This is a genomic window from Longispora sp. NPDC051575 (assembly GCF_040681875.1).
Classification (GTDB): Bacteria; Actinomycetota; Actinomycetes; order Mycobacteriales; family Micromonosporaceae; genus Longispora.
On the sequence record NZ_JBFAZP010000004.1, the window covers coordinates 56,105 to 169,202 of the forward strand.

Sequence of the window (113,098 nt, forward strand, 5' to 3'; positions counted from 1 at the left end):
TCTCCTGGAACCCACACTAGGAGCCATTCCGGCCACTTTCTGACCGCAATCTCGGCCACACTGGGACCATGGCGAACACGAGCTCCCGGACCCTGCGGTTGCTGTCCCTGTTGCAGACCCACCGCTACTGGCCCGGCGCGGAACTGGCCGACCGGCTCGACGTCTCCCCGCGCACCCTGCGCCGCGACGTCGACCGGCTCCGCGAACTCGGCTACCCGGTTGACGCCCAACGCGGCGTGGAGGGCGGCTACCAGCTGGCCGCCGGCGCGTCCCTGCCCCCGCTGCTCGTCGACGACGACGAGGCCGTGGCCCTCGCGATCGGCCTGCAGACGGCCGCCCTGGGCGCGGTGGCCGGCATCGAGGAGTCCTCGATCAGCGCGCTCACCAAGGTCGTGCAGGTCATGCCGCCTCGGCTCCGGAAACGGATGGCCGTGCTGCGCGCCGTCACGGTGCCCGCCCGGCTCGGCGAGGGCCCGACCGTGGACGCCGGCGTGCTCACCACCGTCGCCCAGTCCTGCCGGGACGAGGAGCGGCTCCGGTTCGCCTACACCGCGCGGGACGGCCAGCCGTCCGACCGGCACGTCGAACCACACCGGCTGGTCTGCCTCGGCCGGCGCTGGTACCTGGTCGCCTACGACCTGACCCGCAACGACTGGCGCAGCTTCCGCCTCGACCGGCTGACCGCGCCCGACGGCACGGGCGCCCGGTTCCGGCCCCGGGAACTCCCCGCCGCCGACGCCGCCGCGTTCGTCCGGGCCGGGCTCGACGGGCGACCGGCGGGGCGGTACCAGGTCGAGGCGCTGGTGGCGGCCGACGCGGCGGACGTCCGGCCCCGGATCGGCCAGTGGGCGACGGTGACCGAGGTGGCCCCGGGGCGGTGCCGGGTCGCGATGGGCACCGACTCGCTGGACTGGGCCCTGTTCGCCCTCGGGATCACCGAGGCGGAGTTCGAGGTGCTGGGACCGCCGGAGTTCACCGCGCACCTGCGGGCCTGGTCCGACCGTCTCGGCCGGGCCGCGACGGCGCGTGCGACAGTGGCCGAGTGACGATCTTTCTGCGGTACCAGAGTCCCGTCGCCGACGCGAAGGGCCGGTTCGTCGGGGTGTTCGGGCTGGTCAACACGCTCGCGAAGCAGGGCAGGCTGACAGCGGAGCAGGAACGGTTCCGGCGGGCCAACAACGACTGGTACGACGCCGCCTACACCGACCCGAGCACCGTCGACCCGACCGTCTACGACGAGGACCTGCACCCGGGCGCGGCGGCCTGGTTCAAGGTGGACGCCGCGCACCTGCTCGACCGGGTCGACGGGTACCTGGACATCCTCGCCGCGCACGCCGTCCCGTGCGTCCGGGTGGAGTCCGCCGACCCCGGCCGGGTCGTCTACGAGGACGAACACCAGATCATCGTGGTACCGCACCAGCCGGTCAGCGGGTGACGTTGCGGGGGCCGGACGTGGCCATCGCCCTCTCCACCGCCGCCTGGAGAGCCGGCCCGTCGCGGGTGTCCTCCCGCATGTCGACGAACACGGCGTCGGCGTCGATCACGTACCGGTAGTCGCTGCCGACCTGGCCCTTCTTCACCGCCCGCTTGAACGTCTCGCTGTAGTCCCCGTCGCAGACCTTCGCGCCCGGCCCGGACTGCGGGCAGTAGATGCCCGAGGCGCCCACCGGGGTCTTCGCCAACGCGTCGTGCACGGTCTTGGCCGTGGCCCGGTCCTTCAGCGCCCGGATCTTGACGCTGACCAGGATCGTGTCGTCGGCGTCGATGTAACTGCCGGTCATCGCGCTGACGCACCGGTTCCGGGTCAGCAGGTCCTGGACCTCCTGGGTCTGGCTCGTCGTGACGCAGGACCAGGAACCCGCCGCCTTGAGGGTGAACCGCCGGCCGTTGCTGTCCGTGAACCTGTCCGGCAGCAGGGCGTCGGACGTCTGCGGGGTACGGTCCGTGTCCGCGTCATTCATCGTGTTCGGGTCGAAGGACGGCGTGGCGCTCGGCGGGTCGTAGGTGGGCCTGGTCGAGGCCTCCGGGGTGCCGCGGGTCGACTCCGGAGTCCGGTCGGGGTTCGAGCTGGACGCGTTGTGGGCGACCATTCTGCTGACCATGCCGTACGCCCGCAGGGAGCCGAAGGCGCACAGGGCCAGCACGATCACGCCGGCCGCCACGACCGCGAGGATCTTCGCCGTGTTGGCGGGCTTGCCGGGGCCCGGGCCGACCGGGGGCCCGTAGGCGGGGGCGTTCCAGCCGGGGGCGGGCTGGGGATAGGGTCCCGCCTGCGGGCCGGTACCGGGGTAGGGCGCGGCACCCGGATCGGGTCCGAGGTAGGACGCGGCACCTGAGTCCGGCGCGCTACCGGGATAGGGGGTGCCGCCCGCTGGTGTGCTCCCTGGGTAAGGCGCGCCACCTGCGGGTCCAGTCCCGGGGTAGGCGGCACCCAGTGGCCCGTTCCCCGGGTAGGGGGCGCCGCTCGCGGGTCCGTTCCCAAGGTAGGGAGCGCCACTCGCGGGTCCACTGCCCGGGTAAGGAGCGCCGCTCGCGGGTCCGTTCCCCAGGTAGGGAGCCCCACTCGCGGGTCCACTGCCCGGGTAAGGAGCACCGCTCGCTGGTCCGTTACCCGGGTAGGGAGCGCCACTTGCGGGTCCGTTGCCCGGGTAAGGGGCGCCGCTTGAGGGGTAGGGCGTGGTGCCCGGGTCCGGTGCGCTCCCCGGGTAGGGGGTGGCGCCCAGGTGGGGTCCGTTGCCGTAGGGCCATGGGCCGGCGGGGGTCGCGGCCCCGGGGGCCTGGCCGGCGGCGCCCGGGCCCACGTCGAACGCCTGGCCCACCACGGATCCGGTGCCGGGTTCGCGCCCTCCGATGACGGTGGCGTCGTCCGTGTGCCCGGGTCCGCCGCCCGTTCCGGCCGCCGGCAGCGGAGTCGTCGCCGCCAGCGGCGGCACCCCGGTCCCCGGCGCCGAACCGGCCCCCAGCTCCGCCGTGGGCCCTGATCCCGCCTCTGGTCCCTGCCCAGCCGCCTCGTGTCCTTGACCGGCCGCCTCGTGTCCCTGACCGGCCGGCCCGGGCCCCTGCCCAGCCGCTACGGGGGCTAGCGCCGAGCCGGCCCCCTGCCCGGCCACTGCGGCCCCCGGCCCCGAGCCCGACCCCTGCCCCGCCCCGGGGGCGCCGTCCGACGGTACGGGTGCCGTCACCTCGACCCAGGTCGGGGCCAGCTGCGGGGACACCGCCGTGGCGTACTCCCCCAGGGAGGTCACCACCGCCGGGGGCAGCCAGGAGCCCGCGAAGAGCATGGTCTGGCCCTGGGTCTGGGCCCGCGCGTACGCCATCACTTCGGTCAGGTCCGGCCGGTCGCCGGGCTCCTTGGCCAGGCAGCGCTCCACGATGGCGCGCAGCTCGGCCGGGCAGGCGGACAGGTCGGCGGGTTCGTTGACGATCCGGAACAGCAGGGCGTCGGGGTGGCCCTCGCCGAACGCGGGCGCGCCGGTCGCGGCGAACACGGCCAGGTTGCCCAGGGCGAACACGTCGGCGGCCGGGGTGACGGACAGGCCCCGGACCTGCTCGGGGGCCATGAACGCGGGCGTGCCGACCCGGGTGTCGATCCGGGTGACCGTGGTGGCGTTGGCCGCGTGCGCGATGCCGAAGTCGATGACCCGCGGGCCGTCGTCGGCGAGCAGGACGTTGGCCGGTTTGAGGTCGCGGTGCGTGATCCGGCACGCGTGGATCGCGGCGAGGCCCTCGGCGACCCCGGCGAGCAGCCGGAACACGGTCGGCAGCGGGAACGGGCCGTGCTCGGCGACGGCCTGGCGCAGGGACGGCCCGGCCACGTACGCGGTGGCGAGCCAGGGCAGCGGCGCGTGGGCGTCGGCGTCCACGACCTGCGCGGTGTAGAGGCCCTGGACGCGTTGGGCGGCGGCCACCTCCTGCGCGAACCGGCGGCGGAACTCGGGGTCCTGCGCGAACTCCGGCCGGACCACCTTGATGGCCAGGGCCCGGCCGCCGGGGCTGAACGACAGATACACCCGGCCCATGCCGCCAGCCCCGATCAGGGCGCGGAGCGGGTAGCCGGCGACCGTGGGCGGGTCGTCCGGGGACATGGGCGCGAACCTGACAGCCATCCGTACCCCCGAGTGATCTTGAGTTGCCCTGAGCCTATAACAGGATTATAGGGAGTCGCCGCCACCCCGCGCCGGGCACTGTCCACAGGCGACCAACGTCCGCCGGGCCGGGATGCTCCGGGCCTGGTCAGCACGCCGGGGCCGACCCTCGGTGAGGATCGACCCCGGTGGTGACCGGTCCGGGAGCGTCCCGGTCCGCTAGCCGGCCAGGCGTTCGGCGGCCCGTTCGATCGCCGACTCCACGCCGCCCATCCGGTCGGCGAGCAGCCCCACGGCCCCCACCGCCCGGCTCATCGGGTCGTCGGAGTCGCCGCCGAGCGCCCTGGCCCGCAGGTACCCGGCCTTCACCTCGGCCCAGCGGGCGGCCTCGGCGGCGGTCAGGGTGCCGCGCAGCTCGGCGAGCTTGAGCAGGTTGGCCTCCGCGCCGGAGGTCAGGGTCTGCGCCTCGCCGAGGTAGTGGTCGTCGATCAGCGCCTCCAGTTCGGCGTCGTTCATCACCGGCACGATCCGTTCGGCCAGCTTGTTCATGTTCCGGTAGGAACCCTGGAGCTGGAACGGCGGCTCGGTGCGCGAGGACTCGGACTGCGCGGCCGAGGCGATGTAGGCCCGGTTGTTGGCCATCACCACCTGCTGGGCGCGGAGCAGGTTGCGCAGGACGGCCCGGATCTGTTCCAGCTCGGGCCCGGAGTAGGGGTGGCTGAGCTGGTCGGGGCGGGCCGTGTCGTCGCCCCGGGCGAGCCGGAGCAGCAGTTCGATGTCGCCGCGCTCGCGGGTGGACAGGGGCGCGAGCACCGGGTTGGAGGTGAGCGCGTTCTCCACGTAGCTGAGCGCGAACAGGTCCTCGCGGCCCGACAGCACGTCGCCCAGGTTCCACACGTCGGCCCGGTTGGCGAGCATGTCCGGGATCCGGAACCGCTGCCCCGACTCGGTGTACGGGTTGCCGGCCATGCACACCGCGAACCGCTTGCCCCGCAGGTCGTACGTCCGGGTCCGCCCGTCCCACACGCCCTCGATCCGGCGCTGGGCGTCACAGAGCGAGATGAACTTCTGGAGCAGCTCCGGCGAGGTGTGCTGGATGTCGTCGAGGTAGAGGAGGACGTTGCTGCCCATCTCCAGCGCGAACGAGATCTTCTCCACCTCCTGGCGCGCGGTCGCGTTGGGCGCCTCGGCCGGGTCGAGCGAGGTGACCCCGTGGCCGAGCGCCGGCCCGTTGACCTTCACGAACGCGAGACCGAGCCGGTTGGCCACGTACTCCATCAGGGTGGTCTTGCCGTAGCCCGGCGGCGAGATGAGCAGCAGCAGGCCCATCTGGTCGGTGCGCTTGGCGTCGCCGGCCGCGCCGAGCTGCCGGGCCAGGTTGTCGCCGATCAGCGGCAGGTAGACCTCGTCGAGCAGCCGGTTGCGGACGAACGCGCTCATCACCTTCGGCTGGTACTCCTCCAGCCGCAGCCGGGACCGCTCCGCCGCGACCAGCTCGTTGCGGCGGCGCTGGTAGGCCCGGAACGCCGGCACCCGTTCGGCGCGGAATCTCCGGGTCCGGGCGACGGTCTCGTCCAGCCGGAGGTCCAGGCGGCGGGAGGCGATCCGGGGGTGGGCGCCGAGCAGGCCGTCCACGGTGGCGGTGAGGGCGGCGGCGGACTCGTGCCGGGGCAGGTGCTTGCCGCACAGTTCGATGGCGACGGCCTCGGCGAGGTCCTGCGCCGCGCCGGCGTCCCCGGCCCCGTCGGTGGCCACGAACGCCGTCAACCAGGCCGTGACCAGCTGGTACCGCGCCGCCAGGTCGTCGCCCAGCGCCCGCAGGTCCTCCTCGTAGTCCAGCCCCGACTTCGACGCCGGCCCGCCGAGCGCCCGCCGGAACCGGTCGAGCAGCGTCCGCGCGCCCGCGCTGGTCACGAAGCCGAGCGGGGTGCCGGCCAGCTCCTCGAACAGGTACTCGCCCGCGAGCGCCGCGTCCCCGCCCAGGTCGTCGAGGCCGGCCGCGCCGAGGAACTCCCCGACGGCCGCGCCCAGCTCGCCGCACAGCTCGCCGATCGCGCCGGTCCGGCCGAACGCGGCGCGGGCCCGCGACAGCGAGCCCGCCCGGCGGGACCACAGCGCCTTGGTGGCCTCGTCGGAACCGAACGCCCAGAACAGCGCCGCCGCCGACCGGGCCGCCGCCGGGTAGCGCAGCAGGCCCGCGCCGGTGTGCAGCCGGAGCAGCGCGTCGAGGAGCGCGGCGGCGTCGTGGTCGTGCACGCCCCGCTCGTACCCCTCGTCGTAGCGGGTCTCGGCGACCTTGCGGACCAGGTCACGCAGGCCGCCGTCGACCACGGCCGCCTCGTGCAGCGCGGTCAGGGTGCCGGCGTCCTCCGCGTCGGCGAGCACGGAGGCGGCCAGGTGCTCGGCCCGGTACACCTCCGGGGACTCCGACACCAGGAGCTGGTCCCAGAACTCCCGGGTCGTTTCGAACCCCTCGTCGAGGACCGCCGAGCGGTAGTCCGTGGCCGTGATCGCGAACGCCATCCGCCCGTCGGAGGGCACGAGCGTCAGGTCGATGGACTGGGTGTTCACGGCGAACCGGTGCCGGCCGAGCCGGATGGTCTCGCCGCCGTCCGCGTACAGGTCGAGGCGGTCGCGCAGGGCCCGGCCGGCCTCCTGGCGCGCGGCCTTGACCCGGCCCTCCAGCTCCTCGGCCCGCACCGCGTCGCCGAGCGCGCGCAGCTCGTCGGCCACCGTGCGCAGCTTGGCCACCATCGGGTCGGAGCCGAAGTACGTGTTGACCTCGTCCAGGGAGGACAGTCCGGCGACCCGGCGGTGCACGCTGCCCAGGATCCGTTCGGCCGACTCGACCAGGCGGTCGGACCGGCGGGCGCGCTCGTCGAGCAGGCCCTGGCGGCGGGTGGCGAAGGCCTCGTACACGTCGGTGCGTTTGGAACCCAGCTCGGTGAGGAAGTCGTCGAAGTCGGAGAACCGGGACTCCAGGCCCTCCAGCCGCAGCAACAGCCGGCCGAGCTGCTCCTCGCACCGCTCGGGGCTGTCCGCCGAGGCCAGCGCCCCGGTGATGGCCTGCCCCAGCAGCGCGAACTCGGCCGCGAACGCCGCGCGGCCCTCGACGTCGAGCAGTTCGCGGCGCCGGCCGTCGAGGGTGGCCCGGGCGCGGTTGACCCCGCCGAGCACCTCGCTGATCCGTTCCAGGATGGCGACCCGGACCGTGGCGTCGGCGATCTCCAGCCCGCCGACCACCTCGGTGATCACCTCCAGACCCTCGGCCTGGGCGGCGAGCCGCTCCCCGACCGGCCCGGACTCGGCCACCGTGCCGATCGCGCCCGCGTCGACGACGAGCCGTTCGACCTCGGCGTGGTACCCGGTGAACGCGTCCGGCTTCTGGAGGAACCCGACCGCGCGCCCTGCTGCGGCGGCGAGTTCCGTGTCCAGCTCGGCGGTCAGGGTGTCGATCCGGGCGGTGTCCACGTAGCGCAGTTCGCGCAGGGTGACGAGCTGGCCGCGCGCCTGGCGCAGGTTCGCCAGCTGGCCGACCCAGCCCTCGGTCGTCGCCGGCGCCTCGCCGCGCGCGAGCCGGACCAGGGACGCGATCCGGTTCGCCGACTCGGTCAGCGCCGCCGTGGCCTGCTCGGTGAGCGCGCGCACCGTCTCGAACTCGTCGAGCACCTGCTCGGCCGTCCCGCGCAGGGCCGCGAGCGGGCCGCTCAGGGCCCCCAGCTCCGCCTCGCCGAGCCAGTGGTAGTTGTCGAACGCGCGGGCGCACGCGGCGATGATGCCCTCGAACACCGGGCCGGACGGGGCCATCTCCCCGACCATCCGGGCCACCGACAGGCACTCGGAGATGCCCCGGACCAGCTCGGCGTTGCCGATCCGTTCCAGCGGGCCGGTGCCGACGGGCTGCGACGCGGCGAAGGTGTCCGACTGGTACGGGGTCTGCCAGACCTGCATCGCGTGCACCCGGGTCGGCTCCTCGGAGGTGGCCCGGAACACGACGAGCGTGCCGTCGTCGAACAGCGAGTACCCGTGGCAGGCGAGCGGGGCCGCGACCTCCTTGCGGATCAGGTTGTACGGCAGCAGCAGCGTGCGGCCCTCCGCCCGGGCGTGGAAGACGTAGAGCACGTCCTCGCCGTTCGTCGCCCGGATCGCCCGCTCGTACTCCAGGCTCGTCACGTCCGTGTCGAAGGTGCGGCTCACGCCCGTGACCAGGTAGTACCCGCCGGGGAAGATGATGCCGTGGTCCTCGGGGAGCCGCTGGCACGCCTGGCCGATCGCGTCGAGGCGCACCACGTCGCGGGTCTTGGTGTTGAAGACCAGGTACCGCCAGACCGTCTCCTTGTACGGCCGGATCTTCAACAGGATCAGCGAACCGACCCGGGCGTGGTACACCTCCGCGTCGGCGAGGCTCTGCAACGGCTCGTCCACCGGCTCGCTGTAGACGCCCGCGCCCGACTCGGTGTTGTTCTCGACCTTGACGGTCAGGTCGCCGCCGACGGTCTCGACGAACACCTCGTCGCCGATGGAGATGTGCGGGTGCCGGCCCAGGACGTGGTCGTCGCGGGTCGCCTCCACCCATTCCAGGTCGTGCGGGGCGGGGAACACGTGGTCGCGTTCGCCGCGCGCGTCCAGGTAGGACACCGTGCCGTCGACCGCGACGTTCCAGCGCAGGACGCGCAGGTCGTCGGGGCGCGGGCCGGTCTGGAACACGGCGAGGAGGCGGTCGTCGAGCCGGCGGAGCTGGAGCAGGCGGGCCTCGCGGTAGTACCGGTACAGCTCCGCGAAGTCCCGGCCGAACTGCGGGTCGCGCAGCAGGCCGGGCAGCTCGTCGGGGCCCGGGGCCTCGAAGCCGAGGGTGTCGCCGTCCCGGGTGAACCGGTGCAGGGAGAACACGTCGTCCACGGCCGTCTCGCGCTTGAGGCCGATGAACACGTTGTACCCGAACAGCATCAGCCCGCCGACCGAGACGATGTCGCGGGGCACGCAGTTGTGCTCGGTGCGGATCCGCTCCGTGCCGACCAGGCGGAGTTCCGCGCCGCCGAACACGCCCAGGCGGCGGGCGTTGAGGGCCTCGGCGCGGGTGGCCAGGTCGGTGGCCTGGGTGGCCAGGCGGGCGCGGAGGACCTCGTAGGTGCCGGCGTCGAGGGCGGCGCCGGGGGCGGCAGCGGTCCAGGGCTGTCCGGCAGCCGCCGTCGAGGTGGCTCCGGTGGGCGCCGCTCCCGGGATCGCCCCGGCGGCGCTCTGCGCGGTCGTCGCCCCGGAGGCAGCCGGGGACGTAGCTCCGGTGGCGGCCGAGGACGTAGCTCCGGCGCCGGCCGGGGAGGTCGCCCCGGTGGTGCCCGGGGAGTTGGTCCCCGGGCCCGCCGTGGAGCCCGCCCCCGCGTTGTGCGGTGTCGTCTCCGTCATCCGCGCCGCGCTACTTCGCCGCGCCGAGGGCGGCGACCGGCACGTCCGCGAGGCCGAGGCCGCGCAGCGTGACCAGCAGTTCCTTCAGCTTGTCGGCCTCGGAACCGCCCTGGGTGATCTGCTGGAGCAGCAGCGCGGACAGCGTCATGCCCTGGATACCGCCGCCGCCGAGCGCCTGGCCGACGTCCTCGATGAGGTTCGCCTGGCCCTCGATGTACGGCTTGGCGACGGCCTGCGCGACGTCCGAGTGGTCCATGAAGCCGTCGATGCTCTTGCCGAGCGTGATGGAGCCGACCAGCTTGTCGAAGAACAGGGTGTCGCCGCCGACGATGTCGATCTTCGCCTTCTCCAGCGCGGCGGACAGCACCAGCGCCTGGGACTCGGCGACGGAGCGCTGCACCTCGATGCCCGCGAGCCGGACCTCCTTGTCGGCCTCCAGCCGCAGCCGGTACTCCTCGTGCTGGCGGGTCGCGTCGTCCAGCGCGCCGAGCGCGGCGGCCTTGTCGGTGAGACCCTCGGCCTCGCCCTTGAGCTTCTCGCGGATCGTCTCGGCGTCGGCCAGGCCCTGCTCGCGGGTCACCGCGGCCTCGACCATGCCCTGCTCGCGGGTGACGGCGGCCTCGACGAGGCCCTTCTCCTTCTCCACGGTCGCCTCGGCCCGGCCGACCTTCTCGATCGCGGCGGCGTCGCGCTCGCGGACCTGGGCCTGGGCCAGCCCGGGCGCGGCGGCCTCGGCCTGGATCCCCTCGGCGAGCCGGATCCGGGCCCGGGTGTCGAGCTCGGCGGACTGCTGGCGGGCCTCGGCGAGCAGGATCTCCTCGCGGGCCTTGAACTTCGCGGACGCCTCCCCGGCCTCGGCGGCCTTGATGTCCTTGACCAGGGACTCCTGCGCCTCGGCCTCGGCCTGGATCACGATCGCCTGCCGGGTGCGCTCGGCCTCCTCGACCACGCGGAGCCGCTTGATGTGCTCCTCCTGCTCGGCGACCGTGCGGTCGACGGCGATCCGCTCGCGGACCACCTCGGCGACGGCGCGCTTCTCGCCCTCGACCTCCTTGGTCTTGGAGATCGTGGACAGCTCGGTCTCGCGCTCGCGGGCGATGACCTCCAGCATCCGGTCCTTCTCGATCCGCTCGGTCTCGATGGCGATGACGCGTTCCTTGTTCTTCTCCGCCACCGCGATCTCGCGGGCCTGGTTCTGGGCCTGGATCCCGAGCTGCTCGTCGGTGCGCAGGTCGGCGGCGCGGGACTTCAGCCGCTCCTCGGCGCGGACCTTGTCGGTCTCGGCCTGCTCGCGGGCGCGCATCGTCTCGATCTCGCGGGTCTGCTTGATCTCGGCCTCGCACTGCCGCCGTTCGAGTTCCAGGATGGCCTCCCGGGCGTCGACGTCCTGCCGGGTGATCTCCTTCTCCTCGTGCCGGCGGAACTCGTTGGTCTTCACGTGCTCGATCGCCGTCAGCTCGGTGATCTTCCGGATGCCCTGCGAGTCGAGGATGTTGGCCGGGTCGAGCTTCGCCATCGGGGTCTGCTCGAGGTAGTCGATCGCGGCGTCCTCCAGGCTGTACCCGTTGAGGTCGGTGCCGATCACCTGGATGATCCGGTCGCGGAACTCGTCACGCTTGGTGTACAGGTCCACGAAGTCGAGCTGCTTGCCGACGGTCTTGAGCGCCTCGGAGAACTTCGCGCTGAACAGCTCCTGCAGCGTGGTCTCGTCGCTGGCCCGCATGGTGCCGATCGCCTGGGCGACCTTGATGACGTCCTCGACGGTCTTGTTGACCCGGACGAAGAAGGTGATCCGGATGTCCGCCCGGATGTTGTCCTGGCAGATCAGACCCTCGCCCGCGGTCCGGGTGATCTCGATGGTCTTGACCGAGATGTCCATGATCTCGGCCTTGTGCAGCACGGGCAGCACGATCGCGCCGGTGAACGTGACGTCCACCCGGCGCACCTTGGAGACGATGAGCGCCTTGCCCTGCTCGACCTTGCGGAACAGCCGGCTGACCATGAACAACAGGGCGAGGATGAGGAGGAGGGCGACGGCGAGGGACACGCCGATCCCGGTGCTGATGGCATTCATCGTGTTGTGCTACCTCTGTCCGTGGGGCGGGAGACCGGCGTCGAGCACCGGGTCGAGAGGGGTGACCCAGAAGAACTCGCCGTCGGCGTCGTAGTCGAAGATCAGGGCCTTGCTGCCGGCACTGAACGCTTCCGTGCCGGGCTGGCGGACCTGGACGATGGCCGAGGAGCCGTCGTCGGACGTGACCTCGGCCTGGCCGAAGTCGGGCGTCACCCGGCCGGTGCGGATCACGCACGGCCGGCCGACGAAGTCGGTGCGGGAGGGGCCGTTGTCGGCCGGGAGCAGCCGGCGCAGCGGCGGGGCGAGGAGCCGGGTGACGGCCCAGGCGCAGGCCAGGGCCGCGAGGAGCGCGGCGAGGCCGGCGAGGAACCCGAGGAGGCCGGTGATGCTCGCGGTCAGCACGGTGCCCACCAGACTGACGAACCAGGCGACCAGGACCACGACGGACAGCGCGATCATCGGCGGGATCCCGCCGAAGCCCAGCGTCGCCAGCGCGCCCGCGAACCCGCCGGCCGTGCCCGGATCGCCCTCCAGGGCGTCGGCGTCGGCGCCGCCGGCCAGGACGAGCAGCCAGTAGCCGATGACGACGAGCAGGAGGAAACCGAAGATCACCGCTGGGAAACCGAGTGCCGCGTCGACAAACTCGATCATGAACCTACTTCCGTCGTGCAGCCCCGTTACAAAAACTATGACACGCAATGTCAATGACTATTGACCTGCGAAAACACACCCTCCATACAGGACTGCACTGCCGGAGGTATAGGCGAAACGAGGCATTCGCCGAAGGTTCGGGCGGATGGCGATGATTCCTGCGGCCCACCGTGCGCGTCCCGTTCGGCCCGGCGTGGGGCGGCTCGCACCCGCGCCGGACCGGCGTCCTCGTCAGCGCAGTCGGAACACCGGGCCGCGCGGGGTGAAGGGCAGTCGCGCGCCCGCCGGTACCAGGAAGGCGTGTTCCCGGCGGATCCGCAGTACGTCGCAGCCGGCGTCGGTGATGACCAGGATCGGCCCGTCCGCCGGGAAGTCGTCCGCCCGTTCCAGGAGCCGGATCCCGGGCTGGAGCACGGTGCCGCCCCGGCCCCGGACCCGCACCCGGCCGGCGATCTCGGACACGGGCAGGTAGCCGGCGTCGTAGGCCGCGGCGTCGCAGAACACCACCCGGGCTGCCGGTACGTCGCGGGCCGTGGCGTAGGAGGCGATGGCGCCGAGGGCCTTGCCGAGCAGGGTGGGGTCCATGGAGCCGGAGGTGTCGAGTACCACTCCGAAGGTGTTCCTGCGTTCGAGGTCCTCGGGGCGCAGCCAGCCGGGGCGCGGGATGTCGGGGCTCGCGGACTGCCGGCGCGACATCCGGGCGTAGGACCGCCGCCGGTCCGGGGCGCGGACGTGCTCGTCGAACCAGCGGGCGAGCTGCGCGTCCCACGGCGGGGGCGGCTGGTCGAGCACCCGGATCTCGTCCACCAGGCCGCGCGGCAGCAGGCCCCGGCCCTGGGACTCGTGGAAGACGAGGCCGGTGAGCAGGGCGCGGCGGTAGTACTCGTCGAGGTCGACGCCGCGCGGCGGGGTGCCCACCCCGGACAGCACGTCGCCGAGCCCCCGGCCGCGCAGGGTGGCCAGCTTGCGGTACCGGCGCAGGTTCTTCGTGATCTGGTCGTAGACGGCCTCGGCGGACAGTCCGGCCAGCGCCGGGTCGTGGAGCAGCCCGTCGGGCATCTCGCCGACGGCCATCTCGACCAGCCAGCCGTTGATGACGAAATCGGAAGCGACATTCCACAGGTACGGGTCCCGGTGCGCGATCCGGTCCCCCGTGCGCAGCGCGGCGTGCAGCATCTCGTGGGCGAGCACGAACCGCCACTCCGGCTCGGACATCCGGTGCAGCGGGTTGACGTAGATCTCGCCGGCCGCCGGGTCGATCGCGGCGACCGAGATCTCCCAGCCCCGGGCGAGCTCGGCGTCCGCGACGATCCGGAACTGCCCGGCCAGCGCCCCCAGCAGCGGGTACGAGGACACGAACCAGCCCCGGGCCCGCTCCCACGGCGTGGACCGGTCCGGCAGCCCCGCGCGGGAGTCGGTGCCCGCCGCGCGGACGGCCTCCGAGGCGGCGGCGACCAGCCCGAGCGCGAAGGCCTCCTGCCACTTGTACGTCCGGGGCGGCCCCCAGCTGGGCGGCGGCTCGACCGCGTCGGACAGGTCACAGAACCCGCCCCGGTACTCCGCCGGCACGCCTTCCAGCCGCCACCGCCCGGCCAGGCGCTCCTCGTCGGCCACGGGCAGCACGGCGGGCAGCGGGAACGGCGACCGGCCGAGCTTGAGTTCCGCCTGGAACCGGAGCACGGCGACGCAGCACGCGGCCCGGTACGCGTCGTCGAAGGGGCGGGGGCGGTCGGCGTCGAGGTGGCCGAGGCCCAGGTGCAGGGCGCAGTGCGCGAGGACCCACGCCCACTCGTCGGCGTCGGCGCGGCGGTGGTCGCTGGTCGTGACGCCGCCGACCGCGACCGAGGCCCAGCCGTCGGTGCCGCGCAGCCAGGGCGCGTCGGACCGGGTGCGGGGCACCGGCAGGTGGGTGAACAGCGGGTTGGCGTCGACCCGCTTCGCCGCCAGGTCGTAGGCCAGCTCCCAGGGGTCGGGCTTCGCCGGCTTGCGGGCCACGTCAGGCCTCCTGACCGGCGGTCACGGCCGGGGCCGCGGTCATAGCCGGGAACAGGCCGCGGGGCTCGGCCGCGGGCGCGACACGGGCCCGGGACGGCACGCCGGCCATATCAGGACCGGGCCGCGACGAGGCGGGGCAGGTCGCGGCCGACCTCGACCAGGAACCACGTGGGGAGTACCGGCAGGCCGTCGGCGCCCGGGGCGATGACGAGCTGCGCGCACTCCAGGGACAGCTCCGCCAGCTCGACCAGCAGCCCCTTCGCCCGGTGCGAGAGCTGCCGCAGCCGGGCCGAGCCGTGCTCCCGGTCGGCGGGCAGCTCCTTGGCCAGCCGGGCCCGGAACGTCTCGGCGAGGAAGTACAGCAGGTCGCGGTCCTGGGGCGCGGCCGGCCAGCCGACGTCGCCGCGCAGGATCGCGTCCAGCCCGAACCGGTGCCGGACGACCTTCACGTACGCGGTGAACGCCGAGGCGTGCGGCGGGCTGAGCGCGCCGTTGGCCAGTACCCGGAGAATGTCCTCCCCGACGTCGTCGCCGTAGGAGTGCAGCAGGTCGGAGAGCATGTGCCAGCTGCGCGGGGTGGAGAACGGCTCCTCGGTCTTCGGCGGGTCCCGCCACAGCTGGTCGGGCCGCTCGGTCAGGTAGTCCACCACCCACGGGTGCACGCCGGCCGGCACGGCCCACGCCATCCAGTCGGCGGCCGACGCGCGCAGGTGCACGTGGATCAGCCGGTTGACCAGCGCGGACGCCATCGGCCGGGCCAGGGCGTTGTCGGTGGCCCGGTTGCCGGCGCCGATGACGATGGAGCCGGGCGGGAGTTCGTACGCGCCGATCCGGCGGTCCAGGATCAGCGAGTAGAAGGCCTTCTGGACCTCCGGGGCGGAGGAGTTGAGCTCGTCGAGGAAGAGGCAGTAGGGCTCGTCGCGCGCGATCGACTCCGGCGGCGCGAACCGGCTGCGCCCGTCGACCAGCTGCGGCACCCCGATCAGGTCCTCCGGGGCGAGCTGGGTGCCGACGAGGGTCACGCAGTCCAGGCCGAGGGAGGCGGCGAAGTCCCGGACCAGGGAACTCTTGCCGATGCCGGGGGCGCCCCACACGAAGACGGGCCGGACCACGGCGGCGTGCAGCAGCACGTCGGGGAGCTGGCCCGGGGTGACGGTGATCGCGGAATGCACGTGCCCTCGATTCTCGGCGGAGTCCCGAGTGTGGCAAGTGGCCGGGCGGCCGGCGAGCCGTTTTCGCCCGGTCGGCCGGGGCGCCGGGCGGTCGGGCCCGTGGCGCGGGCCGGGCGGTCGGTCGGTCGGGCCCGGGGGTCGGGCCGGGCGGGCCGCCAGGCGGAGGTCAGGCCGGGGGCAGGCGGGTGGCCAGGCCGTCGAGGATGCGTTCGAGGCCGTAGCCGAACCGGTCGTCCATCGTCGGGCCGGTCAGGTCGCCGGCCAGTTCCACCAGGTTCGGGAAGGACTCCGCCGGCAGCGCGCGCAGCTGGTCGGCGACGGCCGAGGCTACCTCGCGCCGCCCCGCGCCCGTCGTCTCGGCGGCGGTCAGCGGCGACTGTTCCTGCAGGACGAAACCCTGCACATAGGTACCGAGGAGATAGGTCGCCATCGTCGCGTCCGCGTCGGAGAACCCGGCCTCGCGCAGCCGGGACAGCTGGTCCTCGGCGAACCGCAGCATGTTCGGGCCGAGGCCGAACCGGCCCGCGATCACCTTGGCGGCGTCGCGCCGGTCGAGGAGGTGCCGGCGGTAGGCGGTGAAGTACTCCCGGAACTGCGCGCGCCAGTCCCCGCGCCGGGGCGGGGGCTCGGCGTCGGCCATCAGCGCGTCGGTGAGCAGGTCGAGGAGTTCCTCCTTGTTGCGGACGTGCCAGTACAGCGAGGCGGCCTTCACGTCGAGCTCGGCGGCCACCTTGCGCATGGACAGGCCGGCGACACCCTCGCGGTCGAGGACCCGGACGGCGGCCCGGACCAGGGCGTCGCGGGTCAGTCCGGACGTCGCTTCGGTATTCACGGTTGCAATCTAACACCGTTAGAGGCATCCTCTGCGGAGACCAACCATCTAACACCGTTAGGGACTCTCCGATGGAGGCTCGACGCAAGAGACTGGTGCTCGCCACGCTGTGCGGCACCATGTTCATGGCCATGCTCGACAACGTCATCGTCAACAACGCGCTCCCCCGGATCGGGCAACAGCTGCACGCCGGGGTCGGCGGACTCCAGTGGGTGGTCGAGGGCTACAGCCTGGTGTTCGCCGCCCTGCTGCTCACCGGCGGAACCCTCGGCGACCGGTACGGGCGGCGGCGGATCTTCCTGACCGGCCTCGTCCTGTTCACCGCCGGGTCGGCCGGCGCCGCGCTGTCCGGCTCGATCGGCGCGCTGGTGGCCGCCCGGATGCTCCAGGGGCTCGGGGCGGCCCTGCTCACCCCGGGCAGCATGGCGATGCTGCGGCACGTGTTCACCGGGCCCCGGGAGCAGGCCCGCGCGATCGGGCTGTGGTCGGGGGTCTCGGCCCTGGGGCTCGCGGTCGGACCGGTGGTCGGCGGGCCGATGGTCGAGGCGTTCGGCTGGGCCAGCGTGTTCTGGATCAACGTCCCGGTCGGGGTCGCGGCCCTGGCACTCGGCCTGCGGGTACTCCCGGAGATGGCCACCCGGGCGCGCCGCACGGACCTGCCCGGCGCCCGGGCCCACACGTCGGACGCGCCCGGGGCTCCGGCCCGCACCCTGGACCCGCCCCGCGCCTCGGCCCGCACGCTGGACCCGCCCGGCGCCCGGGTCCGCGCCCTGGATCTGCCCGGACAGGTGCTCGCCGCCCTCGGCCTCGGCGCGCTCGTGTACGCGCTCGTCGAGGGCCCGGTGCGCGGCTGGACCGACCCGGTGGTCCTCGGCTGGGGCGCGTTCGCCCTGGTCACGCTGGCCGCGTTCGTCCTCGTCGAGCACCGGGCCGCCGACCCCATGCTGGACCTGCGGTTCTTCCGCGACCGGGTGCTCACCGGGGCCGTGCTGTCCGGGTTCGTGGTCACCTTCGGCGTCTTCGGGACCTCGTTCTTCCTGCCGCTGCTGCTCCAGGGCGTGATGGGCTGGACCCCGTCGGACGCCGGCCTGGCCGGGCTGCCCATGACGGCCATGATCGTGGTCGCCTCGCCGCTGTCCGGCGCGGTCGCCGCCCGGCTCGGCCCCCGGTGGCCCGTGGTGACCGGCGTGGCCCTGTGCGCGGTCGCCCTCGCCGGCCTCTCCCTGTACGACGAGCACGCGCGCTACGCCCAGTACGTCTGGGTGCTGTGCGTCCTGGGCTTCGGCATGGGGCTGACGTTCGCGCCGGTGTCCATCGCGGTGCTGGGCCGGGTCGCCCCGTCCGAGGCGGGGATGGCGTCGGCCACCGTCAACATGCTGCGCGAACTCGGCGGGGTGGTGGGCGTCGCCGTCCTGGGCGCGGTGCTGGCCAGCCGGATGTCCGCCGCGCTGGCCGGTCCACTGGGCACGCTCGGGGTGCCGGACGGCGAGCGGCGGCGGATCGCGGTCACCGGGGCGGGCGGCGCGGACCTGTCCGGACCGGTGCGCGCGGCGGTGGACGCGGCGTTCGTGGACGGCCTGCACCTGGCGCTGCGGGTCGGCGCGCTGGCGCTGCTGGGCACGGCGGTACTGGCCGCCGTCCTGCTCCGCCCCGGTGCCGTGCGGGAGGCGACGCGGGAACCCGTACCCGTCGGATGATCGTGATCTTCGGGTCAGGTCCCGGTCCTGCGGAACCAGAGCAGGACCGGGACCGCGCCCAGGGCCAGCACCACGGCCACGATCCGGTACCCGGTCGCCGTCGCGTGCGTGAAGTCCGCGCCCGGCGCGTTGAGCACCGTCCCGATCGTGGCCACCCCCAGCGCGCTGCCGAGCTCGCGCGCCGCCCCGTTGAGCCCCGACCCCATGCCGGCCCGCCCCGGCGGCAACGCCCCGATGATCCCCCCGGACAGCGCCGGCATCGCCAGCCCCATCCCGACGGCCATCACGAGCAGGAACACCAGATACAGGGGGTACGGGGTCCCCGCGTCCGCCGTCGACAACGCCCCCAGCCCCACGACCAGCGCCCCGAGCCCGACCCCGACGACCCGGCGCGCCCCGAACCGCGCCGCCAGCCGCACACTGCGCCGGGACACCACGAACATGGCGGCCGGCATCGGCAGGATCGCCAACCCGGTCAGCCCGGCGGAGAACCCGAGACTCGTCTGCAGGTACTGCGCGTTGACGTAGAACATCGCGAACAGCGCGAAGAAGCCCAGCCCCACCCCCAACGTGCCGGACCGCAGCCCGGCGGCGGCGAACACCCGGGGATCCAGCAGCGGGTGCGCGGCCCGGAGCTGGTACCCGACGAACCCGGCGAACACCACGACGGCCAACCCGAACGCGCCCAGCACCTCCGGCGCGGACCAGCCCGCCACCGGGCCCTCGATGATGCCGTACAACAGCGCGACCATCGCGGCCGTGAGCAGCCCCGAGCCGACCGGGTCGAGCGGGGCCGCGTGCCGGGGGACGCGCGGGGCGGCACGCGCGACCAGTACCAGCAGGATCGCCGCCAGGGGCACCACCGTCCCGAACAGGCCGCGCCACGAGGACCACTGCACGATCAGGCCCCCGAACAGGTTCCCGAGCATGCCGCCCACGCCGGTGGCGGCCGTCCAGGTGGCGATCACCCGGCCCCGCTCGGTCGGCGGGTACGCGGCCACGGCCAGCGACAGGGTCGCCGGCATGACGAGCGCGGCTCCGATCCCGGTGAGCACCCGGCCGGCCAGCAGGATCCCTACGCCCGGTGCGACGGCCGACACGAGACCGCCTGCGGCGAGGACCGCCAGGCCGACCAGCAGGGCGCCCTTGCGGCCGTAGCGGTCGCCGAGCGCGCCCGCCGGGATCAGGAGGCAGGCGAAGACGAGGACGTAGGCGTCGACGATCCAGAGGAGTTGGGTGGGGCCGGGGTGCAGGGAGCTGGAGCGCAGCGCCGGGATGGCGAGGTTGACGGCGGCGACGAGGGCCACGGTGAGGGCCACGCAGGCCGACATGACGGCCAGCACGGTTCGGGGGCGGGTCCCCGGTGGGGCCTCTGGGCCGGGCGGCGGTGCCGTACCGGATCGGGTCGCTGGTTTCGCCCGTGGGTCGGGAGTGGATGCCGTTGCGGGGGTCGCCTCGGCACGGGTGGCGGGCGCCGGTTGCGGGCCGGGCGCACGGGTCGTCGCGGGCGTCACCTCGGCAGGGGTCGCTGGCGCCGGTTGTCGGCCGGGCGCGGGGGTCGCCTCGGCACGGGCCGGCGGTGTGGACTCCGGGGAAGAGGCCGCTGTCGTCGCGGGGAGCGTCTCGGGTGTCGTCTCCGGGCGCGTCGCCGGGGTCGCGGCTCGGGCCGCCGGGGACGCCCCGCCGTGGTCCGCTGGTGTCCTGGGTGGGGTCATGGTCCGAACGCTAGGCTCGGGGTGACATGACGGCAAATGCATGTTAGTTAAGCGAAGGTTTACCCAGATGCAATTAGACCTGAATCTCTTGATCGCCCTGGACGCGCTCCTGGAGGAGGAGAGCGTCGGCGGGGCCGCCGCGCGCCTGCACCTGTCCGCACCGGCCATGAGCCGCACCCTGGGCCGGATCCGACGCGCCCTCGGCGACCCCGTGTTGGTCCGCGCCGGCCGGACAATGGTGCCCACACCTCGCGCGGTGGCACTGCGCGCCGAAGTCCGCGCCCTCGTCCGACGCGCCCAGGCGTTACTCGCCCCCGAGGGCGAGCCCGACCTGTCCACCCTGGACAGAACCTTCACCGTGCAGGCCAACGACGCGGTGGTGGCGTCGATCGGCGGCCCGCTGCTCGCCGCGGCCCACGCCGCCGCCCCGCACGTCACCCTCCGGATGCGCGCCGAAACCCCGGCCGACACCGCCGACCTGCGCGAGGGCCGGGTCGACCTGGAGATCGGCGTGATCGGCGAGCCCGCGCCGGAGATCCGCCGGGAGTTCCTGCTCGCCGACCGGATCATGGGCGTGGTGCGCGCCGACCACCCGCTCGCGTCCGGCCGGATGACCCCCGCCCGGTTCGCGGCCGGCCTGCACCTGGTCACGTCCCGGCGGGGCCGGCTGTCCGGGCCGATCGACACGGCCCTCGCCGAGCTGGGCCTGACCCGACGGGTACTGGCCGCCGCCCCGACCTACGCCACCTCACTCCTCCTGCTGCCCGGCACCGACCTGATCGGCTCGATCGCGGGGCGGTTATGCCGGCCGGCTGTCGCGGCGCTGGGCCTGGTGACGTTCCCGCTGCCGCTGGAGCTGCCCGCGTTGGAGATCTCCCAGGCGTGGCACCCGAGATACGACGCGGACGGGGCGCACCGGTGGCTACGGGGGCTGGTGGCCCAGGTGTTCTCCGACCTGGCCTGACAGGAGGCCGCAGGCTTCTCGGCCGTGTTCCTCGCGGCGACAGTGAGCCCGCCCGTTCGCGCGCAAGTTCCTCGACGTCCTGACAGGTAGCAGTGCGGGGCCGGCCCGTCGTCGGTACGGACCGGTCCCCGCGCGGGCGGTCAGCGCGCGACCAGTTCCGGGGTCGGGGTCGTCGCGCGCCTCCGTAGGCCGGTTCCGATCACGAGGGCTGCCAGTGCGGCGGCGGTCAGGGGGACGAGCAGCGCCGTCCGGTACCCGTCGAGGAGTGCTCCCGGTGAGGTGTCCACTGTGGCCGCCACGTTGACGGCCGTGACCGCCGCCAGGCCGAGGGCCGTGCCGAACTGGAGCGACGTGTAGAGCAGGCCGCCGGCGAGGCCCTGTTCCTCCTCGGCGACCCCGTCGGTGCCGGCGATGGTGAGCGGGCCGTACACCAGGGAGAACGCCAGGCCGAGCAGGAGCATGGTGGGGAACATCGCCAGGTACGCCCAGTCGGCGCCGAGGGGCACGAACAGCGCGTAGCCGAGCGCCGCGAGGACCAGGCCGGCGAACACGACCCGGGAGTTGCCGAAGCGGTTGACCAAGCGCGGGGTCAGGGTCGGGGCGAGGATCGCGTCCACGCCGACGGCCAGCAGGGCGAGGCTGGTGGCGAGGGTGGACCAGCCGCGGAGTTCGCGCAGGTAGAGCACCACGATGAACTGGAAGCCCGCGAAGCCGGCGATGAACAGCAGCCCGGCGAGGTTGGCGCGGACCAAGGCGGCGTTGCGCAGGATGCCGAACCGGACCAGGGGCGAGGCCGAGCGGCGCTCGATCACCACGAAGGCGGCGAACGCGGCCAGGGCGGCGGCGACCGTGCCGGCGGTGACCATGGCGGAGGTGTGGCCGGCGCGTTCGACGGCGAGGACGGCCAGCGTCAGGGCGGCCGTCACGCTGACCGCTCCGGCGAGGTCGACGCCCCGGCCGTCGCGGGCCGGGCGGGGCGACCCGGGGAGGACGGCGAGGGCCGCGAGCAGCAGGACGGCGGAGAACAGGACGGGGGCGAAGAACACCCAGCGCCAGCCGAACGCCGTGAGTAGCCCGCCGATGACGAGGCCGAGGGAGAAGCCGCCGGCCGCCGTACCGGCGTAGACGAGCAGGGCGCGGTTGCGGGGCGGGCCCTCCGGGACGGTCGTCGTGATGATGGACAGACCGGCGGGGGCCATGAACGCGGCGGCCACGCCGGTGGCGAACCGGGCCAGGACGAGCATCCAGCTCTCGGTGGCCAGGCCGCCCAGTCCGGAGAAGAGCAGGAACACGACCAGCCAGAACAGGAACATCCGCCGCCGGCCGAACAGGTCGGCAGCCCGGCCGCCGAGCAGCATGAAACCGCCGTAGCCGAGGACGTAGGCGCTGATCACCCACTGGAGGGAGCCGGTGGACAGGTGCAGGTCGGCCCGGATCGACGGTAGCGCGACGTTGAGCATGGCCACGTCGATGCCCTCGAGGAAGATCGCGCCGCACAGGACGAGCAGGACGCTCCAGGCGCGCGGGCTCATCCGGTCGGGTCGGGGTGATGACATGGGTACGGCTCCTCACGGTTACGCCTGTGAGGGTCGGTTCCCTCTTGTAACCATGACGATCGTGCGCCAGGATCGGGAGCTATGGAAGAAGGCACTTCGGCGGTACAGAGTTACTGCGAGGGAACCGACGACGACTACTCCGCGCGGCAGTGGGACGGTCGGGAGGGCTGCGAGGTGCGGCAGATCCTCGACCGGGTCGCCGACAAGTGGTCCCTGCTCGCCATCGCCCTGCTGGCCCGGCGCACCCTGCGGTTCACCGAACTGAAGCGGGAGATCGACGGGATCAGCCAGCGGATGCTCACGGTCACGCTCCGCCAGTTGGAGCGCGACGGGCTGGTCCGCCGCACGGTGTACCCGGTGGTGCCGCCCCGGGTCGACTACGAGCTGACCCCGCTGGGCGGCACCCTGCACGAGACGATCCAGTCGCTGGTCCGGTGGACGGAGGACCACCAGTCGGAGATCGCCGACGCCCGGGCGGACTACGACCGGCGGGCGGATCCGGTGGCGGTCTGAGCCCGGGGACGCACGCTCGGGCCACGGCCGGCGGGGACGTTGACTCGGGTCACGGCCGACCCGGGGACACTGGCTCGGGTCACCACCGAGCGGGGACGCCTGCTCAGGCGACGGCCGACGTGGGGCGTTGGCTCAGGTCGCAGCCGACACCGGGCGGGCTCAGGTCACGGCCGACGCGGGGCGTTGGCTCAGGCCACCGCCGACGCCGACTCAGGTCAGGGCCGACGGGGGGACGCCGGCTCAGACGACGGCCGACGCCGGTACCGTCGCGGGGTCGGCGCGCCGGAGGAACTCCCCCGCGTCGTTGAGCGGCGGATAGATGTACTCCTCGTTGATCCTGTTCTTGTGGTCCTTCGCCTCCTGACCGACGTGCAGCACCGACCGCTCCCAGCCCGTCGTGTACACCGCCCCGGCCGCGCCGAGGTCCAGGCACGTCACGTACGGGTTGGCCCGGAACGGGTCGAGCGGCAGGCCGAGAAGGTCCGCGGCGGCGTTGGCCCCGGCCCGTTTGCCGGTCTGGATGGCGTGCTGGCAGCTCTGGGTGACCAGGCGCGCGTCCCCGGCCGGCGCGGCGGCGGTGTCGCCGGCCGCGTAGACCGTCGGGGTGCCCTCGACCCGCAGGTACGGGTCGACGCGCAGGCGGCCGAGGTGGTCGCGGGGCGCGTCGAACTGGGCGGTGAGCGCGCTGGCCCGCTGGCCGGCGGTCCACACGACGGTGTCGGCGGGCAGGGTCGTGCCGTCGGACAGGTCCACGTGCGACCGGCCGACCTCCCGGACGGTGACGCCCAGCCGCAGGTCGACGCCGAGGCGGGCGAGGGCGTCGAGGGCCACCGGGCGCGGGCCGGGGCCCAGGTCGGGGGCGAGGACGGGGGCGCGTTCGACGAGGACCACCCGCGGTTCCGGGCCGATGACCCGGAGCCGGTGGACCAGTTCGGTCGCGAGTTCCAGGCCGGTGAAGCCCGCTCCGACGACGACCGCCGTGGTGCGGTGGCGTCCGGCCAGGCTGTGCAGGTGCGCGTCGAGGGCGGTCGCCGACTCGATGGTGTCGATGTCGTGCAGGTGTCCGGCGCCCGGCAGGTCGGGGGTGACGAGGTGGCTGCCGCTGGCCAGGACGAGGCGGTCGAAGCCGTGGGTCGCGGCACCGGCGCGGATCTGTCCGGTCGCGACGTCGATCCCCGTCACGGCCGCCCGCTGGTGGTCGACGCCGATCGGGCCGAGGAGGTGCGCCAACGGCACCCGCATCGCGGCCGGGTCCGCCTGGTACAGGCGCGGACGCAGCACGAGATCCGGCCCCGGGCTGACGACGCTGATCTCCAGGTCGCGCGCCGCGCGCTGGCGGACCCGGGCCGCGGCGGCCGCCGCCCACACCCCGGCGAACCCGCCGCCGACGATGACCAGTCTCATCGCTGTAGCTCCTTGCTCGTCGTGGCGAACGCCATCGGTCGGGGCTCCGGCAGCCGGCGGGACAGCGCCCAGGCCAGCGCCGGGAGGACAGTCAGGGTGGCGAGGGCCGTGGGCAGCGACCACGCCTGCGCCATCGCGCCGAGTACGGGCGCGGTGAGCCCGCCGACGCTGACGGCGAGCCCGAGGGTGAGGCCGCTGGCCGTGCCGACCCGGTGCGGCAGGTAGTCCTGGCCGAGGGTGACGTGCAGCGAGAACGGCACGTACGCGCAGATGCCCACCGCCGCGACGAACGGGTACACCGCCGGTCCCGGGGCGCACGCGACGCCGGCGAGCGCCACGACGGTGGCGGCGTAGGCGGGCCGGACCACGCGCACCCGGCCGTACCGGTCGGCGAGTCGTCCGCCGAGGAGGGTGCCGATCGCTCCGGCGCCGAACAGCACCACCAGGGCCACGGCCCCGGCCACCGGGCCGCCGTGCACGCGCTGCTGGACGTGCACCGCCAGGAACGTGCTCAGGCCGAACACCACGACCGACCGGCAGATCACGAGCCCCGACAGCCGCAGGAACGAACCCCAGTCGCCGGTTCCGCCCGGGCTCCGGGTCGGGCCGCCGGCGGGCGCGGCGCCGACTCCGCGCAGGCAGGCGACCGTCACGAGCGCGCAGAGCACCGCCGGGATCCCCAGCCAGGCGGTCCCCGGCAGCCCCGCGCGGTCCACGACCGGGGTGACCGCGAGCGGGGCGAGGGCGAAGCCGACCGTGCCGCCGAGCGAGTACCAGCTCATGCCCGTGTGGCTGCCCCGGGTCGCCAGGCGGGCGAGGCGCGCAGACTCGGGGTGGTAGGCCGCGACGCCGAGCCCGGACAGCGCGACGGCCGTCCAGGTCCAGGCGTAGGACTCCCCCAGGCCGGAGCACGCGATGCCCAGGCCCGCGAGGGTCATGCCGGCGGGCACGAGCGCCGGCAGGGGGCGGCGGTCGGTCAGCCAGCCGAACACGGGTTGCGCCAGCGAGGACAGCACGGCGGCGGCGAGGGCGATGCCGGCCGCCGCGACGTACCCGTAGTGCCGCTGGGTGATCCAGAACGGCACGAGCGCCGGCACGGCACCCTGGTACAGGTCATTGACGGCGTGCCCGGCCACCAGCACCGACACCCGCCACGATCGGATCATCCCCACCCGTCGATCCTGGACCGGGCCGGATCAGCGGGCTTCCGATAAACTGCCAGATGATGTCGACTTCACGCCACTCGCTGATCGGTACGGTCCGCCGCGCGCTGCCGGCCGGCGCGTCGATCGACCCGCACCACCACGACGAGCACCAGATCGTCTACGCCAGCCGGGGCGTGCTCTCGATCGTCACCCCGACGGGTACGTGGGTCGCGCCGACCGACCGCGCCCTGTGGATCCCGGCGGGCACCACCCACGAACACCGCGCGTACGGCCGCACCGACCTCAACACCGTCGGCGTCGCCGTCGCGGACGGCCCACCGGAGCTGACCGGCCCGGCGGTGCTCGCCGTCGGCTCCCTGTTCCGCGAGCTGATCGTCGCCTACACCTCCGACGGGTACGAGGGCCCCCAGCGCGAACGGCTCTACCGGGTCCTCCTCGACCAGGTCCGGCACGCGCCCCACCAGCCGATCCACCTGCCCGCCGCGCGCGACCCCCGGCTCGTCGAGCTGTGCGCGCTGCTGCTCGCCGACCCGGCCGACGACCGGACACTCGGCGAACTGGGTCACCAGGTCGGCGCCAGCGCCCGTACGCTCAGCCGGCTGTTCGGCGTCGACCTGGGCATGACGTTCCCGCAGTGGCGCACCCAGGTCCGGCTGCACCGGGCCCTCGTCCTGCTCGCCGAGGGCGACTCCGTCACCCAGGTCGCGCACCGCTGCGGGTGGGCCACGCCGAGCGCGTTCATCGACGTGTTCCGGCGCACCCTCGGCTACACGCCCGGGAGGACCCCGGTGCGGCGCGACCCGTGACGGGCCGGGCGGCGACCGCGCCGGGCCGGACGCCCCGCCCCGTCAACGACCCGCGCCCGGCCGGTTCCCCACCCGGTCGGACGTCCGCCGGCCAGTCCCCCGGACAACCATCGCCTAGGCGGCCACCAGCCAGCGCAACAACCCCGGCGTGGCGTCGAAGTGCCCCGCGTGCCCGGCGCCCTCCCGCACCGTCAACTCCGCCCCCGGGATCCGTTCGGCGAGCCACCGGCCGTGCGCCGCCGGTACCAAGGTGTCCAGAGCGCCGTGCCACATCCGTACCCGATGGGTGATCGTGCCCGGGTCGAAGCCCCACGGCTCCCCGAACAGCGCGACCACGTCGTCCACCCAGCCGTCCAGCCCGGGCCGCACGGCCTCCGCGAACGCCGGCCCGACCATGCCGCCGATCTCCGGCCGGGCGAGGACCGCGCGTTCGATCTCCGGCAGCGGGGGCAGGGCCGCCGAGCCGACGGCCGCGAGATGGGTCGCCACCGCCGCGCGGCCGCGCAGGGCCGCGCCGGCGCTGACCCGGTTGCCGTCGGTCATGCCGGCCGTCCAGTCCAGCCCGGTCGCGTCGCGGGGCGCGAGGCCGGCCAGGGTGCCGATCCGGGTGACCCGGTCGGGGAGGAGGGCCGCGCAGGCCAGGGCGTGCGGCGCGCCGCCGGAGACGCCGAAGACGGCGAACCGGTCGAGGTCGAGCGCGTCGGCGATGGCGGCGACGTCGGCGGCCGCGTCGCGTACCCGTCGGGTGGGGTGCGGGGTGGAGGCGCCGAAGCCGGGACGGTCGTAGGTGACCAGGCGGATGCCGAGTTCGGCGAACAGCGCGTCGTCGGGGTAGCGGGCCAGGCGGCTCATCGGGCTGCCGTGCAGGGAGAACACCGGGGTGCCGCCGGGGACGCCCCATTCCTCGACGGCGAGGGTCCGGCCGGCCGTGGTGGTCACTGTGCGCATGGCCGCGAACGTAGCCGTCGGATCCGGCGGTCCGCGAGTCGCTCTGCTGTCGGCAGAATGGCCGGCGCGGGCTGACACCACCCTGACACGGAACGTGTTGACTCCGCCGATCCGCAATCCCTACCATTCCAGTATGGAATTGGTGGAGCCGCTCGTGGCCCGCCTGCACGTCGATCTGCGACGGCAGGCCAGCGCCCTCTGTTAGGGCACCCGTTCCGCACCTCGCCGCCCGCACCCCGCACGGCCTTCCGCCCGCACCCCCGCACGGCCTTTCCGCTACCTCCGTCTGCCCATGATGAGGAGCCACTCCGCCATGCCCGCTATCAGACGACGCGACTTCCTCGCCGGATCCGCCGCGGTCACCGCCGCCGGCCTGACCGCCTTCGCCCACCCCGACGACGCCCGGGCCGCCGAGAGCCGCCACACTGCGGCCCAGCCGGTCGCCGCCCGGCCGAACATCCTGGTCATCGTCACCGACGACCAGCCGCTGCACACGGCCTGGGCCACCCCGAAGACCCTGGACTGGATCGCGGGCGAGGGCGTGAACTACGCCAACGGGTACGCGGCGACCCCGCTCTGCGCGCCGTCGCGGTCCTCGATCTTCTCGGGGCGCTACGCGCACAACCACGGGGTGCTCGACAACGGGCACCCGCACAAGCTGGACCAGCAGGCAACGGTGCAGCGGTACCTGAAGCAGGCCGGCTACCGCACCGGGCTGTACGGCAAGTACCTCAACGCGTGGAACGTCACCGACAACCCGCCGCACTTCGACGAGTTCGCGCTGCTGGACCCGGTGGCCTACAACGACGGGCAGTACAACGTCGACGGCACCGTGCAGACCATCGCCGGGTACTCGACGACGGTCGTCAAGGACCGGGCGTTGCAGTTCCTCCAGCGCAGCACCACCGACCAGCGGCCCTGGTTCCTGTACGTCGCCCCGAAGGCCCCGCACGGCCCGAACACCCCGGAGCCGAAGTACGCGAACACGGCCGTGCCCGCGTGGAACGGGCGGCCGTCGGTGCCGGAGGGCAACCGGGCGGACAAACCGCAGTACATCAAGGACGCGACGGGTACGCTCGCCGACGGCCAGGCCATCCGCACCGCCCAGCTGCGCACCCTGCTCTCCGTGGACGACGCCGTGCAGGCGCTGCGCGACAAGCTCGCCGCGCTCGGCCAGCTCGACAACACCCTCGTCTTCTACATCGGCGACAACGGGTTCGGCTGGGCCGACCACGGCTGGACCAAGAAGTCGGTGCCCTACAGCCCCTCGATCAAGGTGCCGTTCTACGTGTCCTGGCCGGCCGGCGGCCTCAACTCCGGGGCCACCTCCCAGCGGCTGGTCGCCAACATCGACATCGCGCCCACCATCCTCGACGCGGCCGGGGTCACGCCGCCCGCGCCGCTCGACGGCAGGTCGCTGCTGTCCGGGCCGGCCCGGGACCGGATCCTCACCGAGTGGTGGAAGTCCGGGACCGGGGGCGGCGGGCCGCACACGTGGTCCTCGCACGTGACGGCGACGACGCAGTACACCGAGTACCGGGCCCTGCACACCGACGGCGCCGGCAACCCGGTCGGCACCGGCAACCTGCTGTTCCGCGAGTACTACGACCTGACCGCCGACCCGCACCAGCTCACGAATCTGCTGTACCAGGCGACGCCCGCCCAGGAGCAGGCGCTGGGCATCCCGGCCCTGGCCGCCCAGCTCGCCGCCGACCGGCAGAGTTCCGGGACGTCCGCCCCGTGACCCACGGTCTCCGCCCACCCGGTCCCGGCACCGGGTGGGCGGCCCCACCCCCCTGTTGCGCCCCGGCGGCCGGGGCGGGGCAACGGATCCCGGCCGGATCCGGAGGTCCGGTCGCCATCGGGTCCCCGGTGGCGTCCAGGGCCGGGCAACGGGTCCCGGTCGGGCACGGACATTCGCCGGAGCTGGTTCCGTTGCCCGGTGGGCGGTTCCTGATGGGCACCGACGACGCCGAGGGAGCCCCGGAGGACGGCGAGGGCCCGGTGCGCGCCGTCACGGTCGGGCCGTTCTCCATCGCGGCGACGACGGTTACGGTCGCCGAGTTCGCCGGGTTCGTGGCCGACACCGGACACGTGACGGAGGCCGAGCTCTTCGGGTACTCCTACGTCTTCGACGGCTCCCCTAAGGCGCGCCGGGGCATTCCGCTGCCGGGCGCGCCCTGGTGGCACGGTGTCGGCGGCGCGACCTGGCGCACCCCGGGCGGCCCCGGTTCCACAGTGGAAGATGACCGCCCCGTCACCCATGTCTCCTGGCACGACGCGGCGGCGTACTGCGCCTGGTCCGGCACCCGGCTGCCCACCGAGGCCGAATGGGAGTACGCGGCGCGCGGCGGCCTGGAGCAGCGCCGCTACCCGTGGGGCGACGAGCTGGACCACGACCGGTGCAACATCTGGCGGGGCGTGTTCCCGGTGCTGCACCTGGGGCCGCACCACGGTCCGGCGCCGGCCCGCTCGTACCCGCCGAATGGTTTCGGTCTGTTCCAGGTCTCCGGGAACGTGTGGGAGTGGTGTGCCGACTGGTTCAGCGCCGACTTCCACGTGACCGGGCCGCGTGCCGATCCGGTGGGGCCGGCGACGGGGAACGCGCGGGTGATGCGGGGCGGGTCGCACCTGTGCCACCGGTCCTACTGCAACCGGTACCGGGTCGCGGCGCGGTCGGCGAACACCCCGGACAGCTCGACGGGGAACATCGGCTTCCGGGTGGCCCGCTGACCGACCGGCTCCCGGCACGGAACGGGAGTGCCACCGGCAGCGCGGTCCGGGCGAAGCGGACCAGGCCCGTTGTCACGGCGACGCGGGCCAGATCGGTTGTCACGGCGACACGGGCCAGGTCGGTTGTCACGGCCGCGCGGACCCGGCCCGTTGTCGGCTGCGCGGACCAGGTCGGTCGTCCCGGCCGCGAGGCCCGGGCCGGTGGCCTCGCGGCCCGGTGACCGGCCGGGTGGCGATATTCACTCGCCCCGGTCGCCCGCGCCCGGCAGGCTGGCCGCATGACTGTGTTCCACCTGGTCCAGCACGGCGAGAAGGCCCGCACCCCCGGCGACCCCGGCCTCACCGACCTGGGTCACCGGCACGCCGCCCTGACCGGCGCGCACCTGCGCGGCGCCGGCCTCACCGCCGTCTACAGCAGCGACCTGCTCCGGGCCCGGCAGACCGCCGGGGCGGTGGCCGACGCGTGCGGCCTGACGACGACGGTCGACCGCCGGGTCCGCGAGCGGATGAACTGGGACGGCACCCAGCCGGTCGCGGAGTTCCTCGCCGACTGGGAACGCACGGTCCGCGACCGGGAGTTCACGCCGGTCAGCGGGGACTCCTCGCGCGTCGCCGGCGAGCGGTTCCGCGCGTTCCTGCTGGACCTGGCCGGCGCGCCGGGCCCGGTGGCGGTGGCCACCCACGGCGGCGTGACCGTGGACCTGCTGCGCACCCTCGGCGCGGACGTGCCCGACGAGCTGCTCTGGGAGGGCGTGCCGTCGTGCGCGATCACCACCCTGGACGACCTGACCGTCCGCGACATCGCCTCCCGCCGCCACCTCACCTGAGAAACCCTCATCGGGGTACGGGGTCCCGCGCGCCGACCGGCGGTCGCGCCGGCTGGGCATCGGCGGGGAGCGGTCGACGCACCAGCCGGGGCGCCGCCAGGGGCCGCGCCTAGGAGGCCGGCGGCGTCGACCGGCCGGCCATCGACAGGTAGCGGTAGCCGAGCTGGGTGAGCCGGGCCGGGTCGAGGGCGTGCCGGCCGTCGAGCAGCACCGGGGTCCGCATCAGGCCGACGAACTTCGCCCAGTCCAGCTCCAGGTACTGCGACCACTCGGTCACCAGCACCACCGCGTCGCTGTCGTCGAAGACCTCGTCGACGGTGTCGGCCAAAAACGGGGCCAGCTCGGGCTGTTCGGTCCGGAACCGCTCGGCGGCCACCGGGTCGTGCAGCTTCACCCGGGCGCCCCGGGCGATCAGCCGCTCGGCGATGTGGATGGCCGGGGCGTCGCGCAGGTCGTCGGTCTGCGGCTTGAAGGCCAGGCCCAGCAGTCCGATCTTGCGACCCTTGATGATCTGGAGCTCGTCGAGGAGCTTGTCGACCACGGCCTCGCGCTGCCGCTCGTTCACCTCACGGGCGGCCCGGACGATCGGCATGTCGTGGTGGTACTCCTCGGCCGTCGCGATCAGCGCCGCGGTGTCCTTGCCGAAGCACGAGCCGCCCCAGCCGACGCCCGGCTGGAGGAAGCGCGAGCCGATCCGGGCGTCGAGGCCGGTGCCCCGGGCCACCTGGATGATGTCGGCGCCCACCTTGCCGGCGAGCCGGCCGATCTCGTTGATGTAGCTGATCTTCAGCGCGAGGAACGCGTTCGCCGCGTACTTGATCAGTTCCGCCGAGGCGAGGTCCGTGGCCACCAGGGCGACCGCGCCGACCCCGTCCGGCCGGGCAAGGAACGACGGCGGCGTGAACGACTGGTCCAGGATGGGCCGGTAGAGCCGGTTGAGCACCTCGAGGCTGCGCGGGTCGTCGGAGCCGATCACGATCCGGTCCGGGTACAGGGTGTCGTGGATCGCCGAGCCCTCGCGGAGGAACTCCGGGTTGGACGCCACCGCGAACTCGCCGTCCGCGCGCCGGCCGTGCAGTTCCTCGAAGGACTCGCGCAGGATCGCGTCGACCCAGTTGCCGCTGCCGATCGGCACGGTGGACTTGTTGACCACGACCGTGAACGCGCCGTCGACGCTCTGCCCGACGCTCGCCGCCGCCTTGCGCAGGAACCGCAGGTCGGGGCTCCCGTCGGGCAGCGAGGGCGTCTGCACGGCGATGAACACGACGTCCGCGCCGCCGACGCCCTCGGTGTAGTCGGCGGTGAACCGGAGCCGGTCGCCGGCCTCGGCCAGCAGGTCCTCCAGGAAGGGTTCGTAGATGGGGGAACGCCCGCGGCGCAACATCTCGATCTTCGCGTGATCCAGGTCGAGGCACGTCACCTCGTGGCCCAGGAAGGCCAGACTGGCGCCCGTCGTGAGACCGACGTATCCCGTTCCAACGACACAAACCTTCACTGCGCGCCTCCAAGTCAGGAAGCGTCCGATGGTACCTGCGCCAGCCGGCAACCACCGGCACCGACTGTCACCGGGCCGGCACTCAGGGGAGCCGACCCGGGCCAACTCCCCTGCTCACCAGCGCCGGGGACGTCCCGGCACGGGGCGGACGCCCTACGGGCGGTCCGGATCAGCCTGCGTGCGGGGACATCCTCCGGACGCACCGATCGGTCGACGCGGGGCGCCTTCCCGACGGGCAGGTCAGCCGACGTGCACCGGGACCTTCTCCACCGACGACGGCGCGGCCTCCCCCGTCGGCTTCAGCAGGACCGCCGCCAGGACGGTCGCCGCCGCCACGATCCCCACCCCGATCCCGAACGCCAGGTGGTACCCGCCGGTGAGCGCGGCCCGCGGGTCCGCCCCGCCGGCGAGCAGCTCGTCGGCCCGCGCGGTGGCCAGGGTCAGCAGCACGGCGAGCCCGAACGCGCCGCCCACCTGCTGGGTCGTGTTCACCAGCCCGGACGTGATCCCGGAGGCCTCGGGCCGGGTGCCGGACATCGCCAGGGTGGCCACCGCCGGCAGCGCCAGGCCCACCCCGAGCCCGAGGAGGAGCATCGACGGCAGCAGGTCGGCGACGTACGTGCCGTCGACGGGGAGGCGGGCCAGGAGGACGAAGCCCGCGCCGATCAGGGGCAGGCCGACGAGGGACACGGTCCGCGCGCCGAACCGGGTGATCAGCCGGGCGGACAGGCCCAGGGCGACGAGTCCGATCGCGGCCGTGATGGGCAGGAAGGACACGCCGGTCTCCAGGGAGCTGAAGCCGAGGACCTGCTGCACGTACAGCGCGACGGGGATCTGGAAGCCGAACATGGCCGCGACCATGAGCGCCTGGACGGCGTTGCCGACCGTGACCTGGCGGGACCGGAAGATCCGGAGCGGCAGGAGCGGATTGCCGGCCCGGGCCTGGCGGAGGACGAACGCGGCGAGCAGGGCCACCGACAGCGCGCCGAGGACGGCGGTCGCGGCCGGACCCTGGTCGGCGGAGCGGACGATCGTGTAGATGGCGAGCATCAGGCCGGAGGTGCCGAGGACGGCGCCGAGGATGTCGGCGCCCGCGCCGAGGCCGATGCCCCGGTCGGGGGCGACCAGGCGGGTGGCGAGCAGGGTGGCGATCCCGATCGGGAGGTTCACGAGGAAGATCCAGTGCCAGGTGAGGGCCTGGGTGAGGACGCCGCCGCCGAGTACCCCGAGGGAGGCCCCGGCGGCGCCCACGAAGCTGTAGACGCCGATGGCCCGGGCGGTCTCCCGCGGCGTGCCGAACATGGTGACGATCATGCCGAGGATGACGGCGGAGGTCATGGCCCCGCCGACGCCCTGGACGAACCGGGCGGCGATCAGCAGGCCCTGGCTGTCGGCGAGCCCGCAGAGCAGGGACGCGAGGGTGAACACGACCAGGCCGAGGGCGAACATCCGGCGCCGGCCGATCAGGTCGCCGAGCCGGCCGGCGAGCAGCAGCAGGCCGCCGAAGGGGATCAGGTACGCGTTGACGACCCAGCCGAGGCCGGACTGGGTGAAGCCGAGGTCGTGCCGGATGGCGGGCAGCGCGACGTTCACGATGGTCGCGTCGAGAACGATCATGAGCTGGCCGACGCACAGCACGAGGAGCGCGAGCCAGCGGGCACGGTGGGTCTGGACGGTCTGGGACATCGGGGGTCGCCTCCTGGTGACGAAGTCTCAGGAGTGACCGTAGCAGATAGTTTTGAAGTAGACGATCTATTCTGGGACTACTTCTGGGGCCGCCGGGCGCGCCGCACCGGGGTCGCGGACTCCACCGGCTTGGCCAGGTGCCCGCCGACCAGCCGGGTCAGCGCGGACACGAACGTCTCCCGCTCGGCCTCGGGCAGCGCGTCCAGCACCGCCCGGTGCACCCCGGTCGAGATCCGCCGGCCCTGCTCCACGGCCGCCCGGCCCGCCTCGGTGACCCACACGATCCGGGCCCGGCGGTCGGTGGCCGACGGCCGGCGCTCGGCGAGCCCCGCGTTCTCCAGCGCGTCGAGGGTGACCACCATCGTGGTCTTGTCCAGGTCGGAGAGCTCCGCGAGCTGGTTCTGGGTGAGCTCGGCCTGGCTCGCGTGGTTCAGCACGCAGAAGCCGCGCGGGGAGATGCCCAGCTCCTCGAAGGCGGCCGTCATCTGGGTCGACAGCACGTGGCCCGCGTGGGACAGCAGGAAGCTGACATCGGTGACTGTCGGTGCGCTCATGCCCCCGAGGATAGCAAGATAGGTCCGCTGCCGGATTATCCCGCAGCGGACCTATCCGGGGGTACTAGCAGGCCGGGACGGTGGCCGTGGTCGAGACGAGGGCGGCGGCCACGTAGTCGGCGTCGGTCAGCCGGTACCAGACGTTGCTGTTGTTGACCGTGCTGCCCGTGGTCCGGCAGCTGAGGCTGAGCGCGCGCCCGCTGGGGGCCAGGTACATCACGGAGCTGGTCGAGGTGCTGGTGTTGTACCGGACGTTGGCGCCGCCGCTGGCGTTGACGGTGCCGGCGTAGGGTCCGGTGCCGGCGTAGACGCCGTAGTTGTACACGCTGTCGTTGCTGGTACCGGCGACGACCTTCTTGTCGGCGTGCGTGGCCGGGCCGGTGTAGTTGGAGCCCCCGGAGTGGAAGGTCCAGCCGCCGATGGTCTTGCCGACGACGGATTCGAACGACGGGTTGGTGTTGTTGCCGCTGCGCAGCGTGAAGTGCACGTGCGCGCCGTTCGCGCTGCCGCCGCAGGCGGTGTTGGTGCCGGCCGTGCCGAGGTAGTACTCGACGCCGATCTGGGTGCCGTCGGCCGGGAAGCCGGTGCGCTGGTTGAGGTGGTAGTAGCCGGTCACGTAGCCGTTGGGGTGCACGATCAGGATCAGCGCGGTGGCGGACGAGCCGGCGTCCACGCAGGCCCGGTAGATCCGGCCGGGGCCCGCCGAGTAGATCTCGGTGCCGGTGCCGCCGAAGTCGATCGAGCTGTACAGCGAGCCCGAGCCGTTGTTGTCGTGCGGGCCGCCGCCCATGCCGGCGCTGGTGCCCTTGCGGAACGGCAGGGCCAGCCCCGTGTCGGCGGGCAGGGCCGCGGCGGCCAGGCCGGTGGTCGCGGCTTTGGTCGGGGCCGCCGCCGCGTGGTTCGCGGCGAACAGGGCCTTCTCGTCGGCGGAGACCACCGAGGCCGGGGCCTGGCGGGCCAGGGCCACGAACTCGGGGCTGCCCAGGATCGCGACCTGCCAGCGGCCGGCGGTGCGCCGGGCCACGTACAGGCTCGGGTCGGGGGCGCCGTGGCCGTCGGGGGCGCCCGGGATGGTCGCCACGCCGAAGGCCCAGGAGCCCTCGGACCGGCGCGGTTCGACGATCGGTTCGGCCGCGATCCGGGTGAGTCCGCGTTGGCGGGCCACGGTCGGGCCGCGTTCGGCCAGGACGGTGGCGCGGACCTGGTCGGCGAGGCCGGTCGTGGGGGTGGCGGCCGCGGGGGCCATCGGGACGGCGGCGGCCAGGGTGGCGGCCGCCAGTCCCGTGACGGCCAGGGACCAGTGCGGGGTGAAACGTCGCATGAGGGGGGCTCCGTTCGTTCCTGCTGGGCCGCCGGGCGGCGACCTGGGCAGTAACGTAGGGCCCCCGGAGTCGCCGTGAACAGGGCAACGGAAACGTCCACGTTATGCGGCACCACACCGGGACGCGAGGCCGGCCGCGCGCACGCGTACCCCTCTGAACAGGGCTTTTGGGGTGTGGGTGCGGGTGCGTGGCGGGTCGGGAACTGTGGGCCGTTCACAGAATTGCGGCTTAAGGACGGCCGGCGGACGGTCGGCCCGGGCATCGGCGACGATGAGGGGCCCTGAGACAGGAGGCCGTGATGGCGACGATGGATCGCGAACTCGCCCGCGCCCTGCACTCCGGCCCCTTCGCGCTCGCCCTGGACCTGGCGATCGGCGCCAGCGGGCTCAGCCTGGAGCGGATCCGGCACCACCTCGCCGAGCGCGGCGTCACGGTCGGCCGGACCACGCTCAGCTACTGGCGCCGGGGCCGCAGCCGCCCCGAACGCGACACGTCCCTCGCGGCGATCCGGGCCCTGGAGTCGGTGCTGGGCCTCCCGCCGGACGCGCTGATCGTCCTGCTCGGACCGCCCCGGCCCCGGGGCCGCTGGGTGCACCACCCGCCGGGGACCTTCGACCGGGCGCAGCTGTGGCCGGCCAACGGCCCGATCATGGCCCAGCTCCAGGCCCCGCCGCACGAACAGCTCCGGGTGCACACCATCCACGACCTGGTCACGCTGGACGACCGGGGCGCGGAACGCTCGGTCCGGACCCGGCTGGTCGTCGAGGCGCTCGTCGACCGGGTGCACCGCTGCCTGGTGTACTACCAGACCGACGACCTGCGCCGCCCCCTGCCCGACCTGGCCGACGTCCGGCACTGCCGGCCCGGGCGGATCCGCACGGACCCGGTGACCGGGTCGATGGTCGCCGAGCTGATCCTCGACCGCCGGCTCGACACCGGCGACCACACGGTTCTGGAGTACGAGCTCGCGGCCCGCGACGGGGAGCCGTTGACCTTCTACCACCGCCGGCTGACCCGCCCGGTCCGCGATCTCCTGCTCCAGGTGCAGTTCACCGGGGCCGTGCCGTCCCAGTGCCACGCCTACCGGCAGCGGTCGCTGGGCGCCCCGGAGCGGGACGTGCGCGAACTGTGGATCGGCGCCTTCGACACGGTGCACCTGATCGGGCGGGACGTGCCGCCCGGGGTGGTGGGGGTGCGCTGGGCGTGGTGAGCCGGGCCCGTCAGTAGTCCTTCAGGACCAGCCCGTTGGTGATGTCCCCGAAGTCCTGGAAGTCGACCTCCGCCGCCTCGCCGCCGGCCGCCGCCGCCGTCTGCGCCTCCACCCGGGCCTTGTTGGTGAGCGCGAGCCGCTGGTTGGCGGCGACGTACCCGCCCAGTTCCCTCTGGTAGTTCGCGAACGCCGCCTCGTGGTCCCCGCCGGCCGCCTTGAGTTCGCCCGCGAGGACGTACGCGCCGACCATCGCCATGCTGGTGCCCTGGCCGGACAGGGGCGAGCCGCAGTACCCGGCGTCGCCGAGCAGCACGACCCGGCCGCGCGACCAGCTGTCCATCCGGATCTGGCTCATCGAGTCGAAGTGGAAGTCCGGCGCGTCCCACATGTACGACAGGGCGCGGGGGAACTCCCAGCCGGCGTCGGCGTACCGCTCGGCCAGGATCCGCTTCTGCGCGGCCACGTCGCGGTAGTCGTACGCGATCGGGTCGGGGGTCGCGAAGCCGATGTAGACCCGGGCCTCGGCGTTGTCCCGGGCGCTCATCATGCCGCCGCCGAAGTCCCCCGCCTGGCAGAACACCTGCCAGTGGTCGAGGTCCAGGAAGTTGGGCGCGGTGAACACGGCGAGGTACGTGCCCAGGTGGCTGATGAACTCCTCCTCGGGGCCGAACACGAGCCGGCGCACGTTGGAGTGCAGGCCGTCCGCGCCGACCAGCAGGTCGAAGCTGCGGGGCGCGGCGTTCTCGAAGGTGACCCGCACGCCGTGTCCGTCCTGCTCGACGGCCGTGATCGAGTCGTCGAACAGGTACTCGACATCCCCGCCGGCCGCCCCGGCGAGCAGCCGGGCCAGGTCGTCGCGCAGGATCTCGACGTCGGGGCTGTCCAGGTCGCCGCCGGTGAGGGTGTGGCCGGTGGTGGAGTACAGCTCGGTGCCGGCGCCGTCGTACATCGTCATGCCGCGCATGCCGGTGCCGTGCGCGCGCAGCTCGGCGGCCAGGCCCATCCGGTCGGCCACCTCCAGGGCGGGGACGCGCACGTCGACGGCCTGGCCGCCGGCCCGCAGCGCCGGGGCGCGCTCGACGACCGTGACGGCGAAGCCGTGCCGGGTCAGCCAGTACGCGAGGGCCGGGCCGCCGACGCTGGCTCCGGAGATCAGGACTGTGGTGTTGCGCGGGTTCGTCATGGGGACACCGTGCCGAGGAGCGCTGACCGGCCGCTGACCGTGTGCTGACCGTCATACTGGCCATGGCGATAATGTCTATGTACAGTTTCTCGCATGAGCAGCTCAGCGGGCCCCACCCCCGGTTTCCTGGTCTGGCGGCTGTCCACGCGGTGGCGGGTGGCCGTCGACCGGGCGCTCGCGCCGCTGGGGCTGACCCACGCGCAGTACTCCCTGGTGGGTTCGTTGCACGGGTTGCGGGCGGCCGGGCGGCGGCCCAGTCAGCGGCAACTCGCCGACCACACCGGGCTCGAACCGCTCTACGTCTCCAAGCTCGCCCGGAGCCTGGAGGCCGCCGGTCTCGTGGTCCGGACCCCGGACCCCGCCGACTCCCGCGCGGTCCAGCTGTCGCTCACCGCCCACGGCCTCGACGTCGCGGAGCGGGCGGTCACCGTCGTCCGCGAGCTCGTCGACCGGCTGATGGCCCCAGTGGGCGGCCTCGACGGGGACCGGGCCCGGGTGTTCGCCCGGGAACTGGCCCTGCTGCTCGACACACCCCTCGACCTCGGCGTGCCTCTCGACGCCGGGCTCCCTCTCGACCCCCAGGAGTAGCCATGCCCACCGCACCCCTGCTCACCGGCCAGGTCATCGGCCAGACCGCGCTCGCCATCTTCGCCGTCCGCGACCGGGTGCTCGCCCGGGCCGGCGTCACGTTCCACCAGTCCGTGGCGCTCAACGCGGCGGCGACCGCCGGCGGGTCCGTCGACCGGGCGGCGGTCCTCGACCGGATGACCGGCACGCTCCAGATCGGCGAACCGGCGGCTGTCGCGGTGCTCGCCGAGCTGGTCGACGCCGGTCTGGTGCGCGACACCGCTGGCGTGGTCACGCTCACCGCCGCCGGGCGGGAGCTCGACGACGGGGTCCGCGCCGAGTTCGACGAGATCACCTCGGCCGTCTACGGCGACCTGTCCGAGGAGGACCGCGCCACGGCCGGCCGGCTGCTCGTCACCGTCACGGCCAGGGCCAACGCCCTCCTGGCGAACCTCTGAGAACACTTTCCGGGTACGGGGAGAGCCCCGCCCTCCCGGGAGCCGTCCGGCCACAGTGGCCAGAGGACCGGGACCTCGCTCCCCCGGGCCGGCACGGCACACCAGCCCGGGGCGGAAGATTCGTCAGTCGTAGGGCATGAAGTCGTCGGTCTGGGCCGCGCCGTCCGCCGACACGACCACCGCGTGGTCCACCGCGGCCACGGCCGGGGCGACGGTCGCGGCGATACCCAGGGCCACCAGGACGGCGGCGCACAGTCGTCTGATCCTCATCGTCCACCTCGTGTGGTCGTCGTAGGTCCGGGAGTTGGACAAACAATCACAGAGGACGAAGAACGGCAGATACCGCTTCGTGAACGGGGGCCGGACACCCGACGGCGGTTCCCCGCCCGAGACCGGAACGCCGGGCGAAGCGTGGGCGACCAGTACCCGAAAGAGGGGTTGCCCGGGGGTTTCCTTGTTCGACTCCGGGCGGCCTTGTAGCGTCTGATCTATGGCGAAAGCTCCTGACCTGGTGCTGGGCCGCGATCCGGAGCTGTCCCGCCTCTCGGGCTGGGTGGACGACGTCGTGGCCGGTCGCGGGCGCGCCACCCTCGTCGAGGGCGAGTTGGGCATCGGCAAGTCGACCCTGGTGCGGGCCGCGACCCGGGCCGCCGCCGACCGGGGCTGCCAGGTGTTCTGGGGCGCCGGCGACGAACTCGGCCAGGCCCTGCCCCTGTTGCCGCTGCTGGAGGCGCTGCGGGTCCGCGAGTCCGCCGACCCCCGGCGGGCGGCCGTCGTGCGCACCCTGCGCGGCGAGTTCACCCACGGCGGCACCGCCGGCCCGGCCGCTGCGGCCGCCGAGCAGGTCGTGGCCCTCGTGGAGGAGCTGTGCGCGGGCCCGACGGTCCTCGTCGTCGACGACCTGCAGTGGGCCGACGAGACCAGCCTCGCGGTGTGGGAACGGCTCGCCCGCTCCGTGCGCCAACTCCCGCTGCTGCTCGTCGGGGTGCTCCGGGCCGGCCCCCGACCCGGCCGGCTGGCGGCACTGCGCCGCGCCGTCGGCCCCGGCTCGACCCTGCGCCTCGGCCGGCTCGGCGAACCGTCCATCGTGGACCTGGTCGGCGCGCTCGCCGGTGGGCGGCCCGGGGCGGGGCTGCTCGGGCTGGCCGCCGGGGCCGCCGGCAACCCGCTGTACCTGACGGAGCTGGTCGGGGCCCTGTCCCGGGGCGGCGGGCTGGCCGTCGACGCCGACGGGGCGGTCGAGTCCACCGGCGAACCGCCGACGTCGCTGTCCGCCGCCATCGCCGACCGGCTCGACTTCCTACCCGAACCCGTCCGAGGGGTACTGCGCGCCGCGGCCCTCCTCGGCGGCGACTTCGCCATCACCGACCTCGCCGTGGTGGCCGGCCGGCCCGTCGCCGACCTGGTCGACGCCCTCGCCGAGGCGCGCGCCGCCGGGGTGCTCACCGAGTCCCTGGCGTTCCGGCACCCCCTGATCCGCACCGCCCTGTACGAGGACCTGCCCGCCCCCGTCCGCGCCGCCTGGCACCTCGACGCCGGCCGCGCGCTCGCCGGGGCGGGGGCCTCCGTGGACCGGGTGGCCCGCCAGGTACTGCCCGCCGTGCGCGGCACCGCCGACACCGACCCCCTCGACCCGTGGGTGCTGGACTGGCTGGCGGGCGCCGCCCCGGTCCTCGTCGGCCAGGCGCCCGGGGTCGCCGTCGAGCTGCTCCGCCGGGCGGCGCCGGGCCGCGCCGACGGCGTCCTGGCCAGCCACCTCGCCGACGCGCTGTACCGGGTCGGCGACCCGGCGGAGTCCGAACGGGTCGCCGGCCGCGCCCTGCTGCTGGCCACCGACCCGGACGTCCTCGTCGACCTGCACCGGACCCTCACCCAGTGCCGGGCGCTGACCGGCCGGTCCGCCGACTCGCTGCCCGCGCTGGAGGAGGCCCTCGCGGCGGCCGCTCCCGGTACCCGGCACCGGGCCCGGCTCCTCGTCCTCACCGCGCGCACGCACTGGGGCACCGGCCACGTGGCCACCGCAGAACGGGTCGCCGCCGACGCGCTGGAGCAGGCCGCCGCCATCGGCGACCGGTGGGCCACCAGCTGGGCGCTGCACGTGCTGACGATCGTGGCCATGACCCGGGGCGCGGTCGCCGACGCGCTGCCCCTGTTCGAACGGGCCCTCGCCGCCGCCGAGTCCGAGCCGGAACTCACCGACCTGCGGCTGCTGCTCGGGATCAACCAGGCCGGCGCGTACGGGGAACTCGACCGGCAGGCCGAGGCGCTCGCCGCCGTCCAGCAGGTCGGCGCGCTCGCGGACCGGACCGGCAACGTCGTCCGGCTCGCCCAGGCACACAGCGCGCTCGGTCAGCTGTCCCTCGACGCCGGCCGGTGGGACGACGCCCTCGCCGAGGTGGACGTGCTGCCCGCCGACCTGAAGGACCCGGCCGTCGCGTGCTGCGACCACGGCGTGGCGGCCGTGATCGCGTTCCACCGCGCCGACCCGGACCTGGCCCGCCGGCACCTGGCCGCCGCCCTGCCGCACGCCGACCGGATCGGGGACCGGCTCGTCGGGCCGCTCGCCCTGGCCCGCAGCCTCGACCGCGAACAGGCCGGCGACCCGGCCGCCGCGCTCGCCGTCCTCGCCGACGCCCGCGACCTGCTGCCCGAGGCCGTCCGGCTCGCCGTCGGCCTCGGCGACCGCGACCGGGCGGGCGACCTGACCCGGCACGCGGAGACCCTCGCCGCCGAGCAGCCCGTGCCGCATCGGCGGGCCGTCGCCCTGCACTGCCGGGGGCTGCTCGACGGGGACGCGGCGGCGCTGCTGACGGCCGCCGACCGGTACCAGGACTCGGGGCGGGCCCTGCCCCGGGCCGCCGCGCTGGAGGCCGGGGCGGCGGCGCTCGCCGAGGGTGGGGACCGGACCTCGGCGCGGGCGGCGTACGCGCGGGCGTTCGACGCGTACACGGCGCTCGGCGCGGGCTGGGACCTGGCCCGGTTGCAGGCCCGGCTCCGCGCGCACGGCATCCGGCGCGGGCCGCAGGGCAGCCACCGGAGGGCGTACACGGGCTGGGACAGCCTGACCCCGACCGAGGTGCGGATCGCCGCGCTGGTCGTGGAGGGGCTGTCCAATCCGCAGATCGGGGCGCGGCTATTCCTGTCCCCCCGGACGGTGGGAACGCACGTCTCGCACATCCTGGCGAAGCTGGGGGTGCACTCGCGGATCGACATCGCGCGGGAGTCGGGGTTGCGGGCCTCCAGCTGAGTCGGGGAACTGGCCAGGGGCCTGGGTTTGCCGGGTAGCCGGGGTCGGAGCCTGTCGGGTGGCCGGGTCCTGCCAGGCGGCCGGGGCCAGTTCCCGCCGGGCGTGCCGGGCCCGGCTCCACAGCGGCACGATGTACCACCACAGGCAGAACCACCCGACGGTACCGGCCGTGAACCACGACGCCGGCCCGGTGCCGAGCACCACGTTGAGGATCAGCAGCATCGACGAACTCAGCGACAGCATCAGCAGGGCCAGTCCGAACTGGACGAACAGCCCGCACGCCCGGACCAGCTGCCGCTTGAGCCGGCGCTGGAAGAACAGCCGGTGGAAGGACGCCGGGGCGATCAGGAGGGCGGTGGCCGCCGCGCCGAGGATGAGGCTGGCCACGTACAGGTTCCGCTCGAACACGGTCAGCGCCCCGAACCGGGGGGTGAACGCCAGTGCCAGCAGAAACGCGAGCAGGAGTTGCACCCCGGTCTGCGCGACCCTGACCTCCTGGAGGATCTCGCTGTAGTTGCGGTCCAGCCGCTGGGTCGGCGTCTCGCCCCGGGCCCGGAGGTTCCAGTCGTCGTGCGGGTCGGGCGGGCGCGGTACCGGATGGTGGGTCAGCCAGTGGTTCATGGGGTGCTCCCGGGTGCTGGTCACGGCGATCTGTCCGGTTCCAGAATCATGGGTGTCCGGGAGGGAAACATCCGTTGACTGACGGATGTTGAAGGCCGGAGCCGGAGCCGGAGCCGGAGCCGGAGCCGGAGCCAGAGCCGGGGCCTGGGGCTGGGGCTGGGGACCGGAGGCCGGGGACCGGCGGAGTTCGGGCGCCGGGATCGGGGCCGCGCTCCGGTTTTCCCCGGAGGCACCCCAGGGTCCCCTCCCCCTCAGGGGGTGGTCGCAACGACCGCTCCAGGGGGGCGTTCCGCGGGCCGCGCGGCCATAGCGTTCGGGGCCACACAGAACGAAGGGGTGGCTCGTGAAAGCACTATTGGGGTACTTCTGGGCCGCCGTGCGCCCGGTCAACACCCAGCAGCGGTTCCTGTTCCGGTGCGGCACGCTCCTGGTGGCGTCCGGCCTGCTGCACCTCGTGATCGCGGCGGTCGACGACGCCGCGTGGTGGGGGCCGGTGTCCTGGCGCAAGCCCGCGGTGTTCGGCCTGTCGTTCGGCCTGCTGCTGTGGGCGGCGGCCTGGGTCGTGCGGCAACTGCCGGTCAACCGGTGGGGCTGGATCCCGGTCGGCATCCTCGGCGGCACGTCGGTGCTGGAGGTCGTCCTGATCTCGATGCAGCGGTGGCGCGGCATGCCGTCGCACTTCAGCCCCGAACCCACCTTCGACAACATCGTCTGGGGGGTGATGGCCCAGTCGGTGTTCCTCGCGGCCGGTTCCCTGGCCACGCTCCTGATCTGGGCGATGATCCGGTTCCGGGGCAGCCCGGCCAGCCGGGTCGCGGTCATCGCGGGCCTGGCGGCGATCATGGTGGCCGGGAAGATCGGCGGGGACATGGCCGCGCTCGGCGAGCTGACGGTCACGGCCACCGGGGACGTGCCCCGGACGGCCGTGGTGTTCGGTGCGGCGGGCAGCGCCAAGCTCGCCCACGCCCTGGGCCTGCACGGGCTGCACGTGCTGGGTCTGCTCGCGATCGGGCTGGACCTCGGCGGCCTGGCCACCCGGGCCAAGGTGTGGTTCATGCTGCTCGCGGTCGCCGGGTACGGCGCGGTGTTCGGCTCCGTCATGGCCACCGCGTACGCGGGCCGGGCCTGGACCTCCCCCGCCCCCGGGCAGGCCCTGCTCGCCGCCGCCGGGCTCGCCGCGCTGCTCCTGGTCGCGTTCTCACTGGTCAGGTCATGGTCGCGCGGCCGGGACGACGGGGCCGAACGGGCGGTTGGGGCGCACCGCGCCGGTGTGGTGGGCTAGGGGCATGGAACTGTCCCTCCGGCGACGGGTCAGCCGGGCGCTCGACCGTCCGGTGTCCACGCCCACCGTGGACGTGGTCCTCGCGGCGGTCGCGCTGGTCGGCATGGTCTGGGAGCGGCTCGCGAAGGCCCCCGAACTCGGCGGCCGGCTCCCCGTCGCGCTGGTGCTGGCCGTGGTCATCGCGGGGGGCGCCGCGTTCCGGCACCGCGCGCCGCTGGCCGCGTACGTGCTCGGGAGCACGGCGCTGGGCGTCGAGGCGCTGTGGGTGATGACGAGCGGCCTGTCGCCGTACGTGAACCTGATCTGCCTGTACTCCCTCGGCCAGTACGGCTCCCGTAGGCGGGCGCTGTGGGGCCCGGTGGTGGCGCTGGCCGGCATCCTGGCGTACTTCGCGCGCAGCGAGACCGAACCGGCCGTCCCCACCGGGGTGCTGTTCCTCTGGCTGCTCGGCTGGGCCGTCGGCTACACCAGCGCCCGGCGGCGGGAGCGCCAGGAGGCCGCGCGCCGGATCCGGGCCCGGGAGGCGGTGGCCGACGAACGGGTCCGGATCGCCCGGGAGCTGCACGACCTCGTCGGGCACACCGTGAACGTGATGCTGGTGCAGGCCGGCGCGGCCCGGTTCGTGCTCGACAGCGACCCGGGGCAGACCCGGGAGATCCTGCTGGACGTGGAGCGGACCGGCCGCGAGACGCTCGACGAACTCGACCGGGTTCTCGGCGTGCTGCGGCCCGACACCGACGCCGACCTGCGCCCCGGCCTGGCGGAACTGCCCCGGCTCGCCGAGCGGATGGCCGGCGCGGGGCTGGACGTGACCCTGGACGTGCAGCCGGCGACCCGGGACCTGGCCCGCAGCCTGGACGTGTCGGCGTACCGGATCGCCCAGGAGGCCCTGACCAACGCGCTCCGGCACGGCCGCGCGGTGCGGGCGACGGTGGCGGTGCGCTGCGACGGCCGGGTCCTGGAGGTCGAGGTGCGCGACGACGGCCGGGGCCCGCAGCCCGGGTACCGGCCCGGCCGGGGGCTGTTGGGCATCGCCGAACGGGCGGCGGTCTTCGCGGGCAGCGTGACGCACGGCGCGGGCGAGCCGGGGGGTTTCCGGATCCGGGCGGTGCTGCCGGTGCCGGGCCCGGGGGCGCGGGCGGTGGCGTCGTGACGACCCGGCCGGCACGACCGGCACGGGGCGCAAGGGCGCCCGCCGCCCGTAAGGTGACCCCGTGACCGTCCGGGTGCTGCTCGCCGACGACGACGCCCTGATGCGGGCCGGCGTCGGCGTCGTCCTGCGCGCCGCGCCCGACATCGAGGTGGTCGGCGAGGCGGCCGACGGGCTGCGGGCCGTGGAGCTGTGCCGGTCGCTGGCCCCGGACCTGGTCCTGATGGACGTGCGGATGCCCGGCGTGGACGGCATCGAGGCCACCCGCCGGATCGTGGCGGCCGGGCTGCCCAGCCGGGTGCTGGTGCTCACGACGTTCCGGCACGACGAGTACGTCTGGGGCGCGCTGCGGGCCGGGGCGAGCGGGTTCCTGCTCAAGCGGGCCTCGCCGGAGCGCCTGGTCGACGCGGTGCACACCGTGGCCGCCGGGGACACCCTGCTGGACCCGTCGGTGACCCACGACCTGGTCGAGCACTTCGTCCGCCGGGGCGGCGCGCCCGCGGACCGGGGCGAGGCGTCCCGCCGGCTGGCCGGGTTGACGCCCCGGGAGGACCAGGTGCTGCGCCTGATCGCCCTGGGACACTCCAATGAGGAGATCGCGGACCTGCTGGTCATCGCCGAGTCGACGGCGAAGTCGCACATCAAGCGGATCCTGGCCAAGATCGGGGCGCGGGACCGGGCCCAGGCGGTGGTCCTGGCCTACCAGTCCGGCCTGGTGACCCCGCACCAGAACCCCTAGACCCCTTTTCCGGGTACGACGACGCGTCGCCCGGAAAACTCCGCCCGGCGGGACAACCAAACCGCCGGCCCCGGGCGTCTCTTCGCGGACACCACCGAGGAGCCAGGGTGAAGCTGCCAGAGGACGAACTGCGCGTGACCTTCGACGGTCCGGCCCCCGCCGCCCGGCCGGCCCGGGTGCCCGGCCGCGCCCGCCCGGCGCTCGCCGTCGCCGGGCTCGTGGCACTGCTGGTGGCCCTGGCGGTGGCCGCCCCGTGGTCGGCGGACCCGCCGCGGCGACAGGCGGCGACGACGCCCGCGTCCGGCCCGGCGCCAGCGGGACCGGGCCGGCCCGGAACCGCCGCGCCACCACCGGCCGCGCTGGACCTCGTCTACGGCTCCGGGAGTTCCTGGGTCGTCCGCGCGGCCGACGGGCGGGAGACCGTGCTGCCGTCCGAGCCGCTCAACACCGTCTTCCGGGTACCGGAGGGCCTGCTCGCCGTGACCGACGGCGCCCGGCTGCGCGCGTGGCTGATCACCCCGGCGGACCGCGTGCTGCTGATCGACGAGGACGACTCCGACGGCACCCGCGCCTCCCAGCTCCTCGGGACGGGCCACGGCCGGGCCGGCCCCGATGTCGGCGTCTCCCCGGACGGCCGGCGGGTGGCGTGGCGCTCCGGTACCGAGGTGCGGGTGGCCACGGTGACCCGGGGCGGGCTGACCGGCACCCGGTCGGTGGCCGTGCCGGTCCGGACCCGGGTGGTCGGCTGGCACGGCCCGTACGTCCTCCTCGGCCGGATCGCGGAGCTGCCCCCGGACGCGAACGGCGTGCTGGAGCACCTCGACCGGTACGACGCGTGGAACCCCGACGGGGGCGGCTTCACCCCGACGTGGAACACGGGGGTGCGGCACGTGTGGGGACCGGCCTCCGACGGGAGGTCGCTGGTCGGCTCCGTGGGCGGGTGCCTCGCGCTGCTGGATCCCCTCGACGGCCTGCGCCCGGTCCGCCAGCGCTGCGACGCGGGCCTGCGGCTCGACGGCGCCCTGTTGTCCCCGGGCGGCCGGTGGCTGCTGGGTGCGGGCGACTCCGGTCCGCTGCTGCTGGACGTCGACGGGACGCTCGCCGACGGCCGGGCGCCGCGCCCGTTGCCCCCGGGCGACCCCTGGGGCTGGCGGGACGCGGACACGCCGGTGCTGGTGTCGCGGACCGACGCGCTGCCGGCAGGGGAAGGCGTGCTGACCCAGTATCCGTCGGGGGGTCCCGGGGTCGTTCTCGGCGGCACGGGGCGGGGCGGGATCCAGGTCGTGGCGCGCCCCTGAGCCGCCCCTCCGAGAGAGCGTTCTCACAGAAGACGTGTCAACCCTCTTTCTGGAAACAAAGTTTGCAGATACGGTGATGCATGCGCATTCATCGTTGACTGCGCTCCACCGGGTCGATCCCCCTCGTCGATCTTGTGCGGCCCCCGCCGCACGAAGGAGTGATCACAGTGTCCAGACAACGCCTCATGGCCATCCTCACCGGACTGGCCGTCGTCGGCACCCTCGCGGTCATCATGCCGATGACCAGCGCGAACGCCGCCGTCGACTGCACGACCGCCTGGAGTTCGGGCACCGTCTACGTGGGCGGCACCCGCGCCTCGCACAACAGCCGCAACTGGTCCGCGAAGTGGTGGACCCAGGGCGAGACCCCCGGCGCGGCTGCCGTGTGGGCCGACCAGGGCGCCTGCGGCGGCGGCACCCCGACCCCCACCCCCACCGCCGGGAGCTGCAACTATCCCGCCTGGGTCCAGGGCCGCGCCTACGTCACCGGCAACATCGTGCGCTACACCGACGGCAAGTACTACATCGCCGAGCACGACAACCCGGGCTACGACCCGACGGTCAGCACCTGGTACTGGGACCCGTACGCCTGCACCGGCACCCCGCCGACCACCGCGCCGCCGACCAGCACGCCCCCCGGTTCCTTCGTGGTCTCCGAGGCGCAGTTCAACCAGATGTTCCCGAACCGCAACAGCTTCTACAGCTACTCCGGGCTGACGGCGGCCCTGAGCGCGTACCCGGCCTTTGCGAAGACCGGCACCGACACCATCAAGCGCCAGGAGGCGGCGGCGTTCCTCGCCAACGTCAACCACGAGACCGGCGGCCTGTACTACATCGTGGAGCAGAACACCTCCAACTACCCGCACTACTGCGACCCGAACCAGCCCTACGGCTGCCCCGCCGGCCAGGCCGCCTACTACGGCCGGGGCCCCATCCAGCTGAGTTGGAACTTCAACTACAAGGCCGCCGGCGACGCCCTGGGCATCGACCTGCTGCGCGACCCGTACAAGGTGGAGCGGGACTCGGCCGTGGCGTGGAAGACCGCCATCTGGTACTGGATGACCCAGAACGGCCCGGGCACCATGACCCCGCACAACGCGATGGTCAACAGCCGGGGCTTCGGCGAGACGATCCGCAGCATCAACGGCAGCATCGAGTGCAACGGCGGCAACCCGGGCCAGGTCCAGAGCCGGATCGACGCCTACACCCGGATCACCGGCATCCTGGGCGTCGCCCCGGGCGGCAACCTGAGCTGCTGAGACTCCCCTGACGCCGGCCCGCCCGGGGCACCCGAATTCGGTTGCCCGGCGGGCCGGCGTTCTGCTGTACTCGCCCCGAACCGCCACCGATTTACAGGAGTGACCCGTGCGCCGAGCTTCCCTGCCCTTCCAGATGGTCGTTTTCACCTATCTAGAGGACATGGAACTTCGTGCGGACCTTGAACCTGGGAATCCTGGCGCATGTCGACGCCGGTAAGACGAGCCTGACCGAGCGGCTGCTGCACGCCGCCGGGGTGATCGACGAGATCGGCAGCGTCGACGCCGGCAGCACCCAGACCGACTCGCTCGCGCTGGAACGCCAGCGCGGCATCACCATCCGGTCGGCCGTCGTGTCGTTCGTCATCGACGACGTCACGGTCAACCTGATCGACACCCCCGGCCACCCGGACTTCATCGCCGAGGTGGAACGGGTGCTCAGCGTGCTCGACGGCGCCGTCCTGGTCGTCTCCGCCGTGGAGGGCGTCCAGGCCCAGACCCGGGTGCCGATGCGCACCCTGCGCCGGTTGGGCATCCCCACACTGGTGTTCGTGAACAAGATCGACCGGGCCGGCGCGCGGTACGGGGACCTGGTGGCCGACCTCGCCGCGAAGCTGGCCCCCGCGACGGTCGCGATGGGCACAGCCGGGGACCTCGGCTCCCGCGACGCGCGCTGGACGCCGTTCGGCGCCGGGGACGCCGCGTTCACCGACCGGCTGGTGGAGGTGCTCGCCGACCACGACGACGCGCTGCTCGCCGCGTACGTGGACGGGCCCGGGGTGCCCTATCCCCGGCTGCGGGCCGCGCTGGCCGCGCAGACCGGGCGGGCGCTCGCGCACCCGGTGTTCTTCGGCTCCGCGATCACCGGCGCCGGGGTGGACGCGCTGGTCGCCGGGATCGCCGAACTGCTCCCCGCCACCGAGGGCGACCCCGACGGCCCGGTGTCGGGCACCGTGTTCAAGGTGGAACGCGGGCCGGCCGGGGAGAAGGTCGCCTACGTGCGGATGTTCTCCGGCACGGTCCGGGTCCGTGACCGACTGCGGTTCGGGGCCGGCGCCGGGAACAAGGTCACCGCCATCGGGGTGTTCGACCGGGGGCCGGCCGTGCGGCGCGACGCCGTGGTCGCCGGGCAGATCGCGACCCTGTGGGGGCTGGCGGACGTGCGGATCGGCGACGCCGTCGGCGTACCCGGAAAGGTGCTCCGGCGGCACTTCGCCCCGCCGACCCTGGAGACGGTCGTCGTCCCCGTCCGCCCGGCCGACCGGGGCGCGCTGCACGCCGCGCTCACCCAGCTCGCCGAGCAGGACCCGCTGATCGACCTGCGCCAGGACGAGATCCGCCAGGAGATCTCGGTGTCCCTGTACGGCGAGGTGCAGAAGGAGGTCATCCAGGCGACCCTGGCGGACGGGTACGGGGTCGACGTCACGTTCCGCGAGACGACCACGATCTGCGTCGAGCGCCCGGTCGGCGGCGGCGCGGCGGCGGAGGTGATCGCGAAGGGCGACAACCCGTTCCTCGCCACGGTGGGGCTGCGGGTCGAGCCGGGGCCCCTCGACAGCGGGGTGGACTTCCGGCTGGGCGTGGAACTGGGCTCGATGCCCTACGCGTTCTTCACCGCCGTCGAGGACGCCGTGCGCGGGACCCTGGGCCAGGGCCTGGCCGGCTGGCAGGTCACCGACTGCGTGGTCACCCTGACGCACTCCGGCTACTGGGCCCGGCAGAGCAGCGCGCACGGCGGGTTCGACAAGTCCATGTCGAGCACTGCCGGGGACTTCCGGAACCTGACCCGGCTGGTCCTGATGGACGCGCTCCGGCGGGCCGGCACCCAGGTGTACGAGCCCCTGCACCACTTCCGGCTCGAACTCCCCGCCGACCTGCTCGGGCCGGTGCTGCCCGTGCTGGCCCGGCTGCGCGCCGTCCCGGGCACGCCGGAGGTGCGCGGCCCGGTCTGCCTGCTGGCGGGCGAGATCCCGGCCGCCCGGGTGCACACCTTGGAGCAGCTGCTGCCGGGGCTGAGCCGGGGCGAGGGCGTCCTGGAGTCCGCGTTCGAGCGGCACCAGCCGGTCACGGGACCCGTGCCGACCCGGGCCCGGACGGACCACAACCCGCTGCACCGCGAGGAGTACCTGCTGGCGGTGCAGCGGCGGGTCGGCCGGTGACCGCCGGGCGGACGGGTCGGCGCACGACGGCCCGTCGAGGGCTGCGGAACGTGACCGGGTGCCGGCCGGGCCGGGTGCCGGCCGGGTCAGGTGCCGGCCGGGTCAGGTGCCGGCCGGGTCGGGTGCCGGAACTGGCCGAAGCCGGGGCCGCCGGGTGCCGGTACCCGTCGAAGGGGTCTGGTGGTGGGAGCCCCCGGGGCGAGCGCTCCGGGGGCTCCCGGGTCACTCGCGGTCGCCGGCCAGGGCCACGGCCCGGCGGCGGAGGGCCAGGCGGGCCGGCAGCACGCTCGCGCCCACGGCCAGGGCCAGGCACCCGGCGACCACCGCCCCGACCGTCCCCCACGGCACCAGCAGCGCCACCGGGGCACCCAGCGCCTGGGCGAGGCCCGCGCGCACCCCGAGCAGCGCGGCGACCGCCACCGCCAGGCCCAGGGCCGCGCCGATCCCGACCACCATCGCCGACTCGGCGGCCACGGACCGCAGCACCTGGCCGACCGTGCCGCCCGACAACCGGAGCACCGCGAAGTCGCGCCGCCGGCCCGCCGTCGCCATGACCAGCGTGTTGGCGACCGCGATGCCGGTGTAGCCGACGGACAGGCCGATCAGGGCCAGGACGAAGATCCGCACCAGGACGTCGTCGCGCGCGGAACTGTCCGACTCGTAGTCGACGCCCCGCACCGCCGTCGCGCCCAGCCCCGCGACGGTCGCCCGCAGCTCGGCGAGCGGCACACCGTCCACATAGGCCAGCGGGGTCAGCGCCGAGGGGTCGTGGGCGCGGACGGTCGCGCGGGGCACGAACAGCTCCGCCTCGTCCGAGGAGTCCAGGACGGCGACCACCCGCAGGGTGACGGTGCGCCCGTCGGCGAAGGTGACCGGCAGCCGGTCGCCGACCCCGGGTGGTGCGGCGTCCGGCCCGCCGACCACGACCACCGTGTCGGGCGCGCCGAAGTCGGCCAGGGAACCGGAACTGGTGGCCGGGCGGAACGCGGCCGGGTCCACCCCGGCGGCCACCCGGCTCCGCCCGGAGACGTACACCTCGGTCGGGGTGTAGGCGCTGGACCGGCCGGCGGGCAGCGCCGCGAGCACAGCGTCGGACAGGCCCGGCGTGCCCTCGGGCCGCACCACGGACTCGTGCGCGACCGCCGACGTCCCCCGGCTCCGGTAGGCCGAGGACACCGTCGCCACCTGCCCCAGGATCAGGGCCGCGAAGCCGACCGTGACGATCACCGGCGCCGCGATGGAGGCGGTCCGCCGCACGGCCGTCAGGCTGCTCTCCCGGGCCAGGGTGCCGGTCGCCCCGGCCAGCCGGCCCAACGGCCAGGTCAGCGCCCGGACCACGGGCGGGATCACCACCGGCGCGAGCAGGGTCATCGCGACCATCAGGGCCATGGCCGCCAGCATCGACAGCAGCATCAGGTCCTCGTTCTCCGCCGCCGGGGTCGCGACCGCCAGCACGGCGCCCAGCACGGTCGCGGCACCGCCGCACAGCCACCGGGCCCGGGTCATCGGCCGGGTGTCCACCGTGGCCTCGCGCAGCGCCTCGACCGGGCCGACCGCGCCGGCCCGCCGGGCGGCCGAACCCGCGCCGAGCACCGCGACGGCCAGGCCGACGACGTACGCGACGCCCAGCGGCCACGCCGGCACCCGGGTGACGAAGCCGGGCGGCTCGAACCCCACGTCGACCAGGACCGTGCCCAGGGGCGGCGCGGCCAGGGCGCCCACCAGGACACCGACGGCGGCGGCCAGCGCGCCGACCCCCAGCGCCTCGCCGTACACGGCCCGGCGGATCTGGCGCGGGGTCGCGCCCACGGCCCGGAGCAGGCCGAACTCGCGGCGGCGCTGGTTCGTGGCGAACGCGAACGTCGAGGCGACCACGAACACCGTGGAGAACACCGCGAGCAGCACCATCGCGACCAGCACCTGCTCGCCGATCTCGCGGGTGCCGCTGACCGCGTCGTCCTCCAGCGCGGACCGCGCGTCGCCGGACAACACCTCCCCGGCCCCGGCCACGGCGGCGGTGATCGCGGGCAGGTCGACGTGCGCCGTGCGGATCCCGAGGAGGGGTACCCGGCCGGCGTGCCGGGCGGCGACGGCGTCGGCGACGTACAGGCCGGGGCCGTCGACGGTGCCCGTCACCGTGTACGGCACCGGCCCGGCCGCCGTCAGCACGGTGACCGCCGCCCCGGGCGCGAGCCCCGCCGACCGGCCGACGACGAGCTCGCCGTCGCGCTCCGGAGCCCGGCCGTCGAGGAGCGGGTAGGGCGCCAGCCCCGCCACCGACCAGCCGTGGCCCTGCGGGTCGCGGACCCCGGGCCGGCCCACCGGGTGCCCGCCGACCACGAGCTGGGCGTAGAAGGCGTGGTCGGGGACCACGGCCGTCACCCCGGGCACGGCGGCCAGCCGGACGGTCAGGTCGCGGAGCGCGTCCGGGGACCAGGGCGTCCCGCCGGCGCGGACGAGCACCGCCGTGCCGGCGAGGCGTTCGGGGACCGCCGGGGTGGCCGACAGGAACACCAGGAGGGTACTGGCGACCAGGGCGACGCCGAGCGCGAGCGTCACGAACGTGCCGACGAAGCTAACCCAGCGCTGCCGGATCGTGGCGAGGGGCGACATGTCAGGCCTCCAGCCGGGCCATGCGGGTGGCGATCGCCTCGGCCGACAGCGCCGGCAGCACGTCGGCGACCCGGCCGTCGGCGAGGAACACGACCCGGTCGGCGTACGCGGCGGCCACCGGGTCGTGGGTCACCATGATCACGGTCTGGCCGTGCCGGTCTGCGGTGGCGCGCAGCAGGCCCAGCACCTCCCGCGACGTGCCGGTGTCCAGGGCCCCGGTCGGCTCGTCGGCGAACAGCACCGCCGGCCGGGTGACCAGCGCGCGGGCGATGGCGACCCGCTGCTGCTGGCCGCCGGACAGCTCGCTCGGCCGGTGCCCCGCGCGGTCGGCCAGGCCCACCTCCGCGAGGCCCGCCAGCACCCGGGCCCGGTCCGGCCGGCGGCCCGCCAGCCGCAGCGGCAGGGCCACGTTCTGCTCGGCGGTGAGCGCGGAGACCAGGTTGAACGACTGGAACACGAAACCGACCGCCTCGCGGCGCAGCAGGGTCAGCGCGTGCTCGGTGAGCGGCCCGAGGTCGGTGCCCGCGACCACGACCGAGCCCCCGGTGGGCCGGTCGAGGCCGGCGGCGCAGTGCAGCAGCGTGGTCTTGCCGGAGCCGGACGGCCCCATCACGGCCGTGAACGTACCGGTCGGGAACGCCAGGGTCACGCCGTCGAGGGCCGCCACGGCGTTGTCCCCCGTGCCGAAGGTGCGGCGGACCTCCGCGAGGCGCACCGCCTCGGCCTGGTGGGTCTGGGTGATCGTCATGCCGTCGAGCCTTCCGGGAACGGGGCCGCCGTTCACTGGCGCACGGGAGAGTCCCGGAGGTAACGCCAGCACTACCGCCCCCGGCGACCGGGCCCGCTACCGTCAGGGACGTGACCGTCCGTACCGGCTGGCAGGCCCTCACCCAGCACCCGCTCGGCTTCCTGGCCTCCGCCTGGCCGTGGCGGTCCCTGGCCTACCTCGTGTCCGGGGTGCTCACCGGCGTGGGCACCGCCGCCGTACTGCTCGGGCTGCTCGTCTTCGGGGTCCTGCTCACCCCGGCCGTGGTCGGGCTCGTGCTGCTGGCCGCCGTCCCGCTGTCCGGCCTGGTGGTGGCCCGGTTCGAACGCTGGCGGATGCTGCTCGTGGACCGCGACCCCGCGCCCGACCCGCACCGCCCGCCCGACCGGCCCGGGGTGCGCGCCTGGCTGCGCACCCGGGTCCGCGAACAGCAGACCTGGCAGGAACTCGGCTACGTCGGCGTGTCCATGTTCGGGCTGTGGTGGCTGGACTTCGGCGTGCTGGCCGTGTCGTTCTTCCTGCCCGGGCTGTGTATCGCGAGCATGTTCTACGACCTGACCCTGCCGTGGTATGGGTACGTGTTCGACTCCGTGGCGTTCGTGCCGCTGTTCGTGGTCGCCGCGTACCCGGTGACCGTGTGGGCCGGGGCGCGCGCCGCCCTGACCAGGGCCATCCTGTCGCCCCGGGAGGCCGAACTCGGCGCGCGGCTCGGCGAGGTGTCCCGGTCCAGGGCCCGGCTGGTCGACGCGTACGAGGTGGAGCGCCGCCGGATCGAACGCGACCTGCACGACGGCGCCCAGCAGCGCCTGGTCGCCCTCACCGTCCAACTCGGCCTCGCCAGGCTCGACCTGCCGCCCGGCTCCCCCGCCGCGCTCCAGGTGGGCGGCGCGCACGAGCAGGCCAAACTCGCCCTCGCCGAGCTGCGCGAACTCATCCGGGGCGTGCACCCGCAGATCCTCACCGACCGGGGGCTGCCGGCCGCCGCCGCCGACGTGGCCGGCCGCTCCCCGGTACCGGTGACGGTGGACCTCGTCCTCGACGGCCGGCTGCCCGCGTCGGTGGAGGCCGCCGCGTACTTCGTGATCACCGAGTCCCTGGCCAACGTCGCCAAGCACAGCCGGGCCGGGCGGGCCGTCGTCCGGGGCCGGGTCGTCGGGGACCGGCTGGTCCTGGAGATCAGCGACGACGGGGTGGGCGGCGCGGACGTCACCGCCGGCAGCGGGCTGGCGGGGCTCGCCGACCGGGCCGCCGCCGCGAACGGCACACTGACCGTGACGAGCCCGACCGGCGGGCCGACCCTGGTCAGAGCGGAGCTGTCGTGCCTGGTGGAGTAGACGGGGCCCCGGGCGGCACGTGGCCGGGTGCCGAGAGCGGGGCGGGGACCGGAGACCGGTCGGGTGCCGGGGATCGGTCCGGGGCCGGGCGGCGGTCGTTGCGGGTCGTCGTCGCCGAGGACTCCGTGCTGCTGCGCGCCGGCCTCGTCAGCCTCCTCGAACGCTTCGGCCACACCGTCCCCGCCGCCGTCGGGGACGCCGCCGACCTGGTCCGGGCCGTCGAGCGGACCGAGCCCGACATCGTCGTCACCGACGTGCGGATGCCGCCCGGGTTCAGCGACGAGGGGCTGCGCGCCGCCGTGGCCCTCCGCGCCGCCCGGCCGGGGCTCGCCGTGCTGGTGCTCAGCCAGTACGTGGAGCAGACCTACGCGACCGAACTGCTGGACTCCCGGCGCGGGGTCGGGGTCGGCTACCTGCTCAAGGACCGGGTCGGGGACGTCACCGAGTTCGCCGACGCCGTGGGCCGGGTCGCGGCCGGCGGGACCGTGGTGGACCCCGAGGTCGTGCTCCAGATGCTCGGCGCGCGCCGCGACCCGCTCCAGCGGCTGACCGTCCGGGAGCGCGAGGTGCTCGCCCTGATCGCCGAAGGCCGGTCCAACGCGGCCGTCGCGCGGGCGCTCGTGGTCAGCGACGCGGCCGTGGCCAAGCACATCAACAACATCCTCACGAAGCTGGACCTGCCCCAGGCCGAGGACGACCATCGACGGGTACTGGCGGTGCTCGCGTTCCTCCGGGGCTGACCGCCCCCACCCCGTGCCCCGAACACACTTGGTGAGCCGGCCGCTGACCCTGGCGCGGGCGCCCCACCGTCGCTTGCCACAGCCGGGCACGAGAGCCCGCGCGGCCATTTCCGCAGGTCCCGGCCAGGCGGCCCGGCGTACCCCCGTGATCGGGGTCTTACCCGATGTTGACCTTGTTGCTAGTTTGCGCCCAGGTTCAGCGGGCACCGTGCGGGTATGCGTTCAGGATATTTCGACCTGTTGCGCGCGGCCGCGCTCACCCGGGTGGTGCTGTACCACAGCATGGGCTGGGCCTGGCTCACCGTCGCCTTCCCGGCGATGGGCATGATGTTCGCCCTGGCCGGGGCCCTGACCGCCGCCTCATTGGACCGCGCCCCCACCGGGGCGGTGCTCGGCCGCCGGCTCCGTCGGCTGCTGCCCCCGGTGTGGGCGCTGGCCGCCGTCGGGGTGCCCGTGATGCTGTTCGGCGGCGAATCGGCCTGGTCGCTGCTGTGGTGGCTGCTCCCGCTGCGCGACCCGCACGTCGCGGGCGTGCTGGCCCCGGCCCTGAGCATGATCTGGTACATCCGGGTGTACCTGTGGTTCCTGCTGCTCTCCCCCGTCCTGCTCCGGGTGCTCCGCCGATACCCGGTGCCGACCCTGCTCACCCCGTTCGCGCTGCTCCTGGCGTTCTCCGCGATCGGCGCGCGGGGCGGGTCCGTCCCCTCGGAACTGTGGGACCTCGCCCTGTACGGCACCTGCTGGCTGCTCGGCTTCGCCCACCACGACGGGCTGCTGCGCGCCGTACCCAGAAAGGCGTTCCTCGCCCTGGCCGGGACGCTCGCGGCGGCCGGGCTCGGCTGGATCGCCACCCACCCCGGGCCCCGGGGTTTCGACCTCAACGACATCCCGGTCGGCAACGCGCTGTGGTCGGCGGCCGTGGTGCTGCTGATGTTCCGCCTCGCCCCGCGCGCCGACCCGCTGCGGGACCGGCCGCGGCTCGCCGGGGTCGTCGGGTTCCTCAACCGGCGGGCCATGACCGTGTACCTGTGGCACCAGATGGCCATCCTGGGCACGTTGTCGCTGGCCACGGCGGTGGGGGTCACGCTGGACCGGGGTGAGGTGCTGGCGATGGTGCTCGCGCTGCTGGCGGGGGCGGTGGTGGTGTTCGGGTGGGTCGAGGATGTCGCGGCGCGGCGGCCGGTGCGGCTGCCGGCGCTGGCGACCCGCTGACAGAACCTTTTCCGGGTACTGGCGCGCGGGGCTCGGTGACCGGCCGCCGTCGGTGCCGGGTGGGGCCGGCCCTCGGTGCCCGGCCGCCCTCGGTGCCGGGTGGCGGCTGCGCTCGGTGCCCGATGCCCGGCCGCGCTTGGTCTTCGACGGCCGGCCGTCCTCGGTGCTGGACGGCCGGCCGGGGTGCTACTCGGGGCGGGTCCAGTCCATCACCCAGTTGACCTGCCACGTCACACCGTCGTCATAGGAGAAGGCCTGCTCCCAGCGCGCGACGGCCGGCGACGGGTTGCGGTACTCGAACCGGACCCCCACCTTCTCGTCGCCCACCACGTCCTCGGCGAAGAACTGGCCCACCCCGTCGGTGAACCGCCCCTCGACCGGCACGTCCAACTGCCCGGGCTGAGCGGTGGAGCCCCACCAGATCCGCCACAGCCGGGTCGCCGGGTCGTACAGCCGCAGCGAGAAGCCCTCGAACGGGCCCCGGCCGGGCAGGTCCGCCACCCGGAACGTGTCGAGGTTGCCCAGCCCGCCGAGCAGGTGGACGCCCTCCGTGGTCGCGTCGAACTCGACCCAGTCGGCGCAGGCCCGGTCCGTCAGGTCCGTCAGCTTGCGGTTCCGGATCAGCCACCCGCCGACGATGAAGTCGAAGTCCGTGCGCCCGTCGTCCGTCATGTCCTATCCCCCTCGTGAGAAACCGTGCCCCGAGCATGCCGGTACTTCCCTGACATCCTCGGTCAGGGAAACCCCCGAGATCACCGAACGCCGCCGGAGTTGTCGGCTTCGCCCCGGTCGGCGGGGCAGAGGTGTAACACCTTCCCGGGTGGGTACCGATGTCCCAGCATCACGTCGACTCGCCGACCAGGAAGGACACCACCCTGCCCGCCATCGGCCTGCCCCTGCCGCGCGCCCGCCCCGTCGCGGTACCCTCCCCGCGCCGCCCCAGACCGGCCCCGCCCCGCACCGCCACGGTCCCGGAACCCGCACCGGCCGTACCCGTCGCACCGCCGTCCCGCCCCGCCGACCCGGAGGAGCCAGCCATGGTCGCGACTCCCCCGGCCCGGGACCGGTCGGAGGTCGTCGCCCGGCCGTGGTTCGCGCGCCTGGTCACCCGGATCGCCGCGTGCGCCCTGGCCGGCGCGGCCGTGCTGGCCGGCATCGGCTGGGACGAGTACGGACAGCCGTCGTTGTCGGCGGGCCACCTCACGTGGTCGGCGACCGGCGCGGCGCTCGCGGTCGGGGTCGGCTACCTCGGCGCGCGGCCCCGGGTGCAGGTCGACCCGGGCGGTGTCCTCGTCGTCAACGTGGTCGGCGCGCGGCGGCTGCCGTGGTCGGAGATCCGCGCCGTCCGGTACGAGGGCACCCGGTGCGCCCGGTTGGACACGGTCACCGGGGAGCTGGTGCGGATGGACGCGGTCCGGGCGGTGGACCGCGAGTACGCCGACGACGCCGTCCACCGGCTCCGCCAGCTGCTGGCGGCGCACCGGGCGCGGGGGCGATAGGGGTCCGGGCCGGGTCGCGGCGCCCGGAGCGCGCGACCCGACGCTGGGCCGGGGTCACAGGGCTGGGTTCTGACGCACGGAACACGTGACCCGACGCTGGGGCCAATTCGTGGCACGCGGAACGCGTGACCCGATGCCAGGCCAGGTGCTGCACGCGGAACACGTGACCCGACGCTCGGCCGGGGTCACGGGGCCGGGCGCGGCGCTGAGGCTCTCGCGCGGGCAGAGTTCGCCGCATGGGGCCGAGTTTCCCGCGCGGCGGTGGGTCCCCCGCCGGGCGTGGGCGTCGTAGAGTGCGACTGCGGGTGTAGTCGTCGCCCGCCGCGTGGGGAGGGTGACGCCGTGACCGACGAGTCCGGGCCGACAGGCCGCGACCTGCTCGAACAGTGGCTGCGGGCGCTGACCATCCTCGGTGACGCGTCACTGACCACCCAGGAACGTCTCGACCTGATCACCGTGGTCAACCCGCCCGAGCAGCTGGACCTGCGGATCAGTACGCCGCTGCCGCAGGTGGACGTCGCGGCGATCCAGGAGGCGTTCGGGCGCGCGGCGTCGTTGCACAGCCGCAAGACGAGCGTGCACATCCTGGTGGAGAACCAGTTGATCGCGTGGCTGGGCGAGGCCACGGACTCCACCCGCGAGCAGGTGCTGCAACGGCTGGCGCTGAGCCTGGACGAGGCGCTGCCCTAGCGCCCGATCCGGGACGGTGCCCGGGCGACGCACTCCGGGACAGCGCCCGGGCGACGCACTCCGGCACGGGGCCCGCGCCCGACGGGCACCGGCCACCGCTCCGCGCCGACCACCCACCGCTCGGTGTTCCGCGCCCGGCGCTCACGACTCGTCGCTCCGCCCGCTGCCCACCGCCCGGCGGCAGCCGCCCCGGGCCTAGAAGAACATCCGCCCGGGCCGGGTCCGGTCCCGCAGCGCCGCGAAGCGCTTGGTGTTCACCGGATGGCTGGCCAGCAGGTTGACGAGGAACACGAAGAACCCCCGGTCGGTGCGCGCCCGGTCGGCCATGGCGTCGAAGTCGACCTGCGGATACAGGTACTTGCCAGCCGCCAGCACCGTCATGCCCCGGTGTCCGCGCGGGCAGACCGCGTACCCGTGGTTGTCTGCGGTGTACTCCTGCGACCGCGACAACGTGGCCCCCACGGCGGGCACCATGTTCAGCACGGCGGTGCCCAGCTGCCGCCAGTAGGAGGCGTGCCCGGCGCGGACGTGGCCCAGCTCGTGGCCCGCGATGAACGCGAACGTGTCCGGGTCCCCGAGCCGCCCGCCGACCTCGAACAGGTCGCTGTGGAACGCCAGGTACCGGCGGAAGCCGTGGCCGGACGCGAACGCGTTGATGACGCCGTTGCCGAGTACCACATAGGCGTCCGGGGTCTTCGCCAGTCCCATCGCCCGGGCGGCGTCGACGAGGATCCGGTGCGCGTCGGGGAACTGCGTCTCGGTGATCCGCACGCCGTTGACCCGCTGGGTCGCGTAGGTCCGGCCCCGGATGAGGTAGATCAGGAACGGCAGGCCGAAGACCGAGGCGGCGAGGCTCTCGTCGAGTTCGACGCCCTGGACCAGCAGCACGAACAGCACACACAGCGCGCCGATCGAGACCACGACACCGACGACCACCATCGGGATCTCCCACGGGTGCCGGCGGGGACGCGGGATGTCGTGTTCGAGGTGCGCCCCGGCCGGGCTCGGGTCGGACATCCGCCACTCCTGACCGCTATGTGACTGTTCACGCCAGATTGGCGAGTTTGTCGGAGCGGGTGAGCGGTTCACCCAACAGCGGGTTCAGGATCCAGGGCAGGCCGCACCACGTGGCCGACGCGGGGTCGGGCCACCGGCGACGCGGGGTCAGGGCACCCGCGACACGGAGTCAGGGCACCCGAGACACGGAGTCAAGTCGCCCGCGACGCGGGGCAGGGCACCGGCGACCCGGGATCAGGCAACCGGCGACGCGGGCTCCCGGCCCACGCGCCGCAGCAGTTCCGGCAGTTCCCGCATGTCGCCGAACAGCACCGTGCCCGGCCCGGCCAGCGCGGCGGCGGGCGTGACCCCGCCGGTGTAGCCGAGGGAGCGCATGCCGGCCGCCCGAGCCGCCTGGACCCCGTACCGGCTGTCCTCCACGACCACGCACCGCCCCGGTTCGACGCCCAGCGCCGCCGCGGCGTGCAGGAACAGGTCCGGGGCGGGCTTGCCGTGCGCGACCTCGGTGGCACTGAAGATCCGCCCCTCGAAGCGGGGGTACAGCCCGGTCCGGCCGAGCGTCAGCCGGAGCTTGGCATGGGTGCCGCTGGACGCGACGCAGGTCGGGAGGGTGATCGCGTCGAGCGCCGCCACGATGCCCTCGACCGGCAGCACGGTCTCCAGCGCCGCCTGGTGCAGGGCGTCGAACCGCGCGGCCCACGCGTCGGCGCGCTCGACGCCGAGCTGGGCGACGACCTGGTCCTGGATCGCGGTGTGCGACCGGCCCACGAACCGTTCGATGATCTCGTCGTCGGTGAGCGGCCAGCCGAACTCGGCGAGGGAGACGGCGTTGGCCCGCAGCGCGAGGGGTTCGCTGTCGACGAGCACCCCATCACAGTCGAAAATCACAAGATCCACATCCGCACGGTACCGGATCCCCACAGCCCTCCGGCGCATCGCCCACCCGGCACCCGGGCCAGTGGGCCGCCCGACTCCCCGAGGGATCGCCCGGTCAGCGCCCGGCTGGAAGGTCACACCCGCCCGGGTCGGCAACTCACAGCGCCCGCTCCCGGCCACCCATACCCCCGCCACCCATCGCCGGGCCGCCCTCGTTGCCCGCCGCCCCATCATCCGTTGCCCACCGCTGGGCCGCACCGATGCGCGCCGCCCACCGCCCCAAAGCCCGTTGTCCGCCGCTGGGCAGCTCTGGCGCCCGCTGCTCCGATGCGCGCTGCCCACTCGCCGGGCCGCCCCGATTCCCGCCACCCCAGGACCCCGTCCCGGCCGCCGGACCACCCGAGTGCCCGCGCCCCATACCCATTGCCCACCGCCGGGGGCCACCCTGATACCCGCCACCCGCCGCCCCGACACACTCCGGCGCCCGTTGCCGCCCCCTCCACACCCGATACGTGTTGCCCATCTCCGGGCCGCCCAGATGCGCGCCAACCAAGGACCCTCCGCCTGCCACCCCGGTGTCCGCCGCGCCAGCGCCCGGCGCCTGCCCGCCCACCGCCGGGCCGCCCCGATACCCGCGGCCCGATGCCCTTTGCCGGCCGTCGGACCGCCCCGGCCCGCGCCGCCCACAGTGCCCACGCCCCCACGGAACAGGCCCGGCGCTCCGCGCCGGGCCTGTCGTCAGCGCACTAGCAACACGGGCGCTTGCCGGAGTTGTGCGAGGCCCAGTAGACCCCGTCGCCGCCGCATCCGGGCACGCAGCGGCCCTTCACGGGAGCGGCCTTCGCGGTGGCGGTGGGCAGGACCAGCTTGAGCACGCGGTCGATGATCTTCATTGGGCGACCTCCATAGTGGATCTTCCGATGTGTGAAAGAGTCTCCCCTTTGAATCGATCATCGTCAATGCCAATCCTTCACAGTCTTCGGAGAACCACGCCCCGGACCCGGCCGGCCGCGACGAACCCCTCCTGCCGGGAGTCGTAGCTCTGTCCGGGGTTGTCCCCCAGGACCACCATCCGCCCCGCGCCGACGACCGCCCCCGCCGCGTCCGCGAGCGCCGGCCCCAGGCCCGGCGGTACCGGATCACCCGGCCCCGCCGCCAGCCGCTTCACCAGCCACAACCGCCCGGCGGCCCGGATCCGCCCCCGGAGCCCCGGGAGCCCTCGAAGCCCCCGCCGCCCCGCGAAGGCCCCCGGATCGGCCGGCGGCGCGAGCACGATCACCTGACCGGCGACCACCCCACCCGGCCGGACCCGCCGGACCAGTACCCGGTCGCCGTCCTCGTACGTCGGGGACATGCTCGCGCCCTCCACCGTCACCACCACGAACGTGCGCCGCGCCCACAGCGCCCCGCCGAGCACGAGCACCCCGACGCCGGCCAGGAACCACCACACCTCACACCCCCTGGTTCTGGTACCGGGCGGCCTGGAGGCCGAACAGGCGCGCGTACACCCCGCCGGCCGCGACCAGCGCGTCGTGGCCGCCCCTCTCGACGATCCGGCCCTCGGACAGCACCACGATCAGGCCCGCGTCGCGGACCGCGCCCAGCCGGTGGGAGATGAGCAGGCTGGTCAGGCCGGCGCGCCGGGACCGTAGCCGGGTGTGGATCTCGTGTTCGGCCTCCGCGTCCAGGCCCGCGCTGGGCTCGTCGAGGATCACCAGGTCCCGGTGCTCGCGGAGGAACGCGCGGGCGATGGCGATCCGCTGCCGCTGGCCGCCGGACGGGTTCACGCCGGCCTGCGGGGCCGCCGCCGCCGGATCGTTGTGGTAGCGGCGGCTGAGCATGGTGCCGTACCCGTCGGGGAGGTTCGCCAGGGTCTCGTGCACGCCCGCCCGGTCGGCGGCGGCCTCGATCCGGGCCGGGTCGCCCAGCGCCGTCAGGTCGCCGACCGCGATGTTCTCGGCGGCGGTCATCTCGTAGTTGACGTAGTCCTGGAACACGGCGCTGATCCGGGACCGCAGCTCGCCCGGGTCCACGTCGCGGATGTCCACCCCGTCCCAGAGCACGGCGCCCCGGGTGGGGTCGTACAGCCGGCACAGCAGCTTGACGACCGTGGACTTGCCGGCGCCGTTCAGCCCGGCGAGCGCCACCGTCTCCCCGTGCGGGATGGTGAGGTCCACGCCGCGCAGTACCCACGGATGGTCGTCGGAGTAGCGGAACCACACGTCCCGCAGCTCGATCCCGGACCGCAACGCGGGCAGCGCGGCCGGGGTCTCCGCGACCGGCAGGTCGGGGCCGGCCCGCAGCACCGTCACATAGTGCTCGAACAGCAGCAGAGCCTGGTGCGCGGTGGCGACCTGCTGGGCGACGGCGGCCATCGCGGCCTGCACCCCGACGACGCCGGCGATGAACAGCGCGATGTCGCCGACCGTGTGCTGGCCGCCCTGCGCGGCCCGGGCCACCCAGACCAGGCCGGCCCCGGCGACGACGGCGGAGAACAGCCCGAGGCCGGCCTGAGTCGCCAGCTCACGGCGGTCCATCCGGTGCTGGGCGGCGTTGGCCCCGCGCCGTTCCCGCAGCATCCGGCCCCGCAGGAACGCGCCGAGGCCGAACAGCCGGACCTCCTTGGCGGCCCGCTCGGTGGCGAGCATGTCGCGGTAGAACAGCTCCCGGCGCTCGGCCGGGGTGATCTCCCAGTTGGTCCACGCCCGCTGCCGGCTCAGGACCAGCTCGGCGGCGAGGACCGGGCAGCCCGACGCCAGCACGACGACGGCCATCACCGGGCTGACCACCCACAGCGAGCCGAGGAACCCGGCCACGGTGACCAGCCCGCCGAGTACGCCGAACGCGCCGTCCACCACCCGGTTCGGGCCCCGGCCGCCGGACTCGTCGGCGAGTTCGAGCCGGTCCAGGAACGCGGGGTCCTCGAACCGGGCCAGGCCGGTGATCCGGTCCACGGCGGTGAACAGCCGGTCCTTGGCGACGAGCGCGACGGCCCGTTCCATCTCGTTGCGCAGGTACCGCAGCGCCGCCGGGACCGTCGCCGCGAACAGTCCGACGACCGCGAGCGCGACGACCTGGGCCGTCCACTCCGGCGTGATCCCGCCGACCAGCCCGTCGACCACGGCCCGGGTCAACCAGGCCGTGAGGACGGGTACGCCCGCCGCGACCAGGGTGCCGGCGACGTAACCGGCCAGGGAACCGGGGGCCGCGCGCAGGGTGAGGCCGACGGCGCTGCCGATCCGCGCGAGCACCTCGGCGGGCGACAGTCCGATGCGTCGGTCGGTCATGCCGGGGTCGCGACCTCGTGCCCGTACCCGTGGGCGACCACCGTCTGGCCCGCGCCCAGCCGGCAGAACGCCGGGGTCGCCTCCACGTGGAACGCGCGCGCGACGGGGCCCCGGCGGCGCTCGACGACGACCCGGGCGGCCGGGGCGAGCACGGCCACCATCTCGTGGGACTCGTCGTCCTCGCGGACCACGCCGAGCGCCAGGCCCGGTCCGCGCCGGGCGGCCTCGGCGGCGAACAGCGGCAGGTGCGAGTGGCAGGTCTCGCACTGCGGGTCGAAGAAGCCGACCATCGTGCCCTCGGCCAGGGTCTCGCGGGTCAGCTCCTCGCCGTCGACCGTCACGGCCGTGAACGCGTCGATCCGCTCGCCGAGCGGCAGCATCGGCTCGGGCGCGCCCTGTTCGAGGGTGGCGAGGCGCTGGTCGTGGTCCCGGAGCCGCCGGACCAGGCCGATCGCGAGGGTCAGGTTCAGCAGGACCAGCACGGTGAGCAGGGCGACCAGGGAGATCAGGAGCGGCATGGACTTCCTCCGGGGCGGGTCGGCGTGGGCTGGCCGGGACGGGCCGTAGTCGAGGTGGGCCGGGGTCGGGGTGGGCCGGGGTCGGGGTGGGCCGGGGTCGGGGTGGGCCGGGGTCGGGGTGGGCCGGGGTCGGGGTGGGCCGGGGTCGGGGTGGGCTGGCCGGGACGGGCCGTGGTCGGGGTGGGTGTCGTCGGGATCGGCGCGGGAGGCCCGGGAAGGCCACGGTCTGGGTGGGCGGTGGCACACGGTCGGGATCGGTGGTGCGGCACGGTCGGGGTGGGACGGCGACGGGCGGCCGGGCGGAGGGCGCAAGCCGGTTCAGCGCCCCCGGGAGGCCGGCGTGGGTCGGAACAGTCCCCGGATGTCGTCCATGACGGTCACCAGGCCGCCCACGACCAGCCCGGCGACGGCCGCGACCAGCGACTCCCCCAGCCGGAGCGACCCGCCGGACAACACCGCGGCTCCGCCGACGACGGCGACCGCCACGAGCAGGAGATTGCGCACGACGTGTGCCGGCCCGAGCGGCACAGTGGACGCTCCGAAACACCGGCAGGTGGTACTGGTCCCCCGCCGCACCGTCAGCGCGATCCCGCCCGCGAAGGCGAGCAGCAGCCCGGCCGCCACGGCGAACCCGGCAAGCGCCGTGGCCACCGTGGGGACAGCGACGAGGACGACGATCGCGGCCTCGGCCACCACGACCACCGCCGCGACCGGCGCGACCAGGGCCGGGGGGAACAACCGCATCCGGCGCACCGAGCGCACGAACGCGCCGTACGCCGCCGGGCCGGTGACCTTCGTGGACACCGAGGCCAGGAAAACGAGACCGAGCAGGCAGCGGGCGGCCAGCGCGAGGTACTGCATCGTCACCTCCCGAACCGTGGTCCACGGGGCGCGGACGCACGCGGTGACGGGAGTATACGCACAAACATCATTCAAGATCGATAGGTAAGTTCATCTATGCGCGGGGTCGCCGACCAGCCCTTCGGAGCGCGGCGGATCCACGCTGCGGGGCCGAGCCGGGCCGGCCGGGCGGGGACAGGCTGGGCCTAGCCGGGCCAGGGTCAGGCTGGGCCTAGCTGGGCCGATGGTTGTCGGGCCGGATGGCCAGGTGGCCGGATGGGCGTGGCCAGGCCAGGCCCGCCCCCTCGACCCGAGCCGGGTCGCCGCGCTCAGCCGTCCAGATCCGCCAGCTCCGTAGCCAGGTTCCGCCGCGCGTCGGCCTCCCACCGCTCCCGGCCGAGCGGCGTCCGGAACAGCGCCGGCAGGTCCCGCAGATCCGCGAGCACCGCGGCCCGCGCGGGCCGGAACACCAGGTCGGGCACGAACGCGTACTCCTCGCGGACCTCCGCCGCGTACGCCGCGTACTCCGCCGGGGTGCCGGCCAGCACCGCCAGGTCCGCGTCGCAGAGCACCTCGCCGTTGGTGTCGCCGGGGGCCGGGTCGTGGGTGAGGGTGAGCCGGACGAGCCGGGCGACCTCGGCGGTCACCGCGTCGGGCACCCCGGCCTCGGGCAGCGCGACCTCGGCGAGCCGGGCGCTGCGCTCCTCGTTGCCGGACTGCTCGGGCCGGTAGACGGCGTCGTGGAACCAGGCGGCGAGCCGGACCGTGTCGGGGTCGGCGGCATGCCCGGCCAGGTCGTCGATCCGGCGCAGGACGGCCGCGAGGTGCTCGGTGGTGTGGTACCTGCGCTGGGGTTCGGCCCACCGGGTCAGCAGGTCCGCCCCGCACGGCCCGGGGTCGGGCGCGCCGGGCCCCTGGTGGCGGCGGAGAGTCTCGGTCCAACGGGTGAGCAGCGCGTCGCGGGTGACCATGCCGCCCATTGTGCGGGAATTGCGCCACCCCATTTCCGGTATTCATCCGGTTTTGTCAATGTGACTGAGAGCAGCGTCACACCATCGATCTCCCGAGGGCCCTGAGCTGCGGAGATACGGAAGTGACCACGTGCAGGCACCCCGCCGTCACAGCCTGTCGAGAAACTACTGAGAGTAGCCAAATCCGCGCAAAACTGGTCTGGTCATCGACCGTCCGTGATCGGTACCGTCGCGGTCTCAGCAACCCCAAACCCTCGCTGAGCTGCACAAAGGACCGACACAGATGCGTCAGACCCCTCGCATCGGTGCCCGAATCGCAGTGGGACTGACCGTAGTGGCACTCTGCCTCGCGTCGGCCACCACCGCGACGGCCGCCGCGCCCCGCGACTGCACTCCCGACCAGCTCCTCGTGAACCCGTGCCGCCCCCTGCTGGGCGCCCGGGCGACCGGATACACCCAGGTCTCGGCCTCCGAGAAGGCCCAGATCGAGTTCCACGAGCAGCGGATCGGCCGCAAGCTCGACGTCGCGCACACCTTCTCGCCGGGCGGCAGCCTGCCGCTGACGAACGCGGACGTGCGCGCCCTGGCCCTGCGGGACGGGACGACCCTCTTCCAGAACTGGAAGGCCGCCGACGTCTGGAAGGACGCGGGCGGCGGCAACGCCACGGTCAACGCCCGGATCGACAAGGCCGCGGACAACATCAAGAAGCTGGGCTCGAAGAAGATCTTCCTGACCCTGCACCACGAGCCCGAGAACGACGTCACCAGCGCGCCGGGCACGAACTGCAAGACCAAGGCCGACGCCATCGGGGGTACGCCCGCCGAGTACCGCCAGATGTGGAAGAACGTCCGGACCCGCTTCGACGCCAAGGGTGTCAGCAACGTCATCTGGGTGATGGACTACATGAACTACCCGACCTGGGACTGCCTGGTGCCGCTCATGTACCCGGGTGACCAGTACGTCGACTGGGTCATGTTCAACGCGTACGGCGCGAGCTGGAACCCGAACTTCGTCGCCAACGTCGACCGGTTCCAGAAGATCCTGGAGAAGAACACGGCCCCCGGGCGCAGCTTCACCTCCAAGCCGTGGGGCATCGTCGAGTGGGGCATCACGCACTCGACCGCCGCCGAGGCCCGCTCGTACTTCCAGCAGGCGAACGCCGCCCTCGACGCCAACCGGTTCCCGAAGCTCAAGATGTACATGATCTTCGACTCGCCCGGCTACGAGCCGTTCCCGGGCCTGCGGATCCGCTACGACGACTCCGGCAAGACGGACATGCAGGAGGAGAACCTCTACAAGAAGTTCGCCAACCACCCGAGCCTGACCGCCGGCCTCTGAGCCGGCGGGCGGTCCGGCCGACCCGCCGACCGGACCGCCCGCCGCTCCCCCGCGTGCCCCGAGCCACCCCCCGGCCCGGGGCACGCGTCCGTCACCCGACCGGTGGCCGGACCCGGAGCCGGAGCCCTCCCCGCGCCCGGGGCGTCCCGTCCCCCGGACCCCGGACCGGAGCCCTCCCCACGCCCGGAACCCGCGTGCGATCATGACGGATGCGCCTGATCGCCACCGACCTCGACGGCACCCTCCTCCGCTCCGGCGGCGTCCTGTCCGACCGGACCGCCGACGCCCTGCGCCTGGCCCGCCGGTCCGGGTCGACCGTCGTGGTCGTCACCGCCCGGCCGCCCCGCTTCACCGACGCGTACGCCGGCCTCGTCGACCTGGCCGTCTGCGGCAACGGCGCCGTGGTGTACGACCCCGCCGCCGGCCGGATCCTGACCAGCAACTGCCTGGACGTCCCCACCGCGCGCAAGGTGGCCGACACGCTCCGCGCCGCCCTGCCCGGGGCCGGCTGCGCCGTGGAGACCGGGCACCGGGTGTTCCTGGAGCCCGCGTTCACCTGGCGGTGCGAGGCCGACACGTTGGCCTGCTGCGAGGACGAGCTCCAGGTCGAGGTCGGCTCGTTCGAGGAGGCCCTCGACCGCGCCGAGCGGATCACCAAGATCCTCGTGCACCACCCGACGATGCGGGTGGACGCGATGCTGGCCACCGCCCGCGAGGTGGTCGGCCGGCAGGCCGAGGTCACCCACTCGGGCGGTCCCGGCCTGCTGGAGGTCTGCGCCGCCGGGATCACCAAGGCCAGCACCGTCGCGGCGGTGTGCGCCGAGCGGGGCATCCCGGCCGCCGACGTGGTCGCGTTCGGGGACGCGCCCAACGACCTGTCGATGCTGCGGTGGGCCGGGACCGGGTACGCGATGGGCAACGCGCACCCCGACGTCCTCGCCGCCGCCGAGCACCGGACCGTGACCAACAACGAGGACGGCGTCGCCGTCGTCCTGGAGAGGCTGTTCGCATGAGCTCGAAGATCCGCTGGGGCATCCTCGCGACGGGCGGCATCGCCGCGACCTTCACCGAGGACCTGCTCACCCTGCCCGACGCCGAGGTGGTGGCCGTCGGGTCCCGAACGGCCGCGTCCGCGCGGGCGTTCGCCGACCGGTACGGCATCCCGTGCGCCCACGGCACCTGGGCCGACCTGGCCGCCGACCCGGACGTGGACATCGTCTACGTCGCCACCCCGCACCACGCGCACCGCGAGGCCACCGCCCTGTGCCTGGAGGCCGGCAAGCCGGTGCTGTGCGAGAAGGCGTTCACCCTGAACGAGCCCGACGCGCGGTACCTGGTCGACCTGGCGGAGCAGCGGGGCCTCTTCCTGATGGAGGCCATGTGGATGCGGTGCAATCCGGCGATCCTGAAGCTGGCGGAGCTGGTCGCCGACGGCGCGATCGGCGACGTGCGCACCGTGCAGGCCGACTTCGGGCTGGCCGGACCGTTCCCCGCCGACGGCCGGATGCGCGACCCGAACCTGGGCGGCGGAGCGCTGCTGGACCTGGGCGTGTACCCGATCGCGTTCGCCCAGCTGCTGCTCGGCGCGCCGGACAGCGTGGCGGCGCACGCGCTGCTCACCCCCGAGGGCGTGGACGCCAACACGGGCATGCTCTTCGGGTACGACTCCGGGGCGCACGCGACCCTGACCTGCTCGATCACGAGTGACACGGCGGCGCGGGCGTACGTGGCCGGGCCGGGCGGCCGGTTCGAGCTGCCCCCGGTGTTCTTCCGCCCCGACCATTTCACCCTGCACCGGGAGGGCGCGGAGCCGGAGGAGTTCCGGGTCCCGTACCACGGGAACGGCATGGCGCACGAGGCCGTCGAGGCGATGCGCTGCCTGCGCGAGGGCCTGACGGAGAGCCCGCTGGTGCCGTGGCGGTCCACCCTGGACGTGATGGCCACGATGGACGAGATCCGCCGCCAGATCGGCGTCCGCTACCCCGGTGAGAACGCGTGACCGGCTACCGCGACCGGCTCACCGACCCGCTGCCGGGGCTCGGCACGATCTTCAAGGTGCTGCGCTCGGGCGGACTACGGCCCAAGGGCGAGGCGCTGGCCGACGTGCCGAACCTGCCGGTCCGCCGGGAAGGGCTGCCGCCGCTGGCCGCCGGGGAGTCGTCGGTGACCTGGGTCGGGCACGCCTCCTACGTGGTGCGGACCGCCGGGCTGACCGTGCTCACCGACCCGGTGTGGTCGGACAAGATCCCGGCGGTGCCGAGGCGCTGGACCCCGCCCGGGGTCGACTGGGCCGACCTGCCGAGGATCGACGCGGTCGTGATCAGCCACAACCACTACGACCACCTCGACGCGCCGACCGTGAAGCGGCTGCCCCGGGACACGGCCGTGTTCGTGCCGATGGGCCTGCGGACCTGGTTCACGAAACGCGGCTTCACGAAGGTCACGGAACTCGACTGGTACGAGCACGCGACGCTCGACGGCCTGCGCCTCGACTTCGTGCCCGCGCACCACTGGAGCCGGCGCACCCTGACCGACACGTGCCGGAGCCTGTGGGGCGGCTGGATCCTCGGCGAACGCCTGTTCTTCGCCGGGGACACCGGATACGGGCGTTACTTCGGGGAGATCGGGGCCCGGTACCCGTCGTTGGATGTCGCTCTGATGCCCGTCGGGGCCTACGCGCCGCGCTGGATGATGAAGCCGGTGCACATGGATCCCGCCGACGCGGTGCGGGCGACCGCCGACCTGGGCGCGCGCCGGATGGCGACCATGCACTGGGGGACGTTCGGGCTGACCCGGGAGCCGGTGATGGAGCCCGTGCGGCGCGCGCGGGAGGCGTGGGCGGCCTCCGGCGGCGCGGCGGAGGACCTGTGGGACCTGGCGGTGGGCGAGTCCCGGATCTACTAGAGCCACGTGATCCCGGGTTCACGGTGCCGGCCCGCAGGTCTTAGGTTGCCCGGATGACAGTTCACGGATCCGCCGCGCCCGGCTTCGGGCAGGTCGCCGACGCGTTCGCCCGCAACCTCGACGAGGGCCGGGAGGTCGGCGCGGCGCTGTCCGTGGTCCGCGACGGCGAGCTCGTCGTGGACCTGTGGGGCGGATCCGCCGACCGCGACACCGGCCGGCCGTGGGCGCGCGACACCCTGCACCTCGTCTACTCCGGCACCAAGGCCCTCGTCGCCACCTGCGCCCTGGTCCTGGTGGAGCGCGGTCAGCTCGCCCTGGAGAAACCTGTTTCCGGGTACTGGCCGGAGTTCGCCGCCCGGGGCAAGTCCGCCGTCACGGTCGCCGAGCTCCTGTCCCACCAGGCCCGGATGCCCGCCCTGCACACCCCGGTGACGCCCGCCGACAGCCTCGACGGCCCCCGGATGGCCGCCCTGCTCGCCGCCCAGCCCCGGGAGACCGACCCGCGCGCGGACTTCCTGTACCACCCGCTGACCTTCGGCTGGCTGACCGCCGAGCTGATCCGCCGGGTCGACGGCCGCGAGCTGGGCGCGTTCTTCGCCGACGAGATCGCCGGGCCGCTCGGGCTGGACCTGTGGATCGGCCTGCCCGACGAGCAGCACCACCGGATGTCGAGGATCTGCTACGCCCCGGACTGGTCGGACCCGCCCGCCGCCGTCGGTACGGACCCCTTCGTCGCCTCCCTGGCCAACCCCGACGTGCTGCGCCCGGGCGACGAGGGGTTCTGGAACTCCCCCGCGCTGTGGCGGGCCGGGCTGCCCGGCGGGGGCGCGGCCGGCGACACCCGGTCCATGGCCTGGCTGTTCGGCTGCCTGGCCCTCGGCGGCTCCCTGGACGGCGTCCGGATCCTGCGGCCGGAGACCGTGGCGCTGGGCCGCCGGGAGATCCGCCGGGGCCGGGAGCTGCTCGGCGGCACCGAACTCGCCTACGCCGCCGGGTACGCCCTGCCCACGGCGTCGCGCGACTTCGGCCCGCCGCGCGACGCGTTCGGGCACAACGGTTTCGGCGGCTCGTGCCACGCGGCCTGGCCGTCGCAGCTTCTGGGCGTGTCCTACGCCCCGAACCAGCTGTCGGCCCTGAGTCCGAACCCGACGCGCCCGCCCCTGGTCGACGCCCTGTACGCCGCCACCCGCTGACGGCCCGCCCGGTCTGGCAAGATCAAGGAGTGCGCGGGCTCTGGGTACGGTGGATCTTCCTGATCATGGGCGGGGCGCTCCTGACCCCGTACGTGCTCCTCGGCCTGTTCGTCTCCACCCTCCTCGTCCAGCTTCCCGCCGACGGCCTGCTCCTGCTCGGCGTGCAGTTCCTGATCCTGTTCGGCTCCGTCCCCCTGATCATGGTCACCGCGTTCCTGCCGGCCGTCCGGGTCCTTTCGGGCGGGGCGGCGCACGCGCTCCTCGACGGCCCGCCGAACGTGGGGCCGCCGCGCGGCTGGGGCGACCGGTGGCGCACGGCGTGCTGGTTCGCCCTGCACCTGGTACTCGGCGGGATCGTCAGCGCGCTGACCCTGACCGTGCCGCCGGCCGCCGCCGTCCTGATCGGAGCGCCCCTGCTGGGCGCCGACGACCGGTCGCTGGTCGTGTGGGGCTACACCAGCGCGGACTGGGGCACCGGGACCGCCCCGCTCGCCGGGATCGCGAGCCTCGCGCTGCTCGTGGGCCTGGTGGCCGGGGTCGGCGCGCTGATGGCCCGGCTCGCGCCCGTGTTCCTCGGCCCGTCCGCCGCCGACCGGCTCGCCGCCGCCGAGGAGCGCGCCCACCGGCTCGCCGAACGCAACCGGCTGGCCCGGGACCTGCACGACTCCGTGGGGCACGCGCTCAGCGTCGTCACCCTCCAGGCGGGGGCGGCCGGCCGGGTGCTCGACCACGATCCGGCGTTCGCCCGGCGCGCGCTGTCGGCCATCGAGGAGTCGGCCCGGGCGGCGCTCACGGATCTCGACCACGTCCTCGGGCTGCTCCGCGAGGAGTCCGACGGACCGGCCCCGACCGCGCCGACCCCGACCCTGGCGGCACTGCCCGACCTGCTGGAACGCACCCGGGCCGGCGGGGTGCGGGTGCGCGCCGAGACGACCGGCGACCCGGAGGCGCTGCCGACCGTGGTGTCGCAGGCTGGGTACCGGATCGTGCAGGAGAGCCTGACCAACGCCCTGAAGCACGCCGGCCCCGTACCCGTCGACGTGCGGGTGCACGCCGCCCCCGACGAACTGGAGATCACCGTGACCAACCCGTTCACCGGCCCCGCCGCGCCCTCGGGCGGCGGCCGGGGGCTGCCGGGCATCGTGGAGCGGGTCCGGACCCTGGGCGGCCGGGTGACGATCGGCCCCGAGGCCGGCGCGTGGCGGGTCGACGTGCGGCTGCCCCGGTGACGGCGGACGCGGTGACCACGGTCCTGATCGTCGACGACGAGGAGCTGATCCGGGTCGGGCTGCGGGCCGTGGTCGACGCCGAGCCGGACCTGACCGTCGTCGGGGAGGCCGCCGACGGGGCCGACGCGCTGGACGCGGTGCGCCGGCTGCGCCCCGACGTGGTGCTGATGGACGTCCGGATGCCGGCCGTGGACGGGATCGCGGCCACCCGGCACATCCTGGACACGGTCCGGCCGGCCCCGAAGGTGATGGTCCTGACCACGTTCGAGAACGACGACTACGTGTACGACGCGCTGCTGGCCGGCGCGCACGGCTTCCTGCTCAAGCGGGCCCGCCCGGCGGAGATCACGCAGGCGGTGCGGATCGTGGCCGCCGGGGACTCGCTGCTGTTCCCTGCGAAGGTGCGCGACCTGGCCACCCGCCGGACCCGGGCGCGGCACGGGCTCGACCACGCCGGGCTCACCGAACGCGAGGAACAGGTCCTCCGGCTGATGGCGGAGGGCCTGTCCAACGCGGAGATCGCGGCCCGGCTGTTCCTGGGCGTGGAGACCGTGAAGACCCACGTCGGGAACATCCTGGTCAAGCTGGGGGTGCGGGACCGGACCCAGGCGGTGGTCGCCGCCTACTCCTCCGGCTTCGCCTGACCCACGCCCCGCCGCCGGGGCACGGCCGCGACCCGCCGCCCGCGCACCTCACCGGGTCAGGGCCACCGGCCGCTCATCGGCGACCACGAACCGCCCGGCGTCCGACTGCCGCTCCACCAGCACGAACGCCGCGACGGTCCCCATCAGCACCGCCGCCAGCACCTTCAGCCCGTCCACGGCGTCCATCACCCCGGTGGCGTCCTTCGACGCGTCGATCCCGCCGCCCTGCAACAGGTTCACGAACATCCACAGCCCCCAGCCGAACATGGCCCCCGCCCCGACCCAGGTGACGACCAGCGCGACCCCGAACCGGCCGCGCCGGTGCACCATGGCCAGCAGCCCGGCGGCCGCGGCCAGGGTCAGCACCCCGTTCACCCCGAACGTCGACGTCGGGTACCCCGCGGGCAGGCCGGCCCCGCCGCCGAGGCCCCAGTACAGCTCGACGGCGCCGAGCACCCCGGCGAGGCCGGCGGCCACCCGGGCGAGGAGTACCTGGAGCGCGCGGGTCGGGCCGGGCCGTTCGGGGCGGTCGGCGAACAGTCCCGACCAGCGGTCCCGGCAGTACAGGAAGAAGGCGAGGGCCAGCAGGACGCCCTGGACCGAGAAGCCGCCGTAGACGACGACGAACACCCAGTCGCGGAGTGGTCCCTCGGCGGGCAGGCCCTGGGTGGCGATCGCGAGCGGGGCGGCCAGGGCGATGGGGGCGAGCAGCCCGGTGCCGACCCAGAGCGGGAACGCGACGAGCCAGGCCGGGATCCGCCGGCCCCAGTCGTGGGTGAACGCGAGGGCCATCAGCACCCCGACCAGCTCCATGGCGGCGGTGACCGCGTTGGCCGCGAACAGGGCCGGGTCGTCGAGCAGCGCCGGGTCGTTGATGCCGACGTCGTTGCCGGCGAGCCAGGCGGTCTTGAGGGCCAGGTAGGGCAGCGCGCTGGCGACGGCGGCGTACCCGACGAAGGTTCTTGTTCTCATGCTCTCCAGCCTTGTCGCGGCGCGCGCGGGACGCCTCCCGCCCGCGAGCGGTCCTCCTCCCCCGTGCGAGGGAGACCGGAGCCGGCACGGGGGTCGATGGAACGCGCGCTAGAGTCCCGCCATGAGATCTCGCTGGCTGTGGGCCGTGCTGGGCGCCCTCGGCGCGGCCGGGGTCGCCGCCCTGATGGTGCTGACCTGGACGACCGGGTGGCGCCGGCACCCCGAATCCGGCCGGCTGGCCCCGCCGGACATCGACACGCCGCCGACCCCCTCCCCGCTCCCGACGCCGTCCGCTCCCCCGACCCCGCACCGGGCGACCGGCGGCATGCCGGACGAGAGCTGGTCCTGCGACGACAGCTGCGCGGGCGAGGCCCTGGACTCCTGCGGCGAGGGCTGCTCGAACCAGGCGTCGAAGGCCTGCGACGACGTGGTCAACGACGCCTGCGGAGACCTCGGGGACTCCTGCAACTCCTCCGCCCAGTGCGGCGACGTCCAGGTCTGCTCCCACGCGGTCACCACCCTGTTCCACGGCCCATGGCTGACCGCCGCGACACCCCCGCTCCCCGGGCACGTCACCCTGGGTGCCCGGCTCGGGATCAGGGCCATCCGGGGGTACCAGCGCTGGCTGTCCCCCCGCCTCGACAGCCACTGCCGCTACACCCCGACGTGCAGCTCCTACGGCATCGCGGCCCTGGAGGCGCACGGCCTCATCACCGGCAGCCGGCTCGCCGTGGCCCGGATCCGCCGGTGCACGGCCACCGTGCCGTGCGGCACGCCCGACCCGGTCAGCGCAGTGGCCAGCTGGCTACGTCCCGGTACGCGACGTCCGGACCCGGCAGGCTGCTGACCAGGGCGAGCCGGTCGATCGTGGACACCGGTCCGGCGTAGCCCGCCAGGGCCGCGAGGGGCGCGTCCACCGGCCCGGACACCCGGCCGAGGGTCAGGTGCGCGCGGAAGGGCCGCTCGTCGTAGCCGACGCCGTACCGGTCGAGTTCGCGGCGCAGGGTCGCGGCGGGGCCGTCGAGGACCGGGGCGGCGAGGCCCGCCCACAGCACGGTCGAGTCGCGCCCGGCGAAGCTGCCGCCGCCCGCCAACCGCAGGTCGAACGGGCCGGTCGCGGCGGCGGTCGCCTCCACCGCCGCCAGGGCCGGGTCCGGCGGCACCTCGCCGAGGAACGCGAGCGTCAGGTGCAGCGAGGCACGCGGCGCGGGCCGGGGGCCCAGGTCGAGGCCCGCCGCGAAGGCCGACACGTGGTCGAGGGCAGCCGGCGACGGGTACACGGCTACGAAGAGGCGAACCCCTCGCGGTACGTCCGGTACGTCGGTTCCCATCCGAGCTCCCGCTTCGCCTTGGCGTTGGACACCCGCAGGTCCGAGCGGGTCATGACGGCCCCACCGTACGGGGCGACCAGGCGCAGCACCCACCCGGGCAACCGGAGCGGCGCGGGCGCCCCGACGGCCCGCGCGGCGGCGGTGAACACGTCCGCCCAGGCCGCCGGCTCGTCGTCCACCAGGTTGTACGCCTCCCCCGCGCGCCCCTTCGTCACGGCCGCCACGGTACCGGCAGCCGCGTCGGCCACGTGCACCCAGCCGGCCAGCCCGCCGGCGCGCGGCACCGGGAGTTTCCGGCTCATCAGCATCGGGGTCAGCGCCTGGTCCCCGCCGTAGAACAGCCCGTACCGCAGCGCGATCCCCTCGATGCCCTCGGCCGCGAACACCTGCTCCTCCGTGGACCGGATCGCCGCGAGGTGCGGCCAGAACGGGCTGCCGTCGTCGACGCCGAGCGGGGAGTCCTCGTCGACGGCGCCGACCGGGCCGAAGCCGTACCCGAAGACGATCGACTGGGTGAGGAACCGGTGCGCCCCCAGCACCCGGGCGGCGGCCAGCAGGTTCGCGGTGCCCTCGACCCGCAGCCGGTCGGTGGCCGCCATGTCCGCGTGCCGCAGCGGGGCCTTCTTCAGGGCGGTCAGCTCGTGCAGCACGACGTCGGCGGACAGGCCCGCCACCGCGTCGAGCAGGCCGGCCCGGTCGAGGGCGTCGGCGACGACCGGGGTCACGCCCAGCGCGGCCAGGCGCTGGGCACCGGCGGCGTCGCGGGTGAGGCCGAGGACCCGGTGGCCGTCGTCGAGGAGCTGGCGGACCAGGGGACGGCCCAGGGTGCCCGTGGCACCGGCGAGAAAGATGTTCATGGGTACTGGACGGGACAGCGCCGCCGGATGTGACGGTGACGCCAGCCACAGGGCCGACGGGGCGCGGTCCGCGCCCCGGGCCGGGTGACGCCCTGGGGCGGCCTACTCCCCCGGCCACTCCTCGACCGTGACCGTGGCGATCGGCCACGCCGGCTCGTAGTGCCGCTCCGGGAAGCGTTCGGCGAAGTAGGCGACGGACTCGGCGTACCACTCCGCCTGGCCCGCGTGCAGGTCGGCGAGGCTCGTGTCGGCGATCGTCCGGTGGCACGCGGCGATCGCGATGGCCAGGTCCATGCACGCCTGGGTGTCCGCGTCGGCGCGGTGCGGGCCGGGGTGGGTCACGCCGTAGAAGGCGCAGACCACCTCGAGGGTGCGGCCGCCCTTGCGGTACCGGTCCACGTGCCGGTCGATGACCAGCGGGTCCACGATCGGCGCGAGGGTGCCGCCGGCCCGGTCGGTCAGGGAGCGCAGCCCGTGCCGGCGCAGCTCGGTCTCCAGCAGGGTCAGGTCGTAGACCGCGTTGTAGATGACGATCGGGATGCCCGCGTTCAGGTACCGGGCGAGCGCGTCGGCCAGCTCGTCGAGCGCCTCGGCGGGCGGCCGGCCGTGCTCGCGGACCTGCTCGTTGGTGATCCCGTGGGTGGCGGTGGCCTCGGCGGGGATGTCCACCCCCGGGTCGACCAGCAGTTCCAGGGTGTGGCCGCTGGTGTCGCGGAGCGAGGCGGACACGATCCGGTCGACCCCGGTCCGCACGCCCGTACTCTCCACATCGAACGCCGCGAGGTGCCGGCGGTGCCAACCGTCGTGCTCCCCCTGCTCCGGGGCACGGGGCGCGGGCACGCAGTGCGGGTGGTACGTCACCCAACTGCCGGCATCGGTCCTGGTCAGCGTGCCTTCCCCGGCGGGCACTCGCTGTGCGCACGTGCCGCACTGTCCGGGATACTTGTTCGAAGCCATCGCGGGCAGCTTAGCGGAACGGACACGGGGCTCCCGACTAGACTTTCCGGCCGTGACCAGCGTTGAGCCTCCCATCACCCGGCCGTGTGCGCACTGTGGCCTGCCCGTACCGCAGAAGTCCTCCTCCGGCCGCCCCTTCCAGTACTGTCGGGACAACGACAGTGCCTGCCTGCGGGCCGCGCGCAGCGGCCGCCAGCGCGAACGCAGCTCCCCCGGACTGGCCGGCCAGGTCACCAAGGCGTGGGAACTCGTCGAGCGGATGGAACTCGCCGCCGCCGACCTCGCCGCGTCCCTGACCGGGGAACTCACCCCCGCCGGGGTGGAACGCCAGGCGGCCGAGATCCGCGCGGAGGCCGCGTCCGCCGTGGCCGCCGCGCACACCGAACGCGAGGCCGCCCAGACCGCCGCCGCCCGCGCCGAGGAGGCCGCCCGCGCCGCCGGGGCCCGCGCGACGACGGCCGAGGCGGAGGCCGAGGAGGCCCGGACCACGGCGGACCAGCGGGTCGGCGAGGCGGACCGCCGGGCGGCCGAGGCCGAGCGCGCCAGGACCGGGGCCGTCGAGGAGGCCGGCCGGCTCGTCGCCGGGGCCGAGGAGCGCCGGTCCCGGGCGGACCTGGCCCGGGCCGCCGCCGAGGAGGCCGCCGCGACCGCCCGGTCCGCGACCGCCGCCGCCGAGGCGCTGCGGGCCGACGCGGTGTCCGAACGGGACGCGACCCGCCGGGAACGCGAGGCGCTGCGGACCGAACGCGACGCGGCCACGGCGGAGGCGGCCCGGCTGACGGCCGAGGCGGACCGGCTCGCCACCGAGGCCGCCCGGCTGGCCCGGGAGCACGAGGAGCTGGCGGTGGCGCACGAGGCGCTGGTCGCGGAGCTGGCGGCGACCCGCGACGCCGCCGCGACCGAGTCCGCCCGCCTGACCCGGGAACGCGACGAGCAGGCGGCGGCGGGGGCCGCCGCCGAGGCCCGGGCGACCGCCGGCGCCCAGCGGGCCGCCGAGGCCGACGCGCGCCTTGCCGACCTGGCCGCCCGGCTCGCCGACGCCGAACGCGACGCGGCGACGGAGCGGGCCCGCGCGGACGCCGAGGCCCGCCGCGCCGACCAGGCCGCGTCCCTCGCCGGCACCGGCGACGCCGAGGTCGCCGACCTGCGCGAACGCCTCCGGGCCGCCGGGTCCGCCGCCGCCGAACGCGACGCGGCCCGGGCCCAGATCGCCAGCCTCAGCGAGCAGGTGTCCAACCTGGCCGCCGCCCTGGCGAGCCTCGGCAGGCCCTGACCAGCGGATCCCCGCGACGACGGAACAGGCCGGACCACGCCTCGGGCGGTGCGCGTCGCGGCCATTGCCCCGATCTCTGCTATTTTTCCGAAATGCTTGGGCAGGACGAGAGAACCACCACCGCACCACCCGCGACGGCCCTGGAGGAGCCCGCCTGGGACCACCTCCGGACCAGCCGCCGCCTGGGTCGCGCCGCCGCCGTCACGGACTACGTCCTCATCGTGGGTGGTCTGGTGTCGTTGTGGTTCACGTCCCGGCACCTGATGGGCGACGGGGAACGCCGGTTCGACGCGCTGACCCAGCTGCTGACGGGCGCGGGGCTGTCGACGGACCGGTACTCGCTGCTGGGTCCGGTCTTCGCCGCCCCGCTGTGGTGGCTGGGCCGCGCGGCCGGCGACGCCCGGGGCTGGATCACGCACTACAACCTGGTGCTGTTCGCGGTGTCCCTCGGACTGCTGTTCTGGCTGCTGCGCCGGCGGGTCGACGCGGTACTGCTCCGCCGGTTCCTGCTGCTCCTGGTGGCCGGCAGCATGATCGCCCCGCACGTGAACGACTTCTACGGCGAGACGTTCACCGCGATGACCGTCGGGGTGGGCGTGCTGTGCGCGGTGGCGCTGGTGACCCGGCCGGCGGTGCGGTGGGCCGGCTGGGTGGCGATGACCCTCGGCGGGGCGAACACCATGTCCAGCCTGCCCGCGCTGGGCCTGCTCGGACTGCGGCAGAGCGCCCTCACCCACCGGCTGCGCTACGTGCTCCCGGTGCTGGTCGCGGGGGTCGTGGCGCTCGCCGAGTCCTGGGCGCGCCGGGGCGACCCCCTCGACCAGGGCTACGGCGCGGAGCGGTTCGACTTCCCGGTGCTCCTCGGCGTCCTGGCCATCCTGCTGTCCTTCGGCAAGGGCCTGGTCTTCTTCACGCCGGGCCTGCTGCTGCCCGCCCGGCGCCGGCTGCGCGGTCTGTTCGACCCTGCGGCCGTGGACCTGTGGCGCGGCCAGGAGGCGTGGCTGGTGTTCGTCGCCGGCCTGGTCCTGGTCTACGGCGGCTGGTGGGCGTGGAACGGCGACTTCTACTGGGGACCGCGGTTCTTCCTGATCGCCATCTTCCCCGCCTCCCTGGCCCTGGCCGCCTGGCTCACCCACCACGACTCACGCCCGTCGCGGAACCTGGCGATCCTCGGCGTGCTGGCCCTGTCGCTGTGGGTGGGCGCGAACAGCACCGTGTTCGAGATGCTGCTGTCGCCGACCTGCTTCCCGCTGGCGACGAAGCAGGAGGACTTCTGCCGGTACGGGGTGCTGGAGAGCCGGCTGTGGTACCCGTGGCTGTCCTGGCCGAAGGGCCTGTCGGTCACCCAGTGGGCGCAGCTGCACTACCACGCCCTGGTGCTGTACTGGCTGGCCCTGCCGGTGATCATCCGCTCGGTCCCGGAGGTGCTGCGCCGGCTCCGGCAGGCCGGGCGGCGGCTGCCCGAGTGGAAGCTGTGACGCGGGCGCGGCCCGGCGGCTCCCGCCCGGCGGGCGCGGCCCCGCACCAAAATTCGGATGACAGCCGCCTGCGGTTCTGGGATCGTCGGGCTCCACACGAGAGAAGGAGGTGACGCCGTGAACGCCGTGACCGCTTCCCCGGGCGCCGCCTCCCGCCGCTGATCCCAGCCGCTCGCGCCCGGGTCCCGTACCCGAATGTGCGCGAGAGGAAAGATCTTTGAGACTGTGTGTACGCACCGCCCCCACCCGCCGGGCGGAGGTGCTCCGATGAGCGCCGAACCGCGGGTGAACGACCAGATCCGCGCCCGCGAGGTCCGCCTCGTCGGTCCGGAGGGCGAGCAGGTGGGCATCGTCCCCCTGGAGCAGGCCCAGCGACTGGCCACCGATGTCGACCTGGACCTCGTCGAGGTCGCCCCGGAGGCCCGGCCGCCGGTGTGCAAGCTGATGGACTACGGCCGGTTCAAGTACGAGGCCGGGCAGAAGGCGCGCGAGGCCCGGCGCAACCAGCAGCAGACCGTCACCAAGCAGATGAACTTCCGGCCGAACATCGACGAGAACGACTACGCGACGAAGAAGGGCCATGTCTCGCGGTTCCTGCGGGCCGGGGACAAGGTGAAGATCGCCGTGTGGTTCCGGGGCCGGGAGTAGCGCCGGCCGGAGCTCGGGTTCCGGCTGCTGAGCCGGCTGGCGGAGGACATCGGGGAACTCGGGTTCGTCGAGTCCGCCCCGCAGCAGGACGGCAGAAACATGATCATGGTACTGGCGCCGCACCGCGCGGTCCGGGCCGCCACCCAGCGGACCGAACCGGCCCCTGAGGGGACGTAGCACCAGGTGGGGGCGGTCCGGACGACCCGGGCCGCCCCGTACCCGTCGAGGATTGCCGCTCTCGCGCGCCGAGCGCGGACCGCACCGGAGACTGCGGCCCCGACTGCTACCGGTGCGCCCCGCCCTTAGTGGATGCCGCGCATCAGCCTGTGCAGTTGCCGGGTGAACCCGATGGCGGCCACGCCGAGCACGACGGACGCGACCCCGAGCACCATGAAGTACGCCGGCTGGGAGTAGTTCTCCCCGATCTTGGCGACCTGCCCGCCGATCGCGTCCCCGACGGCCGTGGACAGGAACCACAGCCCCAACATCTGGCTCGCGTACTTCGCGGGCGCCAGCTTCGTGGTCGCCGACAGCCCGACGGGCGACAGGCACAGCTCGCCGCAGACCTGGAGCGCGTACACGGCGACCAGCCACAGCGGGGACACCAGGTTCCCGCCGACGGCGGCCTTGGCGGCGGCGGCCATCAGCATGAACGACACGCCGTTGAGGACGAGACCCATGCTGAACTTCAACGGCGTGGACAGCCGGTGCCCGGCCTTGAGCCACAGGATCGCGAACAGCGGCGAGCCGATGATGACGAAGATCGGGTTGACGGACTGCAGCCACGAGGCGGGCATGTCCCAGCCGAACACGACCCGGTCGGTCTCGTCCCGGGCGAACCGGTTGAGCACCGAGCCGGCCTGGTCGTAGATGAGCCAGAAGGCGGCGGCGAACAGGAACAGCCAGACGTACGCCTTCATCCGGCTGCGCTCGTCGGAGTCCAGGGACTTGTCGAGGAAGATCCGGCCGAAGTACCCGATGGCGACCAGGACCGTGAAGACGGTGAGCCCGGTGACCACCCGGGAGACGCTGAGGGTGCCGGTGAGCGCCGCGAGGAGCAGCAGCACGGCGACGGCCCCGACGCCGATCAGCAGCCAGCGGACGACGGCCGGGCGCTCGGCGGGGGTCAGCGGGTTCGTCGGCTCGTCGCCGACCCCGTGCAGCCGCTTCCGCCCCAGCACGTACTGGACCACGCCCAGGGACATGCCGATCGCGGCCACCCCGAACCCGATGTGCCAGTTGACCTTCTCGCCGAGGTACCCGGTGATCAGCGGGGCGATGAACGCGCCCAGGTTGATGCCCATGTAGAAGATCGAGAACCCGGCGTCGCGCCGGACGTCGTCGGGGCTGTAGAGCTTGCCGACCATGGCCGAGATGTTGGGCTTGAGCAGGCCGGTGCCGATCGTGATCAGGGCCAGCCCGACGAAGAAGGTCGGCACGCTCGGCAGGATCATCGCGTAGTGCCCGGCCGCGATGATCATGCCGCCCCACAGCACGGAGCGGCGCGCGCCGAGCAGCCGGTCGGCGATCCAGCCGCCGGGCAGCGCCATCAGGTACACCATGGCGACGTAGACCCCGTAGAGCGCGTCGGCGTCGCCGTCACCCCAGCCGAGGCCGCCGTTGGCCACCGTGGCGGTCAGGTAGAGGACGAGCAGGGCCCGCATGCCGTAGTAGCTGAAGCGTTCCCACATCTCGGTGAGGAACAACGTGGAGAGCGCCCTGGGGTGTCCGAAGAATCCTTCACCGTCCGTGGTTGCCTCGGCCGATGCCGTGATGTCGGACATTCGTTGTACCTCCTGTGGGGGTGACGCTAACCCTCAGTATCGAAGTGGCCCGGTGAGCCAGTCCGGTCAATCAGAATATTCAGCTGTAACAGGGACAAGTTTTCATTCGTTCGGTCACATTGGGGGGTGAGGGTACTCACGACTGGCCGCGAGGTACTACCCTCGACGGGGCCGGGGGCCGTAGTGACTCACCGTGAGAAATACCCTCAACGGGGAACATGAAACGGGCCACGATCGTTACACCCGTTGTACGCGCACGACAGCCGGAGGGGAAAGCCGATCATGGGCGAGCGCATGCTGCGCGGAAGCCGTCTCGGAGCTATCAGCTACGAGTCGGACCGAAACACCGAGTTGGCGCCTCGGCAGACTCGGGAGTACCTGTGCGCCAGGGGGCATCAGTTCGAGGTCCCGTTCGCGGTGGACGCCGAGGTTCCGCCGATCTGGGAGTGCAAGTTCGACGGCACGGTCGCCCGTCTCGTCGACGGTAGCGAGCCCGAGTCGAAGAAGGCGAAGCCGCCGCGCACCCACTGGGACATGCTGCTGGAGCGGCGGTCCATGTCGGAGCTCGAGGACATCCTCAACGAGCGTCTCGACGAGGTCCGCAGCCGTCGCGGCGGCCGCACGGTCTGACGCACGAAGCCGATCAGGCCCCGACCCGTCCGGGTCGGGGCCTTTCGTCGTGCGGCGGCGGGACTGTCGTGAGACGACAGGACTCTTGACTTAATTCGAACGTCGCTCGATGCTTGATTCGGCCAAGCACATCCGAACAGGAAGGAACAGCCATGCGCGAAGTTCCCGTTGGTGGCGGCACCCGTCCCGGCACGCAGATCCCGCTGCGCCTCATCGAGGTCGAGCCCCGCCTGCCCAACGAGGTCGACCCGAGCCGGGGCGACCTGCCGTTCGAGCTGTAAAGAGAACAACGGCGAGACCCACATAGCGAAAGAGCCTCCCCGGTGGGGAGGCTCTTTCCATGTCCGTCAGACGATCTCACCCTCGATGGGCGCGTCCGGGCTGGTGCCGTGTTGCGCCCTGATCTTCACGGTACGCGGGCCGAACAGGTCGTTCGTCAGGCGCGGGTCGAGCCGCCGGGTCGCCACCCGCTCCACCAGGCCCCGGAACAGGCCCCGGGTGGGCGGCGCGATCATCAGCATCCCGAACACGTCCGACACGAAGCCGGGGACCAGCATCAGGACCCCGCCGACGAAGACCAGGATCCCGTCGGTGGCGTGCCTGCCGGGCGCCCGGCCCTCCTGGACGTCCGTCTGGACGGCCCGCCAGGCCCGGCCGCCCTCGCGGCGGAGCAGCCAGCCGCCCAGCGCCGAGGTCGCCAGCATGAGCAGGAGCGTCCACCCCAGGCCGATCACCTGACCGACGGCGACGAGCGCCGCGATCTCGACGACGGGCACGACGATCAGTGCCGCGAGGACCAGCCAGAGGGTACGCATGCCCGGTTCAACGCTCGGCGGACGTCTTCTTCTTCCCGCCCAGCCGGTCACGGACGGCCCAGCCGGTGACCTTGAACAGCGCCTCCCGGATGATCGAACCACTCATCTTGGACACGCCGTGCACCCGCTCGTGGAAGGTGATCGGCACCTCGACGAGCTTGCAGCCGGTCTTGTAGGCCCGGTAGGTCAGGTCGACCTGGAAGCAGTACCCGTGGGAGATGACCGACGCCAGGTCGATCTTGTCGAGCAGGGGCAGCCGGTACGCCCGGTAGCCGCCGGTGGCGTCGCTGACGGGCATGCCGAGCATGATCCGGATGTACAGGTTGCCGCCGCGCGACAGGAGCAGCCGGCGCTTCGGCCAGTTCACCACGGAACCGCCCGGGATGTAGCGGGCGCCCAGCGCGCCGTCCGCGCCGGCCGCGATCGCGTCCAGGAGGCGGTGCAGCTGCTCGGGGGCGTGGGAACCGTCGGCGTCCATCTCGCACACGACGTCGTAACCGTGCTCCTTGGCCCAGCCGAAGCCCGCGATGTACGCGGCGCCCAGGCCCTCCTTGCCCTTGCGGTGCAACACGTGCACCTGCGGGTCGGCGGCGGCCAGCTCGTCGGCGACCGCACCCGTCCCGTCGGGGCTGTTGTCGTCAGCGACGAGGATGTCCACCTGGGGGACCGCACGGCGTACACGATCGACGATGAGCCGGACGTTCTCCAGCTCGTTGTACGTCGGGATCACCACGAGGACCCGGCCAACTCCGGGGTACCCCTCCTCCGCCGGGATCGACGGTGTGGTGTTCTCGGTCACGCTTCCTCCTCATCGGTGTGCTGGGCTGCGGCACGGCGACGGACGAATCCGGCCATGACCAGCCCAAACAGCGCCAGCCCCGCCAGAACGGCCTCCGGCGTGCCCCCCAGCGTAGTCGCCGGGGTCTTGACTACCGTCAGGTGTGTCGTTCTCACCAGCGCGGCACGGGTGTTGAACGTCGTGGCGTCGTACGCGCGACCGTCCGGGGACACGAAAGCCGACACCCCCACGGTCGAGGCCATCAGGCCCGGACGGCCGTGTTCCACGGACCGCAGCCGCACCATGCTCAACTGTTGTTCGGCCTCCGCGGTGTTGAACGTGGCGTTGTTCGTCTGGGTGACGAGCAGCTGCGCGCCGCCGGTCACGGTGTCCCGGACGATGTCGTCGTAGGCGACCTCGAAGCAGATCACGTCGCCGATCGTGAAGGCGCCGCCGTCGGCGGGCACGCTCATCACCCCGGGCCGGTCGCCGGCCTCGAAGTCCGAGCGGACCAGGTCCACCTTCTTGGTGATCTTCCGGACCAGCGGGCGCATCGGGATGAACTCCGCGAACGGCACCGGATGCCGCTTCGTGTACTCCTGCACCGGCCCCTTGCCCGCGACCCAGAGCAGCCCCACGTTGCGGACGTGCCCGTCCTTCGGGGCCAGCACCGCGCCGACCAGGATCGGGGCGCCGATCGCGCGCGCCGCCCGGTCGATGGCCTCGAAGGCGTCGGCGTTGACGTACGGGTCGATGTCGGAGGAGTTCTCCGGCCAGACCACGAGCGCGGGGCGGCGGATCTCCTGGCGGTCGACCTTCGCGGCCAGCTCCAGGGTCGCGTCGACGTGGTTGTCGAGGACCGCCCGGCGCTGCTCGTTGAAGTCGAGGCCCAGGCGGGGCACGTTGCCCTGCACGACGGCGATGTCCACGGCCCGGCCCTCGCCCGGCGCGACCACCGGGAGGAGCGCCCCGACCCCCATGACGGCGACCGCGCCGAGGTCGGCGAGCAGGGCCACGGTCACGAGCCGGCGGGCCGCCCCGGACCGGGCGGCGTCGTCCGCGCCGGCGGCCGGGCGCGGGCCGAACGCGAGGTGCCAGGCCGCGTAGGCCAGCAGCCCGCCGGCCCCCGCCACCACCAGGGTGACCAGAGGCGCGCCGCCGAGGTACGCGAACCGGACCGTGGGCGCGTCGGCCTGGCTGAACGCGAGCCGCCCCCACGGGAAGCCCCCGAACGGGGTCCGCGACCGGGCGTACTCCTGCGCGACCCAGAGCAGGGCGGTCAGGACGGGCCAGCTCCACGCGTACCGGCGGAAGAGGGGGGTCGTGAGGGCGGCGGCCGCGCCCAGCAGGCCGACGTAGGACGCCTGGAGGTTGGCGAGCAGGATCCACGGCCACCAGCCGACCTGGGTCCCCGTCCAGCTCAACAGGGGCACGAACAGCACCACGCCGGTGATCCAGCCGAATCCGAGCCCGCCCCACAGGCTCCGGCCGCGCACCGCGCACGCGAGCAGCGCCACGCCGAGCGGCGCGCAGAACCACAGGCCGTAGGGCGGGAAGGCCACCAGGAGAAGGCCGCCGGCCACCACGGCGGCGGCGTACGCCAACCACCGGGGGATCCTCGCCGGCCGCTCGGGGGCGGGGGCGGCGGTCTCAGTCATCAGCACCGGCCCATTGTGCGGGTGGAAAAAAGATAACGGGGCGCGGCCCCCGCCGCGCCCCCTACATCACCCAGGTATCCCTGCCGGTCCGGCAGGATGTCCGAGGGAACCTTCGGACCAGTCCGACACGAGTTGGCTGCCCGCCCCGCACTGTTGTCTACTGGCTCCCCGCACATCCTGCCCGGAACCGACGTCGCGGCCACTCTCGCACCGCCCCGCCGACCTCCATCCTGTGGACCTGGCCGCTGGCGGACGACGCGACCTGTCGGCCACCATGCCCACCGGATGGAGCGACGGAGCGAGCCGAGCCGCTCCGAAGTAGGACTCACAGACCGTACGCATCGCAGGCCCGTTAGCGCCAACCAAACCAGAATTTTGGCAATAGGAAACCGGCGTGTCGCCGGTGTGTCGTTTCGGAGGGCTCCCCGTTCGTCATACCCGTGACAGGCTCGACGAGAACGAAGGAGAACGATCATGCGGTACGCGATGCTCATCGTCAGCGACGAGGCCCTCGAGGACGCGGCGTCACCCGAGGAGACCAAGGAACACGAGGCCGCGGTGTGGGCGTGGTTCGAGCGCTGGGACGGGCACTTCGGCGAGGGTGGCGCGGAGTTGCAGCGGGTCGCCGGCGCGCGCACGATCCGTGGCGAGGTGGTCACCGACGGCCCGTACGTGGAGCTGAAGGAGGTCATCGGGGGCATCGTGTTCCTGGAGACGCCGACCCTGGAGGAGGCCGTGGAGATCGCGCGGACGTGGCCCGGGCTGAAGTACCCGTACGTGAGCGTGGAGGTCCGCGGGACGGTCTCGCGCTGACCCGCTTCGGGGTCTCCGCGCCGGGTCTGCGGTCAGCGCGCCGGGTCCGCTGAACGGCCGGTGAGCCGGGCGTCGAGGAGTCGGCGTTCGGCGGGGTCGACGGCCAGGTCGTGCGCGGTGCGCGCGGCCCGGCCGGCCTCCTCGTCGCGGCCCAGCGCCGCCAGCAGTTCCGCGCGGGTGGCGTGCAGCAGGCGGTAGTGGCCGAGCCGTTCTGAGACCTCCTCCACCTCGGCGAGGGCCCGTTCCGGCCCGTGCAGCCGCCAGGTGGCCACCGCGCGGGACAGCCAGGTGACGGGGTCGGGGCGCAGGGCGTGCAGCCGGTCGTACAGCGCCCGGATCGCCCGCCAGTCGGTGGCCCCGGCGGTGGGCGCGATGGCGTGCTGGGCGGCGATCCCGGCCTGTAGCTGGTAGACCCCCGGCCGGCACAGCGCGACCGCCCTGCGCAGCCGGCGCAGCGCCGCCCCGATCAGGGCGCCGTCCCAGCGGGACCGGTCCTGGTCGTCGAGCGTGACGAGGGCGCCGTCCGCGTCGAACCGGGTCGCCGACCGCGCCTCGTGCAGCTCCATCAGCGCGGCCAGGCCCGCCGCCTCCGGCTCGCCCGGCATCAGGTCCGCCAGCTCCCGGGTCAGCCGCAGCGCCTCGGTCCGCAGCGGCGCCCGGGACTGGTAGCCCTCGTTGAACACCAGGTAGAGCACGTGCAGCACCCCGTCGAGCCGTTCGGCGAGCCGCTCGGGATCGGGCACGGCGAAGGGCGAAGGACGGTTCTTCAGGGTACGGCGCGCCCGGGTCAACCGCTGCGCCATCGTCGTCTCGGGCACCAGGAACGCGGCGGCCACCTCCGCCGTGGACAGCCCGCCCACGGCCCGCAGGGTGAGCGCGATCTGCGCCTCGGTCGGCAGCACCGGATCGCAGCAGCCGAACAGCAGGGCGAGCCGGTCGTCCTCGGTCTGGTCCACGTCGGCGACCCGGGCGAGCAGTTCGCGACCCCGGGCCTCGCGGCGCAGCCGGTCGACGGCGCGCCGCCAGGCGGTGATGAGCAGCCAGCCGCCCGGGTTCGCGGGGACGCCGTCCGCCGGCCAGTGGTCGAGGGCGGCGGCCACGGCCTCCTGGAGCGCGTCCTCGGCGGCGTCGAGGTCGCCCAGGCGGCGGGCGAGGGCGGCGCGGATCCGGGGCGCGTCGGCACGCCACACCTGGTCGAGAGCCTCCACCCCCGCAGGCTACCGCGCGTCGGGCCGGCGTCAGTCGGCGAAGGCGTCGACGGGCGCGCGCAGGTCGAGGGTGAGGTCGTCGTCGTTGGCCTCGTCGACGCCGAAGGAGGCCAGTACGGCACCGGTGGCGCGGTCGGCGAGTTCGATCCTGGCGTTGGAGTAGTAGCCGACCTGGATGTCCTCGGTGAAGTACCGGGCGTTGGACAGACCGCCGTCCCTCATCACGCTGGCGATGCTCATCCCCCAGAAGTGGTGTCCCTCGTACCGGGGGCTGTAGTTGCAGGCGGTCCAACCCTTCAGCGACGCCTTGTACTCGATGCGGATCTTGAGCACCCCCCGGCTGGCGGTGAGCCTCGCGACCACCGACTGCCCCGGATCGAGCCTGACCTTGACCCCGGACGTGGAGCCGACCACCACCTCCTTGGTCTCCGTCCTGCTCTCGCCCCACGAGTGGCTGTACGACATCGACGTCTCGCCGCCACCCCCCGCGCCGAGGAATTTCACGTCGTAGGTGAACCTCTGCTCCACGGAGACCGTGTTCGACTTCGACCACGTGTTGCTCGTCGTGTTGGCGACCTGCTCGGTGATGCTCGCTTCGAAGTCCGCCGGGACGCTGCTGCCGTTCACCAGGTCCCTCTCGGCCACGATCACCGGCTCGGACGTGATCCCGGTGACGCGGGCGCTCTTCACCTTCAGTCTCGTGGCCACCTCCGGCCAGTCGTACGTCTTGTACAGGTCGTTCCACGGGGTGGGACTGCGCAGGTAGGCGTCGTTGGGACGTTTTCCCTTGTAGGCGTGCACCGCCGACTTCAACGACGAGTCCCCCAGGTCGAACGTCGAGCGTTCGGTGTCGGTGATGACGTGCAGCAGGGTGCCGGAGGCGGTGACGCTCGACGAGCCGGCGTCACCGCCGGCGGTGATGGAGACAGAGATGGACACAGTTTCCCCCGATATGTGTCTGACCACGGCGGCCGCGACCGCACGCGACGCCGACAACCCACTCAGGATAGGGAAATCACCCACAGGACATTGCGGATCGCACAATTTGCCCCAGCCCCATGCGGTCCGGATTGCCACCGTCTCCGGCCCGGTGTACGGTCAACCAAGACGTACGTACGGTTTATAAGGAGCGCACATGTGGGACCCGAACACCTACGCCCGCTACGGTGACGAGCGCAGCCGCCCCTTCTTCGAGCTGGTCGCCCGGATCGGCGCCACCGCGCCCCGCACCGTGGTCGACCTGGGCTGCGGCCCCGGCAATCTGACCGCCACCCTCGCCGACCGCTGGCCGGACGCGGCGGTCCGGGGCCTCGACAGCTCCCCCGAGATGATCGACAAGGCCCGGGCGTCGTCGGACCTGGAGTTCGCGGTCGCCGACGTCAACGACTTCACCCCCGGCCCCGACGTGGACGTCCTGGTGTCCAACGCCGTGCTCCAGTGGGTGCCGGAGCACCAGGAGCTGCTCCGGCGCTGGTCACGGGCCCTGTCCCCCGACGGGTGGCTGGCGTTCCAGGTGCCGGGCAACTTCGCCGCGCACTCGCACGAGACCCTGCGCGCGCTGGCGTTCGAGGAGCCGTGGCGCGACCTGCTCGACTGGCGGCCCCGGGTCGCCCCGGTGCTCGACGCCGCCGGGTACGCGCAGCTGCTGCTCGGCGAGGGGCTCGCGGTCGACGCGTGGGAGACGACGTACGTGCACCTGCTGCCGGCCGCCGACGTGCACCCCGTCCTGACCTGGATGGAGGGCACCGCGCTGCGGCCGGTCCGGTCCCGCCTCGACGACGCGCACTGGGCGGCGTTCCGCACCGAACTGGGCGCGCGGCTCGCCGAGAGCTACCCGACGACGCACGGCGTGGTGGCGTTCCCGTTCGCGCGGATCTTCTGCGTCGCGCACAAGGCCGGCTGACCGGGGACCCGCTCCGCCGGGGACCGTACCCGTCGAGTGTTTCCGTTCTTGTGGGCGCTAGGCGGTGGCGACCCCGGCGAGGAGGGCGCGGGCCACGTCCGGGTGGTCCTCGGCGAGCAGGCCGGCGGCGGCCAGCACGTAGGCCCGGTCCACGTGCCGGTGGGCGGCGCGCGGCGTGGGCCAGGAACCGGCGTGGTCGGACAGGGCGGCGGCCAGCAGCGCGTCGGAGGCGTCGGCGGGCAGGGTGCGCAGGACCCCGCCGGAGCCGATCACCAGGCGGACCTCGCGCAGGTCCTTGCCGCCCCGCAGCGGCCCGTCGGCCAGCACCCGTTCGCCCCGGGCGTGCCGGCGCAGCGCCACGGTCACCGCCAGCTCGGCGAGCCGGGCGTCGACGGCCAGGTCGTCGGCGAGGAACCCGGGGTCACCGGCGCGGGCGTCGGCGGCCGGGGCGAGCACCCGGGCCTCGGCCTCGCCGATCAGCTTCTCCCGGACCGCCGCCTCGACGACGCCGGGCGCGCCCCAGCGCACCCCCAGATCCCCCTCGACGGTCCGGGACCGCCACAGGGTGCCGGCGACCTCGCCGTGCAGGCCGGCCTCGCGCTCGGGGTCGGGGGTGAGCACCGAGTACACGTCGGTGGTGGCCCCGCCGACGTCGACGACCACCACGTCCCCGTCGAGGAGTTCCACGGCCGACAGCACGATGTCGGGGGTCGCGCCCCGCACCAGGGAGGCGAACCGCGGCCCCCTCGACAGCTTCTTGCCGCCGATCACGTGCCGCAGGAACACCTCCCGCAGGGCCAGGCGCGCGGGCCCCGGGTTCAGGGTGCCGATCCGGGGCAGGACGTTGTCGCAGCCCACAGCCGTGCGGGCGGCCAGGATGTCACAGGCCTCCTCGCGCGCGTCGGCGTTGCCGGCCACCACGACGGGTACCGCGATCCGGCTGATCCGGCGCGCGTTGTGCAGGATCGTCTCGGCGTCCCCTCCGTCGGTACCGCCCACGAGGAGCAGCACGTCGGGCTTCGCGGCGCGGACGGCGGCCACCCCGGCGGCGTCGAGCGGGCCCGCGGAGACGTGCACGACCTTCGCGCCGGCCGACATGCCGACCCGGTAGCCGGCCTCGGCGGTGACCAGGGCCTCGTACCCGATGACGGCCAGCCGCAGCCCGCCGCCCGCGCTGGAACACGCCCGCAGGTCGTCGAGCCGCAGCCCCGTCGCGGCGACCGTGGCGTCGACGCCGCGCAGCACGTCGGTGTCCAGGGTCGTGGGGTGGCTGGCCGTGGCGGCCAGCTCCCCCGTCTCCGTGTCCACGACGGCGAGCTTGGTGAACGTGGACCCGACGTCGACGCAGCCGATCAGCACGGCGCACCCGCCGTCCGGTGCCGCGCGGGCACCGGCACCGGCCGGCGACGGCCGAGGCCACCGCGCGCCGGGTGCCGCCGGAGGTGGCCGGGCGTCACTTCGCCGGAACGACCACGGTGCCGGTCGCCGTGACCGCCACGATCGGGGTCTCCAGGATCTCCGCCGCCGACTCGGACCTGTCCGGCCGGCCGCGCCCCACGACCCGGCACTCGAAGTCGATGGTGCGCGACCGGGTACCCATCCGGGTCACGGTCGCCACGACCTCCAGCAGGTCCCCGGCCTTCATCGGCGCCTTGAACTGCACGTCGGAGTACGAGGCGAACAGGCCCTCGTCGCCGTCCAGGACGACGCACACCTCGGTGGCGACATCCCCGAACAGACCCAGGGCGTAGGCCCCGTCGACCAGGTTGCCGGCGTAGTGCGCGTGGCTGTAGGGGACGTAGCGGCGGTGGGTCACGGTGGTCACGCGGCGGCTCCAGTCAGGGGGCGGGACTTCTCGACGAGGGCGTGCACGAGGTAGCTGGCCACCTCGCCGGGGGTGGTGCCACGGCCGAAGATCCGGTCGACGCCGAGCTCCCCGGTGGCGAGTTCGTCGAACCGGGGTCCGCCGACGATGAGCAGGGGACGCTTCGCGGCCGGGAACGCCTCCCGGAACGCCGCCGACATCTCCTTGGTGTTGTGCAGGTGCGCGTCCTTCTGGGTCACGACCTGGCTGACCAGGACCGCGTCGGCCTTCTCGGCGCGGGCGCGCTCCACGAGCTCGGGGACGGCGACCTGGGCCCCGAGGTTGACGACGCGCAGCTCGCGGTAGTACTCCAGGCCCTTCTGGCCCGCGTACCCCTTGATGTTGAGGATCGCGTCGATGCCCACGGTGTGCGCGTCGGTGCCGATGCACGCGCCGACGACCACGAGCTTGCGGCGCAGCCGCTTCTTCACCACCGTGTTGACCTCCTTGGCCCCCAGCAGCGGGAAGTCGCGCTCCACGACGACGACCTTGTCGAGTTCGACCAGGTGGCGCACGGAGCCGTAGACGACGAAGAAGGTGAAGTTGTCGCCCATCGGCTTGGCGTGCACGAGCATCGCCGGCTCCAGGCCCATCTTGGCCGCCAGCTGCAACGCGGCGCCCTCGGCCCGCTTGTCGTGCGGGATGGGCAGCGTGAACGACACCTGGGTCATGCCGTCGCCGGTGGTGTCGCCGTACGGGCGCACGATGTTGCCGCTCACGCCTGTGCCTCCAGGATCTCGGTCGCGGGGTTGTAGTAGCCCTCGCCCTGCGCGGCCACGCCCTCGAGGCCCTTGCCCCGGTCGGCGGGCCGCTTCATGATGCCGAACGTGCCGTCGGCGATCGCGTTGAGCAGCGTGTCGTCGGCGATGGCCTCCAGCAGCCCGATCGACTCGTTGAGCACCTCGTTGGCCCGGTTGCGGATGAAGCCGCCCGGGGCCGGCACGAAGTCCTCGTGCAGGTTGCCGGCCGCGCCCAGCACGTACCGGACGTTCTGCAGGGCGATGTCGCGGTCCGACAGCCACGGGGTGACCACGGCCTCGGTCATCATGCCGACGAGCAGGATGCTCTGCCCGGTCAGCGCGCCGGCCAGGTTGAAGAACCCGTCGAGGAGGTTGCCCTTGAACACGTCGCCGGTCATGTGCTTGGTCGGCGGCATCCACTTCAGGGGCGCGTCGGGGAACAGTTCCCGGGCGAGCAGGGCGTGCGCGAGTTCCAGGCGGAACGAGTCGGGCACGTCCGGGTTGATCTCGAACGCGTGGCCGAGCCCGAGCTGCCAGTTCTCCAGGCCCGCTTCCTTCGCGAAGTACTCGTTGAGCAGCTGCGACGTGGTGACCGTGTGCGCGGCCTCCACGGCGTCGGCGGTGGTGAGGTAGTTGTCCTCGCCGGTGTTGATGATGATGCCGGCCCGGGCGTGGATCTGCCGGGAGAACCGCTGGTCGACGAACGTGCGGATCGGGTTGATGTCGCGGAACAGGATGCCGTACATCGAGTCGTTGAGCATCATGTCGAGGCGTTCGAGGCCGGCGAGGGTGGCGATCTCGGGCATGCACAGGCCGGACGCGTAGTTGGTGAGCCGCACGTAGCGGCCCAGCTCCTTCGACGACTCGTCCAGCGCGGCGCGCATCAGGCGGAAGTTCTCCTGGGTGGCGTACGTGCCGGCGAAGCCCTCCCGGGTCGCGCCCTCGGGCACGTAGTCCAGCAGGGACTGCCCCGTGGACCGGATCACCGCGATGATGTCGGCGCCCTCCCGCGCGGCGGCCTGGGCCTGCGGGATGTCCTCGTAGATGTCGCCGGTGGCCACGATCAGGTAGATCCACGGCCGCTGCTTCGGGTCGCCGTGCCGCTTGACCATCTTCTCGCGTTCGACCCGGCGGCGGTCGATCTGCTTGATGCCGGCGCCGACCGCGCGCCGGGAGGCCTTGCGGGCCCGGGTCGCGTCGCCCCGGCCGGGCACGGTGAACGTGATCGACCCGGCGGCGGCCTTCTGGGCCAGCAGGGTCGGGTCGGCGATGTTCTCGGCGGCCATGGCGTGGAACACGGGTACGGCGACCCCGTGTTCCAGGCCGATGTCCGCGCGGACGGCGTCGACGAGCCGGTTGACCCAGGGGATGCCGTCGGGGTCGGCCCCGGACACGCCGGCCAGGCGCAGCAGGGCCCGCTCCACCGACACCGTCGTGTGGGTGCGGGCGATCTCCACCACGGGCGCACCGGCCCGGACGGCGAGCTGTCGGGCCCGGTCGACCAGGACCGGGTCGAGGTCGAGCTTCACTTCTCACTCCTCATGGATTGTCCTCCCACGCAGTACCGTCCGCAGGCAGCGGGGTGCGCCCTGGTCCAGATCCGGCAGGCCCTTGGCGTCGGTGTCCCACACCGCGAACGTGGCGGCCGCGCCGGGGGCGAGCACGCCCTCGTTGTCGTGCCGCACGGCGCGCCAGCCGCCCCGGGTGTGCGCGGCGAACGCTGCCTTCGCGCTGATCCGGTGCACCGGGTTGTGGTGCCGGGTCGCGGCGAGCACCGCGCCCCACGGGTCGAGCGGGGTCACGGGCGCGTCGGAGCCGAACGCCAGGGTCACGCCGACGCCGTGCAGGGCGCTGAACGGGTTGGCGGACAGGGCGCGTTCGACGCCGAGGCGGGCGGCGTACATGCCGTGCTCGCCGCCCCACAGCCGGTCGAACACGGGCTGCACGCTGGCGATGATGCCGAACTCCACGAAGCCGGCGATGAGTTCCTTGTCGAGGAGTTCGGCGTGCTCGACCCGGTGGCCGGCCTCGCGGACCGCCTCGACCCCGAGCCGCTCGGCGGCGCGGGCGAACCCGTCGACCACGGCGCGCAGCGCCCCGTCGCCGATGGCGTGGAACCCGCCCTGCATGCCGTGCGCGGCGCAGTCGACGAGGTGCGCGGCGACCTGCTCGGCGGTCAGGTAGGCGTGGCCGTGGGTGTCGTCGTCGTGGTAGCTGTCGCGGACGCAGGCGGTGCGCGAGCCGAACGCCCCGTCGGCGAACAGGTCCCCACCGGCCCCGACCGCGCCCAGCTCCCTGGCCTTCGCGGCGGCGCAGAGCTCACCCCAGAAGCCGAACACCTGGGGGTACTCCTCCCCCGCCGCCAACACTCCGGTGAAGTCCGCCTCGGAGGACAGCACCGGCCCCCCGCACTCGTGCACGGCGGCGATGCCGAGGGAGGCGGCGTGCCGCAGGGCGAGCCGGCCGGCGGAGGTGCGGTCGGTGACCGACAGCGCGGAGTACGCGGCCTTGCGGATCTCGTGGTGCGCGTCGAGGCGTACCCAGCCGTCGGGGTCGTGTCCGATCCGGCCGGCCGCGTGGTGCAGCAGCGCGGTGGACGCGAGGGCGGAGTGCTTGTCGATCCGGGTCAGGTACACCGGCCGGCCGCCGGCCGCCGCGTCGAGTTCGCTGGCCGTGGGGGGCTCGGGCAGTTCCCAGCCGTGGCCCATGATCAGGCCCTCGGTGCGCACGGCCCGGGCGGCGACCCGGGCGAGCAGGTCACCGGCGCTGTGGCAGCCGGACAGGTCCAGCCCGGACAGCGCCAGGCCCGTGTCGGTCGCGTGCATGTGGGCGTCGACGAACGCGGGCGTGACGAGGCGGTCGCCCAGGTCGACGACGCGCGGGGTGCCGGGCGCGTCGGCGCGCGCGCCGAGCCACGTGATCCGGTCACCCTCGACGAGCAGGGCGTTGGCGGTCGGGTCGGCGGGGCTGTAGACCCGGCCCGAGACGTACAGGATGGGGGTGGTGTCCATGGTGTTCAGTCTGCCCGCAGCCGGCCCTCGAAAAGCGTCCTGACGCCCGGCTCGCCGCGCAGGAGTTGCAGGGCGACGTCGGCGTGCCCGGGCACGTATCCGTTGCCGACGAGCATGGTCACGTCGGCCGCCAGGCCCTCGGCGCCGAGCGCGGCGGCGGCGAAGGAGGTGGCCATGGAGAAGAAGACGACGGTGCCCCCGGCGGCCGTGGCCAGGATCGCGCCGTGTTCGCAGCCGGGGACGTCCACGCACACGACGGTGACGTCGGCGGGTCCGCCGAGCGCGCCGGACACGGCGTCGGCGAGGGCGACGGGGTCCCGCGCGTCGGCGATGGCCACGTGGTCGGCGATCCCGGCGCCGGTGAGCAGGTCGGCCTCGCGGGCGTGCGGGACGATGCCGACGGTGCGGGCGCCGGCCTGGCGGGCGGCGGCCAGGGACAGCGAGCCGGACTTGCCGGCCCCGCCGATCACGGCGACGGTCGCGTCCCGGTAGCCGGCGACGACCCGGGCGGTGAGCGCGGGCGCGCCGCACACGTCGAGGACGGCGAGGGCCAGCTCGGGGTCCAGGTCGTCGGGGAGCCTGGCGGCGATGGAGCGGCCGAACAGGATGGCGTGGCCCTCGGCGGGCACCTGCTCGCTACGGCCGTCCCAGTTCTTGAGCCCGTCGGTGATCGTCAGCGGGGTCAGGGTGAGGGAGACGAGGGTGGCGACCCGGTCGCCGACGGCCAGGCCGAGCGGGGAGTCGGGGCCGACGGCCTCCACGACGCCGATCAGCATGCCGCCGGAACCGGTGACCGGGTTCTGCATCTTGCCGCGTTCGGTAACGATCGCGCATACCTCGGCGCGCACGGCGGCCCCGTCCCCGGCGTGCTTCTCGGAGAGCTGGCGGAAGCTCGCGGCGTCCAGGTTCAGCCGTTCGACCCGGATCCGCACCTCGTCGGCGGCGATTTGGGGGCTCGCGTCCAGTTTCCGGGCGGCCTGGGGCAGCACTCCGGCAGGCTCGATCACTCTGTGCAGACCCACTGGCGACGACACGTAAAACCCCCTCCGACCGGAAATCCTCCGGCAGCGTACTTCCTACACGGGATATTCTCCAGTACGGTTCCGCAGGCATATATTTTTTGTAGGAGGGGTGACATGGCCGAGCAGCCTTACGAGTACCGGCGTCGGGAGATCGTCGAGCCGGACTGGACGCGGCTGCCCGGATACCGGACGGTGACCCGCGACCAGTGGGAGTCCGCCCAGTGGCAGCGCGTCAACTGCGTGAAGAACGTCAAGCAGCTCCGGGCCCTGATGGGCGACCTGCTCGACGAGTCCTTCTACGCGGACCTCGAGGCCGACCAGGCCCAGCGCGCGACCATGTCGATGCTGGTCCCGCCGCAGATGATGAACACGATGGTCCCGCACGAGGTGCCGACCACCGAGTCGTTCTACGCCGACCCGGTCCGGATGTACATGCTGCCGGTGCTCTCCGACCGGCGCACCGACTTCCCCTCGCACCCGTACGCGACGCGGGACTCGCTGCACGAGCACGACATGTGGGTGGCCGAGGGGCTCACCCACCGGTACCCGACGAAGGTCCTCGCGGAGCTGCTGAGCACCTGTCCGCAGTACTGCGGGCACTGCACCCGGATGGACCTCGTCGGCAACTCCACCCCCACGATCGACAAGCTCAAGCTGTCGCTCAAGCCGGTGGACCGCTACGACGCGCACATCAACTACCTGAAGTCCCAGCCCGGCGTCCGCGACGTCGTGGTCTCCGGCGGCGACGTGGCCAACGTGCCGTGGAAGAACCTCGAGTCCTACCTGATGCGCCTGCTGGACCTCGACACGGTCCGCGACATCCGGCTGGCCACCAAGGCCCTCGCCGGCCTGCCGCAGCACTGGCTGCAGAACGACGTGGTCGAGGGCCTGGAGCGGGTCGCCAACACCGCGCACCGCCGGGGCGTCAACCTCGCGATCCACACCCACGTCAACCACGCCAACTCCGTCACCCCGCTGGTGGCGAAGGCCGCGCGGACCGCGATCGACGTGGGCGTGCGCGACGTGCGCAACCAGGGCGTGCTGATGCGCGGCGTCAACGCGACCAGCGTGGACCTGCTGGACCTGTGCTTCGCGCTCCAGGGCGAGGCGAACATCCTGCCGTACTACTTCTACATGTGCGACCTGATCCCGAACGCCGAACACTGGCGGGTATCGGTGTGGGAGGCCCAGCACCTCCAGCACGCGATCATGGGCTACCTGCCCGGGTACGCGACGCCGCGGATCGTGTGCGACGTGCCGTTCGTCGGGAAGCGCTGGGTGCACATGCTCAGCGAGTACGACCGGGACAAGGGCATCTCGTACTGGACGAAGAACTACCGCACGTCCATCGAGGCCACCGACACCGAGGCCCTCGAGCGCACCTACGCCTACTACGACCCGATCTACACCCTCCCGGAGGAGGGCCAGGCGTGGTGGCGCGAGCAGCACCCGGTCGAGGACCCGACGGCCCAGATCGTGGCCCAGGCCTCGCGCACGGCCGCCGCGCTGGCCTACTAGAACGACGGAACGCCGCCCACGGATCATCCGTGGGCGGCGTTCCCGTGTCCGGTCGGGCGGCGCCGCGCCAGCCCGGTGGCGCGGCGGGCGCCGGCCGGCGGGTCAGCAGGGGCCCAGGTCGCTCCACACCCACCACGCGGTCCGCGGATCCTCCAGCACCGTCCACCAGTTGGCCTGGTACACCCGCCCGGCCCGGGTCACCCGGTCGCCGGCCACGTGCGTGTCGTGCGTCCTCCAGGTCGGCGCGGTGCACGCGGGCGGGTACGGGCCCCCGGTCACGGCCGGCAGGTCGAAGCCCCAGCCGCCGGCCCTCCACTCGGGGATCATCGTCGCGTACGCGTCCAGGGTCGGCTGCCGCCAGCCCCCGCCGTCGTGGGACAACGCGACCGCCGTCGGGTACGCCTGCGCGCGCAGCCGGGTCGCGAGCACCTCGGCCCCGGAGCCGTCCCAGTCCTGCGGGTCCATCGTCCAGGCCAGCGAGGACATGCCCAGCTCGGCGGCGACCAGCGAGGCGTTGCCGAAGCCGCCGAACGGGGCCCGGAAGTACCGGATCGGCAGGGCCGGGTCCCCGGCGGCGGCCCGGATCGCGGCGTTGGTGGCCGCCAGGTCCGCGCGGATCGCCTCGGGGGTCCAGTCGGCGACGTAGTCGTGGTTCCAGGTGTGGTTGCACACCGCGTGCCCGTCGGCGACGATCCGGCGGACCAGCCCGGGGTTCGCCTGGACCTGGCTGCCCAGCAGGCAGAACGTGGCCCGGACCTTCTGCGCGCGCAGCAGGTCGAGGACCTTCGGGGTCCAGTCCGGCGAGGGGCCGTCGTCGAACGTGAGGGCGAGGACCTTCCCGCCGCCCCGGGTGGCGTAGACGATGTCGCCGGTCGGGCCGGCCGCGTGGGCGGGCGCGGCGGTGCCGACCACGGCGGCGAGGGCCGCGAGCAGGGCGAGGGCGCGCGTTCTCAGGCGCATGAGGGGGCCTTTCGACGTCCCGCCGGACGGCAGGAGTGAGGGGTGTCGATGCGTACCCTATGAGAAATGTTCTTTACAGTAAAGAACGCCAGCCCCGGGCCCGACGCGCCTACGATCAGGGCAGGGCCACCGCCCCGGTCGACCCCCGTTCCCAGGAGCCCGCCATGTTCGCACGCATGGTCGCCGACTGCACGACGACACCCAACGAGGTCGGCTGCACCCTCGTCATCATCGGCGAGGAGGACGAGGTCATCCGGGCCGCCGCCGCGCACGCGGTCGGCGTGCACGGCGAGCACAACTCCCCCGAACTGATCGACACGATCCGCCGCGACCTGCAGCCCGAACGCGCCTGGCTGGCGGCGCACACGATGCCGGTCTAGCCCTCCCTCGTTGCATAGTTGCCAGGCAACTAGTATCTTGGCACCTATGACGTTCCGCCGTTCCCCGCTGGCCCTCGCCGTCCTCGCGCTCCTCGTCGAGGAGCCGATGCACCCCTACCGGATGCAGCAGCTCATCAAGCAGCGCAACAAGGACCAGGTCGTCAACGTCGGCCACCGTGCCAGCCTCTACAAGACGATCGACCGGCTCCTGGCCGCCGACCTGATCAGTGTCCGGGCCACCACCCGCGACACCGCCCGGCCCGAGCGCACCGTCTACACGGTCACCGACGCGGGGGCGGCGGCGTCCCGGGCCTGGATGGCCGAGATGCTCGCCGACCCGGCCGCGGAGTTCCCCGACTTCCCGGCCGCGATGAGTTTCCTGCCCCTGCTCACCCCCGCCCAGGCCGCCGAGCACCTCGGCCACCGGGTCGGTGCGCTCGCCGCCCGCCTCGAACAGATCGACACCGAGCTCCGGGAGTACGGGCCGGTGCTGCCCCGGGTCGCGCTCGTGGAGTCCGAGTACCTGCACGCCATCACCTCGGCCGAACTCGGCTGGGTGACCGCCCTCGTCGCCGACCTGCGCAGCGGAGCCCTCACCTGGAGCGAGGAGCAGCTCCGCGCGCTGGCCGCACAGTTCGGGAGTACCCCATGAGAGTCATCGTCATCGGCGCCGGCACCGGCGGCCTCTGTCTCGCCCACGGCCTGCGCCGCGCCGGCGTCGAGGTGTCCGTGCACGAGCGCGACCGGACCCGCACCGGCGGCCTGCAGGGCTACCGGGTCGGGATCAGCCCCTCGGGCAGCCGCGCCCTGTCGCGCTGCCTGCCCCCGGAGCTGTACCGGACGTTCCTGGCCACCTGCGCCCGCACCCCGCGCCACTTCACCATGTACACCGAGAAGTTCCGCGAGGTCCTGAGCCTGGATCTCGTGGAACAGCCCGTCCCCGAGGACAACGAGCGGTCCGTCAGCCGGATGACCCTGCGCCAGGTGCTGCTCACCGGCCTGGAGGACGTCACGCACTTCGACCGCGAGTTCACGCGCTACGACCAGCACGCCGACGGCACGGTCACCGCGTACTTCACCGACGGCACCACGGTGCACGGTGACGTCCTGGTCGCCGCCGACGGCACGAACTCGGCCGTCCGCCGGCAGTACCTGCCGCACGCCCGGCTCGAGGACGCCGGGATCGTCGCGGTCGGCGGCAAGGTCGCGCTCACCCCGGAGATCCGCGCCCTGCTGCCCGACCGGGCCGTCCACGGCATCTCCACCGTGTTCGCGCCCGGCGGCCAGTTCTGCATCCTGCACGTCATGGAGTTCCCGTGGGACCGGTCGGGCGCGGTGCGGACCGGGATCGGCGGCACCGACGCCGAACTCCTCGCGGCCTGGCCCGGCCTGCTGTTCGACAACACCCGCGACTACGTGATGTGGGGGTTCTCCGCGTCGACCGACAAGTTCCCGGCCGACATCGGCGACCGGCGCGGCGAGCAGCTCCGGCGGCAGGTCCAGGCCATGACCGGCGACTGGCACCCCGACCTGCGCGCCCTGTTCGCCCGCACGGAGGACGACACGGTGTTCCGGGTGAACATCCGCACCTCGGTACCCGTCGAGCCGTGGTCGCCCAGCACCGTCACGCTGCTCGGGGACGCCATCCACACCATGACCCCCGGCCGGGGGATCGGCGCCAACACCGCCCTGCGGGACGCGGCGCTGCTGACCCGGAAGCTCACGGCCGTCCGCGACGGAAGAGCGGAACTGCTCACCGCCATCGGGGAGTACGAGACCCGGATGCGCGAGTACGGCTACGAGGCCGTGGCCGCCTCGAGGAAGCAGATGAGCGGGACGGACCCGATCCACCGGCCGGTCCTCGGCCGCGCGGTGCTCGCCGGGATGCGGACCGGGATGCGGCTGGTCAACCACGTGCCGGCGCTGAAGCGGCGGATGGCGGCGGCGGAGCAGTCGTTCCGGACGGCGGAGGACGAGTAGGCCCCCGGATTACGTGCAGGGGCGCGGGGCCGGGGCCGCCAGACCCCACCGGCCGCGTCCCGCGCGGCGCGGTCCGGGCCCGTCACGACCTCGGGGGAGGTCACCCCTGTGGGTGACCTCCCCCGAACTGTCGCGCCGGGTGTCAGACCCGGTTCGGCCGCAGCGTCCAGTGGATCGTCATCTCCCCGGTGGGGGTGCCGTCCTCCGTCCGCAGCGCCACGTGCACCGGGAACTCCGGCCGCTGCCCCGCGTCGAGCTCCGCGACGACCTCCTCGCGGGTCCGCCCCAGCGTGGCCTCGGCGACCACGGGCCCCATGGCCAGCTTCGTGTACCGGATCTCCGCGCGCGCCGCCAGCGGGGTCGCCCGGGCCAGCTGGTCGGCGAAGCTGCCGATCACCACGGCCCCGGAGGCCGACTCGGCCAGGGTGAACATCGCCCCGGCGTGCGGACCGGCGACGTGGTTGTGGTGCGCCTCGTTGTCGGGCAGCCGCAGGACGGCCCGCCCGGGGGTCACCTCCAGGTACTCCAGCCCCAGGGTGCGCACGAACGGCACGGCGTCGCGCAGAGCCGACACGACGGCTTCGAAGGTCATCATGCCCGCCACGTTACTAGCCAGTAACCCGGTTGGCCAGCCACCCCACCACCGCCGGGGCCATGAACTCCAGCGTCGTGATGTGCCCGCCGGCCGGGGTCGCCCACCACGTCAGGTCCGCGCCGCGCGCCCCCCACCGGTCCTTCAGCCCCAGGGACACGTCGAACGGCAGCAGCTCGTCGGACGGCGAGTGGTACAGCAGCACCGGGTCCGCCGGCCGCACGTCGCCGAGGCGCTGCTCGTCGATCCGGGCCCGCCACTCGGGCAGCGCCAGCACGTCCACCGTCGTGAACAGCGACAGCTGCCGGAACGCGTACTTCACGCTGAACTCCGCCACGCACGACTCGCGCACGTCCGCCACGGCCAGCGCGCCGAGCCGGTTGAGGTGGCCGGCGAGGTCCAGCTCCGGGTACGCCGCGTCCAGGCCCACGCCCGCCGCCAGGATCAGCCCCGAGCCCCCGTTGCCGTCCTGGAACGCCGCGACCCGCGCCAGGTCGGCCGGCGGCGCGCCCACGGCGGAACCCCTGAGGTTCAGCTCCGGCGCGTACGAGCCCGCCAGCTCCGCCGCCCAGCCCGCCGCCTGGCCGCCCTGCGAGTAGCCGTGGATCGCGACCGGGGCGGCCGGGGACAGCCCGTCGAGCCGCCCGGCCGCCCGGACCACGTCCAGCAGCGCGTGCCCCTCGGACCGGCCCGCCACGTACGTGTGGTCGCCCGGGGTGCCCAGGCCCTCGTAGTCGGTCACCGCGACCGCGAAGCCCCGGTCCAGGAACATCCGCATGATGTTCGACTCGCCCTCGATCCCGGTCGCGATCCGCCGGGACGGGGCGCACTGGTCGCCCATGCCGTGCGTGCCGACCGCGTAGCCGACGATCGGCCGGGTGCCCTGGTAGCCGCGTCTGGGCACCAGGACCGTGCCGCTGACCGTGTTCGGCCGGCCGGTCGCCGAGGTGGACCGGTACAGCAGTTGCCAGGCGGTCGCGTCGCCGAAGCCGGGGGCCCGGACCTGCCGCACCGCCACGAGCTCGCCGGGGGCGGCGGCCGGGTCCGGCGCGCCCGTGGCCCACCAGCTGTCACCGGCCTCCTGCGCGGCCTGGCCGGTCGTCGCCCGGTCGGCGGCCTGGGCCGGCCCCATCTGCCCCGCCGCCGCCAGCAGCCCCGCGACCAGCACGGCCTTCGTCCATTTTCGCGCCATGGTGCCTCCTCTGTGGGTTGCCCTCATGGTTAGCATGCAGTCTAGACTGCATGCTAGAGGGCAACGATGCCAATCGATGTCCAGGAAAACGGGCACCATATTGCATAGAGTTTCCAACATGGATGAAGCGGTTCAAAGCACCAACGACTGGATGGCCGCCATCCGCGCCCACGAGACGACCCGCGCCGACCGCTACCTGCGCGACCCGTACGCGAAGCTGCTCACCGGGCCCGACCCCGACGGCACCCTGTCGGCGTTGCGCGCGCTGAACTGCCCGATCGACATCGTGGTGGTCCGGGGCCGGTTCGGCGACGAGGCGCTGGCCCGCTCGCTCGACCTGGGCGTCCGGCAGGCCGTGTCCCTCGGCGCGGGCACCGACACCCGGGGCTACCGGCTCGACCTGCCCGAGGATCTGGTCCTCTACGAGATCGACCTGCCCGGCCAGCTCGCCGCCAAGCACCACGTGCTGGCCACGGCCGGACTCACGCCGAGCTGCCGGATCTCGCCGGTGGAGACCGACGTGCGCGGCGACTGGACCGGCGAGCTGGGGGCCGCCGGCCACCGGTCCGAACGGCCCACGGCCTGGATCGTGGAGGGCCTGCTCTACTACCTGGAGCCCGACGCCGCCGACCGGGTGCTCGGCCAGCTCACGGCGCGGTCGGCCCCGGGCTCGACCCTGCAGTTCGACATCCCGGACGACGGGTACCTGACCGATCCCGAGGCCCGGGAGTTCCTCGCGCACCTGGTCGCGCGCGGCTCACCGTTCCTCGGACACACCGCCGACCCGGTCGGCTGGCTCGGCCGGCACGGCTGGTCCGCCGAGGCCTACCAGTCCGACACGCTGCACACGTGCGCGTGGCTGCCCCCGGCCCCGGAGCGCCTCACCCGCACCTACCGCAACCTGTGGCACGTCCACGCGACCCTCTAGACCCCTTTTCCGGGTACGCGGGGCGCGCGGTCACTCCTGGCCGATCCGCCCCGGCCGGCCCTCGTACGGCGTGGACAGCACCACCGTCGTACGGGTGGTCACGTTGGCGGCCGTGCGGATCTCCTGGAGCAGGCGCTCCAGGTGCGTCGGGCTGGCCACCCGCACCATGAGCAGGTAGAAGTCCTCCCCGGCGACCGAGTAGCAGGACTCGACCTCGGGCAGGTGCGACAACCGCTCGGGCGCGTCGTCGGGCTGGGACGCGTCGAACGGCCGGATGGCCACGAACGCGGTCAACGGCAGGCCGAGGGCCTCGTAGTCGATCCGGGCCGAGTACCCCTGCAGGACGTTGCGTTGTTCCAACCGCCGGACCCGCTGGTGCACCGCCGACACCGACAGCCCGACGCGGTCGGCCAGATCCGTGTAGGACAGCCGGCCGTCCGAGCGCAGCGCCGAGACGATGGCGCGATCGATGTCTTCCATGCCGCAGACGTTACCGGTGGCGGCGATCCAGGTCACTGTGGCTTGTGCATCCTAGGAGACTGACCCGCATCGGACAGGCCCGCCCACGGAGGTAGCCTGAGGCCATGTCGAGCAGAAGTATCACCATTGACGCGAACCTCCAGGACTACATCGTCGCGCACAGCGGCATCGACCCCCTGGTCGCCGAGCTGATCGCGGAGACCCAGGCCAACCTCGGCGGCTCCGCCGGGATGCAGATCTCCGCCGAGCAGGCGGCGTTCACCACCACCCTGACCCGGCTGATCGGGGCCCGCAGCGCCGTGGAGGTCGGGACCTTCACCGGCCTGTCCGCGCTGTCCATCGCCCGGGGGCTGCCCGCCGACGGCCGCCTGATCTGCTGCGACATCAGCGAGGAGTGGACGGCCGTCGGCCGCAAGTACTGGGAGCGCGCCGGCGTCGCCGACCGGATCGAGCTGCGGATCGCCCCCGCCGCCGAGACCCTGGCCGCGCTGCCCGCCGAGGCGACCATCGACCTCGCGTTCATCGACGCCGACAAGACCGGCTACGCGACGTACTGGGCCGAGCTCGTCCCCCGGATCCGGCCGGGCGGCGTGATCCTGGTCGACAACACGCTGTGGAGCGGACGGATCATCGACGCGTCCGACACCAGCGAGAGCACCGTGGCGCTGCGCGCGTTCAACGACCTCGTCACCGCCGACGACCGGGTGGACTCGGTGATCCTGCCGATCGGCGACGGCCTGACCCTGGCCCGCCGCAAGTAACGCCCCGACCCGTGCGGCGCCCGCCGGAAAGCGGGCGCCGCGCGGGTGCGTGCACCGGGCTGCCGTGCCGGCGGACTGTCGCGGGCGCGTGCGGGGCTCCCCGCCGGCAGCGGCACATGCGGGAGCCATCCACGCGTGCCGCCGGGGAGGCGTACCCGACGGATGTGGGTTTCCTTCTTCCTGCGTGCGCTCTTCGCGGGCGTCCCTTGACCGGTCGCGCGGGGATCTGTGACCATCCCCGGAAACGTGAAGTTCGTTCCCCTCCCCCGGAGTGTGGACTGATGCGCCTGCTGCTGGTCGACGACGCTCGCCTGTACGCCGAACCGCTCGCCGACAAGCTGCGCCACGAGTCCCGGATCGCCGCCGTGGACACCGCGTGCGACCCCGCGCAGGTCGCGCGCCGGATCGCCGCCGGCCCCCTCGACGTGGCCCTCGTGAACGCGGCCATGGCCGAGCTGCTGCCGGTGGTCCGGCTGCTCGCCGCGCACCGGGTGCCGGCCGTCGCGCTCGGCGTCACCGAGTCCGAGCCGGAGATCCTGGCGCTGGTCGAGGCCGGGGTGCGCGGGTACCTGCCGAAGGACGGGTCGTTCGAGGACCTGGCGAGCGTGCTCGACCACGTCACCCGCGACGAACTGCTGTGCCCGCCCCGGATCGCCGCCGCGCTCGGCCGCCGGCTCGCCGCCCTGGCCGCCCGGCTGCCGCCCGCCCTGCCGTCGGCCCCGCTGACCCCCCGGGAGCTGGAGGTGCTGACCCTGCTCACCCGGGGCCTGTCCAACAAGGAGGTCGCCCGGGTGCTGTCGATCGAGATCCGGACCGCGAAGAACCACGTGCACAACATCCTCGACAAGCTCGGGGTGAGCAGCCGGGGCGAGGCGGCGGCCCTGGCCCGTCAGGTGGCCGGGGCCGCCGCCCCACCGTCGCGCGCCGCCTAGGCGGTCAGGAGTTCCAGGGCATCTGGGGGAACCACCAGTAGCCGAACCGGGAGCCGGCGCGCACGCCCCAGTACACGACCATGAAGACGCCGCCGACCAGGAACGACGCGGCGGTCACGGCGGCTGCCCGCGACGGCACGGCGACCAACCAGCGGGCGAACCGGCCCCGGGTGCCGTACGCGAGGAGCAGGAACACCAGGGCCATCACCACGATGTTGCCGAGGGACTGGAGCACGAACGCGGACGCGCCGTAGAGCGGGTTGTGGGTCTCGGCGGCGTAGGCGAACATCTTGCGGAACAGGCCGAACGGCCGGCCGATCAGGAACGCCCCGATCAGCGCGCCCATGAAGATCATCCGGCCGTTGTCGGACAGTCTCCGGAGCGGGTCCGGCAGGACCTTGACGGCGGCCAGGCCCAGCCAGACGAAGATCAGGCCCAGCACGGTGAAGACCACGATGGCCTGCACCGACCGGACGTTGACCGCGCCGATCTTGGCGGAGGACAGCTGGGGCATGCCGGTGCCGACCAGCGCGCCGACGGCCCCGTACACGGCGGAGACGACCACCGCGCCGATCGCGACGAAGCCCAGGGGGCGCAGGACGGTGCCGATCCGGGTGCCGACCGACTCGTCGCGCGCGAGCATCGGGGCGACGGCGCTGAAGGCGGCCACGTTGCACGCGGTGAACGTGCCCGCGAGCCCGGAGACGAACGCGAACACGATGCCGGCGAGCCCCGAGGAGATCGCCGCGTCGGCGTCGGAGCCGAGCGCCGTGCTCATCACGGTGCCGCCGATCTCGCGGTCGACGAGTTGTGCGGACCAGGCCACCGCGATGGCGAGCCCGGCCAGGACGCTGCCGAGGATCAGCCAGCCGCGGTGCCTCGGTACCACGGAAAGGTTGTCGGGTCTTGTCTCTATGAGGCGAGTCATAGATGTCAGGCTATGGATGGCCCTGCCGGGCGGGAATAGGACAAAGGACACGCGGGGGTACCAGGGCCGGCGTGGACCCCGGGTCCAGGCGCGCCCCCCGACCGCGCGGCCGGGGGGCGACCCGACCTAGCGCGGCGGGAGGCTGCTGCAGCCCACGCTGCGGCCCTCGGTGGTGGTGACGCCGGCCTCGGTCTTGGTGAACTTGATCGCGTAGGTGCCCCGGCCGCACGAGAAGTGCAGGACGAACTTGTTGTCGAAGGCGGTCCAGTGCGAGCCGTTGACGGTCCACGACGTGCTGGACGCCGGGCCGTTCGCGCTGCACTCGATCGTGTTGTACCAGGACTCGCAGGACAGGTAGCTGGGCGACGCCTGGGCCGGGGCCGCGACGGCGAGGGCGGCCCCGAGGGTCGCGATGGACAGGCCCACGAGGGCTACGGGAGAGACGCGCACGGATATCCTCCAGTGGTGGGTGCTCGCCGGGCGATCCGGCGGACCACAGTATGATCCACTGTGGATAGTCAGGGGAACGCCTGGAAGATGGATGCTTCTCACAGTGCTGATCCCAGGGAAATCCCAGGTTGTGCTGCCACCGCCGGGGACCCGCGCGGCAGAATGGACGGGTGACCAGGACCCAGTACTTCACGGCGACCAGCGTCGACGGTTTCATCGCCGACCAGCACAACTCGCTCGACTGGCTGACGACGATCGAACGCCAGGAGCCCGACCGGTTCGCGGAGTTCTTCACCGGGATCGGCGCGTTCGCGATGGGCTCGACCAGCTACCGGTGGATGCTCGACAACCTCGACCTGCTCCGGGAGCCGCAGAAGTGGCGCGGCTGGTACGGCGACGTGCCGTGCTGGGTGTTCACCCACCGCGACCTGCCGGCCGTGCCCGGCGTCGACATCACCTTCGTCCAGGGGGACGTCCGCCCGGTGCACGCGGCGATGGTCGAGGCCGCCAACGGGCGCAACGTGTGGCTGGTGGGCGGCGGGGACCTGGTCGGGGACTTCGCCGACCACGGGCTGCTGGACGAGATCCATCTCCAGGTGACGCCGGTCAGCCTCGCCGCCGGGGCACCCGTGCTGCCCCGGCGACTGCTGTCGGACCGGTTGACGCTGGAGGACGTGTCCCGGGGCGGGCAGTTCGCGTACCTGACGTACTCCGTGAATCCGGAGCTGCCGCTGGACGGGTGACGCGCGCCGGCCCGGGGCCCGCCTTCCTGCCGGTGGAGGCGCGGGCCGGCCCGCGACGCTTCCCCGCCGGGTGCGCCGGAGCTACCCGGTCGCTACGGCTTCCCGGCCATCGACCGGGCGATCACCAGCCGCTGGATCTGGTTGGTGCCCTCCACGATCTGGAGCATCTTCGCCTCGCGCATGTACCGCTCCACCGGGTGGTCGTGCACGTATCCGTACCCGCCGAGGACCTGGACCGCGTCGATGGTGACCTTCATGGCCACGTCGGTGGCGAACAGCTTCGCCTTGGCGGCCTCCACGCTGTAGGGCCGGCCGGCGTCGCGCAGCCGCGCCACGGACAGGTACAGCGCGCGGGCGGCCGAGATCTGGGTCGCCATGTCCGCGAGCATGAACCCGAGACCCTGGAAGTCGATGATCCGGGTACCGAACTGCTGGCGGCCCTTCGCGTACTCCACCGCGTAGTCCAGCGCGGCCTGGGCCAGGCCCACGGCGCACGCGGCGATGCCGAGCCGGCCCGAGTCCAGCGCGCTCATCGCGATCGTGAAGCCGATGCCCTCCGCGCCGACGAGCCGGTCGGCCGGCACCCGGGCGTCGTCGAAGGCCACCTGGGCGACCGGGGAACCGGTGAGCCCCATGGTCTTCTCGCGCTTCTGCGGCACCAGGCCCGGGGTGGTCGCGTCCGCGAACAGGCAGGAGATGCCCTTCGGGCCGGGGCCGCCGGTCCGGGAGAACACGTTGTAGAAGTCGGCGACGCCCGCGTGGGTGATCCACGCCTTCGTGCCGTTGACCACGTAGTCGTCGCCGTCCCGGACCGCCTTCGTGGTCAGGTTGGCCGCGTCCGAGCCGCCGGCGGGCTCGGAGAGGCAGTACGCGCCGAGGAGTTCGCCGCCGATCGCGTCCGACAGGAACCGGGCCTTCTGCTCCTCGGTGCCGAACGCGGCGACCGGGTAGCAGGCGAGGGTGTGCACGGACACGGCCTCGGCGACCGTGAGCCAGCGGGACGCGAGGATCTCCAGCACCTGGAGGTACACCTCGTAGGGCTGCTCGGCGCCGCCGAACTTCTCCCCGTACGGCAGGCCCAGCAGGCCGGCGCGGCCCAGGGTGCGCAGCACGTCGCGGGGGAACTCGCCGCGCGCCTCGAAGTCGCCCGCGCGCGGCGCCAGCTCGGCGTCGGCGAGCTCCTGGGCGAGACCGAGCAGGGCCTCGGCCTCTTCGGTGGGCAGAATTCGCTCGACGTTCACTGGGCTCAGGCTCCCCGGCATCGTTGAAGGGTGTCACCCTCAGCTTAACGTTCGTTAGGGAGGCCCGCCACGCGGCCGGGAAACCGACGGGTAATACCGCGGCCGGTCCTCTACGCTCTCAGGGTGCTTCCTGAGGTGAGAGCGATCCGATACGTCACACCCCTGCGCGAGGGCGGTTCCCTGCCGGGGCTCCTCGAGACCGACGACCTCGGCACCTACGTGGTGAAGTTCCGGGGCGCGGGGCAGGGTACCAAGGCCCTCGCGGCCGAGATCATCGGCGGGGAGCTGGCCCGCCGGCTCGGCCTGCGGGTGCCCGACCTCGCGTTCGTCGAGCTCGACCTGGCCATCGCGCTGGGCGAGCCCGACCCGGAGATCCAGGCCCTGCTCAAGGCCAGTGTCGGCCGGAACCTGGGCCTGGACTTCCTGCCCGGCTCCCTGGCGTACGACCCGGCGGTGCTGCCGCCGTCCGCCGAGCTGGCCAGCACGATCCTGTGGCTCGACGCGCTGATCGAGAACGTCGACCGCAGCTGGCGCAACCCGAACCTGATCGTCTGGCACAAGGAGCTGTGGCTGATCGACCACGGCGCGTCGCTGTACTTCCACCACAACTGGCCGCGCGCCGACCGGCACGTCCAGCGCGCCTTCAAGGCCGACGACCACGTCCTGGTGTCCTACGCCCGCGACCTGCCCGGCACCCACGAGCGGCTCGCCCCGCAGGTCACGCCCGAGGTGCTCCGCGAGATCGTCGCGCTGATCCCCGACGCGTGGATCGACGACGAGCCCGGGTTCGACGACGCCGACGCCGTCCGCGAGGCGTACGTGGCGCACCTCACCGCGCGGCTGACCACGTCCTCCTGGCTGCCGGAGCTGGCCGCGTGACGCCGTTCTCCTACGCCCTGGTCCGGGTCGTGCCCCGGATCGAACGCGGCGAGTGCGTCAACGTCGGCGTGCTGCTGTTCTGCAAGAGCCGGGACTTCCTGTCCCTCGGGACCGCGCTGGACGAGGCCCGGCTCGTGGCGTTCGCCCCCGCCCTGGACCTGGAGTCGGTGCGCGCGGCCCTCGCCGGCTGGGCGGGCACCTGCGCGGGCGCGGGGCCGGCGGCGGGCAAGTCGCTCGGCGAACGGTTCGGCTGGCTGACCGCGCCCCGCAGCACGATCGTGCAGCCCGGGCCGACCCACCTGGGCCTCACCGCCGACCCGCGCGCCGAACTCGACCGGCTGGTGCGACTCCTCGTCGGATGATTCCTGTTCGGTAGATCACTGGGTCGGCGGCGGCCGGGGCGGGTATGTCTGAGGGGTACAACCGCAACGACATAGGGGGAAGCATGCCGAAGATCAGTTCAGCGCTGTCCGACGACGCCCGCGCGGTCACCGGCGAGGCGTTGCAGGGCGCGCTCGTGGACCTGATCGACCTGTCGCTGGTCGCCAAGCAGGCGCACTGGAACGTCGTGGGCCGCAGCTTCCGTTCGGTGCACCTCCAGCTCGACGAGGTGGTCACCACGGCGCGGCTGTTCTCCGACCAGGTCGCCGAGCGGGCCTCCGCCATCGGCGTGAACCCGGACGGCCGGGCGGCCACCGTGGCGCAGACCAGCGGGGTGCCGGACATCGCGCTCGACTGGCTCGCCGACACCGACGTGGTGGCGGGCTTCGTGAAGACGTACCTGGCGGTGGTCGAGCGGATGCGGCAGCGGATCGCGGCCACGGGCGACGCCGACCCGGTGACGCAGGACCTGTTCATCGGGATCACGGCCGAGCTGGAGAAGCAGGGCTGGATGTTCCAGGCCGAGGCGGCGTAGCGGGACCAGCGGGGCGGCGTAGCGGCACCGGCCGGC

103 protein-coding genes and 1 pseudogene are annotated in these 113,098 nt (G+C 73.7%); 51 read left to right on the forward strand and 53 right to left on the reverse strand.

Annotated features, from left to right (window positions below):
• Positions 1-68: 68 nt before the first annotated feature.
• Entirely contained in the window at positions 69-1,046 is a 978-nt protein-coding gene (locus AB0M43_RS11270; RefSeq protein WP_363723446.1) for a YafY family protein, read from the forward strand.
• Positions 1,043-1,435 carry a hypothetical protein gene (locus AB0M43_RS11275; protein WP_363723448.1) on the forward strand — a complete coding sequence of 131 codons (393 nt, stop codon included), beginning with the start codon at positions 1,043-1,045 and terminating at the stop codon, positions 1,433-1,435. Before AB0M43_RS11270 ends, AB0M43_RS11275 begins: the two co-directional genes overlap by 4 nt.
• Here the strand turns inward: AB0M43_RS11275 and AB0M43_RS11280 are convergent.
• The 7 genes from AB0M43_RS11280 to AB0M43_RS11310 all read right to left on the reverse strand — a co-directional run bounded on the left by AB0M43_RS11280 (position 1,425) and on the right by AB0M43_RS11310 (position 16,212).
• A complete protein-coding gene (locus tag AB0M43_RS11280; protein WP_363723450.1) occupies positions 1,425-4,106 on the reverse strand; it encodes a protein kinase in 2,682 nt (893 codons plus the stop codon). The genes AB0M43_RS11275 and AB0M43_RS11280 overlap by 11 nt on opposite strands.
• A 198-nt stretch (positions 4,107-4,304) precedes the next feature.
• Positions 4,305-9,488: a DNA repair ATPase gene (locus AB0M43_RS11285; RefSeq protein WP_363723452.1), complete on the reverse strand. Its 5,184-nt coding sequence runs from the start codon at positions 9,486-9,488 to the stop codon at positions 4,305-4,307.
• A 10-nt stretch (positions 9,489-9,498) separates the two neighbouring features.
• On the reverse strand, positions 9,499-11,562 hold the full coding sequence (locus AB0M43_RS11290) for a flotillin family protein (protein ID WP_363723454.1): 2,064 nt from the start codon (positions 11,560-11,562) through the stop codon (positions 9,499-9,501).
• A gap of 9 nt (positions 11,563-11,571) precedes the next feature.
• The gene (locus tag AB0M43_RS11295; protein ID WP_363723456.1) at positions 11,572-12,213 is read right to left on the reverse strand and encodes a hypothetical protein; all 642 of its coding nucleotides are present in this window, start codon (positions 12,211-12,213) and stop codon (positions 11,572-11,574) included.
• Positions 12,214-12,444: 231 nt separating this feature from the next.
• Positions 12,445-14,208 carry a hypothetical protein gene (locus AB0M43_RS11300; RefSeq protein WP_363723458.1) on the reverse strand — a complete coding sequence of 588 codons (1,764 nt, stop codon included), beginning with the start codon at positions 14,206-14,208 and terminating at the stop codon, positions 12,445-12,447.
• Positions 14,209-14,318: 110 nt separating this feature from the next.
• Positions 14,319-15,380: a MoxR family ATPase gene (locus tag AB0M43_RS11305; RefSeq protein WP_363723460.1), complete on the reverse strand. Its 1,062-nt coding sequence runs from the start codon at positions 15,378-15,380 to the stop codon at positions 14,319-14,321.
• Positions 15,381-15,546: 166 nt separating this feature from the next.
• Entirely contained in the window at positions 15,547-16,212 is a 666-nt protein-coding gene (locus AB0M43_RS11310) for a TetR/AcrR family transcriptional regulator (protein ID WP_363723462.1), read from the reverse strand.
• 71 nt (positions 16,213-16,283) lie between these two features.
• Here AB0M43_RS11310 and AB0M43_RS11315 point away from each other — a divergent pair, with 71 nt between their 5' ends.
• Positions 16,284-17,909: an MFS transporter gene (locus tag AB0M43_RS11315; RefSeq protein ID WP_363723463.1), complete on the forward strand. Its 1,626-nt coding sequence runs from the start codon at positions 16,284-16,286 to the stop codon at positions 17,907-17,909.
• A gap of 14 nt (positions 17,910-17,923) precedes the next feature.
• Here AB0M43_RS11315 and AB0M43_RS11320 read toward each other — a convergent pair whose 3' ends face one another.
• A complete protein-coding gene (locus AB0M43_RS11320) occupies positions 17,924-19,240 on the reverse strand; it encodes an MFS transporter (RefSeq protein WP_363723465.1) in 1,317 nt (438 codons plus the stop codon).
• Positions 19,241-19,691: 451 nt separating this feature from the next.
• Here AB0M43_RS11320 and AB0M43_RS11325 point away from each other — a divergent pair, with 451 nt between their 5' ends.
• The gene (locus AB0M43_RS11325) at positions 19,692-20,588 is read left to right on the forward strand and encodes a LysR family transcriptional regulator (RefSeq protein ID WP_363723467.1); all 897 of its coding nucleotides are present in this window, start codon (positions 19,692-19,694) and stop codon (positions 20,586-20,588) included.
• A gap of 140 nt (positions 20,589-20,728) precedes the next feature.
• On the opposite strand, the gene AB0M43_RS11330 is transcribed toward AB0M43_RS11325, so the two are convergent.
• Complete coding sequence (locus AB0M43_RS11330; RefSeq protein ID WP_363723469.1) at positions 20,729-22,144, reverse strand: MFS transporter; 1,416 nt, start codon at positions 22,142-22,144, stop codon at positions 20,729-20,731.
• 81 nt (positions 22,145-22,225) lie between these two features.
• Between AB0M43_RS11330 and AB0M43_RS11335 the strand changes: the two genes are divergently transcribed.
• Positions 22,226-22,657, forward strand: a complete 432-nt coding sequence (locus tag AB0M43_RS11335; protein WP_363723471.1) for a helix-turn-helix domain-containing protein — start codon at positions 22,226-22,228, stop codon at positions 22,655-22,657.
• A 240-nt stretch (positions 22,658-22,897) separates the two neighbouring features.
• On the opposite strand, the gene AB0M43_RS11340 is transcribed toward AB0M43_RS11335, so the two are convergent.
• Together AB0M43_RS11340 and AB0M43_RS11345 are read right to left on the reverse strand one after the other, a co-directional pair.
• A complete protein-coding gene (locus tag AB0M43_RS11340) occupies positions 22,898-24,061 on the reverse strand; it encodes an FAD-dependent oxidoreductase (protein WP_363723473.1) in 1,164 nt (387 codons plus the stop codon).
• Positions 24,058-25,227 carry an MFS transporter gene (locus AB0M43_RS11345; RefSeq protein WP_363724541.1) on the reverse strand — a complete coding sequence of 390 codons (1,170 nt, stop codon included), beginning with the start codon at positions 25,225-25,227 and terminating at the stop codon, positions 24,058-24,060. The genes AB0M43_RS11340 and AB0M43_RS11345 overlap by 4 nt, the downstream gene beginning before the upstream one ends.
• 59 nt (positions 25,228-25,286) lie before the next feature.
• On the opposite strand from AB0M43_RS11345, the gene AB0M43_RS11350 reads away from it, so the two are divergent.
• Positions 25,287-26,033 carry a helix-turn-helix transcriptional regulator gene (locus tag AB0M43_RS11350; protein WP_363723475.1) on the forward strand — a complete coding sequence of 249 codons (747 nt, stop codon included), beginning with the start codon at positions 25,287-25,289 and terminating at the stop codon, positions 26,031-26,033.
• A gap of 114 nt (positions 26,034-26,147) precedes the next feature.
• On the opposite strand, the gene AB0M43_RS11355 is transcribed toward AB0M43_RS11350, so the two are convergent.
• The gene (locus tag AB0M43_RS11355) at positions 26,148-26,981 is read right to left on the reverse strand and encodes an alpha/beta hydrolase (protein WP_363723477.1); all 834 of its coding nucleotides are present in this window, start codon (positions 26,979-26,981) and stop codon (positions 26,148-26,150) included.
• Between the two features lie 133 nt (positions 26,982-27,114).
• Here AB0M43_RS11355 and AB0M43_RS11360 point away from each other — a divergent pair, with 133 nt between their 5' ends.
• The 4 genes from AB0M43_RS11360 to AB0M43_RS11375 all read left to right on the forward strand — a co-directional run bounded on the left by AB0M43_RS11360 (position 27,115) and on the right by AB0M43_RS11375 (position 30,541).
• Positions 27,115-27,186: a putative leader peptide gene (locus tag AB0M43_RS11360; protein WP_363724542.1), complete on the forward strand. Its 72-nt coding sequence runs from the start codon at positions 27,115-27,117 to the stop codon at positions 27,184-27,186.
• 108 nt (positions 27,187-27,294) lie between these two features.
• Complete coding sequence (locus AB0M43_RS11365; protein ID WP_363723479.1) at positions 27,295-28,725, forward strand: sulfatase; 1,431 nt, start codon at positions 27,295-27,297, stop codon at positions 28,723-28,725.
• Between the two features lie 128 nt (positions 28,726-28,853).
• On the forward strand, positions 28,854-29,714 hold the full coding sequence (locus AB0M43_RS11370) for a formylglycine-generating enzyme family protein (RefSeq protein ID WP_363723480.1): 861 nt from the start codon (positions 28,854-28,856) through the stop codon (positions 29,712-29,714).
• A gap of 278 nt (positions 29,715-29,992) precedes the next feature.
• On the forward strand, positions 29,993-30,541 hold the full coding sequence (locus AB0M43_RS11375; RefSeq protein ID WP_363723481.1) for a histidine phosphatase family protein: 549 nt from the start codon (positions 29,993-29,995) through the stop codon (positions 30,539-30,541).
• Positions 30,542-30,650: 109 nt separating this feature from the next.
• On the opposite strand, the gene AB0M43_RS11380 is transcribed toward AB0M43_RS11375, so the two are convergent.
• From AB0M43_RS11380 to AB0M43_RS11395, 4 genes are all read right to left on the reverse strand, one after another.
• Positions 30,651-32,036: a UDP-glucose/GDP-mannose dehydrogenase family protein gene (locus AB0M43_RS11380; RefSeq protein WP_363723483.1), complete on the reverse strand. Its 1,386-nt coding sequence runs from the start codon at positions 32,034-32,036 to the stop codon at positions 30,651-30,653.
• 240 nt (positions 32,037-32,276) lie between these two features.
• On the reverse strand, positions 32,277-33,722 hold the full coding sequence (locus tag AB0M43_RS11385; protein WP_363723484.1) for an MFS transporter: 1,446 nt from the start codon (positions 33,720-33,722) through the stop codon (positions 32,277-32,279).
• Between the two features lie 77 nt (positions 33,723-33,799).
• Positions 33,800-34,276, reverse strand: a complete 477-nt coding sequence (locus tag AB0M43_RS11390) for a MarR family winged helix-turn-helix transcriptional regulator (protein ID WP_363723486.1) — start codon at positions 34,274-34,276, stop codon at positions 33,800-33,802.
• Between the two features lie 64 nt (positions 34,277-34,340).
• Positions 34,341-35,597, reverse strand: coding sequence for a M23 family metallopeptidase (locus AB0M43_RS11395; RefSeq protein WP_363723488.1), 1,257 nt, complete (start codon positions 35,595-35,597; stop codon positions 34,341-34,343).
• Positions 35,598-35,896: 299 nt separating this feature from the next.
• On the opposite strand from AB0M43_RS11395, the gene AB0M43_RS11400 reads away from it, so the two are divergent.
• Positions 35,897-36,808, forward strand: a complete 912-nt coding sequence (locus AB0M43_RS11400) for a hypothetical protein (RefSeq protein ID WP_363723490.1) — start codon at positions 35,897-35,899, stop codon at positions 36,806-36,808.
• Between the two features lie 10 nt (positions 36,809-36,818).
• Here the strand turns inward: AB0M43_RS11400 and AB0M43_RS11405 are convergent, their stop codons facing one another.
• Entirely contained in the window at positions 36,819-37,991 is a 1,173-nt protein-coding gene (locus AB0M43_RS11405; protein ID WP_363723492.1) for an FAD-dependent monooxygenase, read from the reverse strand.
• A 93-nt stretch (positions 37,992-38,084) separates the two neighbouring features.
• Between AB0M43_RS11405 and AB0M43_RS11410 the strand changes: the two genes are divergently transcribed.
• Both AB0M43_RS11410 and AB0M43_RS11415 read left to right on the forward strand, forming a co-directional pair.
• Positions 38,085-38,579, forward strand: coding sequence for a MarR family transcriptional regulator (locus AB0M43_RS11410; protein ID WP_363723494.1), 495 nt, complete (start codon positions 38,085-38,087; stop codon positions 38,577-38,579).
• A 2-nt stretch (positions 38,580-38,581) separates the two neighbouring features.
• Positions 38,582-39,016 carry a hypothetical protein gene (locus tag AB0M43_RS11415; RefSeq protein WP_363723496.1) on the forward strand — a complete coding sequence of 145 codons (435 nt, stop codon included), beginning with the start codon at positions 38,582-38,584 and terminating at the stop codon, positions 39,014-39,016.
• Positions 39,017-39,139: 123 nt separating this feature from the next.
• Here AB0M43_RS11415 and AB0M43_RS11420 read toward each other — a convergent pair whose 3' ends face one another.
• Entirely contained in the window at positions 39,140-39,286 is a 147-nt protein-coding gene (locus tag AB0M43_RS11420) for a hypothetical protein (protein WP_363723498.1), read from the reverse strand.
• Positions 39,287-39,506: 220 nt separating this feature from the next.
• Here AB0M43_RS11420 and AB0M43_RS11425 point away from each other — a divergent pair, with 220 nt between their 5' ends.
• Positions 39,507-42,263 carry an AAA family ATPase gene (locus AB0M43_RS11425; protein WP_363723499.1) on the forward strand — a complete coding sequence of 919 codons (2,757 nt, stop codon included), beginning with the start codon at positions 39,507-39,509 and terminating at the stop codon, positions 42,261-42,263.
• On the opposite strand, the gene AB0M43_RS11430 is transcribed toward AB0M43_RS11425, so the two are convergent.
• On the reverse strand, positions 42,150-42,884 hold the full coding sequence (locus tag AB0M43_RS11430) for a DUF6328 family protein (protein ID WP_363723501.1): 735 nt from the start codon (positions 42,882-42,884) through the stop codon (positions 42,150-42,152). The two genes, AB0M43_RS11425 and AB0M43_RS11430, sit on opposite strands and share 114 nt — an antisense overlap.
• Positions 42,885-43,227: 343 nt before the next feature.
• Between AB0M43_RS11430 and AB0M43_RS11435 the strand changes: the two genes are divergently transcribed.
• The 6 genes from AB0M43_RS11435 (at position 43,228) to AB0M43_RS11460 (ending at position 50,768) form a co-directional block, all read left to right on the forward strand.
• On the forward strand, positions 43,228-44,166 hold the full coding sequence (locus AB0M43_RS11435) for a hypothetical protein (RefSeq protein ID WP_363723502.1): 939 nt from the start codon (positions 43,228-43,230) through the stop codon (positions 44,164-44,166).
• Between the two features lie 4 nt (positions 44,167-44,170).
• Positions 44,171-45,319, forward strand: a complete 1,149-nt coding sequence (locus AB0M43_RS11440; RefSeq protein ID WP_363723504.1) for a histidine kinase — start codon at positions 44,171-44,173, stop codon at positions 45,317-45,319.
• A gap of 61 nt (positions 45,320-45,380) precedes the next feature.
• Positions 45,381-46,055: a response regulator transcription factor gene (locus AB0M43_RS11445; RefSeq protein WP_363723506.1), complete on the forward strand. Its 675-nt coding sequence runs from the start codon at positions 45,381-45,383 to the stop codon at positions 46,053-46,055.
• 107 nt (positions 46,056-46,162) lie between these two features.
• The gene (locus tag AB0M43_RS11450; RefSeq protein ID WP_363723508.1) at positions 46,163-47,353 is read left to right on the forward strand and encodes a hypothetical protein; all 1,191 of its coding nucleotides are present in this window, start codon (positions 46,163-46,165) and stop codon (positions 47,351-47,353) included.
• Between the two features lie 167 nt (positions 47,354-47,520).
• The gene (locus tag AB0M43_RS11455; RefSeq protein WP_363723510.1) at positions 47,521-48,612 is read left to right on the forward strand and encodes a glycoside hydrolase family 19 protein; all 1,092 of its coding nucleotides are present in this window, start codon (positions 47,521-47,523) and stop codon (positions 48,610-48,612) included.
• Positions 48,613-48,782: 170 nt separating this feature from the next.
• On the forward strand, positions 48,783-50,768 hold the full coding sequence (locus AB0M43_RS11460) for a translation factor GTPase family protein (protein ID WP_363723512.1): 1,986 nt from the start codon (positions 48,783-48,785) through the stop codon (positions 50,766-50,768).
• 222 nt (positions 50,769-50,990) lie between these two features.
• Here AB0M43_RS11460 and AB0M43_RS11465 read toward each other — a convergent pair whose 3' ends face one another.
• Together AB0M43_RS11465 and AB0M43_RS11470 are read right to left on the reverse strand one after the other, a co-directional pair.
• Positions 50,991-53,381, reverse strand: coding sequence for an ABC transporter permease (locus AB0M43_RS11465; RefSeq protein ID WP_363723514.1), 2,391 nt, complete (start codon positions 53,379-53,381; stop codon positions 50,991-50,993).
• A gap of 1 nt (position 53,382) precedes the next feature.
• Positions 53,383-54,129 carry an ABC transporter ATP-binding protein gene (locus AB0M43_RS11470; protein ID WP_363723516.1) on the reverse strand — a complete coding sequence of 249 codons (747 nt, stop codon included), beginning with the start codon at positions 54,127-54,129 and terminating at the stop codon, positions 53,383-53,385.
• Between the two features lie 110 nt (positions 54,130-54,239).
• Here AB0M43_RS11470 and AB0M43_RS11475 point away from each other — a divergent pair, with 110 nt between their 5' ends.
• From AB0M43_RS11475 to AB0M43_RS11485, 3 genes are all read left to right on the forward strand, one after another.
• On the forward strand, positions 54,240-55,481 hold the full coding sequence (locus AB0M43_RS11475) for a sensor domain-containing protein (protein ID WP_363723518.1): 1,242 nt from the start codon (positions 54,240-54,242) through the stop codon (positions 55,479-55,481).
• Between the two features lie 98 nt (positions 55,482-55,579).
• Positions 55,580-56,221 carry a response regulator transcription factor gene (locus AB0M43_RS11480; RefSeq protein WP_363724544.1) on the forward strand — a complete coding sequence of 214 codons (642 nt, stop codon included), beginning with the start codon at positions 55,580-55,582 and terminating at the stop codon, positions 56,219-56,221.
• A gap of 216 nt (positions 56,222-56,437) precedes the next feature.
• Positions 56,438-57,433, forward strand: coding sequence for an acyltransferase family protein (locus tag AB0M43_RS11485; RefSeq protein WP_363723520.1), 996 nt, complete (start codon positions 56,438-56,440; stop codon positions 57,431-57,433).
• A gap of 186 nt (positions 57,434-57,619) precedes the next feature.
• Here AB0M43_RS11485 and AB0M43_RS11490 read toward each other — a convergent pair whose 3' ends face one another.
• Positions 57,620-58,105 (reverse strand): hypothetical protein, encoded by a 486-nt coding sequence (locus tag AB0M43_RS11490; RefSeq protein ID WP_363723522.1) that lies wholly within the window; start codon positions 58,103-58,105, stop codon positions 57,620-57,622.
• A gap of 158 nt (positions 58,106-58,263) precedes the next feature.
• On the opposite strand from AB0M43_RS11490, the gene AB0M43_RS11495 reads away from it, so the two are divergent.
• Together AB0M43_RS11495 and AB0M43_RS11500 are read left to right on the forward strand one after the other, a co-directional pair.
• A complete protein-coding gene (locus AB0M43_RS11495; RefSeq protein WP_363723523.1) occupies positions 58,264-58,932 on the forward strand; it encodes a PH domain-containing protein in 669 nt (222 codons plus the stop codon).
• 342 nt (positions 58,933-59,274) lie between these two features.
• On the forward strand, positions 59,275-59,622 hold the full coding sequence (locus AB0M43_RS11500; protein WP_363723525.1) for a hypothetical protein: 348 nt from the start codon (positions 59,275-59,277) through the stop codon (positions 59,620-59,622).
• Between the two features lie 195 nt (positions 59,623-59,817).
• On the opposite strand, the gene AB0M43_RS11505 is transcribed toward AB0M43_RS11500, so the two are convergent.
• The 8 genes from AB0M43_RS11505 to AB0M43_RS11540 form a co-directional block, all read right to left on the reverse strand.
• Positions 59,818-60,639 (reverse strand): M48 family metallopeptidase, encoded by an 822-nt coding sequence (locus tag AB0M43_RS11505; RefSeq protein WP_363723527.1) that lies wholly within the window; start codon positions 60,637-60,639, stop codon positions 59,818-59,820.
• 234 nt (positions 60,640-60,873) lie between these two features.
• Positions 60,874-61,536 carry an HAD family hydrolase gene (locus AB0M43_RS11510; protein ID WP_363723529.1) on the reverse strand — a complete coding sequence of 221 codons (663 nt, stop codon included), beginning with the start codon at positions 61,534-61,536 and terminating at the stop codon, positions 60,874-60,876.
• A 725-nt stretch (positions 61,537-62,261) separates the two neighbouring features.
• Complete coding sequence (locus tag AB0M43_RS11515; RefSeq protein ID WP_363723531.1) at positions 62,262-62,408, reverse strand: hypothetical protein; 147 nt, start codon at positions 62,406-62,408, stop codon at positions 62,262-62,264.
• Between the two features lie 77 nt (positions 62,409-62,485).
• Positions 62,486-62,965 carry a signal peptidase I gene (lepB, locus tag AB0M43_RS11520; protein ID WP_363723532.1) on the reverse strand — a complete coding sequence of 160 codons (480 nt, stop codon included), beginning with the start codon at positions 62,963-62,965 and terminating at the stop codon, positions 62,486-62,488.
• 1 nt (position 62,966) lies between these two features.
• Complete coding sequence (locus tag AB0M43_RS11525; protein WP_363723533.1) at positions 62,967-64,802, reverse strand: ABC transporter ATP-binding protein; 1,836 nt, start codon at positions 64,800-64,802, stop codon at positions 62,967-62,969.
• A complete protein-coding gene (locus tag AB0M43_RS11530) occupies positions 64,799-65,320 on the reverse strand; it encodes a hypothetical protein (protein ID WP_363723534.1) in 522 nt (173 codons plus the stop codon). Before AB0M43_RS11530 ends, AB0M43_RS11525 begins: the two co-directional genes overlap by 4 nt.
• Positions 65,321-65,638: 318 nt before the next feature.
• On the reverse strand, positions 65,639-66,181 hold the full coding sequence (locus tag AB0M43_RS11535; RefSeq protein ID WP_363724546.1) for a MauE/DoxX family redox-associated membrane protein: 543 nt from the start codon (positions 66,179-66,181) through the stop codon (positions 65,639-65,641).
• A gap of 308 nt (positions 66,182-66,489) precedes the next feature.
• A complete protein-coding gene (locus AB0M43_RS11540) occupies positions 66,490-67,131 on the reverse strand; it encodes a metal-dependent phosphohydrolase (RefSeq protein ID WP_363723535.1) in 642 nt (213 codons plus the stop codon).
• A gap of 334 nt (positions 67,132-67,465) precedes the next feature.
• On the opposite strand from AB0M43_RS11540, the gene AB0M43_RS11545 reads away from it, so the two are divergent.
• The 7 genes from AB0M43_RS11545 (at position 67,466) to AB0M43_RS11575 (ending at position 74,440) form a co-directional block, all read left to right on the forward strand.
• The gene (locus tag AB0M43_RS11545) at positions 67,466-68,470 is read left to right on the forward strand and encodes a glycosyl hydrolase (protein WP_363723536.1); all 1,005 of its coding nucleotides are present in this window, start codon (positions 67,466-67,468) and stop codon (positions 68,468-68,470) included.
• A gap of 209 nt (positions 68,471-68,679) precedes the next feature.
• The gene (locus AB0M43_RS11550) at positions 68,680-69,483 is read left to right on the forward strand and encodes a Cof-type HAD-IIB family hydrolase (RefSeq protein ID WP_363723537.1); all 804 of its coding nucleotides are present in this window, start codon (positions 68,680-68,682) and stop codon (positions 69,481-69,483) included.
• Entirely contained in the window at positions 69,480-70,469 is a 990-nt protein-coding gene (locus AB0M43_RS11555) for a Gfo/Idh/MocA family oxidoreductase (RefSeq protein ID WP_363723539.1), read from the forward strand. The genes AB0M43_RS11550 and AB0M43_RS11555 overlap by 4 nt, the downstream gene beginning before the upstream one ends.
• Positions 70,466-71,374 carry an MBL fold metallo-hydrolase gene (locus AB0M43_RS11560; protein WP_363723541.1) on the forward strand — a complete coding sequence of 303 codons (909 nt, stop codon included), beginning with the start codon at positions 70,466-70,468 and terminating at the stop codon, positions 71,372-71,374. The genes AB0M43_RS11555 and AB0M43_RS11560 overlap by 4 nt, the downstream gene beginning before the upstream one ends.
• Before the next feature lie 53 nt (positions 71,375-71,427).
• Positions 71,428-72,567, forward strand: coding sequence for a serine hydrolase domain-containing protein (locus AB0M43_RS11565; protein ID WP_363723543.1), 1,140 nt, complete (start codon positions 71,428-71,430; stop codon positions 72,565-72,567).
• Positions 72,568-72,596: 29 nt separating this feature from the next.
• Positions 72,597-73,796: a histidine kinase gene (locus tag AB0M43_RS11570; protein ID WP_363723544.1), complete on the forward strand. Its 1,200-nt coding sequence runs from the start codon at positions 72,597-72,599 to the stop codon at positions 73,794-73,796.
• Positions 73,797-73,807: 11 nt separating this feature from the next.
• The gene (locus tag AB0M43_RS11575; RefSeq protein ID WP_363724548.1) at positions 73,808-74,440 is read left to right on the forward strand and encodes a response regulator transcription factor; all 633 of its coding nucleotides are present in this window, start codon (positions 73,808-73,810) and stop codon (positions 74,438-74,440) included.
• Positions 74,441-74,488: 48 nt separating this feature from the next.
• Here the strand turns inward: AB0M43_RS11575 and AB0M43_RS11580 are convergent, their stop codons facing one another.
• Positions 74,489-75,412 carry a hypothetical protein gene (locus tag AB0M43_RS11580; protein ID WP_363723546.1) on the reverse strand — a complete coding sequence of 308 codons (924 nt, stop codon included), beginning with the start codon at positions 75,410-75,412 and terminating at the stop codon, positions 74,489-74,491.
• Positions 75,413-75,533: 121 nt separating this feature from the next.
• On the opposite strand from AB0M43_RS11580, the gene yidD reads away from it, so the two are divergent.
• The gene (gene yidD, locus AB0M43_RS11585) at positions 75,534-76,259 is read left to right on the forward strand and encodes a membrane protein insertion efficiency factor YidD (RefSeq protein WP_363723548.1); all 726 of its coding nucleotides are present in this window, start codon (positions 75,534-75,536) and stop codon (positions 76,257-76,259) included.
• Here yidD and thpR read toward each other — a convergent pair.
• The 3 genes from thpR to AB0M43_RS11600 form a co-directional block, all read right to left on the reverse strand.
• Positions 76,198-76,743 carry an RNA 2',3'-cyclic phosphodiesterase gene (gene thpR / locus AB0M43_RS11590; RefSeq protein ID WP_363723550.1) on the reverse strand — a complete coding sequence of 182 codons (546 nt, stop codon included), beginning with the start codon at positions 76,741-76,743 and terminating at the stop codon, positions 76,198-76,200. The genes yidD and thpR overlap by 62 nt on opposite strands.
• Positions 76,695-77,600 carry an NAD-dependent epimerase/dehydratase family protein gene (locus AB0M43_RS11595; RefSeq protein ID WP_363723552.1) on the reverse strand — a complete coding sequence of 302 codons (906 nt, stop codon included), beginning with the start codon at positions 77,598-77,600 and terminating at the stop codon, positions 76,695-76,697. Before AB0M43_RS11595 ends, thpR begins: the two co-directional genes overlap by 49 nt.
• Positions 77,601-77,702: 102 nt before the next feature.
• Positions 77,703-78,557, reverse strand: coding sequence for an exonuclease domain-containing protein (locus tag AB0M43_RS11600; protein ID WP_363723554.1), 855 nt, complete (start codon positions 78,555-78,557; stop codon positions 77,703-77,705).
• A 52-nt stretch (positions 78,558-78,609) separates the two neighbouring features.
• Here AB0M43_RS11600 and AB0M43_RS11605 point away from each other — a divergent pair, with 52 nt between their 5' ends.
• From AB0M43_RS11605 to infC, 3 genes and pseudogenes are all read left to right on the forward strand, one after another.
• Positions 78,610-79,830: a hypothetical protein gene (locus AB0M43_RS11605; RefSeq protein WP_363723556.1), complete on the forward strand. Its 1,221-nt coding sequence runs from the start codon at positions 78,610-78,612 to the stop codon at positions 79,828-79,830.
• Between the two features lie 92 nt (positions 79,831-79,922).
• Positions 79,923-81,308, forward strand: a complete 1,386-nt coding sequence (locus AB0M43_RS11610; protein ID WP_363723558.1) for a hypothetical protein — start codon at positions 79,923-79,925, stop codon at positions 81,306-81,308.
• A gap of 285 nt (positions 81,309-81,593) precedes the next feature.
• Positions 81,594-82,133: pseudogene (gene infC / locus AB0M43_RS11615) on the forward strand (translation initiation factor IF-3).
• 125 nt (positions 82,134-82,258) lie between these two features.
• Here the strand turns inward: infC and AB0M43_RS11620 are convergent.
• The gene (locus tag AB0M43_RS11620; protein ID WP_363723560.1) at positions 82,259-83,740 is read right to left on the reverse strand and encodes a peptide MFS transporter; all 1,482 of its coding nucleotides are present in this window, start codon (positions 83,738-83,740) and stop codon (positions 82,259-82,261) included.
• 282 nt (positions 83,741-84,022) lie between these two features.
• Between AB0M43_RS11620 and AB0M43_RS11625 the strand changes: the two genes are divergently transcribed.
• Positions 84,023-84,370 carry an RNA polymerase-binding protein RbpA gene (locus AB0M43_RS11625; protein WP_197004060.1) on the forward strand — a complete coding sequence of 116 codons (348 nt, stop codon included), beginning with the start codon at positions 84,023-84,025 and terminating at the stop codon, positions 84,368-84,370.
• A gap of 152 nt (positions 84,371-84,522) precedes the next feature.
• Positions 84,523-84,651, forward strand: a complete 129-nt coding sequence (locus tag AB0M43_RS11630) for a hypothetical protein (RefSeq protein WP_363723563.1) — start codon at positions 84,523-84,525, stop codon at positions 84,649-84,651.
• Between the two features lie 66 nt (positions 84,652-84,717).
• Here AB0M43_RS11630 and AB0M43_RS11635 read toward each other — a convergent pair whose 3' ends face one another.
• Genes AB0M43_RS11635 through lnt form a run of 3 tightly spaced genes read right to left on the reverse strand, consistent with a single transcriptional unit; the run spans position 84,718 to position 87,621 of the window.
• A complete protein-coding gene (locus AB0M43_RS11635) occupies positions 84,718-85,185 on the reverse strand; it encodes an FxsA family protein (RefSeq protein ID WP_363723564.1) in 468 nt (155 codons plus the stop codon).
• 7 nt (positions 85,186-85,192) lie between these two features.
• Positions 85,193-85,960 (reverse strand): polyprenol monophosphomannose synthase, encoded by a 768-nt coding sequence (locus tag AB0M43_RS11640; RefSeq protein ID WP_363724550.1) that lies wholly within the window; start codon positions 85,958-85,960, stop codon positions 85,193-85,195.
• A gap of 20 nt (positions 85,961-85,980) precedes the next feature.
• Positions 85,981-87,621 (reverse strand): apolipoprotein N-acyltransferase, encoded by a 1,641-nt coding sequence (gene lnt, locus AB0M43_RS11645; RefSeq protein ID WP_363724552.1) that lies wholly within the window; start codon positions 87,619-87,621, stop codon positions 85,981-85,983.
• 474 nt (positions 87,622-88,095) lie between these two features.
• Here lnt and AB0M43_RS11650 point away from each other — a divergent pair, with 474 nt between their 5' ends.
• A complete protein-coding gene (locus AB0M43_RS11650) occupies positions 88,096-88,434 on the forward strand; it encodes a YciI family protein (RefSeq protein ID WP_363723566.1) in 339 nt (112 codons plus the stop codon).
• Between the two features lie 32 nt (positions 88,435-88,466).
• On the opposite strand, the gene AB0M43_RS11655 is transcribed toward AB0M43_RS11650, so the two are convergent.
• Positions 88,467-89,642 carry a DUF6596 domain-containing protein gene (locus tag AB0M43_RS11655; protein ID WP_363723568.1) on the reverse strand — a complete coding sequence of 392 codons (1,176 nt, stop codon included), beginning with the start codon at positions 89,640-89,642 and terminating at the stop codon, positions 88,467-88,469.
• A 30-nt stretch (positions 89,643-89,672) separates the two neighbouring features.
• The gene (locus AB0M43_RS11660) at positions 89,673-90,581 is read right to left on the reverse strand and encodes an ETX/MTX2 family pore-forming toxin (protein ID WP_363723570.1); all 909 of its coding nucleotides are present in this window, start codon (positions 90,579-90,581) and stop codon (positions 89,673-89,675) included.
• Between the two features lie 196 nt (positions 90,582-90,777).
• Between AB0M43_RS11660 and AB0M43_RS11665 the strand changes: the two genes are divergently transcribed.
• On the forward strand, positions 90,778-91,545 hold the full coding sequence (locus AB0M43_RS11665) for a trans-aconitate 2-methyltransferase (RefSeq protein ID WP_363723572.1): 768 nt from the start codon (positions 90,778-90,780) through the stop codon (positions 91,543-91,545).
• A gap of 57 nt (positions 91,546-91,602) precedes the next feature.
• Here AB0M43_RS11665 and AB0M43_RS11670 read toward each other — a convergent pair whose 3' ends face one another.
• The 6 genes from AB0M43_RS11670 to AB0M43_RS11695 form a co-directional block, all read right to left on the reverse strand.
• Positions 91,603-92,904, reverse strand: a complete 1,302-nt coding sequence (locus AB0M43_RS11670) for a glutamate mutase L (RefSeq protein WP_363723574.1) — start codon at positions 92,902-92,904, stop codon at positions 91,603-91,605.
• 94 nt (positions 92,905-92,998) lie between these two features.
• A complete protein-coding gene (locus tag AB0M43_RS11675) occupies positions 92,999-93,370 on the reverse strand; it encodes a hotdog domain-containing protein (RefSeq protein ID WP_363723576.1) in 372 nt (123 codons plus the stop codon).
• On the reverse strand, positions 93,367-94,128 hold the full coding sequence (locus AB0M43_RS11680) for an OAM dimerization domain-containing protein (RefSeq protein WP_363723578.1): 762 nt from the start codon (positions 94,126-94,128) through the stop codon (positions 93,367-93,369). The genes AB0M43_RS11675 and AB0M43_RS11680 overlap by 4 nt, the downstream gene beginning before the upstream one ends.
• A complete protein-coding gene (locus AB0M43_RS11685) occupies positions 94,125-95,678 on the reverse strand; it encodes a lysine 5,6-aminomutase subunit alpha (protein WP_363723580.1) in 1,554 nt (517 codons plus the stop codon). Before AB0M43_RS11685 ends, AB0M43_RS11680 begins: the two co-directional genes overlap by 4 nt.
• Before the next feature lie 3 nt (positions 95,679-95,681).
• A complete protein-coding gene (locus tag AB0M43_RS11690) occupies positions 95,682-97,160 on the reverse strand; it encodes an amidohydrolase family protein (RefSeq protein ID WP_363723582.1) in 1,479 nt (492 codons plus the stop codon).
• Positions 97,161-97,165: 5 nt separating this feature from the next.
• Positions 97,166-98,182: an L-erythro-3,5-diaminohexanoate dehydrogenase gene (locus tag AB0M43_RS11695; protein ID WP_363723584.1), complete on the reverse strand. Its 1,017-nt coding sequence runs from the start codon at positions 98,180-98,182 to the stop codon at positions 97,166-97,168.
• A 114-nt stretch (positions 98,183-98,296) separates the two neighbouring features.
• Between AB0M43_RS11695 and AB0M43_RS11700 the strand changes: the two genes are divergently transcribed.
• Positions 98,297-99,700, forward strand: a complete 1,404-nt coding sequence (locus AB0M43_RS11700) for a lysine 2,3-aminomutase (RefSeq protein WP_363723586.1) — start codon at positions 98,297-98,299, stop codon at positions 99,698-99,700.
• 102 nt (positions 99,701-99,802) lie between these two features.
• Here the strand turns inward: AB0M43_RS11700 and AB0M43_RS11705 are convergent, their stop codons facing one another.
• Positions 99,803-100,660 (reverse strand): polysaccharide deacetylase family protein, encoded by an 858-nt coding sequence (locus AB0M43_RS11705; protein ID WP_363723587.1) that lies wholly within the window; start codon positions 100,658-100,660, stop codon positions 99,803-99,805.
• Positions 100,661-100,824: 164 nt separating this feature from the next.
• On the opposite strand from AB0M43_RS11705, the gene AB0M43_RS11710 reads away from it, so the two are divergent.
• Genes AB0M43_RS11710 through AB0M43_RS11720 form a run of 3 tightly spaced genes read left to right on the forward strand, consistent with a single transcriptional unit; the run spans position 100,825 to position 103,020 of the window.
• Positions 100,825-101,040, forward strand: coding sequence for a DUF1059 domain-containing protein (locus AB0M43_RS11710; RefSeq protein WP_363723589.1), 216 nt, complete (start codon positions 100,825-100,827; stop codon positions 101,038-101,040).
• Positions 101,041-101,086: 46 nt separating this feature from the next.
• Positions 101,087-101,692, forward strand: coding sequence for a PadR family transcriptional regulator (locus tag AB0M43_RS11715; RefSeq protein ID WP_363723591.1), 606 nt, complete (start codon positions 101,087-101,089; stop codon positions 101,690-101,692).
• Positions 101,689-103,020 (forward strand): NAD(P)/FAD-dependent oxidoreductase, encoded by a 1,332-nt coding sequence (locus tag AB0M43_RS11720; RefSeq protein ID WP_363723593.1) that lies wholly within the window; start codon positions 101,689-101,691, stop codon positions 103,018-103,020. Before AB0M43_RS11715 ends, AB0M43_RS11720 begins: the two co-directional genes overlap by 4 nt.
• Positions 103,021-103,162: 142 nt before the next feature.
• Here the strand turns inward: AB0M43_RS11720 and AB0M43_RS11725 are convergent, their stop codons facing one another.
• Positions 103,163-103,612, reverse strand: a complete 450-nt coding sequence (locus AB0M43_RS11725) for a DUF4442 domain-containing protein (RefSeq protein WP_363724554.1) — start codon at positions 103,610-103,612, stop codon at positions 103,163-103,165.
• 16 nt (positions 103,613-103,628) lie between these two features.
• Positions 103,629-104,804 (reverse strand): lipase family protein, encoded by a 1,176-nt coding sequence (locus AB0M43_RS11730; RefSeq protein WP_363723595.1) that lies wholly within the window; start codon positions 104,802-104,804, stop codon positions 103,629-103,631.
• A gap of 118 nt (positions 104,805-104,922) precedes the next feature.
• On the opposite strand from AB0M43_RS11730, the gene AB0M43_RS11735 reads away from it, so the two are divergent.
• Positions 104,923-105,732, forward strand: coding sequence for an SAM-dependent methyltransferase (locus tag AB0M43_RS11735; RefSeq protein ID WP_363723597.1), 810 nt, complete (start codon positions 104,923-104,925; stop codon positions 105,730-105,732).
• Positions 105,733-105,762: 30 nt separating this feature from the next.
• Here AB0M43_RS11735 and AB0M43_RS11740 read toward each other — a convergent pair whose 3' ends face one another.
• Positions 105,763-106,212: an Lrp/AsnC family transcriptional regulator gene (locus AB0M43_RS11740; RefSeq protein WP_363723599.1), complete on the reverse strand. Its 450-nt coding sequence runs from the start codon at positions 106,210-106,212 to the stop codon at positions 105,763-105,765.
• A gap of 104 nt (positions 106,213-106,316) precedes the next feature.
• Here AB0M43_RS11740 and AB0M43_RS11745 point away from each other — a divergent pair, with 104 nt between their 5' ends.
• Together AB0M43_RS11745 and AB0M43_RS11750 are read left to right on the forward strand one after the other, a co-directional pair.
• Positions 106,317-106,973, forward strand: a complete 657-nt coding sequence (locus tag AB0M43_RS11745; RefSeq protein ID WP_363723601.1) for a class I SAM-dependent methyltransferase — start codon at positions 106,317-106,319, stop codon at positions 106,971-106,973.
• A 281-nt stretch (positions 106,974-107,254) separates the two neighbouring features.
• Positions 107,255-107,905 (forward strand): response regulator transcription factor, encoded by a 651-nt coding sequence (locus tag AB0M43_RS11750; protein WP_363723603.1) that lies wholly within the window; start codon positions 107,255-107,257, stop codon positions 107,903-107,905.
• A gap of 4 nt (positions 107,906-107,909) precedes the next feature.
• Here AB0M43_RS11750 and AB0M43_RS11755 read toward each other — a convergent pair whose 3' ends face one another.
• Both AB0M43_RS11755 and AB0M43_RS11760 read right to left on the reverse strand, forming a co-directional pair.
• Positions 107,910-108,833, reverse strand: a complete 924-nt coding sequence (locus AB0M43_RS11755; RefSeq protein WP_363723605.1) for a hypothetical protein — start codon at positions 108,831-108,833, stop codon at positions 107,910-107,912.
• A 126-nt stretch (positions 108,834-108,959) separates the two neighbouring features.
• The gene (locus AB0M43_RS11760; protein WP_363723607.1) at positions 108,960-109,283 is read right to left on the reverse strand and encodes a hypothetical protein; all 324 of its coding nucleotides are present in this window, start codon (positions 109,281-109,283) and stop codon (positions 108,960-108,962) included.
• Between the two features lie 170 nt (positions 109,284-109,453).
• On the opposite strand from AB0M43_RS11760, the gene AB0M43_RS11765 reads away from it, so the two are divergent.
• Positions 109,454-110,026, forward strand: coding sequence for a dihydrofolate reductase family protein (locus AB0M43_RS11765; RefSeq protein ID WP_363723609.1), 573 nt, complete (start codon positions 109,454-109,456; stop codon positions 110,024-110,026).
• A gap of 92 nt (positions 110,027-110,118) precedes the next feature.
• Here AB0M43_RS11765 and AB0M43_RS11770 read toward each other — a convergent pair whose 3' ends face one another.
• Positions 110,119-111,267, reverse strand: a complete 1,149-nt coding sequence (locus AB0M43_RS11770; RefSeq protein ID WP_363723611.1) for an acyl-CoA dehydrogenase family protein — start codon at positions 111,265-111,267, stop codon at positions 110,119-110,121.
• Positions 111,268-111,402: 135 nt separating this feature from the next.
• Between AB0M43_RS11770 and AB0M43_RS11775 the strand changes: the two genes are divergently transcribed.
• The 3 genes from AB0M43_RS11775 to AB0M43_RS11785 all read left to right on the forward strand — a co-directional run bounded on the left by AB0M43_RS11775 (position 111,403) and on the right by AB0M43_RS11785 (position 113,062).
• On the forward strand, positions 111,403-112,146 hold the full coding sequence (locus AB0M43_RS11775) for a HipA family kinase (RefSeq protein WP_363723613.1): 744 nt from the start codon (positions 111,403-111,405) through the stop codon (positions 112,144-112,146).
• A complete protein-coding gene (locus AB0M43_RS11780) occupies positions 112,143-112,508 on the forward strand; it encodes a DUF3037 domain-containing protein (RefSeq protein ID WP_363723615.1) in 366 nt (121 codons plus the stop codon). The genes AB0M43_RS11775 and AB0M43_RS11780 overlap by 4 nt, the downstream gene beginning before the upstream one ends.
• Before the next feature lie 83 nt (positions 112,509-112,591).
• A complete protein-coding gene (locus AB0M43_RS11785) occupies positions 112,592-113,062 on the forward strand; it encodes a DNA starvation/stationary phase protection protein (protein ID WP_363723616.1) in 471 nt (156 codons plus the stop codon).
• Positions 113,063-113,098 lie beyond the last annotated feature (36 nt).

Bases quoted from the DNA above. Each gene is read 5' to 3' on its own strand.
- yidD (WP_363723548.1), top strand. From the start codon at position 75,534: ATGAGATCTCGCTGGCTGTGGGCCGTGCTGGGCGCCCTCGGCGCGGCC.
- AB0M43_RS11320 (WP_363723465.1), bottom strand. From the start codon at position 19,240: ATGTCGGCCTGCGTGGCCCTCACCGTGGCCCTCGTCGCCGCCGTCAAC.
- AB0M43_RS11385 (WP_363723484.1), bottom strand. From the start codon at position 33,722: ATGTCCCAGACCGTCCAGACCCACCGTGCCCGCTGGCTCGCGCTCCTC.
- AB0M43_RS11515 (WP_363723531.1), bottom strand. From the start codon at position 62,408: ATGAAGATCATCGACCGCGTGCTCAAGCTGGTCCTGCCCACCGCCACC.
- AB0M43_RS11330 (WP_363723469.1), bottom strand. From the start codon at position 22,144: ATGTCATCACCCCGACCCGACCGGATGAGCCCGCGCGCCTGGAGCGTC.
- AB0M43_RS11415 (WP_363723496.1), top strand. From the start codon at position 38,582: ATGCCCACCGCACCCCTGCTCACCGGCCAGGTCATCGGCCAGACCGCG.
- AB0M43_RS11715 (WP_363723591.1), top strand. From the start codon at position 101,087: ATGACGTTCCGCCGTTCCCCGCTGGCCCTCGCCGTCCTCGCGCTCCTC.
- AB0M43_RS11750 (WP_363723603.1), top strand. From the start codon at position 107,255: ATGCGCCTGCTGCTGGTCGACGACGCTCGCCTGTACGCCGAACCGCTC.
- AB0M43_RS11630 (WP_363723563.1), top strand. From the start codon at position 84,523: ATGCGCGAAGTTCCCGTTGGTGGCGGCACCCGTCCCGGCACGCAGATC.
- AB0M43_RS11505 (WP_363723527.1), bottom strand. From the start codon at position 60,639: ATGTCCGACCCGAGCCCGGCCGGGGCGCACCTCGAACACGACATCCCG.
- AB0M43_RS11550 (WP_363723537.1), top strand. From the start codon at position 68,680: ATGCGCCTGATCGCCACCGACCTCGACGGCACCCTCCTCCGCTCCGGC.
- AB0M43_RS11280 (WP_363723450.1), bottom strand. From the start codon at position 4,106: ATGGCTGTCAGGTTCGCGCCCATGTCCCCGGACGACCCGCCCACGGTC.
- AB0M43_RS11565 (WP_363723543.1), top strand. From the start codon at position 71,428: ATGACAGTTCACGGATCCGCCGCGCCCGGCTTCGGGCAGGTCGCCGAC.
- AB0M43_RS11485 (WP_363723520.1), top strand. From the start codon at position 56,438: ATGCGTTCAGGATATTTCGACCTGTTGCGCGCGGCCGCGCTCACCCGG.
- AB0M43_RS11430 (WP_363723501.1), bottom strand. From the start codon at position 42,884: ATGAACCACTGGCTGACCCACCATCCGGTACCGCGCCCGCCCGACCCG.
- AB0M43_RS11325 (WP_363723467.1), top strand. From the start codon at position 19,692: ATGCAATTAGACCTGAATCTCTTGATCGCCCTGGACGCGCTCCTGGAG.
- AB0M43_RS11405 (WP_363723492.1), bottom strand. From the start codon at position 37,991: ATGACGAACCCGCGCAACACCACAGTCCTGATCTCCGGAGCCAGCGTC.
- AB0M43_RS11390 (WP_363723486.1), bottom strand. From the start codon at position 34,276: ATGAGCGCACCGACAGTCACCGATGTCAGCTTCCTGCTGTCCCACGCG.
- AB0M43_RS11595 (WP_363723552.1), bottom strand. From the start codon at position 77,600: ATGAACATCTTTCTCGCCGGTGCCACGGGCACCCTGGGCCGTCCCCTG.
- AB0M43_RS11465 (WP_363723514.1), bottom strand. From the start codon at position 53,381: ATGTCGCCCCTCGCCACGATCCGGCAGCGCTGGGTTAGCTTCGTCGGC.
- AB0M43_RS11350 (WP_363723475.1), top strand. From the start codon at position 25,287: ATGTCGACTTCACGCCACTCGCTGATCGGTACGGTCCGCCGCGCGCTG.
- AB0M43_RS11705 (WP_363723587.1), bottom strand. From the start codon at position 100,660: ATGCGCCTGAGAACGCGCGCCCTCGCCCTGCTCGCGGCCCTCGCCGCC.
- AB0M43_RS11490 (WP_363723522.1), bottom strand. From the start codon at position 58,105: ATGACGGACGACGGGCGCACGGACTTCGACTTCATCGTCGGCGGGTGG.
- AB0M43_RS11535 (WP_363724546.1), bottom strand. From the start codon at position 66,181: ATGCAGTACCTCGCGCTGGCCGCCCGCTGCCTGCTCGGTCTCGTTTTC.
- lnt (WP_363724552.1), bottom strand. From the start codon at position 87,621: ATGACTGAGACCGCCGCCCCCGCCCCCGAGCGGCCGGCGAGGATCCCC.
- AB0M43_RS11650 (WP_363723566.1), top strand. From the start codon at position 88,096: ATGCGGTACGCGATGCTCATCGTCAGCGACGAGGCCCTCGAGGACGCG.
- AB0M43_RS11735 (WP_363723597.1), top strand. From the start codon at position 104,923: ATGGATGAAGCGGTTCAAAGCACCAACGACTGGATGGCCGCCATCCGC.
- AB0M43_RS11720 (WP_363723593.1), top strand. From the start codon at position 101,689: ATGAGAGTCATCGTCATCGGCGCCGGCACCGGCGGCCTCTGTCTCGCC.
- AB0M43_RS11580 (WP_363723546.1), bottom strand. From the start codon at position 75,412: ATGAGAACAAGAACCTTCGTCGGGTACGCCGCCGTCGCCAGCGCGCTG.
- AB0M43_RS11410 (WP_363723494.1), top strand. From the start codon at position 38,085: ATGAGCAGCTCAGCGGGCCCCACCCCCGGTTTCCTGGTCTGGCGGCTG.
- AB0M43_RS11745 (WP_363723601.1), top strand. From the start codon at position 106,317: ATGTCGAGCAGAAGTATCACCATTGACGCGAACCTCCAGGACTACATC.
- AB0M43_RS11345 (WP_363724541.1), bottom strand. From the start codon at position 25,227: ATGATCCGATCGTGGCGGGTGTCGGTGCTGGTGGCCGGGCACGCCGTC.
- AB0M43_RS11355 (WP_363723477.1), bottom strand. From the start codon at position 26,981: ATGCGCACAGTGACCACCACGGCCGGCCGGACCCTCGCCGTCGAGGAA.
- AB0M43_RS11290 (WP_363723454.1), bottom strand. From the start codon at position 11,562: ATGAATGCCATCAGCACCGGGATCGGCGTGTCCCTCGCCGTCGCCCTC.
- AB0M43_RS11495 (WP_363723523.1), top strand. From the start codon at position 58,264: ATGTCCCAGCATCACGTCGACTCGCCGACCAGGAAGGACACCACCCTG.
- AB0M43_RS11710 (WP_363723589.1), top strand. From the start codon at position 100,825: ATGTTCGCACGCATGGTCGCCGACTGCACGACGACACCCAACGAGGTC.
- AB0M43_RS11440 (WP_363723504.1), top strand. From the start codon at position 44,171: ATGGAACTGTCCCTCCGGCGACGGGTCAGCCGGGCGCTCGACCGTCCG.
- AB0M43_RS11785 (WP_363723616.1), top strand. From the start codon at position 112,592: ATGCCGAAGATCAGTTCAGCGCTGTCCGACGACGCCCGCGCGGTCACC.
- AB0M43_RS11335 (WP_363723471.1), top strand. From the start codon at position 22,226: ATGGAAGAAGGCACTTCGGCGGTACAGAGTTACTGCGAGGGAACCGAC.
- AB0M43_RS11665 (WP_363723572.1), top strand. From the start codon at position 90,778: ATGTGGGACCCGAACACCTACGCCCGCTACGGTGACGAGCGCAGCCGC.
- AB0M43_RS11700 (WP_363723586.1), top strand. From the start codon at position 98,297: ATGGCCGAGCAGCCTTACGAGTACCGGCGTCGGGAGATCGTCGAGCCG.
- AB0M43_RS11270 (WP_363723446.1), top strand. From the start codon at position 69: ATGGCGAACACGAGCTCCCGGACCCTGCGGTTGCTGTCCCTGTTGCAG.
- AB0M43_RS11420 (WP_363723498.1), bottom strand. From the start codon at position 39,286: ATGAGGATCAGACGACTGTGCGCCGCCGTCCTGGTGGCCCTGGGTATC.
- AB0M43_RS11525 (WP_363723533.1), bottom strand. From the start codon at position 64,802: ATGACCGACCGACGCATCGGACTGTCGCCCGCCGAGGTGCTCGCGCGG.
- AB0M43_RS11540 (WP_363723535.1), bottom strand. From the start codon at position 67,131: ATGGTCACCCGCGACGCGCTGCTCACCCGTTGGACCGAGACTCTCCGC.
- AB0M43_RS11625 (WP_197004060.1), top strand. From the start codon at position 84,023: ATGGGCGAGCGCATGCTGCGCGGAAGCCGTCTCGGAGCTATCAGCTAC.
- AB0M43_RS11285 (WP_363723452.1), bottom strand. From the start codon at position 9,488: ATGACGGAGACGACACCGCACAACGCGGGGGCGGGCTCCACGGCGGGC.
- thpR (WP_363723550.1), bottom strand. From the start codon at position 76,743: ATGGGAACCGACGTACCGGACGTACCGCGAGGGGTTCGCCTCTTCGTA.
- AB0M43_RS11690 (WP_363723582.1), bottom strand. From the start codon at position 97,160: ATGGACACCACCCCCATCCTGTACGTCTCGGGCCGGGTCTACAGCCCC.
- AB0M43_RS11315 (WP_363723463.1), top strand. From the start codon at position 16,284: ATGGAGGCTCGACGCAAGAGACTGGTGCTCGCCACGCTGTGCGGCACC.
- AB0M43_RS11365 (WP_363723479.1), top strand. From the start codon at position 27,295: ATGCCCGCTATCAGACGACGCGACTTCCTCGCCGGATCCGCCGCGGTC.
- AB0M43_RS11340 (WP_363723473.1), bottom strand. From the start codon at position 24,061: ATGAGACTGGTCATCGTCGGCGGCGGGTTCGCCGGGGTGTGGGCGGCG.
- AB0M43_RS11425 (WP_363723499.1), top strand. From the start codon at position 39,507: ATGGCGAAAGCTCCTGACCTGGTGCTGGGCCGCGATCCGGAGCTGTCC.
- AB0M43_RS11740 (WP_363723599.1), bottom strand. From the start codon at position 106,212: ATGGAAGACATCGATCGCGCCATCGTCTCGGCGCTGCGCTCGGACGGC.
- AB0M43_RS11555 (WP_363723539.1), top strand. From the start codon at position 69,480: ATGAGCTCGAAGATCCGCTGGGGCATCCTCGCGACGGGCGGCATCGCC.
- AB0M43_RS11530 (WP_363723534.1), bottom strand. From the start codon at position 65,320: ATGCCGCTCCTGATCTCCCTGGTCGCCCTGCTCACCGTGCTGGTCCTG.
- AB0M43_RS11470 (WP_363723516.1), bottom strand. From the start codon at position 54,129: ATGACGATCACCCAGACCCACCAGGCCGAGGCGGTGCGCCTCGCGGAG.
- AB0M43_RS11600 (WP_363723554.1), bottom strand. From the start codon at position 78,557: ATGGCTTCGAACAAGTATCCCGGACAGTGCGGCACGTGCGCACAGCGA.
- AB0M43_RS11725 (WP_363724554.1), bottom strand. From the start codon at position 103,612: ATGACCTTCGAAGCCGTCGTGTCGGCTCTGCGCGACGCCGTGCCGTTC.
- AB0M43_RS11620 (WP_363723560.1), bottom strand. From the start codon at position 83,740: ATGTCCGACATCACGGCATCGGCCGAGGCAACCACGGACGGTGAAGGA.
- AB0M43_RS11400 (WP_363723490.1), top strand. From the start codon at position 35,897: ATGGCGACGATGGATCGCGAACTCGCCCGCGCCCTGCACTCCGGCCCC.
- AB0M43_RS11730 (WP_363723595.1), bottom strand. From the start codon at position 104,804: ATGGCGCGAAAATGGACGAAGGCCGTGCTGGTCGCGGGGCTGCTGGCG.
- AB0M43_RS11375 (WP_363723481.1), top strand. From the start codon at position 29,993: ATGACTGTGTTCCACCTGGTCCAGCACGGCGAGAAGGCCCGCACCCCC.
- AB0M43_RS11610 (WP_363723558.1), top strand. From the start codon at position 79,923: ATGCTTGGGCAGGACGAGAGAACCACCACCGCACCACCCGCGACGGCC.
- AB0M43_RS11755 (WP_363723605.1), bottom strand. From the start codon at position 108,833: ATGACTCGCCTCATAGAGACAAGACCCGACAACCTTTCCGTGGTACCG.
- AB0M43_RS11295 (WP_363723456.1), bottom strand. From the start codon at position 12,213: ATGATCGAGTTTGTCGACGCGGCACTCGGTTTCCCAGCGGTGATCTTC.
- AB0M43_RS11635 (WP_363723564.1), bottom strand. From the start codon at position 85,185: ATGCGTACCCTCTGGCTGGTCCTCGCGGCACTGATCGTCGTGCCCGTC.
- AB0M43_RS11395 (WP_363723488.1), bottom strand. From the start codon at position 35,597: ATGCGACGTTTCACCCCGCACTGGTCCCTGGCCGTCACGGGACTGGCG.